Consider the following 115,343-nt stretch of genomic DNA (forward strand, 5'->3'; position numbering starts at 1 on the left):
GGGCTAACCATAAGCAGTTCCGGAACGCCTATACGCGCGCCCTACAACGCACAGGGGCGACCCTGAGAAAGCGTTCTATGGCTGATTTAAAGAGCGGGCTGGCTCCGCGCAGCATTCAGATGATGCGCAAACGCATTCTGTCCTTCCGCATTTCACGCACTGCTGACCTTGATACGGCAAAACTGTGGTTCGGCCTTAATGCCATTAAGGTAAAAGACCTGAAAGGGAGGGTGAAAGGGCGGATACGGCCTCATCACAATTTGCATGACCCAGAGACGGGGCGCTTTATCAAGGCCCGCCGCCGCCAGCAGCAGAATGCTGAGTTTGATCCTAAAGGTGAAGTACTGAATAACCGGACGTTTGAGAACGGCGAAGTTGCCCGCTCAAAGCGAGAAGGGCGACGCACTATCGTTATCCGTGACCCTGCCACGCGTCGTACCAGGGAAGCGGAGGTAGATGTCTACGGGGTTATGCTGGATTACATTGAGGATAATGCGTTCGCCGAGGTGATGGAAATATTCATGCACCACTTTGAAACCGATCTGCGCGGTCGGATTAAGGCAAAAATCAACGTATGAGGGTAAAGCATGTCAGAACCTTTACTGATGGGACGCTATCACGAAGCGGTGATCGCAGCCCTGAAGGCGATATCCTGGGTAAAAGATGCGGATACCTACCCCGAGCGGGATGTGCCGCGTTATTCCGGGCTGGTCACCCCTGCCGTTTATTTTGACCTGACTGACTGGACTGATAACGGCGGTGCGAGCGGTCAGCTGGAGGTCACGCTTAACGGCGATCTGTATGTGGTGGTGGATGCTGCCGGAACAGGCAGTGAGAAACCTGCTGTTTTCCTGCGCTCGGCGGCAGCTGACCTGACACAGTGGATAAACGGACAGCAATTCGGCCTTTCCAGCGTAGAACCGGCTACGTTTATTTCTGCAACACGGGATGAATTCGACCCGCGAATGGATGATTACCTTGTGTGGCGGATCAGCTTTACCCAGAGCGCGGCGTTTGGCGTTGACCCTTGTGAAAATCACGGAGCACCTCTCAGGCAGGTTTGGCTTGGCGTAGCGCCAAACATTGGCAGTCAACATATTGCCGATTACCGACTCATTCTGGGAGGTGAGGGCGATGGATGATGTCATCGGTGATTTGCAGAGGCGGCTTGCGAATATCATTCGCCGGGGCGTCATCAGCGAAGTCCAGCCGGGCGACATCCCGAAATGCCGTGTCGAAATTGGGGATATCGTGACGGGCTGGCTTCCGGTCTGTCAGGGGTTTGCAGGTTCTAACCGCAGTGATTCAAATCCGGCATCCGTAGGCGATCCCGTTACGGTACTTTCTGAAGGCGGCGACCTGAATAACGGTCGTGTTTACCCTGGCTGCAACACCGGTGCGATGCTCGTCCCTGATACCGATGAAAATATGCATGTGACCCGTTTCAGCGACGGCACCGAAATCCGCTATGACCGGGAAGCCCATGCGCTCACCATCACCCTGGCGGAAGAGGGAACATATACCCTCAAGGGCATCGGCACGCTGGACGGGCCGGTCACCATTACCGGGACGCTGGATGTTCATGACTCTATCACCAGCACCGCTGACATTTCCGACAGCTGGGGCAGCATGAGCAAAATCCGCATTATCTACAACGGGCATGCGCATGTTGAAACGGATTCAGTAACGAAACCCCCGAACGAAAAAATGTCCTGATCCTGTCTTCCTCTCTTATCACCCGCTACGGCGGGTTTTTTTATATACGAGGTTTATCTGTATGTCCGAATTACACGGCGTAGAAACTATTGAATTAACGTCCGGCGCGACGACGGTGACCACTATTGAAACGGCGGTGATCGGGCTGGTGGGCACCGCACCATCAGCCAGCACCGGCAGCGTAGCCACAGGCACGGCGGGCACATCAATTCTGGATAACCTGCTGACCTTCACGGCCAGCAGCCCCGGTGCAGACGGGAATCAGTTCACCGTCACGGCGGAAAGTGCCACCCCTGACGTGGATGAACCGGTCGCGGTCGTCACTTCGGCGGCATGGTCAGATAATCTGCTGCTGATTGTGCTGGGGTGTGATGAATCGGGTGTGGTCTCGGCTACCGCCGCAGAGGTTGTTGCTGCCGTTCAGGCGCTGGAGGGTGCGGGCATAACCGTATCAGGGACCGGGTCGGGCGTGGTGAGTGCCTTCAGCATTCAACTGAGTGGCGGCGCGGATGAGCCTTTCCCGCTTTACACGCCGGTTGCCATTGTGGGAACAAGTCAGATCAGCTCTCTGGGTTCGGATGGCTCGCTGTCAACGGCACTGGAAGAAATCAATGACCAGCGTAATGCCCTGGCGGTCATCGTCAGGGTCGAAGAAAGTGACAGTGAAACGACCCAGCGTGCGGCCATTCTGAAGGGCATCAGCGCGTTGTCAAAGAGTAAATCCGTCACTGCTTATCAGCCGCGCATTCTGATCGCGCCTGGCTTCAGTGAAGATGATTCGATTGGTAAAGCGCTGGAGACGATGGCCGGTAAGCTGCGTGCCATTGCCTATGTGGACTGTGCCTCAATGGCGACACTTCAACAGGTGGTCGAGCGCCGTCAGACCTACGGAAGCCGCACCGAACTTCTGCGTCCACGCGTGCAGGTGACCAATTCAGCCGGAGAGCTGGTTTACCGTCCCTACTCCGCGTTTGCTGCCGGTCTGCGGGCGCGCATCGATTATGAAAATGGCTGGTGGTGGAGTAAATCGAACCAGACTATCAACAGCATTGTCGGTCTTGAACAGATTGATGAGTTTATCCTGGGCGAAGTCAACTGTGATGCTAATCAGCTGAATATGCAAAATGTCACCACCATCATCCGCCGCTCCGGCTTCCGGCACTGGGGCAACAGACTGTGTACCACGGATACGCAGTGGCGGTTTGAATCGGTACGCCGGTCTGCTGACGTAATTGAAGACAGTATTCAGGACGCCATGATGGATTATGTCGATCGTCCGCTGGACAGAAATGACGCTGACGACATCCTGGAGACCATTAACTCATACATGCGTTCTCTGGTCAGCCTGGGGGCCATCTTTGGCGGTACAGCGACTCTTGATGATGAGCTGAATACCGCTGACACGATGGCAGCGGGCGTGCTTTACATCGATTACGACTTCGGACCGAAATCCCCCACCGAGCGCATCTCTCTCCGCGTGAAGGTCAACAACAATTATGCGATTGAGGAGCTGACTGCATGAGTGCGAAATCAGTTTTAAGAGCATGGACGTTTTTTAAAGATGGCGTCCGTATTCAGGGGGCGCATGAGTTTACGCCACCAGTGCTCGCCGTAACCAAAACCGATATGCGCACCGGGGCGCAGGATGCACCGACGCCGGTTGATGATGGCATGGAGGCGCTGACCTGCCAGATTAAATTCTACGGGCTGGACACGACGATGTTGTCCAGTTTTGGGTTTATCAGTGGCACTAAGCCGCGCTTCACCGCGTACCAGGGGTATCTGAGTAACGGCACTGCGCAGGGTACAACTGAGGTGATAGAGGGGTTTGTGATGACGGTGACGCCGGATGCGCGGGGTAATCAGAACCTGTCTGAGAATGCCGTCACCGTCGAAATTGCGGTCAGTTATTACAAAAAATCGCTGGACGGGACCACGCTGGTGGAAATCGATACAGAACGCTTTATGCGCAGCATCAACGGCGTCGACCAGCTCTCATCTCTTGCCACCAAAGTACGTGTTTAATCCAGGCGGCTGCACAGCCGCCTCTAATGAGGACAGCCTATGTATCCGGGTGAAAACAGAATTATTACGCTTTATACGCCAGTCCAGCTTGAGGGCGGTGCAAAACTGGAGAGCGTCACCATGCGGGAACCGCTGGTGCGTGACCGCATTGCCTTTTCAAAGGATCGCGGTACGGAAGAGGAGAAAGAAGCACGCATGATCGCCTCCCTGTGCAGTATTGAGGTAACGGACCTCTATCAGTTTACCGGGGCAGATTATATCCAGCTTGAGGACGCTTTTAATGTTTTTATGCTGCCGCCAGAGAAACGACAGAATCCGAAATCCTCCAGTTAGTCAGGCTGCTCGGGCGGCGGCTCAGTTTTACTTTTGCTGATTACCTGGACATGCCGCTCACAACGTTCCGTGATTTGGTGACCTTCGAAGTGGAGGATATAAAGTGTGGGCGGAATAAGCCAAAACCTTAAAGCAACCATTAACATCGGCGGGAAACTGGACGTCAGCTGGACGAAGTCGGCGGATGCTCTGAAAGCCAGTTTGAGCACGGTGGGGAAAACTTCGCAAAAGCTGTCAAAGGACCAGGAAAAACTGGCGGAGAAAATCAGACAGGCGAAACTCGCCGGAAAAAACGTCAGCGAGCTGACGAAGGATTACAAAAAAGTTTCCACCGCTATCCAGAAAACCAACGCGGAGCAGGACAAACTAAACCAGTCTCTTGAAAAAGCGAACCGGTTAAAACAATTCGGTGGGATGGGTAAGGGGATACTTCGCCGGAGCATGGGCATCGCCGGTCAACTGGGCAACATGATGGGCGGCGGTCTGCTTATCGGTGGCGGCGGCATTGTCGGAACAGCGATGGGTGCACTCCTTTCACCTGCCTCCGTCAATGCGCATACGGCGGAGCAGGCAGGGATAGCGCGGAGTTACGGGGTCAGCAGTGAAACCTTTAATGCCTGGGATTCGCTGGCAAAACAGTTTGGTATGAACGGAGAGAACGTCGGTGATCTCTTTGAGGAATATCTGCACAAAGCGGGGGAATATAAACAAAACGGTAAGCAGGGTGGACTCCAGGATGCTTTTGAAACGCTGGGGTTTAAGGCAGGTGACTTTGCCGGACTGAGTGATATGGAGCAGTTTAACAAAATCATTGAACGTGCCCTGACGCTGAAAGATGACTCTAAATCCTCATTCGCGCTGGATTCCCTTTTCGGCGGTGAGGCCAGTAAATGGCTGATGCTCCTGAAGCAGTCAGGAAAAACCCTCAAAGAAAACATGGACGAACAGCGGCGTTATAACCTTGTCACCGAAGAAGGCGCAGCAGGCGCAATAGAAGGTAACCGGGCAATGAGTAACCTTCAACTGGTGCTTTCCTCCGCCGTGGCAGAAATCTCCGGCCAGCTGGGGAACGAGCTTTCGCCGCAGGTACGTTCACTGACCGATGACCTGGCTAAATGGTTCCGGGATGGCGGAATTTCAAAGGTGACGCAGTTCCTGAAAAATGATCTCTACCCCAGCGCGCTGGCATTCGGTGAGGGGCTGGTTTATGTCGGCAAGGTGGTCTATGCGCTTGCGAGAAAACTTTCCTGGCTGTTGCCTGATGAAAAAGAGGATAAACACAGCGTCATGCGGGCGCTTGCCATGACCGGTTCTGTCCCCATTGCACAGAAAGCAGCGGAAAGCGTTGGCCTGACAGACTGGTTTACCCAGCAACTAAAGGCTAACCCTGACCTTCAGAAAGACGTGGTGAAAGCGTACACCTCCACACGCGGGTTTCTCTCTGACGACAATGAGGGTTTTTTCCGGCAGGTTGATCAGCTTACCGGGGAGTCAGCACCCTCATCATCTGCGCCATTCAGCTGGGATGATGAGAAAAAGAAATATCAGGATGTGCTCTCACAGGACCCCGGCGACAGTTCGTTTGGGTTTGACAGTCTGTTACGTCAAATGTCCGGGGCAGGCGACGCACAGCAGCCGCTCTACAGCAATAACAGCCGGAACACCTTTCAGTTCGATATTCACGTTGATGATGCGGAGAGTGGCAAAGCGATTGCCGGTGAAATCACTGACCGCATTAAAAATACCGGCATGTTTGATGACAACAATGCACTTTATGACGGGGGGTATAACTGGTAATGCTCGGAGATATCACAACAGCTTACGAGGCTACGGCAGAGCAGGCAGACAAAAAAACAAAAAACACCACCTCGCCCCGCGTGATGATGATGCTCGGATCATTCGCTTTTTCCGTCGATACCGCAGCATATTCTCAGCTTGCTCGCGAGGCCAGCTGGAACTGGCCGGAAATGGAAAGGATTGGCAGACAGGGCCTGCTTCAGTACACCGGAAAGCCGGGAAGAACGGTGAAATTCGACGGTGAATCCCACGCATTTTTTCGTAATGGCGTGGATTCTGTTGATGATCTTTACGACCTGGCCGACCAGGCGACGCCTCTGCAACTGGTGAGCGGTTACGGCGATGTGCTGGGCTGGTGGGTCATCACGACCTTTAATGACAGCGCGACCCGATTTTTGCCGGGTGGCGGTTTCCGTAATAAAAGCTGGAGTATGACGATCAGACATTATGGCGACGACTTATCAAACCCGTGATGGCGATGTGCTGGATGCCATCTGTGAGGACTGGTACGGTTCCGACAATCTTGCTGAAAACGTACTTACGGTACTTGATGCAAACCGTGGACTGGCAGCGCTTGGCCCCGTTTACCAGGCGGGGGTAGTTATCACTTTGCCGGAAATAACGGTGACCGTTAAAACTTCTACCACATCACTATGGGACTGATATGACTGCCATGAACCGATATGCGCCTTCCTTCAGCCTTTCCGTGGAAGACATAGACATAACCTCCACGCTGAAAACCTGTCTTGAAGAGATTAAACTGACCGATTATGGCGGTGCCACGCAGAAATCTGATGTGCTGGAGATGACCGTCAGCAGTCCGGCAATGAAGTTGCCTTCCAAGGGTGCACGGCTGAAGGTGGGACTGGGATTTGGTGGCAGCCTACAGGATAAAGGCTGGTATGTAGTCTGCGGCGTAAGCAGTAGCGGTCCACCCCGGAAAGTACAAATCTACGCAACTGCGGCCCCGCTTAATGCCCAAAAGCAGATTGGCGATGTGCAGAGCCATAAAACCCGCAGCTGGGATGCGCTGACGCTGGGGGATTTAATCAGCACTGTCGCTTCAGAACATGGTCTGAAAGCGAAGGTCGCGGAAAAACTTGCCGATATCGAAATCGCCCACATTGACCAGACCGCCGAATCTGATGCCAATCTGCTGAGTCGGCTGGCCCGCATGTACAACGCGGTCAGCAAACCGGCTGGAGGGTACTGGCTATTTCTTGAAAAAGGTGCCGCGCAGACCGTTTCAGGAAAGTCCACCGCGATGGTCACAGTAATGCCTGACGAGGTCACTCAGTGGACGTACAACGACGGCAACCGGGGCACCACATCAGGCGACGGCAAAGCGAAAAAAATCAGCGTTGATTATTATGATGAAGCTGACGGAAAAACCAAGTCTGTCAGTCTGGAGCATGAAGGCCCCGCTATCACCAACCCTTACACCCAGCACAGCAAGACTGTTGCTGAACACCAGGCTCAGTCACGTAAAACCGATGCGAAGCGGAATGGCAAGCGCATGACGTTATCCGGCCCCTGTCTGCCAGAGCATCTGGCGTTGACGGCAGAGTGCCGTGTACAGACGTCCGGTTTTGGTGAAGTTGAAGACCGAAGCTGGCAGGTGGAATCTCTCACATTTTCGTTAACGTCGAAAGGCATGTCATTTTCCTGGTCACTGGCTGTTGATATTCAAAGCTCGACCAAGAAAAAGAAGACCGGCCCCGCTTATTTTTAACTGACAGGTCACTTCATGAACGGAACCAACAGAAAGACGGGCGCAAGCCTGTCGGGGCTTGCACATCTGCGCCAGTCCGTAACGGATATTCTGACCACGCCAGTGGGATCAAGGGTCATGCTGCGGGAATACGGCAGTGATTTGCCTGATCTGACAGACCAGCCACAGGATGAGCTTACCAGGTTGAAAATCATCGCCGCGACCGCATCCGCGCTGGCTAAGTGGGAACCGCGAATCACGGTAAATACTGTCAGCGTAACCCGCGACGGGGAGGGCGTATTTGTGTTGACTGTTGAAGGCGAAAGCACCGAAGACGGCAGCATTGTAACGATTGATGGAGTGAAAATCTGATTTATGTCATCCAGTTACGATGTAATAAACCTTTCAGAGATTGCCGCACCTGATGCCATTTACTCTCCTACTTCAGAAGAAATCTTTTCAAGCTGGCTGACGAAACTCAGGGAACTGGACAGTGAATTCGATGCGCTGGTGGAATCGGACCCGGCATACAAACAGGGTGAGGCCAGTGCTTATCAGCTGACACTTGCTTTCCAACGGGTAAACGATGCGGTGCGTGCGGTTTTGCTGGCAAGCGCCACAGGGGACGACCTTGATCAACTCGGGGCGGCATTCAACGTCGCACGTCTGGTTATAACCCCGGCTGACGAAGATGCTATCCCTCCCGTGGAGGCTGTTTACGAAGATGATGATGCCTTCCGTGAACGCATACAGCTTTCGTGGGCGCAGCTGAACACGGCAGGTGCCCGTAATGCTTACAGGTATTATGCAAAATCAGCCGACTCTACGATTCTGGATGCTGAAGCCTACGGGCCTGATACGCATGGCAGGCCGGGGTGTGTTGATGTGTATGTTCTGTCCCGTGATGGCAATGGTGTGCCTTCCGAGGCACTGCTTCAGACGGTTGCAGATGCGCTCAGTGCTGATGAAATCCGCCCGTTGACTGACTATGTGACGGTTCAAAGTGCTGTAGTACCGGAATATGAAATCACGGCAACGCTGGAGATACCGGACGGACCCGATGCAAACACCATTCTGGACAATGCCATCAGCGCCTGCACCAGCTATGTCAGTCTTGCTCACCGCATCAACACGATTGTGCCGATTTCCGCCATATATGCCGTGTTGCAACAGTCTGGCGTCACCCGCGTTCGCCTGAGCAGTCCGGTGGCGGATATTGAAGCTGTTACAGGGGCCGCGCCGTGGTGCACGGCCATCAATGTAACAAGGGCAGCATCATGACGGCGTTTCGCTCCATTCTTCCCCCTAACTCACTCCTGTCTGAACGTGCTCTGGAGCAGGCAACAGCAGAGCCAATCCTTGCGCTGGATACAGATATGCCACGCACAGTAAAAAATCCTGATACCTGTCCGGTCAGTCTTCTGCCCTGGCTGGCATGGGAATACGCGGTTGATTACTGGGAGGCGGACTGGACTGAACAACAGAAACGACAGGTTATTCGTGATGCGGCTTATGTTCACCAGCACAGGGGTACACCGGGTGCGGTAAAGCGTGCGCTGAGTTCGGTCGGCTATACAGCTGAAATCATTGAATGGTGGCAGGAATCGCCGCAGCAGGACCCTTACACATTCCGCATCCGCTTTGGTATAGACGGTGCGATATCTCAGGAAAACTACAGTCGCATCCGACAGCAGATCAACCGTGCAAAAAATCTCCGCAGCTACCTGACAGGCCTGGAAGTTACCGCTGAAGCTGGCGTTCCGGGCGAGGTATGCATAGGTGGTGCTGTCACGATGTATGTCGATATTGATATAGCAGCAGGGTAAAAATGGCAGAAAAATATTACGCAATACTGACAGACCAGGGGAAGGTACTGGAGGCCGCAGCCATCGCCACCGGGTCCGGGGTTTCCCTCACGCAATTTGTTGTGGGGGATGGCGGTGGTAATGAACAGATACCTGATGCCACTCGGACGGAACTCGTTAATGAGTGCTATCGCGGGCAAATCACCTCCCTGGCTGTCTCTCCTGATCAGGATAATCAGATTATGGCATCGCTTGCGATGCCCTCCGGCGTGGGTGGTTTCACTATCCGTGAGGTCGGATTGCTGACGGCACAGGGCGAACTCTATGCGATCGCCAGCTGCGCGGCGATTGAAAAGCCTGTCGAGGGGGTGGCTGTCAGTCTGACCTTCCGGCTGGTGGTTTCCGACGCTGACGCTGTGTCGCTTATTATCGCGGACGGCGAGGGGGTTTTTCTTCGGCAGAGTAAAAATCTGGCCGATATCCCTGATGTGGCGATAGCAAGGGATAATCTGGGGCTGGGAAGCGCCGCCGTTCTCGATGTGGGTCAGGAAGCCGGAACGGTCGCTGCCGGGGATGATGAACGTTTTCGGTTTATTGGTCAGTGCCCGGACATTGAGACGCTGAGAGCGACCGAGCCAGCTATTCAGCGACAGCAGATTTACGTGCGCGAATATGCAAAGGGCAGTGGTCGGGGGGGCGGCACATTTGTCTATCAGGACCAGGACACGGCCACTGTTGATGACGGCGGCTATTATATTGTGACAGCAGGCGGAGCGCGCTGGAAGCGTGATATCACACCAGAAATGTTGAACGTTCAGCATTATGGCGCGGTGATGGATGGCGTTACTGACGATATGCCTGCGGTTAAACGCATGTATAACGGCACCCGCAATCTCAGTACGGCCAATACGGTCGGGATACGCATTCCGGCAGGTAAAATCGCGCTCTCCTCTTCATTTGACGAATCCGCCAGCGCAGAGCAATCGGTGTTCCGGTTGAAAGGGCCTGATGTCGAGTACGGCGTATCGCCCATCGTGCAGGTGTATTTTCTCGATGCTGCATCTTCCACGCCTGTTTTCCAGGTCAATGCCCGCCGCACGGATATCAGCGGGCTGAAGACGGAAGGGGCAGGGACGGTAACGCCCTTTTTCAAAAACGTCTGTCCTGCCGGACAGTATTACCGTGTGAAAGCGTTTCGCTGTGATGATAACGGCGGACCGGTGTTTGACGTGATGGACACCATTGATACGAAGTTCGATCAGATATATGGCTACCGGCTGGCTGGTGGTTTTCTAAAAACCAGGTGGTCTAACACCGTAGCAGGTGGCTGGGATCACGCTACTGCTATCGAGCTGTCCAATTCAAACTTTACGTCCTGCACCAGCACAGATGTTATCAGCGCCATACGCGCTACGCAGAGCATCATGCGTAATGTGTGGTTCTCCAGTAATGAATACACCTTCGACTTGTCACAGGGTGGTTGGCTGCTGGATACCGTTATTGTTGAGGCATCAACCTATCCGGCAAAAACACAATACGCCAAACTTCAGGAAATTAACTGCCGATATGAGCAGGGGGCGACCAAAGACAATACCCTGTCCGGCTATACGTCCGATATGGATGACGGTAATGATATTCCGAGCTGGGTCGTCAATGGTTATGACCAGGGTGCATTTAACCTCAATGCTACTGGGTCGGTTTTCAGCGCCGGTTTGGGGGCAGGCTTTCATTACCCGACCACCATTCTTGAGAATGGCAACAGCGCTGAAACCTGGTTTTATGTTGGCAGGATGAATATTCCGGCGCTGGGTCGCACGGCTATTGTCCGGTTTACCGGTGCATCAGGCTGGGACAGTGCAACGCGAAGTATTACAGCGCCGGGGGCCACGAACTTTGGCTCCGGGGAGGCGAGGGTCTTCCTGGAGATGAAGCAGCCTAATGCAGAAACCACCTCTGCGGTGGAAGCGCACTGGCACGGTGAGGCAAACTGTCCGATTAACGATGTCCGTATCGTTCATAACTGGCAGTTCATTTATCTCTATGTGAAGGTGGCACAGTACGCTCGCTATGTTGGTGTCTTTATGGAAACCAATGCGTTACCCCGTGCCAAAACCAGCACACCGTTTTATTTTCTTGAGTCCAATACACAGATCACCGATATCGACACCGTGGAGAACCTGGTCACAGCTCCGTGCCGCTGGACGGTGAATAAAGGCAGGTATGACGGTAACGGCTTTGGAATGGACATGGACAGCGGCGATTTACTACTGTACTCAACCAGCCTTCAGGGTGTGGCGGGGGCACATTATCTCACAGCCTATGTCAACGGAGAGCTTCGCTATCTTCCCATTTATGAGCACACAGGCTCGGTGCGTATGCCGCGTTATGCCTATGTGGATTTGCCTTCAGCAGTGACCCACGTTTACGGCATGGTGCTCTGTACCGATACCACAATGACACCAACTATGCAGCCGCTGTATTCAGACGGTGAATACTGGTATCCCGTTTCTGATCCTGAAGCATCCTGGAAACCTTCATGAGGAACTTATGACAGTCACAGCAAAACTGATGCTATTTGACGATGCTGATTATGGTGATATCGGAACGGCAGATGATGCCGGTTATTACGATGTCGCTTTCACGTTCTCCGGAGTAGTTGAGACCGCTAACGGTCAGGCAGTATGCAGCTTTACCATGATGGTAAACAGTGTGCTTATTAGTCGTCTGTTCCGGCTCAGTATTCCCTGCGGGACAGGTAGTGTTACGGCAGACGAAGCAGAATCCTCGCTTGATACTTATCTTTCAGAACTTCACAGCACTGCAACTGCTGCTACTTAATTGATCGTTATGAACGATCAATAATCAAGAATTGATCTGCATAACCACTTTGAAGTTGTGGATTTTAAGGCATATTTTCTTTGCATCGGGGAAATGAAAGGCAGGGAGCAGGAAATGTCACGACGGTCAGCATGGATTTTAATGGTGCTTTTCTGCACTTTGTTCTGGATAACCACACTAACAATGCTAAAAGCCGGTCTGTGACCGGCTTTTATTTGCAAGAAATTAATGAATGTAAGGGGTTAATTGAATATGGATTTCAACTCTCTAATTATATACATTGAAAAAAAATAAATCACAGTGGTCATTGAGAATACGGTAATTAGAGAAATGTAAAAATAAATATCATATAAAATCTCATCACCTATATCATCATTGCGGTAAAAGAAATGACCTATCCGGACGGCTAAATCAACGTTGAGCCATACTTCAGGATTCCCAATGCTTCGGGCTACAATAAGTGATATGAGGAAGAAAAATATAATTTTCGACACCCTACGGGCAAGTTTTGCGATCGCCATTAGCTACGACCTCCACCCAACCACGAGCCATCAGAGATTTCATGCAAGGAACCTGCATCGATGGTGTTCTCAGCAATGCATTTCTGATCTGTGCATAATCTGAGTTATGAGCGATTGTGATACAACCTTCAGAAAGATGGCCGGGATGAAGCCTGAATAATCCCCTACGAACACCATTAATCCAGGTACTATCATCAATGGCCCAATCATCTTTATACAATGCAAACCATTCATCACGGCCAAACTCTGCACCGTAGTATAGTTTATTAAACAGATCCTGAGACTTTGCTTTAATCCACGAACCAATACCGCCTGAGCCGCGTTCTACAATCCAATATTTACCAGGAGGCAAGGGTCCATCATTGGGGATGGCCCCGCATCCACCTTTATTTCGGTAAACCCCGTTACCAGAGAACGCCATGAACACGCCCACGCCATAAAGATTAAAGGGGGCATAATCCGCACCATTTAAAATTAACTTTCCATGCAGTGCCATTAGATTGCATCCTAAGTTCTGACGTTCCAGTCGTCGGTGTATTGAATGTTGCCATCGACATAGCGCCACGTGATTTTGTCATACATCAGGGCAACTGACTCCATGTGGTTGAACTGAGAATTGCCAGGCAACTTAGCGTTAGGCATGCCCGGATTTACGCCCGTCACCTTAACTCCCTCCAGAGTCATAATAAAATAAGCAACTTCCTGACCAGCATCATTGATGCGGTACCAACGGATTTCAGCTGATTTAAGTGTCTGGCCTTTTGCCACAGCCTGATAGAGATAGGGGCTAGATGAATCAAACTCCTTCTCAAGCATCATTGGTGAATGTGAACGCTTACCTGTAATTTTCCCGTTCGCACTGTCAACGGGGATGTTTAAACCGTGGCTAAAGCCAATGATCTCTATGCTGCCTTCGCGATCTTGAACATCCACAGACCCTTTGATGTCAGCACCGCCATCATCTTTTAACCATAAGTAAGCTGGAATAGGCATAAAGTTCCCTTTTTTTCATGAGAAGACAGAAGGGATTTTTACTGTTCTAAAAGCGACCAATGCTGTTCAGGATCAATGATGTGATGGTTGAAAATCCTTAATGGGTAGCAAATAGTAATAAAAGTTAAGAGGTGGTTATGGCACCAAAAAGAACTTTTGTGCTGAATGCGTCTGTATAGGTCTCCAAAGAAAATTCCCTTTCAGCACAATCCCTTCTCAGAAACCTCCTACACCCGACTTGATCGATCATATCAATCGATTGTACTGTATTTATATACAGTAATTTTCTTGGGTAATCTCTATGCCACGCGACTACGAAATCATGATTGCCTTCCGGCAGGCGATAAAGCGAGATGCCGCAGGTCGTTTCACCATAAGTACACTCGATTTTGTACGTGAACTCGACCGGCTTAACTGGCATTACACGCTGCGTGCTGCCAACAGGTGGATCGAAGCCCACACAACGACATTCCGCGATATCTCAACAGCTGAAGGGGAAGAACGCCTGTTCCAGGTGTTTAACCCGAACGGGGGCATTTAATGTTCGCGCTGGTGGATGTGAACTCGTTCTATGCGAGCTGCGAAACAGTGTTCAGACCTGATTTGCGCGGTAAGCCCGTGGTTGTGCTTTCAAACAATGATGGTTGCGTAATAGCGAGATCGGCAGCATCTAAAATTTTGGGTATTCGAATGGGCGACCCATATTTCAAGATTAAGAATGAGCTACGCCGCCACAAAGTGCAGGTGTTCAGTTCGAATTACTCGTTGTATGCCGACATGTCTAACCGGGTAATGTCCACCCTTGAGGAAATGGCTCCTGCGGTGGAAATCTACTCCATCGATGAGGCTTTCATGAATCTATCGGGGATGGAGAGGCATCATTCACTGGATGAATTCGGGCGGCAGGTACGCGCGCGTATCAAACGTGATACCCATCTTACTGTTGGCGTTGGCATTGCACAGACTAAAACGCTGGCAAAGCTGGCAAATCATGCCGCCAAAAAGTGGACTAAAACCGGTGGTGTGCTTGACCTGTCGAATGTCGATCGCCAGCGGAAGCTGATGGCACTGGTGCCGGTCGAGGACGTGTGGGGCGTTGGCCGCCGCATCAGTAAAAAACTCAATGCAATGGGCGTCATGACAGCGAAAGACCTGTCAGAACAAAGCACCTGGATTATCAGGAAGCATTTCAATGTGGTGCTGGAACGCACGGTGCGTGAATTACGTGGCGAGCCGTGTCTTGAGATGGAAGAGTTCGCGCCGACAAAGCAGCAAATTGTGTGCTCACGCTCGTTTGGTTCCCGTATTACGGAATACAGCGACATGCGACAGGCCATCTGTGCTTATGCGGAGAGAGCAGCCGAGAAGCTGAGAGGCGAAAAGCAGTATTGCCGCCAGATAGCTGTATTCCTTCGCACCAGCCCGCATGCAGAAAACGAGGTGTTCTACGGCAACCAGGCGATGGGGAAATTGCTGACGCCCTCCAACGATACACGGGACATCATCCGGGTGGCGATGGAGGCACTGGAACGCATCTGGATACCCGGACACCGTTACATGAAAGCAGGCGTGATGCTGGGCGACTTTTTCAGCCAGGGCGTTGCGCAGCTCAATCTTTTTGACGAATTCCAGCCACAGGCAAACAGCGAAGCGCTGATGCGTGTTGTTGACGGCCTCAATCAGAGCGGGAAGGGGAAACTATGGTTCGCAGGTCAGGGCATTCAGAAAGCGTGGGATATGAAACGCGAGATGCTGTCTCCGGCATACACCACCAGATTTTCGGATCTGCCAGTGGTGAGATGACATGCATCCTTGATACCCCGGATGGCTATATGGTCGTGGATAAATCAGTTAAGCCGGTGCTGGGTGACACAATCTATTTTGAAGCTTGGGATAAGCACCAGATTGGCCGACTGGAGAAACACGCGATCATCTGTGAAGACGGCGACACAATAGAGGGTGAGCCGCTAGATGAGGTTACGGTGATCGGCGTAGTTACTTGGGTGATAACCCGTGCACGAGACAATGACGGACCAACGATTTGAGCCACGAAATCTGGATGGTTTTACCACCATTTTGCCATCGTTTTACCATTGCAAAATTCAGACAATAAAAAAGCAGCCGTAAGAGGCTGCTTTCTTTGGGAATTTTGGTCGGCACGAGAGGATTTGAACCTCCGACCCCTGACACCCCATGATAGTGAGCAATATTAATTCCGTAAAAAAAGCCCGCTGGCAGCGGGCTTAAATAGTTGATGACAAGGTTGTGTTATTTATTATGCTTTAGCTAACTCGCGTCGAGCTAAATCAGCCAAAAAACCGCTTCTTGAATTAAATTCTTTGTGTGTTTCAACAAAGGTGTCAATGCGTACAAGAAGATTTTGCGGCAATGTGATATTTAACTTTACAGCCTTGCCATCATATTTGCTTACGTCTATATCAACATAAGCCCAGATGCCGTTCTGGCAATCTTCATCATCAAGATGAGCTGATATATCTTTCGCTTCGGGAAGCGCTTTTCCTCTATCGGCTAAAGACTCAAGATGGGCATCAATTGCTTCAGTAGCATCAACGATAGCATTGTCTATCGTATCACCGGCAAAGATGCAGCCAATGATATCTGGGACGAAGCCAGAATACCCGCCTGAATCAGCCTTGTGTAAATAGACTGCAAATTTCATTTTCGACCTCTTTCATCCAATCACTCAGTGAGTATTAAACATACATCTTGGAAATTGATGACATTTTGTTATGCAAGGAAGGGTAACCAGCCCTTCCTTTATTATTAGTCTATCAACTTCAACAACTTATTTAGCGTGCCAGTCGCTAAGTCTTTCTCAGGGTGGGGAACCGAAATGTGATAGTCTTTACCATCCTTCACAAAAACATGATGACTACCTTTAATACGGTCTAAAATCCACCCTCGCTCCTTCAGGAGCTTCATAAAGTCTCTACTACTCAATAACACCTCCTATGCCAACAACTGGAAAGAAGTATACCCACCATACCCACCAAGTGCAAGTAATTTAGTGGGTATGGTGGGTATGGGTAGGCCTTGGAACAAAGACCAACGCTTCATAATAAAGGTAAGGTTTGTGACGCAACCGATTGATTTCATTGAGTAGTAATAATGCGCAATTTTATGAAAAATCAGGATAAGAGAATGAAAAATAAGAAAAGAAAGCCTGATTTAAAATCCCTCGATCGTAAGGTCGTGCGGGTTCAAGTCCCGCCCCGGGCACCATATTGAATACCGATTCAAACCGAATAAAATCAAAGCAATAAGCAGTGATGTCGTGACCGCCCAAGGGCGGTTTTTTTGCATTTGGGTTCTCAAGTGGCAGCATACCAAAAGAGTAAAGCGTCCATCAGGACGCATTTTAATATTATGCGCTGCTGTACCCTACCCATTGAATTTCCAGAAATATTCCTTTCTCAAGCTTATTGCCTCCTGAATCTCCGAACACTTTCCTGCTCGCTTGTCACTCGCAGATCCAGGAGTATGCCTAATGATTTTTCGGCTTATTTATGGAGATATATCCCGCTATATTGTTAAATGTGTCGCAACAATCTCTTTACAAATCACAATGGAACCGTGGTCCGTCACCGACACGGGAAGACGTTGGGAAAACATGAGTGACTACCGTTAGCAACTTTTGCCGGGAGAACTTAATGATTATTTCACAGGAGAAAAGCATAGCTTTACGTCGCATGCTGAAAGGAGAGAAATACTTATTGCGTGGCGATAAAGCGATAGGGCTGGAAGTCAGACGAGACAACAAAACGTGCAAACTAAAACAGGTGAATTGTCGCAGCGTGGCACCGCTTCTGCGCGAAGGACTGGTTGAATTTGCTTTTATGCCTACTGATATCACGCGTTATTACGAGGTCAGACTGACAGAAGCGGGTGAGAAGCTAGTCAAAGAGATGCCATGATGGCGTAGTCTGAGCCCGGGAGGCGAAAAATCCGTAGAATGTTAACGTAATAACTGGATTTTTAATAAGTTATAGCGGCGCGATTGAACACGCAGCGCTAAAAACCTGCCAGGTTCGTAGTTATTGATTGAGCGACCGCTCATAAATATCAATAGCAGCCGTTATAATCGCGCCCTGGGAGATGCCTCCCTGACTGGCGAGCAATTCAATGCGTGCGATGGTAGCTAAAGGAAGTTTATAGGTTTTGGGTTTAATGCCGCGTTTTTCATCGCTGCGTTTTTGAATATCACTGGCTGATTGAATCATTATTAAACCCTTAGTATCAGGGACATGAACTACTGGAAATTCCCCTCTCATCATGACACTTGGGTAAGCAAAGCGACAACCATCGTAAAGTCGTCAGGATGATCAAGGTAAGTGTAGTCGATTTCTTGTTTTACTCTTTGTTTAGCAGGGATTTTTTCTATTATGTTCGCTACGTATAATCACCGAGTTTTCTGGAAGATAGCGCGTTCCTGATGCCCGTGAAATGGTGATGAGGGGGAACGGATCTCCCCCTCGGCAGGAAAGCTATACCTCGCTGTTTATGCCTGCGGACGCAGATCAAACCAGTCAAAGATCATGCTGGCGGTAGCAACCAACTTAACGTTATTGCTGTAAACGTCATGCTGAGCATTCACCGCCGCAATCTGGTTGTTGTAGCGATCGTTTTCTGCAGTCAGCACATCCAACAGGGTTCTTTTTCCCAGGCGCAGCCATTGCTCGTAGTAAATTTTGCTGACCTGATCGGTCTCTTTACTCAATTTCAGGTATTCGCGACTTTGTACTGCGGCGGCATCCCGGCTCTGCGTCAGATTATGAACCTGATACTCCATATCCATTCGTGTTTGGGCGTATTGCGATTTTTTGGCTGAAGCCCGTGCCGCAGAGGCCTGAGTAGCGGCTTTTTCTGAACCACCGGTGAAGGCATTCCACTGGACATTCAGGCCGGTATACCACTGCCCGGCTTTACCATTACCGTCTTTAGCCGTACTTTTAGAGACCACCCAGTTGAGCTGTGGCAGGCCGCTTGCCTTGGTGGCGGCGGTCATATGCTGAGCAGATTGCGCTTCCGCCTTGGCTTTCAGCAAGGAAGGATGCTTGCTCACCCTGCTCATTACCAGCGAGGTAGAAATAGGCTGCATTGTCCAGTCAAGCTTTTCGGGCAGTGAGATTTGCTCACCGGTCAGACGTTGTAACGTGATTTCCGATTGTCGTCGCTGATCGTTAATTCGCTCCAGGGAGGTCTCGGCAGAAAGCAGTTTCGCCCGTGCCTGTACCAGTTCGCTGTATCTCCCGGCATCCATTTGCGTTATTTCGCTCAGCATATTGACCAGTTCATGCATACGCTTTACGTAGCCTTGCGTAATCTTCTGATTCTGCTGATAACGGCTCAACTCGATCAGCTGTCCCAGCGTGTTGAAGGCAATCTGCTGCTTTTCGAATTCATATTGATGCGCCGCGGCATGGGACTGTTGCGTCGCGCTGCCAATATTTTCACGATTTTTTCCCCAGTCAAATATCGTGGTGGTGACGTTGACGGAAAAGCTACTGTCTTTCAATCCCTTATTGTTTGACTCGTTGCCGCTGCCAAACGAAGCCATCGGTGCCGTGCTACCCAGCTGAATCTGTGGCCAGCGTGCACCTTTAACTTGATCGATATCGTAATTGGCTGCTTCTTTATCTGCCCCGGCGACCTGAATCTCTGGGCTGTAATTCAACGCCTGATTGACCACCTTTGCCAGCAAGGTGCGGGTGTCTTTGTTCATCATCGTATCGGATGTGCCGGACTGACCGGCATCCTGCGCGGCGATAACCACCGGGCTGCCGGCAAGCAGTGCCAGCGTAATCAATGTCTTGCGCATATTCTTATCTCTCCCTGAAAGCTTCGCGCGCTTTTAAAACCGGCTTAAGCAGATAAGACAGGATGGTTTTTTCACCTGTTTTAATCTCTACGCTGGCCGTCATCCCTGGAATAATGGGAAAACTTTTCTCTCCCACATGTAAATCCGTGCCATGAGTGCGTACATAGACACGGTAGTAAGTCGCATCCTCGCGGCCAGATCGCATTTTGGTTTCATCGATAATGGTATCGGGACTGATGTTCTCGATAACACCATCAAGTCCGCCATAAATCGCGAAGTCATACGCTGAGATTTTTACTGTCGCAGGCAAGCCTGGACGTAAAAATGCCACTTCGGCCGGTTTGATGCGCGTTTCCAGCAACAGGTTATCTTCAGAGGGAATCAGTGACATGATCTGTTCCCCGCGCGAGATCACGCTATCAATAGTGGTGGTTTTAATACTGTTGATAGTCCCTTTGACCGGGGCAGTAATCAGCGCATGGTTAATCACATCCTTGCGTCCCACCAGACGGGCTTCGACCTGCGCAAACTCAGACTCCAGACGCGTTAACTCGCTGTTGGCATCGGAACGGTACTTGTTGGTACGGTCAGCGATTTGTACCCGAAGATCGTTCGCCTGACGACGCAGACGCAGGATTTCCATATCGGAGATCAACCCGCGTTTCGCCAGCGGCTCGGACAGATTGACCTCTTTTTCTGCCAACTCCAGGTTGCGCGAGAGAGAATTGATGCTATCGTCCAGCAGCTTGCGGCGTGTTTCATACGCTTTGGTTTCGTCCTGAACAATGGTATGGAAGTCTTTGATTTCTTCAGGGAAATCTAGCGGTAAATCATAGGCTTCAGCACGGGCGCGGGCGATAGAGCCCTGTAAGCCATAGGATTTTGACAACTCCTCCTGATAGCTGGCTTCCGAGCGTGTTGAGTCAAGCCGCAGCAACGGCTGTCCTTTCTCGACCAACTGGCCTTCTTTAACGTACAACTCCTGAAGTGTGCCATCTTCAAAGCTTTCAATGGTCTGTTCATGGCTGGCGGGGATCACCTTGGCTTCACCTTTGGTCACCTCTTCAACCACGGCGAAATGCGCCCACACCAGAGATGTTGCCACCACAATGATCAACAGCCACAGCACCAGCATGCTTTTCGGCGTCTTCTGTAAAATGATGGCGCTTTGTAAATCGTCCAGAAAAGACATGTCTTCAGGCTGAAGATGCGTCTTCGAATCTTTATTGTTACGCATTCGTCGTCTCCTTACGCGGGGCTGCGGTGCGTGATGAATTTTTCGCTAAAGATGCCTGCGAGAGCCGGGCCATAATTTGCGCCTTAGGACCATCAGCCAGAATTTTTCCATCTTCCAGCACAATAATGCGATCGACCAGGGTCAGTACCGGGATGCGATGTGTCACCACCACCAGTGTTTTCTCCTGGATCACCTCCTTGAGGCGGGCAATAAATTGCGCTTCCGAATTGCTATCCATGGAGCTGGTGGGTTCGTCCATCAGCATGATGGCCGGGTCGAGTAGTAAGCAGCGGGCAAGGGAAACCTGTTGTTTTTGCCCCCCGGATAATCCTTGTCCCATTTCACCGATCGGCATGTCGTAACCGGCAGGGTGGCGTCGGGCAATGGCATCAATCCCGGCAAGTGCCGCCACTTGCAAAAAGCGCTCCGTGCTTACGGCGGGGTTACCGATGATGATGTTCTCGCGCAGGGTTCCCTGGAACAGGCGATTGTCCTGGCAAACATAACCGCAGGCGGAACGCCAGTCGGCGGGATCAATTTGGTTGACGTCGAGGCCGTCCATCGTCATCTTCCCTGCAGTGGGGAGATAGAGGCGGGCGAGCAGTTTTAACAGCGTCGATTTTCCGCTACCAATGGTGCCTAAAATCGCAACTCGCTCACCGGGTCGGATATTCAGATTTAAGGGATGCAGGATTTTCTCAGGCTCCTGCAAACCCGTTTTCGGATAATGGAAGCCAACCTGACGCAGCGCGATTTCACCCTTCAGCGGCGGTGACGGTAAGAACTGCGCCTGTTGATCGCGTTCTGTCGGCATTGCCATCAACTGGTTCAGCGAAATCAAAGCGGTTTTTGCCTGCTGATAGCGAATGGCTAAACCCACCACCGCAGCCAGTGGGGATAAAGAACGCCCGGAAAGGATCACCATCCCGACCAATGAACCCATCGTCAGATCACCGGCATGAATCAGATACACGCCCCACAGCACGATCAGCACGGTACAAACCTGTTGCACATAGCTGACAAAATTACTGGTCAGGGTGGAGAGATAACGGGTTTTCATTGAGGAGGCCGCAGCCAGTGCGCTGAAGTCATTCCAGCGTTTTTGCATCACGCCTTCACCCTTGGCCGCTTTGAGGGTTTCCAGCCCAACGATAGTCTCGATTACCAGTCCCTGTTTCTGCGAAATCTCGCTGATGTTTTCTTTCATGTAGCGCGACAGCGGCCACTGAATTGCCACAGCAGCGATGATAATCACCGGGATCGCCATCATCGGTATAAACGCCAATGGGCCGCCGATAGCAAACATGATCGCGATGAACAGTAAGCAGAAGGGCAGATCGGACAGTGTCGCCAGCGTTGCCGAGGAGAGAAAATCCCTTACTGACTCAAATTCACGCAACTGGTTCGCAAACGAACCTGCCGAACGGGGTTTGCATTCCATACGGATCGCCAACGTTTTACGAAACAGCAGTGAACCCACCACCAGATCTGCTTTTTTCCCGGCAGAATCCACCAGCCAGGAACGGATTTGCTTGGCGGTGAACTCAAAGCTAATAGCAATCAGTACGCCGATGGCCAGTGACCACAGGGTGGCATACGCGCCGGTTGGCACCACTCGGTCATAGACATTCATGGTGAAAAAGGTGGTCGACAAGGTCAAAATGTTGGCGAGCAGTGCAGCCAGGGCGGCACTGTAGAAGTACTGACGATAGCGCCATAGGTTGGAAAACAGCCAATGCCCGCTTTGATCGACTTCAGGTAGAATATCTTTTTCGCCCCGCGCAGCAGGCTGCACTTTTACTTTTGACAGCAATGCAAATCCTGCTGCTTCTGCTGCCAGTGCGTCAGCAGAGAGATGGCTCTGGTTGCCATCGGCCGGGGACATTAGCATGTATTGCCCGTCACGCTTTTCCTGCAGGATGAGATATTCCCCGGTTTTGGTGGCGATGATCAGCGGGTAAAGCGACTCTGACAGCGTCAGGACGTCGCGTTCCATCCAACCGGCCTGTAACCCGGCCTGCTCCAACATCTGTGCGGCAATGTCAGGGGTTAATCGCTCGCCGCGTGGCAGACCTGCATAGAGCACTTCTTCACTGGCGGATTTTCCGTGGTGTTTAACCAGCCATATGACGGCATGGAGTAGGGTATCAATCTCCGACTGTACAGAAGGAGGTGGAATTATATTTTCTTTCATAATGGGAAGATTCCAATCCTGGATAGTAATTCATTTCCTGGTTTTTATTAGTCTGTTTGTCAGGGGTATTTATCGGTCTGATGTCAGGCGCGAATATAAAAAACCCTAGCATTAAGTTGTTATTCCTATTACACGAATTCTCTTTCGGGTAATAAGAATTCTCTCAATTTATTGCTGTCGTGTTTTACTTTTCATTCTTGTTTTTTTGGCACTCAAATAACTTTCAAGTAGTGCGTAGTACAGAATGGTCAGGAATGATAGATAGGAAAGAACTCTGATGCTTGTGATTAATACGTGACATCTGATGAGTAGTGTTTTGTCATATTTAATTATGATTATTATCAATTACTTATTCTGTATTTTTGGCATAAATTTACCTTTAAAAGAATAATTTACTCAGAACAATTTCAGATATAAAGCTGCTTATAAATATACCTTTATAATAACTTGCCATTTATTATTGGTGGTGCTTGCTTCCAGGAGAGGCAACGCATGGAAAGAGTTTCTTCTCAACGCGTGGCATCACGCGATGAATTGAATTATTGAATTACTATACCAGGAAATGACTATGACATCCTCAACGTCAACAGGCGGTGCGCTGAACAATGCAGCGAAAGTTGCCACCAGTGAAAATAACGTTGTTATTAAGGTTGAACCCTTAACACAATTAACGATTCAGTCTCCGGCTCAAGGCCAGATTGAAATCCAGGCAGGCGAAGATATCGCCTCAATTCAAAGCCTGAAATTTGTGCGCAATGGCGATAACCTGGAAATTTTTACCGCCGATGGCACGCGTGCTGCGGTAATTATTGAAGGCTACTACGCCCAGGAAACGCCGCCGGACATTTACGGTATCGACGACCAGGGTGACCGTTATACCTGGTCTTCCATCGGTGCTACCTCTATGGTCGCTGCATTGACTGACGGTGAAAGCAGTGTGCAGGAAGCCACTCCGGCAATGGAGGTGACTGCTGAAGCGCCTGAAGAGAAACAGGAAGATGACGACAAAGCGGCGGCAGGTCTGTTTGGTCTCTCTCCAGGTTGGGCAGCGGCGGCGGCGGGTCTTGCAGCAGCGGCGATCGCCGGTGGCGTGATTGCAGCGACTGGCGGTGGCAAAGACGATGACAACGGCAATGGCAGCAATGGTAATGGCAATGGCGGCAACGGTGGCAACGGCACCACTGGTCCGACTGGTACGTTGAGCAACATCCAGTTTATCAATGATAATGACCCCGCTAACCCGGTGATCATCACTAATGGCGTTACCAACGACAGCACACCAAAAATTACCGGTAAGGTTGAGGGTGCCAAAGAGGGCGACCGCGTTGCCATTAAGGACGGTGATACGGTCCTAGGTTATGCGATAGTGGATAAAGACGGCAACTGGACATTCACGCCTAACAAAGATCTGGGCGAAGGTTCGCACCAGATTACCGCAGAATTGCAGGACGCAGACGGCAATGCAGGCCATTCGCAGCAGGTTGATCTGACCATTGATATCACCGGGCCGGGTACGGCAGGCAATATCACGGTAGATGGCAAACCCGCAGACGATGAAAACATCACCGGTAATAACACGCCAACCCTTGGTGGTGACGCCGAGCCGGGCAGCACCATCACCATCACCGATGGCGAGGGGAATGTTATTGGCTCAGCTGTCGCGGATGAAGACGGCCACTGGGAAATTATTCCGAACAAGCCGTTGGGCGATGGTGATCAGGATCTGATCATTGATGTAACCGATCCTGCCGGTAACAACAACTCATCCGAGCTGCCGATCAACGTCGATACAATCCCGCCAACTGGTACGCTGAGCGATATTCAGTTTATCAACGATAACGATCCGGCTAACCCGACGGCCATCACTAATGGTTCCACCAACGACAGCACGCCGCTGATTACTGGCAAGGTCGAGGGTGCTGAAAAAGGCGATCGCGTCGCCATTAAAGATGGCGATACGTTGCTGGGCTATGCGGAAATTGACGAAAACGGTAACTGGTCATATACCCCGCAAAAACCGTTGGGTGAAGGCCAGCACCAGATCACCGCTGAGCTGCAGGATGCTGCGGGCAACACCGGTGACTCTCAAAATGTGGGTCTGAATATTGACACCACTCCGCCGGAAGCACCGGGGAATATCACCGTTGATGGCAAACCCAATGATGGTGAAAACATCACCGACGGCAATACGCCAACTATTGGTGGCGACGGTGAACCAGGCAACACCATTATCATTACCGATGGTAACGGTAATGTGATCGGTTCTACTGTTGTTGACGATGATGGTCACTGGGAACTGACCCCGGACCAGCCACTCAACGGTGGTAATGGCAACCTGGTCATCACTGAAAAGGATCCAGCAGGTAACAGCAGCCCGTCCACGGATCTGCCGGTAAATATCGGTGGCGGTTCGGCGGGTGGCGATACTGACGCGCCGACGGCCACGCTGAGCGATATCGTGATGACCAACGACAACGATCCAGCCAATCCGGTGGTGATCCAGAATGGTGGTCTGACAAACGACAACACCCCGACGATTAGCGGTAAGGTCGAAGGTCTGGAGGCAGGTGATCGCATTGTCATCAGGAAAGGTGAAGCCATCCTGGGCGAAGCGACCGTCGATGAAAACGGCAACTGGACATTTACGCCAACCGAGCCGTTGGATGAAGAACTGAATGAACTGACCATCGAGGTGCAGGATGCGGCCGGTAATGCCGGTACGCCACATCAGGTCAGCGTGAATATCGATACCCAGCCCCCGGCTGCGGCAACCGATATCACCATTGATGGTAATCCGGCAAACGACACCGGCAACGACCTCGCCAGCGGTCAGCCTGTCATTGGCGGTAAGGGCGAGCCGGGCAGCACCATCATCATCACCGATGGCAACGGTAACGAGGTTGGCACGGCGGTAGTCGATGATGAAGGCAACTGGACCCTGACCCCGGATCAGCCGCTGGCTGACGGTGACGGCAGCCTGAATATCACCGTCAAAGACCCGGCCGGAAACAGCAGCCCGTCCACCAATCTGCCGGTGAACGTCGGCGGCGGAGAAAACCCGGGTGGTGATACTGACGCGCCGACGGCCACGCTGAGCGATATCGTGATGACCAACGACAACGATCCAGCCAATCCGGTGGTGATCCAGAATGGTGGTCTGACAAACGACAACACCCCGACGATTAGCGGTAAGGTCGAAGGTCTGGAGGCAGGTGATCGCATTGTCATCAGGAAAGGTGAAGCCATCCTGGGCGAAGCGACCGTCGATGAAAACGGCAACTGGACATTTACGCCAACCGAGCCGTTGGATGAAGAACTGAATGAACTGACCATCGAGGTGCAGGATGCGGCCGGTAATGCCGGTACGCCACATCAGGTCAGCGTGAATATCGATACCCAGCCCCCGGCTGCGGCAACCGATATCACCATTGATGGTAATCCGGCAAACGACACCGGCAACGACCTCGCCAGCGGTCAGCCTGTCATTGGCGGTAAGGGCGAGCCGGGCAGCACCATCATCATCACCGATGGCAACGGTAACGAGGTTGGCACGGCGGTAGTCGATGATGAAGGCAACTGGACCCTGACCCCGGATCAGCCGCTGGCTGACGGTGACGGCAGCCTGAATATCACCGTCAAAGACCCGGCCGGAAACAGCAGCCCGTCCACCAATCTGCCGGTGAACGTCGGCGGCGGAGAAAACCCGGGTGGTGATACTGATGCGCCGACGGCCACGCTGAGCGATATCGTGATGACCAACGACAACGATCCAGCCAATCCGGTGGTGATCCAGAATGGTGGTCTGACAAACGACAACACCCCGACGATTAGCGGTAAGGTCGAAGGTCTGGAGGCAGGTGATCGCATTGTCATCAGGAAAGGTGAAGCCATCCTGGGCGAAGCGACCGTCGATGAAAACGGCAACTGGACATTTACGCTAACCGAGCCGTTGGATGAAGAACTGAATGAACTGACCATCGAGGTGCAGGATGCGGCCGGTAATGCCGGTACGCCCCATCAGGTCAGCGTGAATATCGATACCCAGCCCCCGGCTGCGGCAACCGATATCACCATTGATGGTAATCCGGCAAACGACACCGGCAACGACCTCGCCAGCGGTCAGCCTGTCATTGGCGGTAAGGGCGAGCCGGGCAGCACCATCATCATTACCGATGGTAACGGTAACGAGGTTGGCACGGCGGTAGTCGATGATGAAGGCAACTGGACCCTGACCCCGGATCAGCCGCTGGCTGACGGTGACGGCAGCCTGAATATCACCGTCAAAGACCCGGCCGGAAACAGCAGCCCGTCCACCAATCTGCCGGTGAACGTCGGTGGCGGAGAAAACCCGGGTGGCGATACTGACGCGCCGACGGCCACGCTGAGCGATATCGTGATGACCAACGACAACGATCCAGCCAATCCGGTGGTGATCCAGAATGGTGGTCTGACAAACGACAACACCCCGACGATTAGCGGTAAGGTCGAAGGTCTGGAGGCAGGTGATCGCATTGTCATCAGGAAAGGTGAAGCCATCCTGGGCGAAGCGACCGTCGATGAAAACGGCAACTGGACATTTACGCCAACCGAGCCGTTGGATGAAGAACTGAATGAACTGACTATCGAGGTGCAGGATGCGGCCGGTAATGCCGGTACACCACATCAGGTCAGCGTGAATATCGATACTACACCGCCGGCGGGCACCACCACGATTGCGGCCACAGACGATGCGGGGAATGTGATTGACGGGGAACACCCGACCAATGACAGCACGCCGACCTTCAGTGGTCAGGTGACCAATGCGCAAGCTGGCGATTACGTGGTTATTAAAGACGGCGACAGGGTGCTGGGTACTGCAACGATTAACGCAGACGGCACATGGGAATTCACCGTACCGGAAGGGGAGGAACTGGAAGAGAATGGTCACTCGATCACCGCCACTATCACCGATGCGGCTGGTAATGTGGGTAACATTACCGATCCAGTAGAATATGACCAGGATAACACCAATCCAGACCCGGCAACGAATGTCAAAGTGACCAATGACCAAACCAGTACCGATGTGGCAACCGGTGGTCTGACTAACGACAACACGCCGACCATCAGCGGTAAGGCAGAAGCTGGTTGCACAGTTTACATCTACGACAAAAACGGTCTTGCGATTGCCTCTGTGGTCGCTGATGCAGACGGCAACTGGCGTGTGCAGACGTCGATGTTGATCGATGGTGATTACAACGACATGACGGTGCAGGTGGTAGATAACGCGGGCAACATGTCGACGTCGACGCCGGTGCCTGACTTTACGGTAGATACCCTCAACACCAACAAGACCACCATTACGACGGACGCAGAGCAGGCCGATCCGACACCAACCTTCAAGGGACAGGTAGCGAAGGGAGAGGAGGATGCTGACTACAGTCAGATGACCATCACCATTTACGACCGTAATGGTGTGGTGATCGCTACCAATATTCCGGTCAAGACTGATGGTAGCTGGGAATATACCGTGCCGGAAGCGGATGCACTCGGTTCTGGTCCGCATAACATCTCGGCGGTGGTGGTGGATGCCGCCAACAACGAAGGAGATGTGGGTTATCTGAACGGTACTGCTGACGGTTCCTGGACGATTCCGGCGACGCTCTACTCTGACGCAGGAGGTGGCGAAGGGGATATGTTCGGCTATGCCATGATGGTTAGCGGTGAATATATTTATATCAGTGCACCAAACGGCGGCACAAACGCAGCCGGTCAACCAACTAACCAGGGGATCATTTACGCCGTCAAAAAAGAATTTGCCTCGCTGTTAGACGGTGGTACCAGTATCGAGAAGTTATTCGCAGCGAACCCAGGCATGGGAACGATTATTTCGAATAATGGTGATGCTAAGGGGGATGGCCAACCTGATGTGAACAGCTATCAGGGTTATGGCATGAAAGTGCTGGATGGTGGCTGGGTGGCGATTTACATGCATCTCCTTGACACTGTCTACTTTGTGCAGGAATCGACGCTTACGGATAATAATTTTGATCTTAGTCAGATTTCTGACGCAGCGAATGGAAAGAGTCAGTATGGGTTCATGATGACCCTTGCCAATGGCATTGACAGCTGGTTTGGTTTCAATGCCAATTCCATTGTGAATGAGGACGGTACGCTAACGTTCCTGATCGGTGACATTCATGGGGCACGTGAGCAGACAGGTAGCATCACTACGGTCACCTTTAATCCGAATGGCACAAACCCGGATGGCAACTGGACAAACATGCACCTGATCCGAGATCCGAATGACTCGACGGACAATGCTCCCTGGGTTCCGCAAGAGACGCTTCCGGATGGTATGGTGATTGGTCACATCGGCCATGAAAATACCAATGGTACAGTCGGTTCAACCCAAAGCTATAACTTTGGCACGGATATCGTGTACATGGGGGATGTTTTTGGCAATGGTTCTAACTATGTTGCCTTTATGGATGCGGCATCTGCTCATACCGGTAAATCTTACCGAGGTTCCTGGTATTTCTATAAGATTCCAGATACCGGTTTGCCGAATGATTTCAGCATCGGTGATGTGGCCGACGAAGATTTAATTGTTATTGATAACATTGGTGCGGGATATTTAAACCTAATCACCAATGATGTAATCGGAGACTTTGGTAGCGATGAGTACAAGCCGAATAGTCATAACATTGCCATGCTCGGTCATTTCGGTAGTGGTGAGCACACGGATATTGCCATTGCCTCTGCTGGTGATTCCTACGGTGGGTCTAACGGTAAGGTATGGATACTCCATACTGACAAAATCACTGATGACATGACGATCGGTGTCAATGTTGTGGATTCGAAGTTTAACACCGATGTAGGTTATGCCATTGTCAGTAAAGTCCAGGCTGGCCGAGGTGATAAGGGAGAGGGCTTTGGTCTGAATGTCATTGGCGGTTATGACATGAATGGCGATGGTACCCAGGATCTTATCATCAGCGATCCGTTGGCAATGAAGGATGGTAAATGTGTGGGTGCCGTCTATATTGTCTACGGCGGCCATCAAGCGGACTATATGCAATACTTAGCTTCGTTGGGCGAGAATGCGACGGGTGAGATTGATATCCAGTATATTCTGGATAAAGGATGGGGTGAGGTTCACTACGGTAACGTTGATGCTCAAAGATTTGGCTGGTCGGTTGAAGTCGTTGATATGAATAACGATAATATGCCAGATTTGTTGGTTGGTGCACCTTCGCAGCTGGGAACGCCAGTCCCTGACGCTGATACAGGTGCAGCCACTAACCCGCAGTACAACGGTCAGGTGCATGTGATTTACAACACCCACACTGCACCGGCTGAAGATCCGGCACCGAATGCCCGTTCGTACAACGCTGACGAGCAGAACCAGTACGACGACGGCGGTATCCCGCTGCTGTTGGATGGTGATCACCAGAACGTTGATCTGGCGGCCCTGACGGATTCCCTGAAGGATACGCACAGCATCGATCTGACTGACGGCAACAACACGTTGCAGGTGAATAACCAGACGCTGGATAGCTGGGAAGGTGCAGACGGTGATGCGCTGATCGTTAGCGGCGAGAATGGTTTGGTGCAGTTGACCGGTGGCATTGAGAACTGGCATAGCAATGGCACCGTGACCGTCGATGGTAAGGTCTATACGGAGTACCAGAGCAGCGGTATGGCGGAGGTGTTGATCGAAGACAGGATTCACGTCAATATCCTGTAATTGACTAATCTTTCCATGTAGCTAATCAAAGCCGGGTGTGGCGACACACCCGGCTTTTTTACTTCTTATCCTAGCGTTCCTGACAGACGACGATGAAAATCACTGCTGCGGTTATCCAGCCCGATAAAGGTTATCTTCGCACCATGACGTTGATAGCGATACTCAATCGCGTCCAGTGCCGCAACACTGGAGGCATCCCAAATCTGCGCATGGGTGAGATCAATCGTCACTAATGCCGGATCGTGGGCGTAATCAAAATGCTCAAACAGGTCATTGCTGCTGGCAAAAAACAGTGGACCACGCACGGTATAATGTACCTGCTCACCATCATCACTCAATTGCCGCTCGGCGTGGATCACGTGCGCAATACGGCGCGCAAACAGCATCATGGCGAGGATTACGCCAACTAACACGCCCAGTGCGAGATTACCCGTCCACACAGTGACCACCACTGTTAGTACCATCACCAACGTCTCTGACCACGGCATGCGTTTCAGCGTGGCGGGGTGCAGGCTATGCCAGTTGAGGGTTTTCACCGCGACGACCATCATAATACCCGCCAACACCACCATTGGGATCTGCGCCATCAGTTTACTCAGGCCAGTCACCAGCAGCAGCAACACCACGCCCGCCGCCACCGTTGAGACACGGGTACGCGCTTTACCCAATTCCACGTTAACGATGGTCTGGCCGATCATCGCGCATCCGGCGATACCACCATAAAACCCGGCAAGGATATTGGCGATGCCCAGCCCCCAGGATTCACGGCGCTTGCTGGATGGGGTATCGGTAATATCATCCACCAGTTTGGCTGTCAGCAACGACTCCATCAGACCGACAAAGGCAATACTGAGTGCCGTCGGCCAGATAATTTGCAGCGTTTGCAGATTAAGCGGCACCAGCAACTGAGTAAAACCGGGTAACCCGCCGTTCATCGGACCTTCATCGCCGACATTCGGCACCCGATAACCCAGCAGCAGCGCAATCGCTGTTATCACCACAATCGCCACCAGCGGTGAAGGTACGCTTTTCAGTACCTTAGGCAGCAATAGCACGATCGCCAGTGTCACCGCGAACAGCGCCCACACCAGGCCGGATTGTCCCCAGACGTGTGGCACCTGGGCAAAAAAGATCAACACGCCCAGCGCATTCACAAAGCCAATCATCACCGAACGCGGAATATAGCGCATCATGCGTGCCAGGCCGGCAAGGCCAAACAGAATCTGGATCACTCCACCCATTACCACTGCGGGCAAAATATATTCCACGCCATGGACATGCACCATCGGGCCAATCACCAGCGCCACCGATCCTGCTGCCGCAGTCACCATCGCCGGACGCCCGCCCAACAGGGAAAGGGTCAGGCACAACACCACTGACGCCACCAGGCTGACTTTCGGATCAACGCCCGCAATCACCGAAAAGGAGATCACTTCCGGGATGAGCGCCAGTGCGGTAATCACACCCGCCAGACATTCCCGGGTGAGTAAAGCAGGCGAACGCAAGACGCGGCTCACCGTAAGTTCTTCTGTGGGTTGACTCATAAATTTCGCAGGCTCTTTTATTATGTTGCCTTACCACAACGGTAGGGCAGTAACCAGATGAGAAGCAGACAAGGGGAGGGATGTTACCGGGCAATGTGGCCGGATGCCAGACATCAAGAGTTGTAGCGGAGCGATTTATCGCGCTTGTTGTTAAAACCCGCGCGATAAATCGCGCCGCTACGAATTTAATTTCACACCTTAAATTGCCAGATCGTCAGGTGTTTTATTCACCACCGTCTCCAGTAGCTGGCGATAAACATTCAGTTTCGCCACATCATTTTCCAGCTCCAGGCGCGTGATCAGCGCAGAGATAATGGCCTTATTGGTCACCGGCATACCGGTTTGTAGAATTTCGCCAATCACCTGAGCAAAGGCTTCTGCGTTGCAAGCTGCAGGGTTTATATATTCCGCGATATCCTGATCGTTGCTGATTACGGCGTTTTGCATGTGTACAGCCCTAAGATGTGGACCTGCTGATGATAAAACTTTCGCGCGGACAGGCGCGAAAGACCCCAATCAAGAAAACTTATACAATGAGATGTAATATGTACAAGTAAAAACATGATCATTTTGTGCTATTAATTAACTTACAGCCAGATATATAGACTTTTTTGTGACAGAACCTATACACAGAAACTGTACAGATTCCTTCCCAATGACAGATTTGCACTACAATTATTGGCGCGTATGGACACGAAGTCTGGGCACTTTTCATTCGCAACAGGGTCTGCGTATAATAGCGGAATATTTAGTTAGATATCTAACCATTAGGTTGCTACTCTTTGAGCGAATATCCCCAACCTTTCTCCCGTTTATTACATCTCACTGCGCATGCGTGGCGACTGGCCGTCGATCGTCGTCTGAAAGAGAGCGGCATGAGCATGAGTAGCTGGATGGCGATTGCCACGGTGGCGACAGCCGGAGAACCGCCGACGCAAAAAGCATTGGCGCAATTACTTGGTCTGGAAGAGGCCAGCGTGGTACCGCTGGTCGATCGGCTGGTGAAACAACAACTACTGGCGCGGGTTCAGCCGCCGGAGGATCGGCGCAAACGCCTGTTGGTACTGACAGAGCAGGGCAGCATCGCTTACGCTGAGGTAAAAACCCAGGCCGATGCGCTGCGCGCTCAGTTGCTGGCGGATATCGATCCCGCAGCATTGGCGATTACCGAACAGGTATTACAGCAACTGCTGACGCGGCTGGGTACTTTATAGCCATGGCGAAGCGTAACCCTTACGCCCAGCGAGAATGGTTGCCGCATGAAAAGCCGATGTTGCCGGGGTCGCCTTCTACGCCGCTCCATTCTCCGGGCAGGCGTATCGCGTTTGGCCTGATTGGTATGCTGATCTCCATTACCGGCGCGCTCAGCAACGCCCTGGTCACCGCCAATCTCACCAACCTGCAAGGCACCTTCGGCGCATATTCCAACGAAATCGCCTGGCTTCCTGCGGTCTATGTGATGGGCAATATCTCCATCAATTTGCTGTTGGTGAAGTTTCGCCAGCAGTTCGGTCTGCGGCTTTTTACCGAAGCCTTTCTGGTGCTGTACGTGCTGGTGGCGTTTTTCCATCTACTGGCTAATGATCTCAGCTCGGCGATTATCGTGCGCACCGCGCATGGCATGGTGGGCGCGGCCCTCAGCTCGTTGGGCATCTACTATCAGGTTCAGGCCTGGCCCGCGAAACATCGTCTGAAAGCGCTGGTGATCGGCCTGACCGCCTCGCAGTTGGCAATTCCACTGGCGCGTCTTTTCTCTACCGAGCTGCTGCAACTGAATGAGTGGCGTGGGCTCTATCTGTTCGAGCTGGGGCTGGCGCTGATTGCGCTGGGTTGTGTGCTGGTGGTCAAGCTGCCACCTGGTGACCGCATCAAAGCCTTTGAAAAACTCGATTTCCTCACCTTTATCCTGCTGGCACCGGGGATGGCGCTGATTTGTGCAGTGCTATCGCTGGGACGCATCGAATGGTGGTTTACCACGCCGTGGCTGGGCATTGCTCTGGCTCTTGCGCTGGTATTGATTGTTGCCGCTGTGGTGCTGGAGCATAACCGACAAAATCCGTTGATTAATACGCGCTGGCTCAGTAACGGCATGATGGTCCGATTGGGGATTGTGATGATCATGATGCGTATTGTGCTGGCCGAGCAGAACACCGGGGCGGTGGGTTTTTTACAGCAGTTGGGGCTGCTTAATGACCAGATGCGCGGCATGGCACTGGCAATCATTTGCGGAGTGATGGCCGGTATGGCGTTGAGTGCGTTGACCATTCGACCCACCCATCTCAGTTGGCCGATTGTCTGCTCGCTGATAGTGATGATCATTGCTTCACTGATGGATGCGCAATCCAGCCCGCTGACGCGCGGCGATAACATGTATATCAGCCAATTTTTATTAGGCTTCAGCAGCGTTTTCTTTATGACGCCCGCCATGCTGTTTGGCATCGGCAGCGTAGTGACGCAACCGAAAAATCTGGTGAGTTTTGTGGTGCTGTTCGGCATGAGTCAAAACCTGGGCGGGCTGATTGGTGCGGCGATCCTTGGCACATTCCAGACATGGCGCGAAAAATATCACTCCAGCTTGCTTGGTGACCAACTGTCGCAACTCAATCCTAACGTGACTGAACGTTTGAGCCAGTACAGCTCGCTATTCAGTAGCCAACTGCCGGATGGCGCGCTACTCAGCGCGCAGAGCGGCAGCCAGCTGCAAATCATTTCCACCTTGCAGGCCAATATTCTGGCTTACAACGATACCTATTATCTCACCGCCGGTCTGGCGCTGATTACGCTGATGTGGGTGCTATGGCGTTTGACGCGCCTGCGCTATCTCAACTGGCGTCAGGCACGACGAAATCTGGCGGAACAACGCCAGCAGGCATTATTAGCAAACCGAACGGAGACCCCATGAGTCAACAGGACGATCTTCAGGCCGCGGAACGCGAGCGCATCAACCGTCGACGTATCCTCTCGATTGCCGCTGGCAGCGGCATCGTGCTGGTCGGGGTGTTGGTGATCCTGTATGCCTGGCAGCTGTGGCCGTTTACCAGCACCATCCAGTCCACGGAGAACGCCTATGTCCGTGGGCAGGTCACCTTTATCAGTCCGCAGGTCAGTGGTTATCTGACCGCAGTCAATGTGGTGGATTTACAGCCGGTGGAGAAAGGGCAATTGCTGATGACCATCGATGATCGTATTTATCGTCAGCACGTGCATCAGGCGCAGGCACAGCTGGCCATGAAACAGGCCGCCCTGAATAACAACCAGCAGCAGCGTAAAAGCGCGCAGGCCACCATCGTCAGCAATCAGGCGTCACTGGACAATGCTAAAGCGCAGGCGCTGAAAAGCGGCTTCGATTTAAAGCGAGTGGAAAATCTTACCGCCGATGGTTCCTTGTCCGTGCGCGAGCGTGATGCCAGCCGCGCCGCCGATGCCCAGGCGCAGGCGCAGGTGCGCCAGGCCGAAGCACAGTTGGCGGTGGCACAGCAGAATCTGCAAACGGTGATTGTGAATCGCGCCTCGCTGGAGGGGGACGTTGCGAATGCGCAGGCGGCACTGGAATTGGCAGAAATCGATCTCGCCAATACGCGTATCATCGCCCCGGATAACGGCCAGCTCGGTCAATTGTCGGTACGTAAAGGCACCTTTGTTACGGCGGGCACGCGTCTGACGTCGGTGGTGCCAGACAACAAATGGGTGATTGCCAACCTGAAAGAAACCCAGTTGGCGCGCATCCGGCCTGGTTTACCGGTCACCATCCGCGTGGATGCGCTGGATGGCAAACGCTACGATGGCACCGTGGAGTTCATCTCTCCGGCGGCAGGTTCGGAGTTCAGCGCCATTTCACCGGATAACGCCACGGGAAATTTTGTCAAAATCGCCCAGCGTATTCCGGTACGCATTAAGGTACATGGGGATTTGCAGGCACTGCGCCCGGGGATGTCAGTTGAGGTGGATATCGACACCGCCGCTGAGCCGCGTGAGGAGAAGCTATGAGCCGCGTGTTGTTAGCCACCCTCGCGGCACTATGGCTGAGTGGTTGCGCCACTCAAGTAGATAAAGCGCCAGCCTCATTGCCGATCCCGGAAAACTGGCGTCAGCAGGTGGGACCGGGTGCGGCACCGGAAGCGCAATGGTGGCACGCCTTTGGCGATGAACATCTGAACCGGCTGGTGAGTCAGGCTTTGCAGCACAACAGCGATATTCTCAGCGCCCGCGCCCGTGTCGAGCAGTATCGCGCCGAGCTGCGCGCGGCACAGGGCGATAACTATCCGAGTCTGACGGCGGGAGCGGGGGCGACACATCAGCGCGCTATCTCCGCCGCCACCGGTTTGCCTTATGAGAACGCGGTATTTCAGGCATCACTACAAGCCAATTACGAGGTCGATTTGTGGGGCAGCCGCAGTAACACTATCAGCGCCGCTGAGGCCTCGCTGGCGGCACAACGCGCCGCAGCCTCGGCCGCCGAATTAACTGTGGCCAGCTCAGTGGCATCGGGCTATCTCAGCCTGTGCGCGTTAGATGAACAGTTGCGCGTCACCGAAGATACACTGGCCTCACGCGCCAATTCGCTCAAACTGGCGCAGCGTCAGTTTGAGACCGGCTACTCATCACGACTGGAGTGGATGCAGGCGTCGTCAGAGTATCAGACCGCCAAAGCGCAGGTGCCACAATTGCAGCATCAGATCACCCAACAGGAAAACGCCCTGAGCGTACTGGTGGGGATGAATCCGCGTGACATCGCTCGCGCCGATCATTTCAACCAGGTAATGCCGCAGACGTTGCCAAACGTGTTGCCGTCACAGCTGCTCAATCGTCGCCCGGATATCGTCCAGGCACAGCGCCAGTTGCTGGCTTACGATGCCTCGCTGGCTTCCGCGCAAGCTCAACTGCTACCCACACTGAATCTCACCGCCAGCGGAGGTCTGGAAAGCTATCATCTGCATGAATTGCTGGCAAATCCGTTCCGTCTGTGGAGCATTGGCGGCAGCGTATTGGCACCGATTCTCAACCGCGAAGCGCTGACGGCGCAGGTTGATGTGGCGATGGCGACACGTAATCAGGCGTTGTATGGCTATGAAAAAGTCGTGAGAAATGCCTTTGCTGAAGTGGACACCGCTCTGGATGCGATTCGTCGTAATCAGGAGCAGTTGGTTGAACTGGAAAAGCAGCAGAGTGATGTCAGCGAAGCGCTGCGCATCGCGCGCAACCGCTATCAAAATGGTTACGCCTCCTACCTTGATGAGCTGGATGCCCAGCGCACCCTGTTTAATACGCAACTTAGTGTGGTGAGCGTGAAAAACACCCTATTGCTGGCGCAAATCGAACTTTATCGGGCACTGGGTGGGGGCTGGCAGGGTTGATTGTCACTGTTTTTCCAGATTTCTCTGGAGGATGTTTCTGTATTATCACGGATTTCTCTGATATTTCCTGAATATATTCTGATAAAGTGAATTATGCTTCTTCTTCTGGCGCTGGATACACAACCTCGATCAGGATATCCAGCTGCGCCTTGCCGCACTGGTGACGAAATAACCCTGTCTGCGCGCAGATTTGTCGCCAGCATATAAAGTTAATTCATTACTCGCCTTATTTACCGGCAGCTCGCCGTCCGGAGACGGCGAGCTGGGAAGGGATGCCGCACAATTTACCTTTGATCCTTATGGGTTTTTTAAGAGAGTGCAGGTATGAAACTCGCTTTCACGTTGATCGACTGGCACGCCATCGCGCCTGGACTCGATAGTACCAGTGCCTGGCAACATTGGGCGCAGTCCGAGCCGCTAATTGATACCTCTCAGCCTCTCGGAAAACCACAATTCCTGCCGATGATGACGGCGCGTCGTCTGAGTCATGGCAGCCGGGCGGCAGTTGAATGTGGCCTGGCGATGCTGGCGCGTCAGCAGGTGGATGCGGTGGTCTTTACCAGCCGTCATGGTGAGCTGGAGCGCAACCTGCGCATTCTCAACGCGTTGGCGCAGCAGCAGCTGCTTTCCCCTACAGATTTTGCCATGTCGGTGCATAACTCTGCCGTTGGTAGCCTGACCATTGCGGCGCGTCAGCCACTGATTTCCTCGTCGGTTGCGGCGGGTGCCGACAGCTTCCAGCAGGGGTTGTTTGAGGTGGCTGCGTTGCATCAGGCTGGATATCAGCAGGTATTGCTGGTCGATTTCGACGGCGCAGTGCCGGATTACTATTGCCGCTGGTTGGCAGATATGCCTTTCAACGCACCCTATGCGGTGGCGCTGCTGCTGCGTGCCGGAGAGGAGTGGTGTTGCCAGGCACAACCCCAATGCTCCCGTCAGGCGGTCACGCTACCGCAGAGTTTACGCTGCCTGCATGGACTGCTGAGGAAATCACCGACCTTTAACCTGCAGGGGGAGCGCCATTTATGGAGCTGGGAGCGTCAGCATGGCAGATAACACCCTGGCTCTCAGACGCAGCGGCTTCAATTATTACTGGCGGCTGGTGATGACCGCCGTCAGCTTTACCCTGTTCAGCATCGGTGGATTGCTGCTGTCGCTGATTGGTTTCAATATGTTATTGCTGGTGCAGCGGGATGTGGCCCGTCGCCGTCAGCTTGCGCGTCGTGGCATTGCCGTGAGCTTCCGTTGCTTTTTACGTTTCTGTCGCTTCGTTGGCGTGTATGACTACCGCATTGAAGGGGCTGAAAAGCTGCAACAGGATCGCGGTTGCCTGATTGTTGCCAACCATCCCTCCCTGATCGATTACGTCATGATTGCCTCGGTATTGCCGGAGATGGATTGCCTGGTGAAGGCGGAGTTGCAGCATAGCTTCTTTTTGCGTGGTGTGATTCGCGCAGCAGATTATCTGGTTAACAGCGAAGCCGAAACCTTATTGCCGGATAGCCAGCAGCGTCTGGCGCGCGGCGATACCATCCTGATTTTTCCCGAAGGGACCCGCACCCGTTATGGTGAACCGCTGCAACTTCAGCGTGGCGCGGCCAATATCGCCGTGCGTGCCGGATGCGATCTGCGCGTGGTTCATATCAGTTGCACCCAGCGTATGCTGGATAAACAAAGTCGCTGGTATCAGATTCCACCGGTTAAACCGCTGTTTACGGTGCGGGTACAATCACGCATCGATAGCCAAACCTTTTATCAAGCAGAAGAAGATGCACAGCCGCTGGCGGCGCGTCGCCTGACGCGTTACCTGCAACAGGCACTGGTCCCTGACGAGAGCAAGTAAGTTATGCAAGCACTGATTAACGAAATCAAACACATGATTATCGATACGTTGAATCTGGAAGATCTCAGCGTCGACGATATCGACACCGATGCACCGTTGTTTGGTGAAGGACTGGGGCTGGACTCTATCGATGCGCTGGAACTGGGGCTGGCGGTGAAGAATCGCTTTGGTGTCCAGCTCACTGCCGAGAGTGAAACGCTGCGCGCCCACTTTTTTTCCGTAGCCACCCTGGCTGCGTTTATTGAACAACAGCAAGCCTGAGAGCAGTACAAATGACTAATAAAGAAGAGATTTACCAGGAAGTTAGCGCCTTACTGACCTCGTTGTTTGAAATCAATGCCGCAGACATTCGCCCGGAGGCGCGTCTGTATGAAGACCTGGAGTTAGACAGCATCGACGCCGTCGATATGGTGGTGCATCTGCAAAAGCGTACTGGCCGTAAGATCAAACCGGAAGCCTTCCGTGCGGTACGTACCGTGCAGGATGTGGTGGATGCGCTTGACCAGTTGATGCACGAAGCCTGAGTCAGCGATGCGAGCGGTACTGCGTTGGTTGAATGGCGTCGCGTTGCTCGCGTGGCCCATGCTGGTGTGGCTGGCATTGGCACATCCGCAATGGCGCGTGCTGTTGCTACTACTGGCGCTGCTGTTTGCACTGCGTGGCTGGAGCCTGCGCCACGCATCAGGGGTCATGGCGCGCAGTGGATTATTGCTGGCGCTGATGGGCAGTCTGCTGTGTCTCGCCAGCCTGACATTGCGTGCGCAGCACCTGTTGTTGTGGTATCCGCTGGTGGTCAACCTATTGATGTTGCTGCTGTTTGGCAGCTCTTTATGGCGCGGTATGCCGCTGGTGGAGCGCATCGCGCGTTGGCGGGAGCCACAACTGCCGCCGCGTGCGGTGCGCTATACCCGACGCGTCACCGAGGTGTGGTGCGGTTTTTTTGTGTTGAATGGCAGCGTGGCGTTAATCACCTGTCTGCTGGCCGATCTCAGGCTCTGGACGCTGTGGAATGGCTGCATCAGCTATCTGCTGATGGGGATGCTGATGGGCGGTGAATGGTTGCTGCGTCAGCGCATCAGGAGGCAGGTATGAACGTTCAGGCCATTAATAGCTGGCTCAGCGCGGAAGATCGCGTGGTGGCCTGGCAGGGGCAGCAGCAATACCGCTTACACACCATGCGCCAACAGGTGATCGCGTTGTGCGCACGGCTCCAGGCGCTGCCGGGGCAACATTGGGCGTTGTGTTTTGATAACAGCTACTCCTTTACCGTCGCGCTGTTGGCAGTGTGGCATCTGGGCAGAACGCCGGTGATCCCGGGTCATTGCCGCGCGGCGCTCCTGGAGGAGAAGGCTGCCAGCCTGGACGGGGTGATCAGCGATATGCCGCTGGTGACGACGCTACCGCTGCTGCAATGGGATGGCGACCAGGCGGAAGGATCGCTGCTGACTATCGCTCCTGATGCTGCGGTGGTGCTGTTTACCTCCGGCTCGACGGGCACCCCGCGCCGCGTGGTGAAATCGGTAAGGGCACTGGAGCTGGAAGCGCAATGGCTGGCAATGCGCTGGGGTGAAGGCCTGCGAGATTGCCATGTGATCGCCTCTGTCAGTCATCAGCATCTGTACGGTCTGAGCTTTCGCGTAGTGCTGCCGATGGCGCTGGGTATGCCTTTTGCGGCCCAGCAGCTGCTATATAGCGAGCAACTGGCTCACCAAACGGCAAGGCGGCGTTATGCGTTTATCAGCAGCCCGGCTTTTTTGCGCCGTTTGGATCCAACGCTCAACCTGCCGCGTTGTGAGGTAATGATTTCCGCCGGTGGAGTATTGCCCTGGGATGACGTGCAGCAGGCTCAGCAGGTGTTGGGCTGCACAGTGGATGAGATCTACGGTAGTACCGAAACCGGCGTCATCGCCTGGCGCCATCTCACCGCACAGCAGACACCGTGGCAATGCTTCCCGTCGGTACAACTTTGCCAGCAGGATGACGCACGCTGGCGCGTTTTTTCACCTCTGCTGGAAACCGAGGCGGGCTGGTTGCTGGATGATCGCATTATGCCGCAGACGGAGGGGCGCTTTCAGCTGGCGGGTCGCCTGGATCGGATTGTGAAGATCGAAGATAAACGCGTTTCCCTGAGCGAGATCGAACGCCGTGTGCGGGCGTTACCGGGCGTGGATGATGCTGTGGCGCTGGTGATTCAGCGTCATGGGCGTCAGACGATTGGCGTGGTGTTGGCGATGACGCACCCCCCCAGTGCCTCAACGCTGGCGCAGCGTAAACAACAATGGAAACAGGCGCTGCAACCCTGGCTCGAATCGGTGGCGATGCCGCGTTACTGGCGTGTGGTGCAGACCATCCCGATGACTGCGCAAAGTAAGCGCGCCTGGCCGCAAATTGAGGAGCTATTCCATGTTGCCGATTGAACTTGATGCTCAGCAACAGGAGACGCAGCTGACCCTGCGCCTGCATGTGGCTGAAGACCTGATGTGGTTTCGCGGGCATTTTCCGACGCTGCCCATTTTACCCGGAGTCGCACAACTTGACTGGGTTTTGTATTACGCACTGACACGTCTGACACCGGGTAAAGCTTTCGCGGGCATTGATAACATCAAATTCCAACAGGCGGTGCCGCCGAATACCGTACTTGAACTCCAGCTAAACTGGCAGGCGGAGAAATCCCTGCTCAGCTTTCAATATCGGTTACTGTCCGACAGCGCCCAGCCGGTCGCCAGCAGTGGGAAGATTCGTCTGTGCTGAACCGGTCATTTTCTCCCTGCGTGCTGATCCCTTGCTATAACCACGGTGCGATGCTGGCGTCGGTGCTACAACGGCTCGCACCGTTCAATTTACCGATCATCATTGTTGACGATGGCAGCGATGCCGCCACCCGACAGCAGATTGACGCCCTCAGCGCGCCGGATCTGCAGGTGCATCGACTCCCCGAAAATCAGGGCAAGGGCGCGGCGGTTATCGCCGGGATGCGCATCGCCGCTGCCGCAGGCTACAGCCATGCGTTGCAATTGGATGCTGACGGTCAGCATCAGGTGGAAGATGTACCACAGATGCTGGAGGAGGCGCGGCGCTATCCACACAGCCTGATTTCCGGTCAGCCGGTATACGACGCGTCAATCCCAAAATCACGCTTATATGGCCGCTATATCACCCATTTTTGGGTATGGATTGAAACGCTGTCGTTATCGCTTAAAGACAGCATGTGCGGTTTCCGCGTCTATCCATTGGCACCCACGTTGGCGCTCTGTCAGCGGCAGCCACTCGGACAGCGCATGGATTTCGACACCGAAATCATGGTGCGTCTCTACTGGCAGGGTACGCTGAGTCGCTTTCTGGCGACACGTGTGACCTATCCTGCCAGTGGCGTTTCCCACTTCGATGCACTGCGCGACAATCTGCGCATCTCCTGGATGCACACCCGGTTGTTCTGCGGCATGTTACTGCGTATCCCACAATTGCTGCGACAGCGTGGCGCTGAGCGTCACTGGGCGGCAACGCCGGAGCGGCGTGGGCAATGGGGGCTGCGCTTTATGTTGTGGCTGTACCAGCGTGCCGGGCGGCGACCCTTTGTCTTGCTGCTGTGGCCGGTGGTCGCGGTGTACTGGCTCAGTGGACGCCGTGCACGCGCGGCGTCACAGCAGTGGCTGGAACGTATTCAGCGCTACGCACAACAATGCCATCATCCATTGCCGCTGCCGATCGGCAGCTACCGGCATTTTCTGCGTTTCGGTTACAGCATGCTGGATAAAGTGGCGAGCTGGCGCGGTGATTTGCAATGGGGACGGGACATCGATTTTGCGCCAGGCGCGGAAGGCGTGATCCGCGCGGCGGAGGGCAGAGGTCATCTGATCCTTGTCTCACATCTCGGCGATATTGAAGCCTGTCGTGCGCTGGCAAAGCAGGTAAGCGGTCTGGTGATCAATGCGCTGGTGTTTACGGCAAATGCCCAGCGCTTTCGCGAGGTGCTGGAAAGCATTGCGCCGCAGGCTGGCGTCAATCTGCTGCCGGTCACCAATATGGGTCCGGACACGGCGATCCTGCTGCAACAAAAACTTGAAGCAGGGGAATGGGTAGCGATTGTTGGCGATCGAACCGCAGTGCAGCCGCAGCGTGGCGGCGAGCGGCGCGTGATCTGGAGTGAATTTCTCGGCCAGGCTGCACCTTTTCCCCAAGGGCCATTTTTGCTGACGGCGGCATTAGCTTGTCCGGTGTTGTTGATGTTTGCTTTGCGCCAACACGGCCGCTTGCGCCTGCATTGTGAAAACTTTGCTTCACCGCTGGTGCTGCCGCGTGCCACGCGTCAGCAGGCGTTACAACAGGCGGTGGATCGCTATGCCCAGCGGTTGCAACATCACGCGCTGCTGGCACCGCTGGACTGGTTTAATTTTTACGATTTCTGGACCTTACCCACCGAGGAGAACAACGATGAGTGAGCAGAACCACCGTGCCGAGGTGGAGAGGGTGGTGTCGTTTAATGACTGCGATCCCATGGGGGTGGTGTGGCATGGTCACTATTTCCGCTTCTTCGAGGCGGCGCGTGAGGCACTGCTGCGCAACGTGAACTACAGCTACCATGAGATGGCCGCCAGCGGATACATCTGGCCGGTGGTGGATACGCGCGTGAAATATCGTCTGCCGATCCGCTGCGAAGAACGTATCCGGGTGAGTGCGACCATTGTGGAATATGAAAACCGTTTGCGAATTAATTACAACATACACAATGCCGACGGACAACTGACCACCAAAGCGCACACCATTCAGGTCGCGGTGGATCAGGCTACTCAGGAGATGTGTTTTATCTCGCCCGCCATTTTGTTTGAACGTCTGGGAGTGTCACTGTGAAACGATTTTTGCTGACCTTGCTGCTGTTGTGGGGCGTGGCCGCTCATGCCGTGACCCTCGAACAGTTGCAGCAACGCTTTGCCAGCCAGCCGGTGATCCGCGCAAATTTCGTGCAGGTGCGCACCATAACCGGGATGACACAACCGCTGGTGTCGCGCGGGCAATTGCTGATCGCGCAGCAACAGGGACTGTGGTGGCAACAGAATACTCCGTTTCCCATGACGCTGATCCTCGATGATCAGCGCATGGTACAACGTCTCAACGGCCAGCCACCGCAGGTGATCACCGCTGACAGCAATCCGCAAATGTTCCAGTTTAATCATTTACTGCGCGCGCTGTTTCAGGCGAATGAGAAGGTGCTACGGGAAAATTTCACCCTCGATTTTAAGGATCAAGGCAACGGTAACTGGCAACTGGGGCTGATTCCGCAAGCGGCACCGTTGAACAAAATTTTTACCCGTATCGATTTACAGGGGGCTGCGTTTCTTAACCACATCCAACTGGATGATCGGCAGGGTGATAAAACCGAGATTACCCTGAGCGATACCCGAACCGAACCCGGCCATCTGACCGATGATGAGCGTGCATATTTTGCCCCGGCACCGTGAAAAAACGCTGGCGCTACTGTGGCTGGCGCTCTGTCTGGCGTTAGCTATCGCTCTGGCGTTCCTGTTGCCACGCAGCCAGCTCAATAGCAGCGTTCTGGCGTTGCTGCCGCAGCAAAATCTTGGCGAGGCACCGGCGGAAATCCAGCAGGCATTTATGCAGCGTCTGGATCGGCAGTTGGTGTGGTTGGTGAGCACCAACACTTCTGATGGCGCTGCCGCAGCGGCCTGGTGGCAAGCGCATCTTCAGAGGCTGCCGATGTTGAAACAGGTCAGCGGCGAGATGGACGAGCAACAAATGCAGCACTGGGGAAGTTTCGCCTGGCAGCACCGTAATGGTTTGATTGACAACAACACGCGTACCCGCCTGCAAAACGGCGGAGTGGGGCAGGCAAACTGGATTTTGGCGCAATTGTTTTCCGCCTTTGCCGGTGTCAGCAGTCAGGAACTACAACATGATCCGCTCTTGCTGGTGCGTGGGGCGCAGCTGGCCTTACAGCAAAACGCCAGCAAAATGGTGCTGCATAATGGCTGGTTGACGGTGAACGATGTACAGCAGCGGCGGTGGTATTTCCTGCATGGCGAGCTGGCCAGCAATGCCTTCAGCATCCGTCAAAGTCATCAGTTGGTGACGGCGATCAATCAGCTGGAGCACCAACTGAAAACCCGCTGGCCAGACGCGCAGATCTTAACCCGTGGCACGGTGTTATTTAGCGATGATGCCAGCCAGCGCGCGCAGCATGATGTGGAAACGCTCGGTAGCGCTACGCTCGCGGGCTTGTTGCTGTTGATTGGGCTGGTGTTCCGCTCGCTGCGCCCGCTGGCGTTGTGCGCCCTGTCGGTAGCGATTGGCGCGCTGGCCGGAACGGTAGCGACCTTGCTGTGCTTTGGCGAGTTGCATCTTACCACGCTGGTGATGAGTCTTAGCATTGTCGGCATTTCGGCGGATTACACCCTGTACTACCTGACCGAGCGCATGGTACACGGCGATGAGGCGTCACCCTGGCAAAGTTTGCATAAAGTGCGCGCCACTTTGTTACTGGCGCTTGCCACCACCGCGATTGCCTGGTTGCTGATGCTACTGGCACCGTTTCCCGGCCTGCGCCAGTTGGCGGTATTTGCCGCCAGTGGCCTGAGTGCCTCCTGCCTGACGGTGATCTGCTTTTACCCGTGGCTGGTACGGGGCCTGCCGGTACGCCCGATCCCAGGCATGGTGTGGTTGGTACGCTGGCTGGCTGCCTGGCGACGTCAGCGGTGGTTGACGTGGGGGCTGCCGGTGCTGGTGGCGGTCTATGCGCTGTTGGGCATCCTGCAACTGCGGGTGGATGACGATATCGCGCATTTGCAAAGCGCACCACAGCACCTGCTGGCCCAGGATCGCCAACTGGCGCAGCTGACCGGACAGCAGGCCGATCAAACCTGGTTTGTGGTGTGGGGGAATAACCCAGAGCAAACGCTACAACGACTGAGTGCGCTGGCCCCCGCGCTGCACCAGGCGCAGCAGCAAGGGTGGTTGATGGGTTATCGCCTGTTACCGCTCAGCTCACTGGCACAGCAGCAACAGGATGTGACGCTGCTGCACCAGGCGGCACCGGCGATTGCGGCACGTCTGCAACAGGCGGGCGTCACGCTGGCGCAGGCCGATCTCCGTGCGATGACGGTGACGCCAGAAAGTTGGCTGGCAAGTCCGCTCAGTGAGGGTTGGCGCTTGTTATGGCTGTCGCTGCCGGATGGTCGTAGCAGCGTGCTGGTGCCGGTCAGTGGCGTGCGTAACAGCCCGGCGCTGCGACAACTGGCGACACAACAGTCTGGCGTCAGTTGGGCTGATCGCAAAGCCAGCTATGACCAGCTGTTTGCTTTCTGGCGTTTGCTGCTGAGTGGTTTGCTGCTGCTGGCATTGTTGTTCATTACCCTGAGTTATCTGCTGCGTCTCGGGCTGAAAACCGGGCTACGCAGTGCGTTGCCCTCCTGGTTATCGCTGGCGGCGGCGTTGGCAACGTTGGGCTGGATCGGGGCCAGCCTCAATCTCTTTGCCTTGCTGGCGCTAATCCTGGTGCTGGGGATCGGCATCAATTACACGCTGTTTTTCAGTAACCCACGCGGCACACCGCTGACTTCAATGCTGGCGGTAACGCTGGCGATGATGACCACCTTGCTGACGTTGGGGATGTTGGTGTTTAGCAGCACCAGCGCCATCAGCAGCTTTGGTACGGTGCTGTGCAGCGGCATCTTCTGCGCATTTTTGCTGGCACCGTTGGCGCTGGCAGCGAGGAAAAGGAAGCCATAATGAATAAAGGTCTGATTCTGCTGTTGCTCACATTGCTGCTGGGGGGTTGTGCGCAGCAAACGACACCAACCAACCGGCCAACGGCCTGGCTTAAACCTGGGGTACGCGTGACATTGCCTGCGCCGGGCATCTCACCGGCGTTTCAACAGCAACAGCTGTTAACCGGTCATGCCAGGGGGAAAACGCAATCGCTGTTGGTGCTGTTGGCGGCGGATGGACAACACATCAACCTTGCCGGGTTATCGTCGCTGGGCATTCGTCTGTTCAGCGTCACTTACGACGCCAGCGGTATCCACACGCAGCAGATGATGGCCCTGCCGGAAATGCCGCCCGCCAGCCAGGTACTGGCCGATATTATGCTGAGTCACTGGCCGATTAGCGCCTGGCAGCCACAATTACCTCAAGGCTGGCAATTGCAGGATATTGGCGATCGCCGTGAGCTGCGCGATCCATCCGGCGCGGTGGTGACGTTAATCCGTTATATGCAACGTGGCACGCAACGTGATCCGATCAACATTGAACAGCGTGCTTTTGGCTACCAGATTCAGATTCAACACCTGGACGCATCATGATCTACATCTCGGCTTACGGCATGGTTAACGCGCTCGGCACCAGTCTGGCGCAGATTGCCACCCAACTGCAACAAGGCATAGCACCGGGTATGCAGCCGCGTGACGGCTGGCTGCTGGCGGGCAAACACTGCTGGGTGGGAGAGGTCGAGGGAGAATTGCCGCCGATTCCCGGCGCACTGGCGGCGCACAACACCCGCAATAATCAATTGTTGCTGGCCGTACTGGCGCAGATTCGTCCGGCGGTGGAGAGGGCTGTGGCGCAATATGGCCGCGATCGCGTAGCGGTGATCCTTGGCACCAGCACCTCGGGAGTGGATGAGGGTGACCGTCAGGTCAGCGCAGGATTAACCGGTTATGACTACCGGATGCAGGAGTTGGGCGATCCCTCACGCTTTCTGGCGCATTACCTGCAACTGGATGGCCCGGCTTATACAATATCGACAGCCTGTTCCTCCAGTGCGCGCGCCATTATCAGCGGCGAGCGTCTGATTGCCGCCGGGTTGGTGGATGTGGCGTTAGTGGGCGGGGCGGATTCGCTCAGCCGAATGCCGATTAACGGCTTTGCCAGCCTGGAGTCGTTATCTGAGCGGCATTGTGCGCCATTTAGCCGCGATCGTGACGGGATCTCAATTGGTGAAGCGGCGGCGTTGTTGCTGTTGACGCGCGAGCCTCACCCGCTGGCGTTGTTGGGCGCAGGGGAGTCGTCGGATGCCTGGCATATGTCAGCACCGCACCCGGAAGGTGAGGGGGCAGAACGGGCGATGACGATGGCGTTGCAGCAGGCGAGTTTGTCGCCAGAGCAGGTCGGTTATATCAATTTGCACGGCACCGCGACGCCGCTTAACGATCAGGTGGAAGCGGCCGTGGTACAGCGTCTGTTTGGTAATCGCGTGCCCTGTAGCTCCACCAAGCATCTCACCGGGCATACGCTGGGCGCGGCAGGTGCCACTGAAGCCGCGTTGTCGTTGTTGTTACTGGAGCAACATTTACCGCTGCCCCCGCAGGATTTTTCCGGCGCAGAGCGCGACCCTTCCTTAGCGGATTGTGGGCTGATTACCGCGCCAGTGCCGCTGACGCGTCCGGTGATCGCGTCCAATTCTTTTGCTTTTGGTGGGAACAATACTTGCCTGATTACAGGACGCGTAGATGTCTGATTTTCTGCCGGTAAGCGAATATTTACCGCATCGTGCACCGATGCTGTTGTTGGATCGTGTTATCCAGGTCACTGCTGACAAGGTCATCTGCGAAGTGACGATTGACGGGCAGGGTGCACTGGCACCGTTTCTGACGCCACAGGGGACGCTGCCCGCCTGGTTTGGTGTGGAGATTATGGCGCAGACTGTTGGCGTTTGGTCGGGCTTTCATGCCAGGCAACAGGGTGAAACCCAGATTCGCCCCGGTATGTTGTTGGGCGGGCGGGGATATCGTCCAATTGCAGCCATTTTTCCGGCTGGAGCGCGTTTACAGGTGGAGATGCATCTGCTGATGCGTGATGAGCGGATTGGTAGTTTTGAAGGGGAAATTCGCCATCAATCTGAGTGTCTGGCGACTGGCCGCCTCAACACGTATCAACCTGATGACGATGAATTACAACGGCTATTACAAGGACATCAATCATGACACGCAGCGTTTTAGTGACCGGTGCAAGTAAAGGAATCGGGCGTGCCATTGCTCTGCGGCTGGCGCAGGATGGTTTCCATGTGACGGTGCATTATCATCGTGACGCCGCAGGTGCGCTGCACACGCTGGATCGGATCACCACAGCGGGCGGTAGCGGCCGCACTTTGCAGTTTGATGTCGGGCAGCGCGAGGCAACGCGCGCCGCACTGGAGCAAGATATCGCCCGCTTTGGTGCCTGGTATGGTGTGGTGAGCAATGCCGGTATTACCCGTGATGCGGCGTTTCCGGCGTTGAGCGATGAAGAGTGGGACAGCGTGATCCACACCAATCTCGACAGTTTCTACAACGTGATCCAGCCTTGCGTGATGCCGATGATTGGCCTGCGGCAGGGAGGGCGGATTATCACCTTATCGTCGGTGTCGGGCATCATGGGTAATCGCGGGCAAGTGAACTACAGCGCCGCCAAAGCGGGCATTATCGGTGCCACCAAGGCACTGGCGATTGAGCTGGCTAAACGCAAAATTACCGTTAATTGTATCGCTCCGGGCTTGATCGATACCGGTATGACCGAGCTGGAACCGCAGGTGATCGATGAAGCCCTGAAGTTGATCCCGATGAAACGCATGGGGCAGGCGGATGAGGTCGCCGGGCTGGCCAGTTATCTGATGTCAGATATTGCGGGTTATGTGACGCGTCAGGTGATCTCTATCAACGGGGGAATGCTGTGATGCAGCGTGTCGTTATTACCGGAATGGGGGGCGTCACGGCGTTTGGCGAGAGCTGGGCAGCGGTCGCCAAACGTCTGAAACAGGGAAAAAATGCGGTGCGCAAAATGCCGGAATGGCAGGTTTATGCTGGTCTGCATACTCTGCTTGGTGCGCCGGTGGACGACTTTGCGTTACCCGATCACTATACCCGTAAACGCATCCGTGCGATGGGACGCGTGTCGTTGCTGGCAACCCGCGCCACTGAACTGGCGCTGGAGCAGGCAGGATTGATCGATCATCCGGTGCTGACCAGCGGGGAAACCGGTATCGCCTACGGCTCCTCGACCGGCAGTACAGGCCCGGTGAGTGAATTCGCCACCATGCTGACGGAAAAACACACCAACAACATTACCGGCACGACCTATGTACAGATGATGCCGCATACAACGGCGGTCAACGCCGGATTGTTTTTTGGCTTGCGTGGCCGCGTGATCCCCACCTCCAGCGCTTGTACTTCAGGCAGCCAGGCGATTGGTTATGCCTGGGAAGCGATTCGCCACGGCTACCAGACGGTGATGGTCGCCGGTGGGGCGGAAGAACTCTGTCCTTCGGAAGCGGCGGTATTTGACACGTTGTTTGCTACCAGCCAGCGAAATGACCGGCCGGACCTGACACCCGCGCCGTTCGACCAGCAGCGTGATGGGCTGGTGATTGGCGAAGGGGCAGGCACCCTGATTCTTGAGTCACTGGAGCATGCGCAGGCGCGCGGAGCGACGATTTATGCGGAGCTGGTGGGCTTTTATACCAACTGTGATGCGGCACACATCACTCAGCCACAGCGTGAAACCATGCAAATTTGCATCGCACGCGCCTTGCAAATGGCGGGGGTGACAGCGGAGCAAATTGGCTACATCAATGCGCATGGCACTGCCACCGATCGCGGCGATATCGCCGAAAGTCAGGCCACTGCGGCGGTATTCGGCGCCAATACACCGATCTCTTCACTGAAAAGCTACTTCGGTCATACGCTGGGGGCGTGTGGTGCACTGGAGGCATGGATGAGCATTGAGATGATGCGTGAAGGCTGGTTTGTACCGACGCTGAATCTAACGCAGCCCGCAGCGGAGTGCGGCGAACTGGATTACATTATGGGCGAGGTACGTCAATTCGCGACGGATTATATTCAGTCAAATAACTTCGCTTTTGGCGGCATTAATACGTCACTGGTGTTTCGCCGCTGGCAAGGGATGTAACGCCACAATTCCCGTAGCGGCGCGATTTATCGCGCGAATTTAACTCACTGCATAAAAAGCGCCGCTACGGTTCAATGCCTGGTGAACCCACGTTGTTTGTAACCCTCCATCCGGAATTCGTTAAGAAAATGCCTGAATTTTTCTTGCATTCAGCGCAGTCCTCAGCATAATCGCAAACCGCAATAAAAATGATTATCAATTAAGTTTGTATTAGGGGATATCCATGCGCAATACGCCTTTCAATCCCGGACTGAAACCGACGCTGCTGGCTGTAATGGTCAGCGCCGGTTGTTTGCCAGTGATGGCTGCTACCACCAACACCACCGCAGATGCGGCAAAAAAAGAACAGCAAACGCTGACAGTGACAGCGACACCGCAGACTGATTTCAAACCTGGCGGTAACGATTTAGTGCCAGCCTATCTGGATGGTCAGGTGGCGCACGGCGGCCGCCTGGGCATGTTGGGCGAACAGAATGCCATGGATGTGCCATTCAACGTGATTGGCTTTACCTCCAAAGCTATCCAGGATCAGCAGGCAAAAACCATTGCCGATGTGATCCGCAATGATGCCACCGTGCAGAACGTGAAAGGCTACGGCAACTTCGCGGAAAGCTATCGTATTCGTGGTTTCCGCCTTGATGGTGATGCCATGACTTACGGTGGCCTCGCAGGTATTGTGCCGCGTCAGGTGATGGATGCCTCACTGATTGACCGGGTGGAAATTTTCAAAGGGGCTAACGCGCTGCTGAACGGATCTGCCGAGACGGGTGTCGGTGGCATGATCAACCTGGAACCAAAACATGCTGAAGACACACCACTGACGCGTGTGGGTGTGGATTACACCTCAGATTCGCAATTAGGCACCACCGCAGATATTGGCCGTCGTTTTGGTGATAATAACCAGTTCGGCGTGCGCCTGAATGCTGTCCACCGTGAAGGCGAGACGGGTGTGGACGGTGAAAAGAAACGCACCACCGCGGCTTCTCTGGGTCTTGATTACCGTGGCGATCGTCTGCGCACCTCGCTGGATGTGGGTTATCAGAAGAAAACCTTCCATGATGCCCGTAACGGTATCAATATTAGCGGCATCGACTTTATTCCAGATGTACCCTCTAATAGCACCAACTACAGCCAGAACTGGGTGTTCAGTGATATCGAGTCCGAATTTGGTCTGGCAAAAGCTGAATACGACCTTAATGATCAATGGACTGTCTATAGCGCGCTGGGTGCACAGCACACGCACGAAATCGGCAACTATGGTATCCCTAAAGTGTTGGATACCTCTGGCAATGCCACTATCGGCCGTTTCGATACTAACCGTATTCAAGACACCATGAGCGGCAGCGTAGGTATCCGAGGTGATTTCTCCACCGGTTTTGTGACGCACAAAGTGAACTTCGGTTACTCTGCGATGACCTCGAATGCGAAAAATACTTATCGCATGTCTTCGGGTAACGATGCCGATGTCAACATCTATAACCCGCATGATGTGGCGGAACCGGATACTGTCTTCGCGGGAGGCACTAAATTCGGCGATCCGCTGACCACCTATCGTTCACGTTCGCAGGGGTATCTGCTGAGTGATACGCTGGGCTTCTTTGATGATTCGCTGTTGCTGACGTTAGGCGCACGTCATCAGAAAGTGGTGGTGCGTAACTACGGTTACGATGGTGTGGAAGATACCGGAACCCGCTTTGACAGTAGCCGCTGGTTACCGGCATATGGCTTGTTGTACAAAGCGACCAGCAATATTTCTCTGTATGCCAACCATACAGAGTCACTCACGCCGGGTACTGCTGCGCCGTTCACTGCCTCTAACTACGGTAGCGTAACCGGTATCGTGCATGCCAAACAGAACGAAGTTGGGGTCAAAGCTGACTACGGGCGTATTGGTGGTACGCTGGCGCTGTTCGAAATCAAGCAACCGGTTGGTGTGCTGAACGACGGCGTCTACAAACTGAATGGCGAACAACGCAATCGAGGTGTGGAACTGAACGTATTTGGAGAACCGCTCCTGGGGCTGCGTCTGAACGGCAGTGCAACCTGGATCGATCCGGATATGACCAAAACCGGTGACAGCAACGAAAATGGTAAAAACGCGATTGGCGTACCCCGTTTCACGGCGGCACTGGGCGCTGAATATGATATCAAACCGGTTGACGGCTTGACGGCAACCGCTCTGCTGAACTACACCGGTTCACAGTATGCTGACCTCGCCAATACCATGAAAATGGACGATTACACCACGCTGGATCTGGGGCTGCGCTACCGGATGAAGGTCAACCAAAACGATATGGTATGGCGTGTTGGAGTGGATAACGTCACCAACGAAAAGTATTGGGCGAACGTCGATGATAGTGGTACTTACCTGACACAAGGAGAACCACGTACCGTCAAAGTCTCACTCACCTACGACTTCTAATCCTATCAGCGGGGCGCAAATGCGCCCCGTTTTCATTTTGTTCGCTTTCCATTACACTCGATGCGGTAATCTTGCTGGTCGATCCCTTTTTTTGCTGAGTTAACATGAGTTCACCTGCACCACCTGACGATCATGACGAACCTCTGCGGCAGCCGCTGGACGATGCGCAGTTTGCCATTGTGGTACTTGCAGTGACCTCGGTTACCCTTATAATCTTTGTCCTGATGATGACGTTATGGATGAGCTAAGGCTTGCTGCAACGGGTATCGGAAGCCTGTAAGGAGATGTCGATGGAATCGCGCGATGACAAACTGATTGCTATCATTGGCCTGCTTTCTGCCTGTCTGATTGGTGTGGTGTTCCTGTTTACCATGACCTGGCTCACCGATGTGCGCCATCCTGCCGATCAATCCCTTGATGTACAAACCTGCGGTCCTAAACATCCTAATTCGCAACAATCTTAACCTTGCTGACGTTTTTGCCACTTAATTTGCTGACTGCGCAACTCCAGCGCTAAACCCTCATGCAACGTGCGATTTCCGTTGGGATCACCCAAACCAAATAACGCACCGGGTGAACGCCGATCATCGGCCCATGCCGGATACTCCACCACCGGATAAAGCGATATCCCTTCCAGCGCTACCCCTTCATCCAACGCCAGCATTGCCTCTTCACTGACCTGATGGAACCAGGATGCACGGGCATCGCCTTCGGCACCAGTCTCGGCCAGTAGCATCGGGCGCTGGTAACGTTGCCAGCATTGTAATAACAAGCGGTGTAGTGGCAGGCGCGCCGGATGATCTGGCGGCAAAGGATCGCCAGGGAAAAACCAGTGGTTGTCCGGGTAGTAATTGAGTCCCAGGATATCAAGGAAATCTTCGCTGCCGCCCAGCTCCGGGGCATCACGCCCGGCCAGCCAGTCCCAGGCTTCGAACTGTGCCTGGTGTTGCGCGTCGGCATAGGGTTTGCTGTCGGGGTTGGCGGGATCGGTAGCAACCTGCACCAACGGGTCGGTCAACACAAAACGCGCTTGCGGATAAACGTCGCGAATCGCATGCATTGCCGCCAGTGAGGCGCGCACCAACTGGCGCTTCAGTTCTTTACCGCGCTGACTGGAATAGGGATCGAGCCAGGCGACATCCGCGCCCGCCCACGACCAGAAGGAAATTTGATTAATCGGGGTGAAAAACGGTTGTTCCACGCCTTCATCACGCATCAGTTGCGCCATCGCCCCGGCGAAGCGTTCAAAATGCTGGACGAAGGAGCCACTCCAGATATCGAGATGGTCGGGATAGCCAAAATGCGCCAGCTCCCAGATGATTTGCAGATCGTGTCGCGCCGCCGCGTGGACCATCGGCAGAAACGATCGCCAGTCATATTCACCCGGCGTCGCTTCAATCAGATACCAACGCGCACCGTCGCGTGCGGTGCGTAACCCTTCCTGTGCCAGGGCGGCATAATCTTTTTCCAGCAACATGTCATGGCCGCTACTGATCACCATATCCAGCCGCCGCCCACCGGCACGACGGGAAGTGGAGCAGGGGAAGCTTCCCTGGAAAAAACTGCGAAACAGCCGGGGCTGATAGCGCGGGGACGGGGGATCAAGGGGGTGTTGCGCCATTTTTCCTCTCCTCACGGGAAACGCCGAATGCAGAACGTTCCGCTAAGTCTAGACTAAATTAAGCGCAGGCCAGCCAATGCAACCGGAAGCCTCTGATTGCGATGCGCTGTGCCGCCACCAACAATAAGAAGATTATGTGTTGCAGGGAACCTGTATGAGCGAAGCCGTACCACGCCTTTCTAAGGAAAATCAGCGAAACTGGCTTAATGAAATTGTGGATGCACGCTGTGCGCGGCATCCTGGGATGAGTGGCGTCCATCCTCTCAATGATGGGCTGGATGCGTTTGCTGCTCGTTATCTGTTGATGGGCATGGCCCGAAACACCATTGATGTGCAGTACTATATTTGGCATAACGACATGTCAGGTCGACTCCTGTTCAGCGCGTTGCTCGATGCAGCGGAGCGCGGCGTTAAGGTGCGGCTGCTGTTGGATGACAACAACACGCCCGGCCTCGATGAAACCCTCGCCGAACTGGATCGCCATCCCAATATCGCGGTGCGATTATTTAATCCTTTCTCGTTTCGCACCTTGCGTATGCTGGGCTATCTGACCGATTTCGCCCGCCTTAATCGCCGTATGCATAACAAAAGCCTGACGGTGGACGGTGCCGTCACCCTGGTGGGGGGACGAAATATTGGTGATGAATACTTCGGCACCGGTAATGAACCGCTGTTCACCGATCTGGACGTGATGGTTATCGGCCCGGTGGTGCCGGAAGTCGCGCAGGATTTTGAGCGTTACTGGCGCAGCAAAGCGGTGTTGCCGTTGCGTAGCGTGGTAGAGGTGCGCGGCGAGCATCGGGCCGTGCGAATGCCGGAGACGCGGCAAGATAGTGAGGCGGTACAGCGTTATCTGGCACGGCTGGATCACTCCCCGTTTGTGGGGCAGATGACAGACGGAACGCTAAATATGACCTGGGCAGCGACGCGTTTGTTAAGCGATGACCCGCGCAAAGGGCTGGGCAAAGCGAAGCGTTCCTCTTTGCTGCCACAGCGAATGCTGGAGGTGATTGGTACGCCACAGCAGCAGTTCGATATTATCTCGGCCTACTTTGTCCCAACGCGGGCTGGAGTGGCACAGCTACTGGCGTTGAAACGGCGCGGGGTCAAAATCGCGATTCTGACTAATTCACTGGCCGCTAATGACGTCAGCGTGGTGCACGCGGGTTATGCCCGCTGGCGCAAAAAATTGCTCCGTCACGGCATCGCGTTATACGAACTGAAACCACAGGCCAATGCCAGCGACGCGCCCCACGATCGCGGGCTAACCGGGAATTCTGGTTCCAGTCTGCATGCCAAAACCTTTACCGTGGATAATCGCAAAGTGTTTATTGGATCGTTTAATTTCGATCCTCGTTCAGCGGTGCTTAACACCGAAATGGGGCTGGTGATTGAGAGCGACACCCTGGCGCAGCGTACCCATCAACGCTTTATTCAGGGGATGCGAGACCGCGCCTGGACGTTGCGGCTTGATGGTTGGGGCCGGGTGAATTGGGTGGAATATCCGGGTGAGGCCGGTGAGATGGTGCATATTCACGAGCCGCAATGTACCTGGTTTCAGCGCCTGATGGTGCGCCTGGTGTGGCATTTGCCGGTCGAATGGTTGTTGTGAAAGCAGCGGGCCAGCTTAGCTGGCCCGTGGTTTATGCACGCTGTGGTTTCCCGGAGAACAGAAAGCGCAGCAGTGGAATACGCAAATGAATTTCATACAGGGTGAATGACACCCCAAACACCATCAGCAGTCCGACGAAAAAGCCCAACGTATCATTGCTGATCAGCGGGGTGATAAAAATGCCGTACAGCAGGGTAAGTGGATGGTGCACCAGGTAAATAAACAGCGAGGCATTGACCAGATACATCACGCGGGGTGAGTGGCTGTTCAGCAGTTTATGCCCGAAGCAAAAACAGACGTTCAGCATGCACAGGCCCATCAGGGTTGAAATCACGTTGTCGATCTCATACAACCAGCCTTCACCGCTGCTGAAGCGCTGGTTCAGGCTGTATGCCACAAACACCGCAATCGCGCCAAAACACATCAGCGGATTAAAACGCACAAATAACGCCTTAAGCGCCTGGTGTTTCCAGCTCAGGGCGCCCAACATAAAGAAGGGGAGGAAAAACAGGCTTTGCATCACGGCGGTGCTGAACAGACCATCCATCAACCACGCGGGCTGGTAATAAAAAATGATGCGGCGGAAAACACACCACGTCAGCGACCACGCCAACAGTGCCAGGGTCAGTTTGCCCCAGCCAACCTGCGCATAATCAATCTGTCGGTGCTGGGTGCGCAGCCAACGAAAGGCGATCATGCCCAGCGAGGTGAGGATCACCAGCACCACCAGGAACCACAGATGGGAGATAAGGTCCCACACCACGGCGTTGTACTTTTGATACAGGGAGAAACTGTCCCAATCTCCGACTTTATCTGTGAGATTTTTCAGCAGAAAAAACTGCGGCAGAGTGATCAGCGGTACGGCGGTCAGCAGCGGGATACCCACACGCTCCAGACGTACTTTCAACCAGCGTTGCGGCTTATAGCGCAGGTACAACATGTAGGAAAAATAGCCGGAAATGACGAAAAAAACCTGCATGCGGAAAGCATGAATAAAGTCATTGAATACCGTCAGCCACATCGAGGCATCCTGGCTATTTACTGCCCACTTTTGTGTCGAGTAAATCAAGGAAACGTGAAAGGGCACGCCCAATAACATTAAATAAGCTCGAATCGAATCGAGAAAATATTCGCGTTCGGATTTTGCTGCAGTCATAAGCATCCAATTGTCTGAGTCCTGGCCGGTTTCGCCCTGAAACCGGATTATGCCGGAGTAAAATTCTACCGGCTGTAAACGAGGTATACTATAGGCTGATTCTGTATCGTCTAATTATCCTAAAAGCGCATTTTCCACTTACAAATAAGGGGAACAATCGGTTACATACGCTGTCGGAAAAAAGAATAATCCTTTAAGATAAGCGGGTTTGATCTAAGCACACGCGAAAGGGGGGGATGTGCTGACTTTAGAAAAAAATATGGCCGGACTGAAGAAAATGCGCTGGGTAGGCGCGGCAGTTCTGCTGGCGTTGTACGCGAATAATAGCTGGGCGTTCAACCTGGATGATGTAGCAAAACAGGCTCAGGCGATGGCAGGCAAAAGCTTCGAAGCGCCAAAGAGCAATTTACCCTCTCAGTTTCGTGAAATGAAATTTGCTGACTATCAGCAGATCCAGTTCAACCACGATAAAGCCTACTGGGGCAAGCTGCGTACGCCGTTTAAACTTGAGTTCTATCACCAGGGTATGTACTTCGATACGCCGGTGAAAATCAACGAAGTCACCGCCAGTACGGTCCGTGAAATCAAGTATAACCCGGATTATTTCAACTTCGGCAACGTCAAGCATGACGCTGACTCGGTGAAAAACCTGGGTTTTGCCGGATTCAAAGTACTTTATCCGCTTAACGAAAAGGGTAAAGACGATGAAATCACCAGCTTCCTGGGTGCCAGCTACTTCCGCGTAATTGGTGCAGGTCAGGTCTATGGTCTGTCGGCGCGTGGTCTGGCTATCGACACGGCGTTGCCATCGGGCGAAGAGTTCCCGCGCTTTAAAGAGTTCTGGATCGAGCGGCCAAAACCGCAGGACAAGCAGCTGGTGATTTATGCACTGCTGGATTCTCCACGTGCCACCGGTGCCTACCGTTTTATCGTGCGTCCGGGTAAAGAATCGACCGTGGATGTACAATCCAAAATTTACCTGCGTGACAAGGTCGGCAAGCTGGGTATCGCGCCGCTGACCAGTATGTTCCTGTTCGGCGCTAACCAGCCGTCGCCGGTGAGCAATTTCCGTCAGGAGCTGCATGACTCCAACGGCCTGTCTATCCATGCCGGTAACGGCGAGTGGATTTGGCGTCCGCTGAATAACCCGAAACACCTGGCGGTCAGCACCTTTACCATCGAAAGCCCGAAAGGCTTTGGCTTGCTACAACGTGGTCGTGATTTCAGCCGTTATCAGGATCTTGACGATCGCTATGATCTGCGCCCGAGTGGCTGGGTGGAACCGTTAGGTGACTGGGGCAAAGGGCGTGTCGAGCTGGTGGAAATCCCGACAGCGGATGAAACCAACGACAACATCGTGGCCTTCTGGACACCAGAAAAACTGGCTGAACCGGGTAAAGAGATGAGTTTCCAGTATCGTCTGCACTTTACCCGTGACGAGAACCTGCTGCATTCCGATGATGTTGCCTGGGTGAAAGATACCCTGCGTTCCGCCGGGGATGTGAAGCAGTCAAATCTCGTGCGTCAGCCGGATGGCAGCATCGCCTTCACCGTCGACTTCGTGGGCCGGGCGATGAGCCAACTGCCGGAAAACACTCAGGTCGCGCCGCAGGTCAGCGTGGGTAATAACGCTGAAGTGGTGGAGCAAAGCGTACGCTACAACCCGGTCACTAAAGGCTGGCGTCTGGTGCTGCGTCTGCGCGTGAAAGACAACAAGCAGCCGACGGAAATGCGTGCGGCGCTGGTTAGTGGCGACAAGACATTGACGGAAACCTGGAGCTATCAGCTACCTGCCAATGAATAACTCGACTTTTACACCTCAATCTTACGTGGAAGCCCTGCCGCTCGATGCGGCAGGACGCGCACGTCTGATCGCATCGCTGCAAAATGCGCAGGCGTTCCACGCTGTTCATACGTCGCTGGGGCACGATGTTGCGGCCAGCGAGCGCCCGGATGATGTGCCGCTGAAATCGGTGTCGTCCCGTGTGCAAATGGCCTGGCCAGATTCACTGGCTGATGGTCAGCAACTCGGTAAAGATTATCTTGATCGTACCACCCTGAAGGCGATGCCAAAGGTGACACGTTCGTTGATGTTCCCCGAGGCCTGGCGTACCAACCCGCTGGCGCGTGCCTGGGATTCGTTGCGTGGGCATAAATCAACGCCACGGTACAAAACGGTCGAAGAACAAAATGCGGAAGATAAGTGGCGTCATGTTGGTTCGATGCGCCGTTATGTGCTGCTGATTCTGACGCTGTTCCAGACCGTGGTCGCCACCTGGTACATGAAAACCATTCTGCCGTACCAGGGCTGGACGCTGCTCGACCCCATGGAGTTGTTCAATCAGAACTGGTTGCAGTCGGTGGAGTTGATTCTGCCGTACATCCTGCAAACCGGCATTCTGTTCCTGTTCGCCATCCTGTTCTGTTGGGTGTCCGCCGGTTTCTGGACCGCGCTGATGGGCTTCCTGCAATTGCTGATTGGCCGTGACAAGTACAGTATCTCTTATTCGACCACGGGCGATGAGCCGCTGAATCCGGCGCATCGTACCGCGCTGATCATGCCTATCTGTAACGAAGACGTGGAACGCGTGTTCGCCGGTTTGCGTGCGACCTGGGAATCGGTCAAACGTACCGGCAATGCGGAACACTTTGACGTTTACATTCTGAGTGACAGCTACGATGCGGATATCGCCATTGCCGAGCAGAAAGCCTGGATGGAGCTGGTGCGTGATGTGGGTGGTGCAGGCAAGATTTTCTATCGCCGCCGCCGTCGCCGTGTGAAGCGTAAAAGCGGCAACATTGATGATTTCTGCCGCCGCTGGGGCAGCAACTACAGCTACATGGTGGTGTTGGACGCTGACAGCGTGATGAGCGGTGAATGTCTCACCGGTCTGGTCCGCATGATGGAAGCCAACCCGAATGCCGGTATTATTCAGTCGTCGCCGAAAGCGTCGGGGATGGACACGCTGTATGCGCGTTGCCAGCAATTTGCGACCCGCGTATATGGTCCGCTATTTACCGCCGGATTGCACTTCTGGCAGTTGGGCGAATCCCACTATTGGGGCCATAACGCCATCATTCGTGTGAAGCCGTTTATCGAGCACTGTGCCTTGGCACCGCTGCCGGGTGAAGGCTCTTTTGCCGGTTCGATTCTGTCGCATGACTTTGTCGAAGCAGCGTTGATGCGCCGTGCGGGTTGGGGCGTGTGGATTGCCTACGATCAGCCGGGTTCCTACGAGGAGTTGCCGCCCAACCTGCTGGATGAACTGAAGCGTGACCGTCGCTGGTGTCATGGTAATCTGATGAACTTCCGTCTGTTCCTGGTAAAAGGGATGCATCCGGTACACCGTGCGGTGTTCCTGACGGGCGTGATGTCATACTTATCGGCCCCGCTGTGGTTTATGTTCCTGGCACTTTCCACCGCATTGCAGGTGGTACATACGCTGATGGAACCGACCTACTTCTTGCAACCGCGTCAGCTGTTCCCAGTGTGGCCGCAGTGGCGTCCCGATCTGGCGATTGCACTCTTCTCAACCACCCTGGTGCTGCTGTTCCTGCCGAAACTGCTCAGCGTGGTGCTGATTTGGTTCAAAGGCGCGAAACCCTATGGTGGGGCGGTGCGGCTGTTCTTCTCACTGCTGCTGGAGATGCTGTTTTCGGTCCTGCTGGCACCGGTGCGTATGCTGTTCCATACCGTGTTTGTGGTCAGCGCGTTTCTCGGCTGGGAAGTGGTGTGGAATTCACCGCAGCGTGACGATGATGCGACACCGTGGAGTGAAGCGTTCCGTCGCCACGGTTCGCAAATGCTGCTGGGGATTGTCTGGGCAGTTGGCATGGGCGTGCTGGATCTGAACTTCCTGTGGTGGTTGTCGCCGATTGTCTTCTCGCTGATTCTGTCACCGTTCGTTTCCGTCATGTCGAGCCGTGCCACCATCGGTCTGAAGAGTAAACGTGCGCAACTGTTCCTGATCCCGGAAGAGTACGATCCGCCGAAGGAGTTGGTCGATACCGACAACTACCTACAGCTGAACCGTGAGCGGGCGTTGAAAAATGGCTTTATGCACGCGCTGTTCAACCCGGCCTTTAACGCACTGGCGACGGCGATGGCAACCTCACGCCACCTGCACAGTACAATCCTCGATCATGCGCGCGATCGGCGCGTGGATCAGGCATTGAGTGATGCGCCTGAAAAACTGAACCGCGAACAGCGTTTGCAGTTGATTAGCGATCCGGTGGTGTTGGCACGTGTGCATACTCGTCTGTGGGAAAGTGCAGAGAAATATCATGAGTGGGTGGATAGCTATCAGAAGCTGAAGCTAAACCCGCAGGCACTGCCGCAACAGTCGTGATGTTGGGTGTTTAACCCGGTTAAAAAGCCGCTATCGTGTTGCGATAGCGGCTTTTTTATTGGTTACGGAGCAGCAAGAGTGCTCCGACTAACACAATCTTTACGCTGCCGGGTGTGGTTATTCACCCACGCTGACGGCTAAAATAGCGTCAGGCCATTGTGAGTATGTGTTGTGAATCGTTTCCTGAAATTAACTGTAGTCGTTAGCGCCATCTTTTTGCTTAGCGGATGTGGCAGTATCATCAGTCGTACCGTGCCGGGTCAGGGGCATGGCAATCAATATTATCCAGGAGTGCAGTGGGATGTGCGCGATGGTGCATGGCGGATGCTAACCATCCTTGATTTACCCTTGTCGTTGGTGATGGACACACTGTTATTACCTGTGGATGCCCATCACAGCCCTTACGAATAACTGTTACGCCCAGCGGTCAGAGTCACTGTTATCGTCGTCCCATTCGGCCGCTGCCGCCTCACCTTCTTCACTATCCATAGGGGGTTCGAGCTGAAATTCTCCTTCATCCCATTCGTGTAGCGTATTTTCAGACTGCCACTCCTGACGTAATTCAATCTCGTCATAGTCATCATCGAAAATGGCCTGGGCTGCTTCACCGCTACGAATGGGCAGACATTCGCCTTGTCCATCCTCGTCCGCGAAAAACTCGGCCTGCCACATGATATCGCCGTCCTGCATCACATATTTTTGCAGCGCGAATTGGTTGACGACGGCATCGTCCTCATCCAAACCGGGTTGGCTGGCGAGAAACTCTTCACGCGCTGCCTCGATGGCTTCAACTAAGGTGTTATACATGCTCATCGCGATCTCCTTGCCTGTTGAATAGGGATTTCAGAGAAGGATAGACGAAAAATCACAAGGTGAAGGTCAGGAATAACTAACGGGCGGATGAGGTGAACCATCCGCCCGGACGATCAGTGCATTTTTTGTGGAAAATGCAGTACAGGGCGTACAGATTCGCGGATAATTGGCGCAGAATAACGAATGCAGCATTTAATACAGGGTTTCACCTTTTTAAAATTAATGCGCGCAACCGATAAAGCCTGATTTAAATTGTAGAGCGTACCAATAAAGACCATATCCTCCTTTTCGGGCAGACGTTTGCACTCTTTCCGATGCAGCAGATGATAATTATCCTGATCGGTACTGACCGTCACATAATAGTAGATGCCTTTATTCATATTATGAGTTCCTGCAGTATATTTGCTGTGTGTAATCTTTATTATTTTTTTGAACAGTTATTGAACTAACTGTCATAAACGAAACTAACTGGAATCGAATTCACTCACAAATTCCAGAAAGGAATAAAGAGGCTGTATATTTTTTAAAAACGTAATAAGCAGGGTGGGGGTTAGGATAATGTCTTGTAAATTAAGTTAATTTTCTTGCATTGATTAGCGAATTCAAAGAATTTAGTAATATTAAATAGGAATATGCCTGGAATTAGAAAAATTCAGGTCCATCAGACATAATGCTAATTGATAAGTTTTATTTTAATACATAACAACAGAATCCGGAGCATGCTGGAGAGAACCGTGGTGGAACGTGCAACAGGCTTAAGTATCAGTCATTATTTTCTGATTTTAATCTAATGAAACTCTAAGAATGATTGGTCTGAGAAAATGTGCCAGCTTGAATTAAAGCCGGTACAGTTTGAACAAAAAACTAACGGATAATGTCATGAATTAAGGTAAATTACAGTTTATGGGCAGGGGGACACAATATGTGTCCCGCGTCACATTAATAACGTGAAGGTTGACCTTCTGGTTGGGTTTTGAAACGACGATGTAGCCACATGTATTGTTCAGGGGCCAGCAAGACAGTTTCCTCAACCACTTTGTTCATGCAAATTGCAGTGTCGAGATCGTTTTCCAGCGAGAATCTTTCCCGGATATCCGGCATGATTTTTAATTCATAACCACGGCCATGGGGCAGACGACGTGCCAGAAACGGCACCACGCTGGGATTCGCCAGTCGGATCAGCATATGGGTGCCGGTGGTGGTGGCGGCCTCCTCAACGGCAAAAAACGGTGCAAACACGCTGCTACGCGGGCCATAGTCGTGATCCGGCGCATACCAGATGATGTCATTGTTTTTCATGGCGCGGATCATGCCCTTCAGATCCTTACGGTCGAGCATGCTTTTATTAGAGCGCATCCGGCCCCAGGTCTGTAGCCAGTCAATCAGCTTGTTGTCATTCGGACGATAAACGCCGATGCCGGGATTGTTCATGCCAAAGACTCGCGCGCCCAGTTCCAGGGTGAGAAAATGCATTCCGATAAGCAAAATGCCGCGTCCGGCAGCCAATGCGGAGTCGATATGCTCCAGACCGGTACAGTTGACCCATTTGCGAATGCGCCAGTCTGGCCAGAACCACGCTATACCGGTTTCGATCAGTCCCATGCCAACCGATTCAAAATTGTGTTTCACCATGGCATCGCGTTCACTGACTGGCATATCCGGAAAGCACAGCTCCAGATTACGCTGTGCAATTTTGACGCGACGCTTCAGGAAACGCCGGGCAATTCGACCTAAACCACAGCCGATAACGTATAAAACCGGGTAAGGCAGTAGCACCAGTAAATAGAGAAGTCCGATACCTAACCAGGTAAGCCAGTAGCGTGGATGAAGGAGCTCACGGGAAAATTGGGGAAGTTGAGTCATTGAAATGTCAGTATCCTGCGTCTTGTACCAGAGGTACCGGTTCCTGTTATTTGCCACTATTGTGCCATTTTTTCTCTCTGACTGAAATCAAGCATAGTCGCCCTGGTGCTGCCTGAATTCGTGCAATCGCATTAAAATATAATCACCGCACAAAAATGCGGCAAGTATCACCCTTACCGGATATTCACGGTAAAGGCTTTGCATTGTGTTGAATTCAGGTATCATGTGCGCGCTCATTTTTCCCCATTGCTAACAGGAACGAACACCATGCCAGTGTTACACAACCTTGTTTCCAATAAAGAGCTGAAGGCGCGCATGTTGGCTGAAACCGAGCCGCGTACTACAGTCTCTTTTTATAAATATTTCCAGATTGCCGATCCGCAAGCATTTCGTGATGCGCTGTACGTTGGGTTAACTAAACTCAAGGTATTTGGCCGTGTATATGTCGCCCATGAGGGCATTAACGCACAAATCAGCGTTCCTGCCAGCCAGTATGAAAGCATGAAGGCTTTTCTCTATGGCTTCGATCCGGCTCTAAACAATCTGCGCATGAACATCGCGCTGGATGATGATGGGAAATCTTTCTGGGTATTGCGCCTGAAAGTGCGCGATCGCATTGTTGCTGACGGTATTGACGACAGTAGTTTCGATGCCAGCGATGTCGGTAACTATCTGAAAGCCGCTGACGTCAATGCGATGCTGGACGATCCAGATGCAGTGTTTGTCGATATGCGTAACCACTATGAATTTGAAGTGGGACATTTTGATAACGCGCTTGAAGTGCCCGCGGATACGTTCCGCGATCAGCTGCCGATGGCCATCGACATGCTGAAAGATCAGAAAGATAAAAAGATCGTTATGTATTGTACTGGTGGCATTCGTTGCGAGAAAGCCAGTGCCTGGATGAAACACAACGGCTTTGATGATGTTTATCACATTGAAGGCGGCATCATTGAATACACTCGCCGCGCGCGTGAGCAGGGTTTACCGGTGCGTTTTAAAGGCAAAAACTTTGTCTTTGACGAGCGCATGGGCGAGCGTATTTCAGATGATGTGCTGTCGAACTGCCATCAATGCGGCGTACCTTGTGACACTCATACCAACTGCGTGAATGATGGCTGTCATCTGCTGTTTATTCAGTGCCCGAGTTGTGCTGAGAAGTTCCACAATTGTTGCAGCCCGATCTGCATGGAAGAGTCAAAATTGGCTCCAGAAGAGCAGCGTGCGCGTCGCGCCGGTCGCGAGAATGGCAACAAGGTCTTCAACAAATCGCGTGGTTTGCTGAATATGACGATGGCCATTCCGCTGCCAGAGAAGAAGTAATAGGGTGGCAGCCTGGCATGTTGCAGGCTGCCCACGCTTTACTGACGTACCCCTTCGACTGAAATAATCAATTCTGCTTTTTGTGACGCTGGCCCCAGGTCTTTGCTGATATTGAACTCTTTCAGGACGATTTCTCCATTGGCTTCAAAGCCAGCACGATAGCCTCCCCAGGGATCTTTCCCTTCACCGATCAAGCGCGCATCCAGCGTAATGGGTTTGGTCACGCCGTTGAGCGTCAGATCGCCGGTGATTTTATACGTGTTTCCCTCTTTCTTTACGGCGGTAGAACTAAAGGTGGCCTGCGGGAATTTGTCAGTATTGAGGAAGTCTGCACTGCGCAAGTGTTTATCACGCTCGGCATGGTTGGTATCCAGGCTATTGGTATTGAGGGTGACATTGACTTTATCGGCAGCTGGATTCGCTTCATCAAAGGTGAAACTGCCATCGAAATCCTTAAAGCTACCGTAGAGCCAGCTGTAGCCCAGATGTTGAATACGGAACTGAACGAAAGCGTGTTGTCCCTGTTTATCGAATTTGTAGTCTGCGGCGTTGGCCGTCAGGCTGGCAGCCAATAAACCAGCACCTGATAGCATCAGCAGGGTTTTCTTTAACATGTCACTTTTCCTTATCAGAGGTTAACGGGATGCGGCAACCCAGCATCCTTTGCAGCGTGATATCACGATCAATAAAGTGGTGTTTAAGCGCGGCAAGTCCGTGCAGTACCGAAAGCACGACCACCGTCCAGGCCAACCAGAGATGAATATCGCCAGCCACATCGGCTTGTGCAGCGGAACCGGCCATCAGTGCGGGGACATCGAACCAGCCAAATAGCGAAACCGGCTTACCGTCGGCAGTAGAGATCAGATAACCGCTGACTAAAATCGCCAGCAGCAAGCTGTATAACAGCCAGTGAGCGGCAATCGCCGCCAGCCTGACAGGGGTAGAGTAACTACTCAGCGGTGCGGGTGGCGGAGAGAGGAAGCGCCAAAACAAACGCAACAACAGGGCCATAAATAACAGGATGCCAATGCTTTTGTGAATCTCTGGCGCGCTGTGATACCAGTTGTCGTAGTACCCCAGCCCAACCATCCACAGCCCGAGCGCGAACATGCCATAAATGGCAAGCGCCATTAGCCAGTGTAATAAGATAGAGATCAAACCAAAATGCTGTGGAGAATTTCGCCACATGATCGGTGAATCCTGTACGGAAATAACTGGCAATTAGCATCCATATATTGAAATATAAAATCAATCACCCTTACTTTTCTATAAACTATGAAATAACTATTCGGGATTTGTGGTGGTATTTGCGTGGGGTGCTCAGAAATATTGAATAACTACGCAGAAAAACTGAGGTAATAAAACGTTAGAACTAATTACTACACCTTTTGCGCTGCGATTTAATCCAGAAATTAAATTTGTGTGAATTTATGTCAGGGAGTGTCAGTGTGGCCGCTACCGGAGAGGTAACGGCCAGGGGGGCGTCAGGCAAAACGCGACAGTGAGAAAGGGGAAATATCAAAGGAAAAAGGTTTGTTCTGGGCAAATTCGCTGGCTAATTCACCCAGTACGCTGGCGAATTTAAAACCGTGACCGCTTAGCCCGGTAATGATTAAGCGGTTTGGCTCACCCGGCAAGGTATCGATGATAAAGTCCTCATCAGGCGTATTGTCATAACTACAGGCTTCGCCATGCAAACAAACCCCAACACCTGGCAGAAACTGGCGCAAAAAGCTGAAGGCTTCGCTGCCATCGGCGGCGACAGCCCCAAACGGCTTGCGATCTGTTGGTGTCTGCATAACCTGACCGCCATCATGACGACCAACTTTGAGCGCATTATTATCAGCCGGGAAGCCATAAAAGTGGCTACCGTCGCTCATCTCGACGGTAAAGCCGGGAAATTGGTTGTTTTCACTGTAACGGCCATCCGCCTGATGCCAGGCAAACACTTTACGCACCGGTGTGACTGGTAAATCCGCCATCAGTTGGCTAACCCAGGTTCCGGCACTGACCAGCAGCTTACGGGCGTGAAACGAGCCTTCACTGGTGGTCACCTGTTGCAGATCACCATCCCGACCGATTTCCGTCACCGGACAGTTAAACAGTTGGGCGCAGCCCGCTTTTTCCGCCAGCGTTACCCAACTGCGTACCGCCTCCTCGCATTTAAGAAAGCCGGAATTCGGTTCGAACACCCCAATGTAGCCATCAGGCACAGCAAATTGTGGCCAGCGTTTGCGGACTTCATCCGCCTGCAAAATTTGCACATCCAGTTGCCAGACGCGTGCACTGTCGATGACGTTTTGAATAAACGTTGAGGTAATGGGGGCGAGATTGAGAATGCCGCTACGGTGCATAATCCGCACGCCACTCTGGCGCTCCAGATCATCCCAAAGAGTCTGTGCGCGTAGTACCAGCGGAACGTAACGTTCGCCTTCGCCGTAGGCGTGGCGGATTAAACGGGTTTCTCCGTGATGGGTGCCCTGAGAATGGGGAGGGTGGGCGCTATCGATCATTAATACCGAGAGGCCTGCCTGAGTTGCATAGTACCCGGCGGCGGCACCAACTGACCCACTGCCAACCACAATCAGATCATAAACCATGTGACATCACTCCTGAAAAACGACGAACTTTTTCAGCAGCATATCAAAAGAGCGCGCTCATGAAAAAGGCACCCTTGAGGGTGCCCCTTACACGCGATGAAAGAAATTAATGCTTTTGATTATCGCGTAGGTATTGCTCGGTAGACTCAATTTTCGCAATGCCAGCTTCGAGTATCGAGATAAACTGTCGGGCCACATCGGTGGTCAGCCAGTAGGTAGGGCCAACATCAGCTTCTTCTTCTTTCTGATCCTGCGATGATAGCGAGTGCAGGCGAATCATCATGGCGTCATAGCTGTCAACGGTGCTAATGTCCCATCCCACTAATGGATGAGTCTGGATGACGTCTTTATTTCTGTCCATTATAACCTCCTTTTAACTCGTTAAACGAAGTGCTTCTTGAGGTTCAATGCGGCTGTTCTTGCACAAGCGAGATAATTATAACATGAAACGAACGGTACAATAGTTAAAAAATGTGGTGATGAAAAAAAACACAAAATAAATGCTTTTGAGATGCGTCTTTTTAAAAATAATAATACGCCCACGTGTGTGGGTGTTTTTCGCGCGACCAATAGCCGACGCTAAAGAGATTATCGGCAGCAATGCCGGCTGGCTTTAGGAAAACTCTTGAGCCGATCAAAACTGTGAAGTTAGCCCTGCTCCTGGCCCTGGGCGGTACCTACGCACTTGTGAATCTCTTCAGCCAGACGGGCAAACTGCTGCTGTAACTGCTCGTCATGGTTCTGGTTTTGCGCTTCGAGCGTCAGATTGTGGACCAGCAACTGGCTGGCGCGATCGTCGAGACAGAAGGTCAAATTGGCAAAGGCATTTTCCAGCACGGTTAAGCGGCGCTGCTGCTCGCTGATTAATGCCAGTAGCTCGCCAAACGTCATTGCCTCTTCCGGTTTATCGTGAGTCATCTAAAACGTCTCCTGTAAGCATGACGCAGTGCAAGAATGGGGGGATTAAAAATGATTTTAGATGCAGAGGCTATGTCTGGCGAGGCGGAAATAAAACAAAAAAGCCGGGTGGCGAAACCCGGCAAAAACTGCGCAGTGGCGGTTAATCGGTAATAAACCAGTCGTCAGCACTTTCCCAGGTTTCCTGCAAAATATCGCTGATGCGTTCGCGATTTTCTTTGCAACCACCAAACACGCTGAGTTGATTGCCGCTGGCATAGCGGACTTTGACATGATGTTCATCGTCTGGGAAATCACGGGAGATGCGGCGGGTAAGTTCTGCGCTTAACGCATCCAGTGCGCCCGCAGGAAGGGGCTGAGTTTTTGCAACGGTAATTTCAACACGCATAAACGCCTCCGAAATAATATACTGTTTATTTGTACAGTATAATTATCCCGAAGGCAAGCGACAAAAATATCAGCCGATGACACGCCAGTTAAGTGTCTCACCGGCGAGGAATGGCACCAGCGTATCATCGGCGACCGCAACGGTCTGTTCAACAGTCCACGGCTCACGCACCAACGTCAGCGTCCCTTCATTCAGCGGTAAGCCATAGAAGTTCGGCCCGTTTTCGGAACAGAATGCTTCAAAGTGCTGCAACGCTCCCAGTTCTTCAAACACCGTGGCATAAGCCGGTAAGGACGTGGGAGCATTGAATACCCCGGCGCACCCGCAGCTGGCTTCTTTCAGATGACGCAAATGCGGTGCAGTGTCCGTGCCAAGGAACACGCGACGGTTGCCGCTGGCCACCAATTTACGCAGCGCCTCCTGGTGGATATTCCGTTTCAGGATCGGCAGACAATACAGGTGAGGGCGCACGCCGCCAACCAGCATATGGTTACGGTTAAACATCAGATGCTGTGGTGTGATCGTCGCACCCAACAGCTCATTCCCGGCAGCGAGATACTCAGCGGCTTCTTTAGTAGTGATATGCTCCATCACCACTTTCAGGCCAGGGAATTGCTGACGCAATGGCTCCAGCACGGTTTCGATAAAACGTGCTTCCCGGTCAAAAATATCGATGTGGGAATCGGTCACCTCACCGTGTACCAGCATCGGCATACCGATCTGCTGCATGCGTTCCAGCACGCGCGCAATGGAGGCGATATTGGTTACGCCATGGCTGGAGTTGGTAGTGGCGTGGGCCGGATACAGTTTTGCGGCAGTAAACACGCCAGCACGGAAGCCTTGTTCAACCTCATCGGGATCGAGAGAATCGGTAAGGTAGCAGGTCATCAGCGGTGTAAAGGCATGTTCTGCGGGCAGCGCGGCCAGAATACGATCGCGATAGGCCATCGCCGCAGCAACGCTGGTGACTGGCGGAACCAGGTTTGGCATGACAATCGCACGACCATTTACCGCACTGGTGTAAGGCAACACGGCCTGAAGCATCGCGCCATCACGCAGATGGATATGCCAGTCGTCAGGGCGGCGAATCGTGATTTGCTGGGGTTGGGCTGTCATTCAAAAGGCTCCGGCTAGGTAGAAAACGAAAGGCACGTTTAGGCCGGGGAGTAATCATAAGGATGTGGGCAACCGTTTGCACGGGATTTTATTCATGTTGCGTAGCGGCGCGATTTATCGCGCGGGTTTTACCCCAAACAGCGCGATAAATCGCGCCGCTACGTATCCGTGCAAAGGAATTAGTCAGTGAACGGTATCACCAACTGACCCGGTTTCACTTCCAGGCCTTTGGCGAATTTTTTCGCCAGCGCTTCGCCTTTGCTACGATCTTCGCTCAGCACATACGCGGGTTTCTCATCAAAGTAACGTTTGAGCGACTCATTGAGATAGGGCGTCAGCGTTTTCATGATCGACGCCATTTTCTCCGGCTGCACCTGGGCATCAACAATCTCCAGATCCTTCAGGTAAATCGCACCCTGTTGCGCATTGAATACCGGTTGTGCCTTCATTTTTAACTGCATTTCAGCTTGTTGCGGGCCGAATAAAGAGCTGACGTTAATATTGGCTTTACCTGATAGCGTAATTTTACCCGGTTCTTCGCGGCCAATTTGGCTGGTCAAATCAGTCAGCACAATATGCGCATTCACCAGTCCCGAGACACCCACATCTTTCTCGAAATTGTTGTGTTTTTGCAGTGCCTGATTCACTTCCTGTTCACTGATGGTGTATTGCGTCAATTGATTACAGCCGGCCAGCAGCACGGCAAAAAGCAGGGCTATAAGCCCCGGAAAAGCCTTCTTCATACTTTCCTCATCCTGAATGATACGGCAAACGTGCCATAGCCTGCCTGAATCAGGGACGAGTGTCACCAGGAGAGAGATGAGAAACGTCGCAACGTTTCTCATCACAACGGTCAGGCAGCTATAGATGAGAGCAGATTGACCTGCGTTTGTTTCGCCATATTGTCCCGATAGGCAGCCACACGGCTCGGCCAGTCGATACCGGCAACCAGGGTCAGCGAGCGTAACAACGGAAACAAATTGATATCATCTTCTGAGAGTTCGCCGTTGACCGCATTGGGTTTGACAATCAGTTTATCCAACTGACGGAGATCATCATTGATGTTTTTAATCAGTCCTGGCGCATGCTTGCGCAGTTCGCCGAAGTCGCCGATATTGGCCTGTTTTTTCTCACGAAAATAGTTGCGGGCTTCCGGTGTAGCGAACTCGGCAAAAGCCGCGTCAGCGATGCGTGGCAGCAGGAGCTTATTCACGTAACTATTTACATGACGCAGCCAGTCAGAGATGGCGGGATTGGCTTTGCCATTCAGTAAGGTTTCGCCATCCTGCTTATCCACCAGGCGAACAATATCCATACTCTCTGGCATGGCGCTACCATCGGCTTTTTGCAGGATGGGGGCCATCTTTTGACCAATGAGTTTTTTCGGTGTGTTCTCGTCGTCGTTTAGCATCACAACCAGTTCAATGGGCAGATTTTTCAGGCCAAAAATCATGCGCGCTTTGACGCAGAAAGGGCAGTGATCGTAGATGTAGAGTTTCATCCTGTTTCTCCTCGGTTCCCAAGGGTGACTGACGTCACCCTTTTTACAGACGTGCGGGAAGTATGGGAGAGAAATCAGCTGCTGTACAACGCCGGGGCCACCGCGCGGGGTTGAAATTGCCACCACAGCGCCAGCAGCGTCACACAGCCCACCGCGCTAAGCAACATCCACGGCAATTCCGGCAGCGCCAGTTGCTGGCCGACATCAAACATCCAGCCACCGCCGGAGTAGCCAATCAGACCGCCGATTGCAAGCCCAAGACGACTGAAGCCCATATAACTACCGCGGGCGCGCGAACTGGCGAGCGAGGCGCTGAGCGTTTCTCGCGCCGGTTCGGCAATGATGGAGCCGAGATAGAACACGGCGATCAGGAAAAACAGCGCCGGTAGGGTACTGGCCAGTCCCACCGGTAACAAACTGATGGTCATCAAAAACAGACCTGCCATCAGACGCGTCTCCAGCCGGAAGCGTTTTTCGCTCCAGCGCGCCAACGGGTAGAGCAGGCTCAGCGAGAGCAGCGCTTCAATGGTGTACATCCATTTCACCGCAGCCGGTGCGCCAGCGACCTGATTCACCATCACCGGCAACATCAGCATCACCTGGACGGCGAGAATGTAGTAACCGGTCAGCGTCAGTACATACAGGCGAAAACGTTTGTCCTGCCAGACGCGCTGCATGCCTTCGCGCATCGCGATACGTTCGGTGGAAATGCGCCAGGCGGGTAACCAGATAGCATTGAATAATGCCGCGCTGACGAACACCGCCGCGCCCACCCAGCACACCAGGCGGAAATCCCACGCCAGTAACCAACTGCCAATCAGTGCGCCCAGCACCGCTCCTGCGCTGTCCTGCATCATCAACAGGGAAAAGAAGCGGCCGCGCTCACGGGCGCGCACCAGTTTTACCACCATCGCGCTGCGTGGTGGGTCGAACAGCGTTCCGCCTAAGCCAGATAACAGGCAGGCCAGCCACAGCAACCAGGGTTGATGCGCCAGCGCCATACAGGCAAAGCCTGCGGCACGCATCAGCATGCCGGTGACGATCAGGGGGCGTGCGCCGAAGCGGTCAGCGATGGCTCCACCAAAAATACCCAAGCCTTGCTGCACAAACTGACGCAGGCCGAGTGCAATCCCGACCATCAGCGCGGCCCAGCCGAGTTGTTCAACGAAGTGAATAGAGATGAGAGGGAATACCACAAAAAACCCTAACACCACCAACATGTTATCCACTAATAAAAATGTTTTACCGAGGCGTCGTGCCCGCGCAACCCGAGACATGCTTAATCCTGAGCAAGGTGGAGAGGAGAAAAGAGACCAGTTGGTCTATTTTCCGCCTGTGCAGGCAGGAAAAACAGGATTATCAGGATGATATTTTTTCATCGAATCGGTAAGAAAATTAATCCTGAACAAGGATGAATGCCTGAGCACGGGAAACGGGGTTTTACCGCAGGCAGGGTGACGGTTATAGTGAGATATAACGCCGATGGCGTACTTCCTTCTTAAGTCTTGGATTTCAGGAGTCAAGATGTTTGGCTATCGTTCTGCTGGGCCACGCGTGCGCCTCACCACCGATCGTTTGGTGGTCCGTTTAGTCCATGAGCGTGATGCCTGGCGGTTGGCGGATTACTATGCGGAAAACCGTGTTTTTCTCAAGCCCTGGGAGCCGGTACGCGATGAAAGCCATTGTTATCCGTCGGGCTGGCAGGCGCGTCTGGGATTGATCGCCGACATGCATAAACAAGGCTCGGCGTTTTATTTTGTGCTGATGGATCAGGAAGAGCGTGAAGTGCGTGGTGTTGCCAACTTTAGCAATGTGCTGCGCGGCTCCTTTCACGCCTGCTATCTGGGTTACTCATTAGGTGAGAAATGGCAAGGGCAGGGGCTGATGTTCGAAGCCCTGCAAAGCGCCATTCGGTATATGCAACGGCAGCAACATATGCACCGGATTATGGCGAACTACATGCCACATAATCAACGCAGCGGCGATCTGCTGGCGCGTCTGGGGTTTGAAAAAGAAGGATATGCCAAAGATTACCTGCTCATCGATGGCCGCTGGCAGGATCATGTCCTGACAGCATTAACCTGGCGTGAGTGGACGCCGGACCGCCGCGGATAATAACAGGGAACAATGCAATGAAAATGGCTTTATCAGCGCAGGCGTTGCGCGTGATTGGTTGTCTACTGGAAAAGCAGGTGACCACACCAGATCAATATCCGCTATCGCTCAATGGCGTCGTCACCGCCTGCAATCAAAAGTCCAACCGTGAACCGGTGATGAACCTGAGCGAGAGCGAGGTGCAATCCCAGTTGGATGAGTTGGTGAAAAAGCATCTGGTCACCTCCAACAGTGGTTTCGGGCAGCGTGTCAGTAAATATGAACAACGATTTTGCAACTCAGCATTTGGCAATCTGCAACTCAGCAGTGCAGAAGTCGCGGTATTAACGCTGCTGTTTCTGCGTGGCGCACAGACGCCGGGTGAGTTGCGTACCCGCAGCGGTCGTTTGCATGAATTTAGCGATATGAACGAGGTTGAGCAGACACTCAACGGTCTGATTTCTCGTGATGATGGTCCCATGGTGGTGCGTCTCGCGCGGGAACCCGGTAAACGCGAAAGTCGTTATATGCATCTGTTTGGCGGCGAGGTTGCGGATCAGCCGGAAACGACCATCGAGGCCGAGACCTCGGACCTTGAGGCGCGAGTCGCACAACTGGAAGACACCGTGGCCCGGTTGCAGGCGCAACTGGAACAACTGCTGCAACAGGAGCATTGAGATGACACTGCGTATTGGTATCGTCGGATTAGGGGGCATCGCGCAAAAAGCCTGGCTGCCGGTGTTGTCACAAGCACAAAGCTGGCAACTGGCCGGGGCATTTTCGCCGAATCAGGCCAAAGCGCAACCCATCTGCGATAGCTACCGCATCCCCTGTTTCGGCCAGCTTGATGCTTTGGCGGCCGCCAGTGATGCGGTGTTTGTGCATAGCAGCACGGCTTCACATTACGAGGTCGTCAAAGCACTGCTGCTGGCAGACAAGGATGTTTGCGTTGATAAACCCTTAGCAGAGACCTTACAGCAGGCCGAAGCGCTGGTGGCGTTGGCAGAGAAACGCAAACGTAAATTGATGGTGGCGTTCAACCGCCGTTTTGCGCCACGTTATCAACAACTGCATGCTGAGATGGCGCGTGCGGCGTCGCTGCGAATCGAAAAGCACCGCGCGGACAGTGTCGGGCCGCAGGATTTACGCTTTACTCTGCTGGACGACTATCTGCACGTGGTTGACACGGCGTTATGGCTGGCGGGGGGTAAACTGACGCGCCTGCACGGTTATATTGAGACTAACGAACAGGGTGCGATGTTGTATGCGGAGCATCATTTTTCCGCCGGTGCGCTGCAAGTCACCACCAGTATGCATCGCCGTGCCGGGACGCAGCGAGAAGTGGTCAGTGCCATTTGTGATGGTGACACTATTCAGGTGGCAGAAATGCGTGACTGGCAGCAGGAAAACCTTACGGGGTTGCGCCTGGAAGCGCCGCCTGCATGGCAAAGTCACCTGACACAGCGCGGATTTACCGGCGCTGCTCACCATTTTATTCAGTGCGTACAAAATCAGACGATGCCTGAAACCAGCGGTGAACAGGCGCTGGTGGCGCAGCGGCTGGTGGAAAAGCTGTGGCGTGATGCCGAACAGGAATAATTCCTTGTAACACTCAATGCTGGTCATTTCCCGCCGTGGCAGTAGACTATCGCCGGACATTTTCGAATGTCCGCGCTAAGTTGCTCATTTATCCGACCCTTTTCAGGATGCGCCGCCAATTATGAATTTGTTGAAATCGCTGGCAGCGGTCAGTTCAATGACCCTGTTTTCCCGCGTGCTGGGCTTTGCCCGCGATGCCATTGTGGCGCGGGTATTTGGTGCCGGGATGGCTACCGACGCCTTCTTTGTCGCCTTTAAATTGCCCAATCTGCTGCGGCGTATTTTTGCCGAAGGCGCGTTCTCGCAGGCATTTGTGCCCATTCTTGCCGAATATAAAAGCAAACAGGGTGACGACGCGACGCGGGTATTCGTTGCCTACGTTTCTGGCTTGCTGACTCTGGTGTTGGCCGTGGTGACGGTGTTGGGCATGATTGCCGCCCCCTGGGTCATTGTGGTGACGGCACCTGGCTTTGCGGATACTGCGGATAAATTTGCGCTCACCAGCTCGCTGCTGCGGGTCACTTTCCCTTATATCTTGCTGATTTCGCTGGCGTCGTTGGCTGGGGCTATCCTCAATACCTGGAATCGATTCTCGGTGCCTGCGTTTGCCCCGACGTTGCTGAACATCAGCATGATAGGTTTTGCGTTGTTCGCCGCGCCACATTTTCATCCGCCAGTGATGGCGCTGGCCTGGGCGGTGGTGGTAGGGGGCGTGTTGCAGTTGTTCTATCAACTGCCGCATCTGAAGAAAATTGGCATGTTGGTATTGCCGCGCATTAACCTGCGTGATGCGGGTGTCTGGCGTGTAATGCGTCAGATGGGACCGGCGATTCTTGGCGTGTCAGTCAGTCAAATTTCTCTCATTATCAACACCATTTTCGCGTCGTTCCTCGTCTCGGGTTCCGTTTCCTGGATGTATTATGCTGACCGCCTGATGGAGTTTCCTTCCGGGGTGTTAGGTGTGGCGTTGGGTACTATCCTGTTGCCATCGCTGGCGAAAAGTTTTGCCAGTAATAATCATGATGAATATTCACGGTTAATGGACTGGGGGTTGCGCCTGTGCTTCCTGTTGGCGCTGCCGAGTGCGGTGGCGTTGGGCATCCTTTCGGGGCCACTGACCGTGGCGTTATTTCAGTACGGGAAATTTACCGCTTTTGATGCGGCGATGACACAGCGAGCTTTAATTGCCTATTCAGTCGGGCTGATGGGGTTGATCGTGGTGAAAGTGCTGGCACCGGGATTTTATTCCCGCCAGGACATCAAAACGCCGGTGAAAATTGCCATCATTACCCTGATTGTGACGCAGTTGATGAACCTGGCGTTTATTGGTCCGTTGAAGCATGCCGGTCTGTCGCTATCCATCGGTCTGGCGGCCTGTCTTAATGCTGCGCTGCTCTACTGGCAACTGCGCAAGCAACAGATTTTTCAGCCGCAACCCGGTTGGTTTAGCTTTTTAGTCCGTCTGCTGATTGCGGTAGTCGCGATGGCGGTGGCGCTGTTGGGGTTGCTGTATGTTATGCCGTCATGGGAAGTCGGGCAGATGTGGTGGCGCTTGCTGCGCCTGGCGGCGGTATGTGCCGTGGGCGGCGGGGCATATTTTTTGGTGCTGGGCCTGATGGGCTTCCGTCCGCGCGATTTTGCCCGCCGTACCCAAGCCTAATCATCACGCAAACCACGCGATAAATCGCGTCGCTACAGAACTCTGCCTATTCGTAGCGGCGCGATTTATCGCGCAAAAAAAGCCGCCTCGTTATTAGCGATGGCGGCTTTTTTACCTCTGAACGTCGAACGGTTACCCTTTGCGGCTCAGTGTTGACTGACCTTTACCCAATCCGTCCGGCCCATAAAATGCCTGTGTCTGATGCGGCTTCAGCACCGTCAACGCATTATCAGTAAAACGAATCTGCTGCTGGAGTAACAACCCGTTGTGCGTATTAGCGTCACGCAGTTGATGCGTCTGTTTCTGGATAGTCGTCCAGCGGCGGGACATATCGCTGTTGCCACGATAGGGCGCCTGCGTACCGGTACTTTGCTCGGTCGTTCGGCGCATCTCGTCAAGATAATTCAGCGTCGAGAGCAGCGCGCTTTTATCTTCAGTGATGCGCTGCAACAGGTTGCCGTTAATCAGGCCGGAGGCAAGTTGTTGCTGTTCTTCATTCATCACCTCGCGGAGTGAAGAGAGCACTTCCTGCATTTTATCTAACGTGGTCAACAGATTGTTCATCGGGATTAATTACCCTCTAAATACGCCTTGGTATCAGCAATCAGCGCATCGGCGATCTTGCCGGTATCCATTTTCAGATCGCCATTGCGGATGGCGGTTTTCAGTTGCTCAACGCGCGCAGTATTGATGTCGCTGCTGCCGGGTTGCGTCAGCTGCGCCTGCGCAGCACTCAGTTTCACCTGGGCACCGCTTTCACTGGTGCTGGTGGTGGTGGCGGTGCTGCTCTGGCGCACTTTGCTGCTGTTGTCGGTATTGTCACGGGTCTGAACAGTGCTGGGCGGCTGAATAGGCTGAGTTCTGTCAATGCTCATGGTCTTGCTCCTGTAAGGTCAGTTGGGGATAAGCCAACTGAGTCAGCATAGGGTAATTTCTTTGTTGTTTTCACTATCGGCAGAAAAACAGGGTTCTTTAGCGCTTTATAGCGATATAAGAATATTCCCATCCTCGCCGACCCGACCGCTGACGACCTGACCATTGCCCATTCGCACTCTGACCATTTGCGCAGTGGTCGCATTATTCAGTGCCTTTCCTTCGCTGCTGGCATCAAACCCGTTACCGCTGGCAACCACAATCACATTTTGTCCCGCTTTTACCCGCCATGGCAGACGCACCATGGTGGCGGTAACCGGCTGTCCAGGTGGGATATCTCGCATCACGATGGCATCGGCCACGCTGTCTGCACTGAACAAGGTACGCGCGGGGAGCGTATCCAGTCGCCCGGATTGTAAACGAAAATCGCTGGCAGTGACGTTGCTGCCACGCATCAACTGATGATTTGCCACCAGATAAAGACCAGTGACTTGTACCTGAACCTGTAAGTAACGGCGATTCTGCCCGCAATTGGTGGCAATGCTCAAGTTGCCCCACTGGCGACTGTTGCCAGGCAACACGAATTGGGGGGCAGTGCAGTCCGGCCACTGCGCCTGTGGCGTACGCACCACCACGGTCATTCCCGCTGCGTGTTGCGGATCGCGCGCTTTAAAAAATTGTGTCAGCTGCGCGGAGAGATCCGCAGCATGGCCGGGTAAAGACAGGGCCAACAAAAATGGGGCCAGTAAGGTTGTAAATCTGCGCATAACACGCCTCCTGACTGAAGATGGCACTGAGTCTACTCCTCGCGCAAAAATTTCAATGTCAAAAATAGCCAATGTTTTTGGCGCTATTCAGACGATAGCCCTTGCTTTTCCCCAATTAAGCTGTCAGCTCGAAATTCTCATTCGCGGAGGAAGCATGCTCGACAAACTCGATGCCGCGCTGCGATTTGGTACAGAAGCCCTCAACCTGCGAGCGGAGCGTCAGGAGATCCTGGCCTCTAACATTGCCAACGCCGATACCCCGGGTTACCAGGCTCGGGATATCGACTTTGCCAGCCAGCTCAGCAAGGTGATGGAAAACGGTCGCGCCGAGGGCAGCAGTCTGGCGCTCAACGTGACGTCTGCTCGTCACATTGAGGCTCAGACCAATTCACAGCCGTCGATGGATCTGCTGTACCGCATTCCCGATCAGCCCGCCGCGGATGGCAACACCGTGGATATGGACCGGGAACGTACGCAGTTCGCAGATAACAGCCTGAAATATCAAACCGATCTCACCCTTATCAGTAGCCAGATCAAAGGCATGATGAGTGTTCTGCAGGGGCAATAACAATGGCATTGCTAAATATCTTTGATATCGCCGGGTCGGCCATGACAGCGCAATCGCAGCGCCTCAACGTCAGCGCCAGTAACCTGGCTAACGCCGACAGCGTTACCGGGCCGGATGGTCAGCCGTATGTGGCGAAACAGGTGGTGTTCCAGACCGATGCTGCACCGGGTATGGCGACCGGTGGCGTCAAAGTGGCCAGCGTGGTGGATGATCCTTCCCCGGCCAAACTGGTGTATGACCCGGGCAATCCGATGGCCGACCAGAAAGGTTACGTCAAGATGCCCAATGTGGATGTGGTGGCAGAGACCGTGAACACCATGTCGGCCTCACGCAGTTACCAGGCCAACGTTGAGGTCCTGAACACCGTGAAATCAATGATGATGAAAACGCTGACCATGGGTCAGTAACGGAGAAACACAATGGGTATCGCGGTAGGCGTTAACGAAAACCTGGACCCCACAGTCCTCAGCTCTTCCAGCAGTAGCAGCACCGGCAACAGTGCTGAAGACTTACAAAACCAGTTTCTGACCATGCTGGTGACGCAGTTGCAGAACCAGGACCCGACCAACCCGATGGATAACAGCCAGCTCACCACGCAGTTGGCACAGATCAACACCCTGAGCGGCATTGAAAAACTCAATACCACGCTGGGGTCGATCTCCGGCCAGATCAGCACCAGCCAGAGCCTGCAAAGTACCACGCTGATTGGTCATGGTGTGATGGTGGATGGCAGCCAGATTCTGGTGGGCAGCGGAACGACGACGCCATTTGGTGTGGAACTGACCACCGCGTCGACGGCCACCACGGCCACCATTAAAGATTCAACCGGTGCCACCGTGCGTACCATTGATCTTGGTGCCTTGTCGTCAGGCGTCCATACCTTCTCATGGGATGGCACCCTGACCGACGGCTCCACCGCGCCGGATGGCAAATATACCGTTTCGATTGCCGCCAGCAATGGCAGCACCCAACTGGTGGCTCAGCCGCTGAATTACGCCTACGTCAGTGGCGTCAGCACAGCGGATGACACCTCGACACTGGACCTCGGCACCATGGGCACCGCGACCCTTGATGAAGTACGTCAGATTCTCTAATTAACCTGTAACCCGGAGAAATTAACATGTCTTTTTCCCAAGCGGTGAGCGGCCTGGGCGCTGCTTCAAGCAACCTTGACGTCATTGGTAACAACATCGCCAACTCCGCCACAGCGGGCTTTAAATCCAGCACCATCGCCTTTGCCGACCTGTTCGCCGGTTCTGACGTGGGCCTGGGGACCAAAGTTGCTGCGGTGATCCAGAACTTTAACGACGGCACCACCACCACCACCAGCCGTGGCCTGGACGTCGCGCTGAGCGGCAACGGTTTCTTCCGTATGACCGACAGCAGCGGCGCGGTGTACTACTCGCGTAACGGCCAGTTCACGCTGGATGAAAACCGTAATCTGGTGAACACCCAGGGTCTGTACGTCACCGGCTATCCGGCCAGTGGTTCACCGGCCACCATCCAGACCGGTGCTAACCCGGTGGCCCTGAGTATTCCGACCACCCAGATGTCAGCCAAAGCGACCACGACGGCAACCCAGGTGGCCAACCTCAACTCCACCAGTGATATCCCGAGTGTCACCACGTTTGATGCATCGAACGTTGATAGCTACAACGCCAAAAGCACCATGACGGTGTATGACTCACAGGGTAACGATCACACCCTGGATATGTACTACGTCAAAACCGGTGATAACGCCTGGACAGTCCATGCTATCGATTCCACCACGGGCACCTCAGCCGGTGATTTCGACCTGACGTTTGACAGCAGCGGCAACATGACCAGCGTGGGCGGTGTCGCCGGTGCCACCACCGTGGCCCTGAACATCGACGGCACCAACGGTGCAGCAGCAGGTCAGGCTATCACCCTGAGCATGCAAGGTAGCCTGCAACAGAACACCGGCACCACCACCTTCGGTAACCCGACTCAGGATGGTTATGCACCCGGCGATCTGACCACTTACACCATCAACGACGACGGCACCATCACCGGTACTTACTCCAACCAGCAAACGCAGCTACTGGGACAGATCGTACTGGCGAGCTTCTCTAACCCGGAAGGTTTGCAGTCCGAAGGTGACAACGTGTGGAGCGCCACCAGTTCTTCCGGTCAGGCAGCGATCGGCACCGCAGGCACCGGGACATTCGGTTCGCTGACGGCAGGCGCGCTGGAAGCGTCCAACGTGGATTTGAGCCAGGAACTGGTCAACATGATCGTCGCGCAGCGCAACTATCAGGCGAACGCGCAGACCATCAAAACCCAGGACCAGATCCTCAACACCCTGGTCAACTTACGTTAATTCACTAACGGGATTGCATTATGGATCACGCGATATATACCGCGATGGGGGCCGCCAGCCAGACGCTGGAGCAGCAATCCGTCACGGCCAGCAACCTCGCCAACGCCTCTACGCCGGGTTTTCGTGCCCAACTGGAAGCGTACCGCGCGGTGCCGGTCAATGGCTGGTCGCTGCCGACACGCACGCTGGTGACGGCGTCCACGCCAGGGGCCGATATGAGTGCAGGGGCGATGGACAACACCGGTCGCGCACTCGACGTGGCGGTGGGGCAGGACGGCTGGCTGGCGGTACGCACCGCCGACGGCAGTGAGGCTTACACCCGCAACGGTAACATTCAAATCAGCTCCACTGGCATCCTGACAATCCAGGGCAATCCCGTGATGGGCGATGGCGGACCGATTGCCGTGCCGCAAGGCGCTGAACTGACCATTGCAACGGATGGCTCTATCACCTCGCGTAACCCGGGTGATGCGCCTAATGCCACGGTGCAGATTGGTCGTCTGAAGCTGGTCACGGCGACCGGTCAGGAACTGCAACGCAGTGACGACGGGATGTTCCGTCCTACTGCGCAAACCCAGGCTACACGCGGTGCAGCGTTGGCGCAGGACGTCAACATGCAGGTGTCACCGGGGGTGCTGGAGGGCAGTAACGTGAAACCCGTGGAAACCATGGTCGATATGATCGCCAACGCCCGACGTTTTGAGATGCAGATGAAGGTGATCTCAAACGTCGATGAAAACGAACAAAAAGCCAATCAGTTGCTCAATATGAGCAGCTAAGGCTGAGGATAAAACAATGATTCGTTCCTTATGGATTGCGAAAACCGGTCTTGATGCCCAGCAGACCAACATGGACGTCATCGCTAACAACCTGGCGAACGTCAGCACCAACGGTTTTAAGCGTTCACGTGCGGTATTTGAAGATCTGATGTATCAAACCGTCCGTCAGCCGGGTACGCAGTCATCCGAGCAAACTACCTTACCGTCTGGTATGCAGATTGGTACCGGTGTGCGTCCGGTGACTACTGAACGTCTGCACACTCAGGGCAACCTGTCGCAGACCAGCAACTCGAAAGATCTGGCCATTAACGGTCAGGGCTACTTTGAAGTGCAGATGCCGGATGGCACCTCAGCCTACACCCGTGATGGTTCATTCCAGGTGGATCAGAATGGTCAGCTGGTGACCAACTCCGGTTATACCGTGCAGCCGGGTATCACCATTCCTGCCAACGCCACCAGCATCACCGTTTCGCGTGATGGCATCGTGAGTGTGACGCAGCAGGGCCAGACCAACCCGACCCAGGTGGGCCAGTTAACACTCAGTACTTTTATGAACGACGCCGGTCTCGATAGCCTGGGTGAAAACCTCTATCAGGAAACCCAGGCATCCGGTGCGGCCACCCAGAGCACGCCGGGGCAGAACGGTGCCGGCCTGCTGTATCAGGGCTATGTGGAAACCTCAAACGTCAACGTGGCGGAAGAGCTGGTATCGATGATCCAAACGCAGCGCGCTTACGAGATTAACAGTAAAGCGGTCAGCACGTCCGATCAGATGTTAGCGAAGTTAACCCAGTTATAAATCTGGTGTCTTTGGGCCAGCCTGGCTGGCCTGATTAAGAACATGAATAAGGTCAGAACTCCGTGGCGAAGCAAGTGATTCTCAAGCCTGGTCATTGGTTGGTAGCGTTATCGCTGCTGACCCTAAACGGTTGTGCGTTGATACCTCGCACGCCACTGGTACAAGGTTCGACAACGGCTGAGCCAACGCCTTCTGCGCCACCCGTGGTCAATGGTTCCATTTTTCAGGGCGTTGCACCGCTCAACTACGGTTATCAACCGCTGTTTGAGGATCGCCGCCCACGCAATATCGGCGATACGCTGACCATTACCTTGCAGGAAAACGTCAGTGCCAGCAAAAGTTCGTCTGCCAATGCCAGTCGTGATGGCAGCGGGAGCTTTGGTTTGACGACCGTCCCAACCGGCTTGAATGGTTTGGTAGGAGCGAGTGGTGAGAAGGTCGGTATTGACGGCGAAGGTAAAAACGACTTCACCGGGAAAGGCGGCGCCACAGCCAACAACACCTTTACCGGCACCATCACCGTCACCGTTAACCAGGTGCTGTCCAACGGCAACCTGCGCGTTGTGGGTGAGAAGCAGATCGAGATTAATCAGGGAACCGAATTTATTCGTTTCTCTGGCGTGGTTAACCCCCGCACCATCAGCGCCAGTAACGCGGTGCTGTCAACAGCAGTGGCCGATGCACGTATTGAGTATGTCGGTAATGGTTATATCAATGAGGCGCAGACGATGGGCTGGTTCCAGCGTTTCTTCCTGAACGTTTCGCCGATGTAAGAGGTTACGATGAAAATGAACACTCTGCTGCGTTTGAGCCTGAGCTTGCTGCTCGGATTCAGCCTTATCGCTCATGCTGACCGCATCCGCGATCTGACCACCGTACAGGGCGTGCGCGACAACCAGCTGATTGGTTACGGCTTAGTGGTGGGACTGGATGGCACAGGCGACCAGACCACTCAGACGCCTTTTACCACGCAAACCGTCAGCAACATGTTGTCGCAGTTGGGGATCACTGTCCCTACGGGCACCAATATGCAGTTGAAAAACGTGGCGGCGGTGATGGTGACGGCGAAGCTGCCGGCCTTTGCCCGTCAGGGTCAGAACATTGATGTGGTGGTGTCATCGCTGGGTAACGCCAAAAGTTTGCGCGGCGGTACGTTGCTGATGACGCCGATGAAAGGCGTCGATAACCAGGTCTATGCGCTGGCGCAGGGTAACATCCTGGTCGGTGGTGCCGGTGCCGCAGCCGGTGGCAGCAGCGTACAGGTCAACCAGTTGAACGGTGGTCGTATTACCGGAGGGGCCACGGTGGAACGTGAGCTGCAAAGCAACTTTGGCAGCCAGAGCACTATCAACCTGCAACTGAACAACGAAGATTTCACTATGGCGCAGCGCATTGCAGATGCCATCAATCGCGGTGGTTATGGTTACGCCCAGCCGCTAGATGCGCGTACCGTACAAATTCGTGTTTCGCCGAATAACAGCTCGCAAGTACGTATCCTGGCGGATATCCAGAACCTTGACGTTTCCGTACCGCTGGAAGACGCCAAAGTGATCATCAACTCACGTACCGGTTCGGTGGTGATGAACCGCGAAGTGACGTTGAGCACCTGTGCAGTCGCGCAGGGCAACCTGTCGGTCACGGTTAATCAGCAGCAGAACGTCAATCAGCCGAACACACCATTCGCGGGTGGTCAAACTGTGACGACCAACCAGACGCAGATCGATATGCGCCAGAGTGGTGGGGCGCTGCAACATGTCAACGCCAGCGCCAACCTGAACAATGTGGTACGCGCACTGAATGCGTTGGGCGCAACACCGATTGACCTGATGTCGATTCTGCAATCGATGCAGAGTGCAGGCTGTCTGCGCGCCAAACTGGAAATTATCTGATGAGTGATACGCAATCGCTGATGAATGCGGCTTATGACAGCCGCTCGCTCAATAACCTGAAACGCGAAGCCAGTCAGGATCCGAAAGGTAAAGCCTTACAGGTGGCGAAGCAGGTTGAAGGCATGTTCGTGCAGATGATGCTGAAAAGTATGCGTGAGGCATTGCCCAAAGATGGCCTGTTGAGCAACGACCAGACGCGGCTTTTCACCTCAATGTACGACCAGCAGATCGCGCAGGAGATGGGCAAACGCGGTCTTGGGCTGGCGGAGACCATCGTCAAACAGATGCAACCCGCTCAGGAACCGGATGAGCGTGCGGGCACCGTACCGATGAAGCTGGATAACAGCTTCATTTACAGCAGCATGGCACCCATTCAGTTGGAACAAATGGTGCGTAAAGCGATGCCGCGACTGCCGGTATCACCCGGCAGTTTGTCCGGCGACAGCAGCGACTTTATTGCCCAGCTGGCGCAGCCCGCCAAAGTGGCGAGTGATGAGAGTGGCATTCCACACCACCTGATTCTGGCGCAGGCGGCGCTGGAGTCCGGCTGGGGGCAGCGTCAGATTCTGACGCGCGACGGTAAGCCGAGTTACAACGTGTTCGGTATTAAGGCCAGCGGCGACTGGAAAGGCCAAACCACTGACATCATGACCACCGAATATGAACACGGCGAAGCGAAAAAGGTCCGCGCTACTTTCCGTGTGTACGGCTCCTATCTTGAGGCGCTGACCGACTACGTCAAACTCCTGTCGAACAACCCGCGTTATGCCGCAGTCGCAAATGCCCAGACGGCGGAGCAGGGTGCACAAGCGTTACAGGCTGCCGGTTATGCGACCGATCCGAAATACGCCCAGAAACTGGTGGGAATGATCCAGCAATTCAAAAGCATGGGCGAAAAAGTCGTGAAAGCGTATAGCCAGGATTTGACCGATTTGTTCTGATTTTTTACCTCAAGTTTCACTTAAGCACGCCGATAACCCTCATACACCCCGGGCGTTTCAACGCCCCGGTAACCGCACTGATGACAGCCAGCCCGGTGAACGGGAAATTAAGGAACCGAGATGTCCAGTATAATCAACTCAGCGATGAGCGGGCTGAGCGCCGCACAGGCCGCACTAAGCACTACCAGTAACAACATCAGCAACTATACCGTGGCGGGTTACACGCGTCAGACGACTATCCTGGGGCAGGCCAACAGCACGCTAACCGGAAGCAGCTATTACGGTAACGGGGTGACGGTGACGGGTGTGCAGCGTGAATATGATGAGTTCATCACCGCGCAGTTACGCAGTGCCAGTGCCACTTACAGTGCGCAGAATACCCAATATTCTCAGATCTCAAACATTGACGATCTGCTCTCGACGTCGACCACCAGCCTGTCAACGTCGATTCAGGACTTCTTTACCAACCTGCAAAACGTGGTCAGCAACGCAGATGACCCGTCCGCGCGCCAGTCAATGCTGAGTAACGCCCAGGGGTTGGTCAACCAGTTCCAGACTACCGCGCAGTATCTGACTAACATGCAGACCAGCGTCAACACGGATATCACCTCCAGCGTTGATCAAATCAATACCTACACCAGTCAGATTGCCAACCTGAATACTCAGATTGCCAAACTGACCACCGGTGATGGCACTGCGCCGAATGACCTGCTGGACCAACGCGATCAGTTGGTGAGTAGCCTGAATGATATCGTCGGGGTGTCGGTGTCGCAGCAGGACGGCAGCTATATCGTGTCCATGGGGAGTACCACGCTGGTCAACGGCAGCAAAACCACTTCGCTGGTGGCGATGCCTTCCAGCAGTGATCCTTCGCGTATCACTGTGGGTTATGTCGATAAGCAGGCGGGTAACGTAGAAATTGCTGAGAAAACCCTGACAACCGGTTCGTTGGGTGGTTTGCTGGCATTCCGTACCCAGGACCTGGATACCGCACAGAATCAACTCGGCCAGCTTGCCGCTGCCTTTACCACCAGCTTCAACACCATTCATAAAGAAGGGTATGACAGCAACGGTGATCAGGGCACCGATTTCTTCAATATCGGCAGCCCGGAAGTACTGAGCAATACCAAGAATACCTCCAGCACGACGCTTTCCGCTGAATGGACCGACACCAGCGCGGTGAAAGCCTCGAACTACACCGTTAGCTATGACGGCAGCAACTGGTCCGTGACACGTCTGTCCGACAACGTCAGCGTAACGCCGACGCAGGGAACGGATGCTGACGGCAATACCACTCTGAGTTTTGATGGTTTACAGCTGACCGTTGATGGTACGCCAGCAGCGAAAGACAGCTTCCTGGTGAAACCGGTGCAGAACGTAATTAATGATATGTCGGTGGCGATCACCGATGAGTCTCAGATTGCCGCTGCTGGTGCAGTGGATGGTGCCAGCGATAACACCAACGCGCAAAAACTGCTGGATTTGCAAGATACCAAACTGGTGAACGGGAATGCCACCCTGGCAGAGGCGTATGCCAGCATAGTCAGCACCGTCGGTAACAAAACCAGCACGCTGGAAACCACCACCACCACTCAGGAAAGTGTGGTTAGCCAGTTGAGCGACCGTCAGCAGTCGATTTCGGGCGTGAACCTCGATGAAGAGTACGCCAACCTGACCAAATATCAGCAATATTACACGGCGAACGCGCAGGTGCTGCAAACTGCCAGCACCATTTTCAATGCGCTGATCGACAGCCTCGGCTAAGCAGAGAGGATAAAAAACCATGCGTCTTAGTACCAATATGATCTTCAACCAGCAGGTGCGCGGCATCACGGATTCGCAAGCCTCCTGGCTCAAAGTTGGCGAGCAGCTTTCCAGCGGCCGTCGTGTGACTAACCCTTCTGATGACCCGATTGCGGCCTCGCGTGCTGTGGTGTTGTCCCAGACACAGGCGAAAAGTAGCCAGTACGCCACCGCGCGTAGCTTCGCTAATCAGAGTCTGTCCATGGAGGAAAACACCTTATCCAGCGTCACCAGCAGCATTCAGGATGCACAGACCCTGATTGTACAGGGTTCAACCGGTACGTTGAGTGATGATGATCGTGCCTCGATCGCCACGTCACTGGAAGGGATCCGCTCGCAATTGCTGGGTCTGGCTAACAGTAAAGATGGTAACGGCAACTATATTTTCGCCGGCTATCAAACCGATACCGAGCCATTCACTGATGATGGCACCGGCGTGACCTATGTCGGCGGCAGCGATGCCATCACCCAGAAAGTGGACGACAGCCGCACCATGTCGGTCGGCGACACCGGCACCTCGGTGTTTATGTCGATTACCAGCAACGCCAAAGCAGAACCGGACGGTAGCGCCAGTGAAACCAACCTGTTCAATATGCTCGACAGCGCGATCGCCGCTTTGAAAGTACCGCAAGACAACGCTGACGATGCCACCAAACAAACCTTCCAGGATGCGATGGACAAGACCAACCGTGGACTGAGCAACTCACTGAACAATGTGTTGAGCGTGCGTTCTGCGGTGGGATCAAAGATGTCTGAGCTGGACACGCTGGATGCGCAGGGTGATGACCGCGATACCATTATGGCGTCGCAGATGAGTGACCTGGTGGATGTGGATTACACCTCGGCGATCTCCAGCTACACCATGCAGCAGACGGCATTGCAGGCGTCTTATACGGTGTTTACTCAGATGTCGAAGATGTCGTTGTTCCAAATTAATTCGTAACTGACCTGCAAATTTGAGCGTACTTAAACCGGGTGCGCTTGCTTTTTCCCACGCCCTTCACTGGCCGTGGGATTTTTTTTGCCTGATAAAAATCGCGCCGCTACGTATTCGGGCAATAAAAAACCCCGGACTGGCCGGGGTTTGGTGTGACGTACAGTGGGTTTAGACGCTTTCTGGCTTGGTCGCCGGGGCGGTAGCCTGATGCGTAGCGCTATGGCCACCAGCCGAACCACGGCCTGCAAACTCAAATGGCGGGCGTACCCAATCGCTATGGCGAACCGGTTCAGGTTGCCAGGTCGGTGCCGGTGCTTTGGTCATCGGCGCAGAAGCGAAATGCTTCCAACGGGTTTCTGCGTTGTTGATGACCGCATCGCGTGCAGCAACCGGTGCATGAGGCTCCACGATTGGCTCCAGCTGGGCTGCAACAGCAACCGGCGCGGACAGGACTTCTTCCACTTGCTCGGTGACTTCCGGTGCGACTTCAGCCGGTGCAGCAACGGCGGCAGCGACGGCTTCGCTGACCTCGGCGGCAACATCAACCACCGGTTCGGCCTGCGCGACAGTCTCTTCGGCGATCGCTTCATCAGCGGCTGAAATCACGGTCGGTTCTTCATTTACCGGTGTTTCAATCGGGCTGGTGTCCTCGGTATTCACCACCGGCACGTCAGTGTGCGCCTGCGGTTCAGCCTGATGCACAACGGTTTCGACGTTTTGCTCTGCGGCCACTTCCTGCGCTGGCTCAACGCTGGCAGGCAAGGCAACAGCAGCTGCGGTCTCTTCGCGGCTGTAATCCGGCGTCTCGTTCAGTGCATCCTGCGTCACCAGTTCCTCGTTGGTTTGTGCCACCGGGTAACGCACCCAGACTTTGCCAGAGGCCATTTCTGGAGAGGCAGAAGCGCTCGCCAGTGGCATGGCTGATTGGGTTGGATAGCGCTCATCACGGTAACGACGACGACGCTGACCACTGACACGCAGGTGACGTGGTGAACGACGTGAACGGCGCGGCATATTAGCGCTGTCACGGTTATCAACGTCATCCTGCTCATCATTCGCCACTTCCGGTTCTTCATTGATCACGGCGCGCGGTACAGTTTCAACCGGTGCATCAACGGTCTCGGTTGCAGTTGCGTTTTCGTCACCAAAGCGCACTTTCTGTGACAGTTGGCGCGGCTTACGACGCGGCATAACCTGAACGCGTTCTTCTTCCTGTGCCGCCTCATCAACGATATCCGCCTGAACAACCGGTTCAGCGGCTTTCTGCTCCTGCTGCTGGGTGCGTTTCTCTTCCTGACGACGACGCTGACGCTCCGCACGCTGTTCGCGACGCTGTTGCTGCTGCTCTTCACGCTGCTGGCGAGCTTCTTCGCTCTGTACTGGGCTGCGTTCTTCACGCGGCTCGTTCTGGCGTTTGTTGCGACGGTTCTCGGTGGTTTCACGCGGTTCGCGTGGCTCACGTGCTTCACGCACCGGTGCATTCTCAGCGTTGCGCGGTGTACGCTCGCGACGATTATTGCGACGGTTGTTGCGACGATCACCACGCTGCGGGTTGTTTTCACCTTCGCTGGTTTTGCTTTCCTGTTGCTCGCTGACTTCAGGCGCGGCAGCCGGGGCATCACCAACAAACAGTTTTTTCAGCCCACCCAGCAGGCGTGCCATAAAGCCGGTTGACGCAGCCGGTGCAGCAGCAGTAGCGGTTGGCTTCGCTTTCTTCGGCTCGTCTTTCACCACTGGCTTGCTTTCTTCAGCCACTTCAACCGGTGCAGGTGGTGCATCAGGCATGACAAAGGCGGCAAGAGCGGGTTGCTCCGGACGACGACGTTCAGCCTGTTCCTCTTCTGAAGGCAGCGCCATTTCTGCTTCGTGCAACTTCGGCAGCAGGTAGCTCAGGGTCTGAGTCTCTTCGCCTTTGCGCACGCGCAGAACCGAGTAGTGCGGGGTTTCCATCTGATCGTTCGGCACGATGATGGCACGTACACCACCCTGACGCTTCTCAATCGCACTGACCGCGTCACGTTTTTCGTTCAGCAGGTAGGAGGCAACCGGAACCGGCACAATGGCATGCACTTCTTTGGTGTTATCCTTCAGCGCTTCTTCTTCAATCAGACGCAAAATGGACAGCGACAGCGATTCGTTATCACGAATGGTGCCAGTACCGCTACAACGCGGACAGACGTGATGGCTGGACTCGCCCAGCGATGGGCTGAGACGCTGACGCGACATCTCCAGCAGACCAAAACGTGAAATATGGCTGATTTGAATACGTGCGCGATCCTGACGTACCGCTTCACGCAGACGGTTTTCCACTGCGCGCTGATGGCGTACCGGCGTCATATCGATGAAGTCGATAACGATCAGACCACCAAGGTCACGCAGACGCAGCTGACGGGCGATTTCATCGGCTGCTTCCAGGTTGGTGTTGAAAGCGGTTTCTTCGATATCACCCCCGCGCGTCGCGCGTGCTGAGTTGATATCAATCGCAGTCAGCGCTTCGGTGCTATCGATAACAATCGAGCCGCCAGAAGGCAGGCGCACTTCACGCTGGAAGGCCGATTCAATTTGTGATTCGATTTGGTAATGGCTGAACAGCGGGATTTCACCGGTGTACAGTTTGATTTTGCTGCTGAAGTCCGGACGACCCAGCGCAGCGATATGCTGACGCGCCAGTTCCAGCACTTTCGGGTTATCGATAAGGATTTCACCAATGTCCTGACGCAGATAGTCACGGAAGGCACGCACAATCACGTTGCTTTCCTGATGAATCAGGAACGGGGCCGGACGGCTTTCTGCGGCTTTCTTGATGGCTTCCCAGTGTTTCAGACGGAAGCTGAGGTCCCACTGCAACGACTCGGCAGATTTGCCAACGCCCGCAGTACGCACAATCAGGCCCATGCCTTCCGGCAGTTCCAGTGCGGACAACGCTTCTTTCAGTTCGGTACGGTCATCGCCTTCGATCCGACGCGAAATCCCACCCGCACGCGGGTTGTTGGGCATCAGCACCAGATAGCTACCGGCCAGGGAAATAAAGGTGGTCAGTGCCGCGCCTTTATTTCCACGTTCCTCTTTATCAATCTGAACGATGACTTCCTGGCCTTCACGCAGTACATCTTTGATATTAGGACGTCCGTGCGCGTTGTAACTGGCGGGGAAATATTCGCGGGAAATTTCTTTCAGAGGGAGAAAACCGTGGCGCTCAGCACCGTAATCAACAAACGCAGCTTCCAGGCTGGGTTCAATACGGGTGATTTTACCTTTGTAGATATTGGCTTTTTTCTGTTCGTGTCCGGGGCTTTCGATATCCAGATCGTACAGACGTTGTCCGTCAACCAGGGCAACGCGCAACTCCTCCTGCTGAGTTGCGTTAATTAACATTCTTTTCATCGTGACTTACTCGTTATTCTCTCATGAGTGACAAAGCTGCGGGCATCGTTACCCTGGACGAGAATCAACCGATGGCCCCGTGTCTTTAATGCACAGACGTCAACCTCACGGTTGTCGGTGGCTAAAGGGGCGCAAATCTTGTCGGTGGCCTGTTTTTCATAAGGAAATCCAGCGCCTGAAGGTGGAAGTGCTACAGAGTATTCAAAAATCCACACATCCCAGTCTGTCGTCCTGGCTGCAACCCGCAGCCCGCTAAGTGCCTGATTTAACATTACGTCTTACGCCATTGCTGCGTGTCCGTTTAATCCGGCAAAATGACTTATTTCGCTCTTTCTTCTGCCTGAATCTTTCCAGGACAGAAACCCCTGCATTATTCCATTGCTAACCAACATATAGCAAGGCGACTTTTGCCGAGCTGTGAAGTTTATGCATCCTTAACCTGTTCATTTGCAGGGGTTATCATCACATTGTTGAAAAAGTCAGCATTTCGACCCTTTAGCGCCGCGACAACCAGAGAGTTAAGCACAGAAAAAGGGGTGGCGCTATCCAGGGACACTATTTAGAATCGCCGCCATGAAAACAGAGAATCCCGGCGTACAATTTGTCGCCATCACGGCTGAAAATGCCGGACAACGAATTGATAACTTTTTGCGCACCCAACTGAAGGGTGTGCCGAAAAGTATGATTTATCGCATCTTGCGTAAAGGCGAAGTGCGGGTAAATAAAAAACGTATCAAACCTGAATATAAGCTGGAAGAGGGCGATGAGATCCGTATTCCACCGGTGCGGGTTGCTGAACGTGAAGAACAGGCTGTCTCGCCAAAGTTGGCGAAAGTTGCCTCGCTGGCGGATGCCATCCTTTATGAGGATGATTATTTGTTGGTCCTGAATAAGCCTTCCGGCACTGCTGTGCATGGCGGCAGCGGCTTAAGTTTCGGCGTAATCGAAGGATTACGTGCGCTGCGACCGGAAGCCCGTTTCCTCGAACTGGTTCACCGCCTCGATCGCGATACCTCAGGAATTTTGCTGGTCGCCAAGAAGCGTTCGGCGCTACGTTCCCTGCATGAACAGCTGCGCGACAAAGGCATGCAAAAAGACTACCTGGCGCTGGTGCGTGGCGACTGGCCATCCCATCTGAAAGTGGTCCAGGCACCGTTGCTGAAGAATATCCTGCAAAGTGGCGAGCGTGTGGTGCGCGTCAGTGCGGAAGGTAAACCCTCAGAGACGCGGTTTAAAGTGGAAGAGCGCTTTGGCTTTGCCACTTTGGTGAAAGCCAGCCCGGTTACTGGCCGTACACACCAGATTCGCGTGCACACCCTGCACGCGGGCCACCCGATTGCCTTTGATGATCGTTACGGCGATCGTGAATTTGAACGCCAGCTGGCATCGACCGGACTTTCCCGTCTGTTCCTGCATGCGGCGGCGTTGACTTTTACCCATCCCAACACCGGTGAGACGTTACGGATGGAAGCGCCGCTGGACGGCGCTTTGAAGCATTGTCTTAGCCAGTTACGTCAGAAAAAAGCATAACGCCACGGGCATCAGCACAAAGGGTTGATGCCCGCGTCCCGCAACATCCCGTTCAGCGCAATCAGCGGTAAACCAATCAAGGTATTGGGATCGCGCCCTTCCAGCCGTTCAAACAGACAAATGCCCAGACCTTCGCTTTTGAAGCTGCCTGCACATTGCAGCGGCTGCTCTTTGGCGACATAGCCAGCAATTTCTGCGGTGCTCAGGGTGCGGAAATGGACGGTAAAGGGTTCACAGCAAATAAATTGCTGCCCGCTTTGTGGCTGAATGAGCGCCAGACCGGTATAGAAGGTGATGGCTTTACCGCTGGCGGCGGCTAGCTGCTGGCACGCATTTTCTTCGGTGTGCGGCTTACCGGTGATGTGGCCATCCAACACGCAAACCTGATCGGAGCCGATGATCCAGCTGTCCGGATATTCAGCGGCCAGTGCCCTGGCTTTCGCCAGGGCCAGACGTTGTACCAGCGCGTCCGCCGCTTCGCCGGGGTGTGGCGTCTCATCGGCGTGTGGCGCGGCACAGATAAATGGCAGGCCAAGCTTACTTAATAAAGCCTGACGGAAGGGTGAGGTTGAAGCTAAAACCAGCGATGTCGTCATTTTTTTGCAGAATAGATAGCGTAAAGGTGACAGTCATTTTAAACTGTGCGCCGCACTGGATGCGACTAACGGGTGAAAGATGCTGTAAAACGGCCTTTTTCTTTGACTCTATGACGTTACAAAGTTAATATTCGCGCCCTATGCAAAAGGTAAAATTACCCCTGACGCTCGATCCGGTACGCGCTGCGCAGAAACGCCTTGATTATCATGGTGTTTATTCACCTGAACTGGTGGCGCGCGTGGCCGACTCGGTCGTGAGTGTGGACAGTGATGTGGAATGTGCCATGTCGTTTGCGGTTGACAACCAGCGCCTCGCGGTTCTGCAAGGAACAGCGGATGTGCAGGTTACGTTGTTATGTCAACGCTGCAACCAGCCGTTTCCTCATCAGGTTCACATAAGCTATTGCTTCAGTCCTGTTTCTAATGAAGAGCAGGCCGAGGCACTGCCGGAAGCCTACGAACCGGTCGATGTCAATGATTTTGGTGAGATCGATCTGTTGGCAGTGATTGAAGATGAAATCATCCTCGCACTACCAGTGGTTCCGGTGCATGATTCTGAACACTGTGAAGTGTCCGACGCGGACATGGTGTTTGGTAAGTTGCCTGAAGAGGCAGAAAAACCAAATCCATTTGCCGTATTAGCCAGTTTAAAGCGTAAGTAATAGGAGTAAGGTCCATGGCCGTACAACAGAATAAACCCACCCGTTCTAAGCGTGGTATGCGTCGTTCTCATGATGCGCTGACCACCACCACCCTGTCTGTAGATAAAGTTTCTGGCGAAACTCATCTGCGTCACCACATCACTGCGGATGGTTACTACCGCGGTCGCAAGGTTATCGCTAAGTAATTCTTGCGTTTACGCAAGGCGATACTTTGACACGTTTGACCCTGGCGATAGATGCCATGGGCGGGGATTTCGGTCCCTGCGTGACAGTGCCTGCAGCCTTGCAGGCACTGGCCTCTCATACGCACCTGGTTCTCCTTCTGGTCGGTAATCCCGACACAATCATGCCATTACTTGCCAAAGCGGATTCCTCGGTAGCGGGGCGTGTGCAGGTGATCCCTGCCGAATCGGTTATTGCAAGTGATGCCAGACCCTCACAGGCGATTCGTAGTAGTCGCGGCAGTTCCATGCGTATTGCGCTGGAACTGGTTAAAGAGGGCAAGGCTCAAGCCTGTGTCAGCGCGGGAAACACCGGCGCGTTGATGGGCTTAGCCAAGTTGTTGCTCAAGCCGTTGGAAGGTATTGAGCGTCCGGCACTGATGACCGTACTGCCGCATCAGCAGCAGGGTAAAACGGTGGTGCTGGATCTGGGCGCGAACGTGGAGTCCGACAGTGAAATGTTGGTGCAATTTGCGGTGATGGGAGCGGTAGTGGCCGAAGAAGTGCTCGCCATTAACCAGCCCCGCGTCGCGTTGCTCAACATTGGACAGGAAGAAACCAAAGGTCTGGAAGCCATCCGCTTAGCAGCGGCGGTACTGCGGGAATCCCCGCAAATCAACTATATTGGTTATCTTGAGGGGAATGATCTCCTCACCGGCAAGACGGATGTGCTGGTTTGCGATGGCTTTGTCGGCAACGTCACGCTGAAAACCATGGAAGGTGTGGTAAGAATGTTTCTTTCGCTGCTCAAATCGTCAGGGGAAGGAAAAAAACGGGCCTGGTGGCTGAAGTGGCTGGGACGCTGGATCCAAAAGCGTCTGGCGAAGCGTTTCGGTCATCTCAACCCCGACCAGTACAATGGCGCTTGTCTGTTAGGATTGCGCGGAACGGTGATCAAAAGCCACGGCGCGGCGAATCAACGTGCGTTTGCCGTAGCGATAGAACAGGCAGAGCAGGCGGTGCGGCGGCAAGTCCCTGAACGGATTGCTGCGCGCCTGGACACTGTATTAGCCAGGAGTGACAAAGCGTAGATGTTTACCAAAATTCTCGGTACGGGCAGTTATTTGCCCAGCCAGGTGCGTACCAACGCGGATCTGGAAAAAATGGTGGAGACTTCGGACGAGTGGATTGTCACCCGTACCGGTATCCGTGAGCGTCGCATAGCTGCGCCGGATGAAACCGTAGCCACGATGGGCTATTCGGCAGCACAACGCGCGCTGGAAATGGCGGGTGTTGCGGCGAGTGACGTGGGTCTGATTATTGTCGCGACCACCTCTTCCAGCCATGCATTCCCGAGTTCGGCCTGTATGATCCAGCAAATGTTGGAGATTAACGACTGTGCCGCGTTTGACCTTGCAGCCGCATGTGCAGGTTTTACCTATGCACTGAGCGTGGCCGATCAGTACATCAAAAATGGCGCGGTGAAACATGCGCTGGTGATTGGTGCTGACGCGCTGGCACGTACGCTGGACCCAGCCGATCGTGGCACCATTATTCTGTTTGGTGATGGTGCGGGTGCGGTGGTACTGGGCCAGAGCAGTGAGCCGGGTATTATTTCGACCCATCTGCATGCTGATGGTCGTTACGGCAAATTGTTGACGTTACCGTACCAGGATCGTGAACACCAGGATCAACCGGCATACCTGACGATGGCGGGCAACGAAGTCTTCAAAGTGGCCGTCACCGAACTGGCGCACATTGTTGATGAAACCTTGCAGGCCAATAATCTCGATCGCGAAATGCTCGACTGGCTGGTGCCACATCAGGCCAACCTGCGTATTATTAGCGCCACCGCGAGAAAGCTCGGCATGGGAATGGACAAAGTGGTGGTGACGTTAGATCGCCACGGCAACACCTCTGCGGCTTCTGTGCCCAGTGCACTGGATGAAGCGGTACGTGATGGTCGCATCAAGCCGGGACAACTGATTCTGCTGGAGGCCTTTGGTGGTGGTTTCACCTGGGGTTCCGCGCTGGTTCGCTTTTGATTACAGGAACGAATGATGACGCAATTTGCTTTGGTGTTCCCGGGACAGGGATCGCAGACCGTAGGCATGCTGGCCGAGCTGGCCGCTGAAAACCCGCAGGTAGAAGCCACTTTCCGTGAAGCTTCTGATGCGCTGGGTTATGACTTATGGCAATTGGTCCAGCAGGGACCGGCTGAAGAACTGAACAAGACCTGGCAGACGCAGCCAGCATTGCTGGCGGCTTCGGTAGCGATTTATCGCGTCTGGCAGAGCAAAAATGCCCCCCTGCCTGCCATTATGGCCGGACATAGTCTGGGTGAATACTCGGCGTTGGTCTGCGCCGGGGTGCTGAATTTTGCCGATGCCATCAAACTGGTTGAACTGCGTGGCAAACTGATGCAGGAAGCGGTGCCGGAAGGCACGGGCGCGATGCAGGCGATTATCGGTCTTGACGACGCCGCCATCCGTAAAGCCTGTGAAGAGAGTGCGCAGGGTCAGGTGGTTTCACCGGTTAACTTTAACTCGCCGGGCCAGGTGGTGATCGCGGGTAACAAAGAAGCGGTTGAGCGTGCGGGTGCAGCCTGTAAAGCAGCGGGGGCGAAACGCGCACTGCCGTTGCCGGTCAGCGTTCCGTCCCATTGCGCACTGATGAAACCTGCGGCAGAGAAGCTGGCTGTGGCACTGGAAGCGATCAGCTTCAATGCGCCGTCAGTGCCGGTGGTAAACAACGTTGATGTGCAATGTGAAACCTCAGCTGACGCTATTCGCAGCGCGCTGGTACGTCAATTGTACAGTCCGGTACGCTGGACGGAAGCGGTTGAGTTTATCGCTGCACAGGGCGTGACGCAGTTGCTGGAGATCGGTCCGGGCAAAGTATTGACCGGTCTCACCAAACGTATTGTGGACAGCCTGACCGCAGCTGCGGTGAACGATCCTGCTTCACTGACTGCTGCGCTTACACAGGAATAAGAGGAAAATCATGGGCTTTGAAGGTAAAGTTGCGCTGGTTACCGGCGCGAGCCGCGGCATCGGTCGCGCCATTGCGGAGACGCTGGCGGCGCGTGGTGCCAAAGTGGTGGGGACTGCCACCAGTGAAAGCGGCGCGGAGGCAATCAGTGCTTACCTCGGCGACAGTGGTAAAGGTCTGCTGTTGAATGTGACCGATCCTGCGTCCATTGAGAGTGTGCTCGAGAAAGTGCGCGCAGAATTTGGCGAAGTGGACATTTTAGTCAATAATGCAGGCATTACGCGTGATAATTTACTGATGCGCATGAAAGACGATGAATGGGCGGATATCCTCGATACCAACCTGACGTCGGTTTTCCGTCTCTCGAAGGCGGTTATGCGTGCCATGATGAAGAAACGTGTGGGCCGTATCATTACCATCGGTTCTGTAGTTGGAACCATGGGTAACGCGGGTCAGGCAAACTATGCAGCAGCAAAAGCAGGTTTGATTGGCTTTAGCAAATCACTGGCGCGAGAAGTTGCGTCACGTGGCATTACCGTAAACGTCGTGGCTCCGGGTTTTATTGAAACGGACATGACGCGTGCACTGAACGAAGATCAGCGCTCGGGCATTCTGGCGGAAGTTCCGGCAGGTCGCTTAGGTGACCCACAGGAAATCGCCAATGCTGTTGCATTCTTAGCCTCTGACGAAGCCGCCTATATCACAGGCGAGACACTTCACGTCAATGGCGGGATGTACATGGTCTGATTATCACGAAATAATTTGCATTATTCGCGGTAAAAACCGCAGAATAGCGTAAAATCGTGGTTCGACCAGCCGGGATTTTGTTGCATCTTTTTCAACATTTTATACACTACGAAAACCATCGCGAAAGCGAGTTTTGATAGGAAATTTAATAGCATGAGCGACATTCAGGATAGAGTTAAGAAGATCATCATCGAGCAGTTGGGCGTTAAACCGGAAGACGTAAGTAATGATAAGTCTTTCGTTGACGACCTGGGTGCTGATTCTCTTGACACCGTTGAACTGGTTATGGCTCTGGAAGAAGAGTTCGATACCGAGATTCCAGACGAAGAAGCTGAGAAAATCACTACCGTTCAGGCAGCGATCGACTACATCACTAGCCACCAAGGCTAATGAATATCCTTCAGGCGGTCACTCGACCGCCTGAGTTTTATAGTTTGTCCCACATAGCTTTTTTTTATCCCTCCCTGGAGGACGAACGTGTCTAAGCGTCGTGTAGTTGTGACCGGTCTTGGCATGTTGTCTCCTGTCGGCAATACCGTAGAGTCTACCTGGAGTGCTCTCCTTGCCGGTCAGAGCGGCATTACCCTGATCGACCATTTTGATACCAGTGCCTATGCAACACGTTTTGCAGGTTTGGTAAGAGATTTTAATTGTGATGACTTCATCTCGCGTAAAGATCAACGCAAGATGGATGATTTCATCCAATATGGCATCGTTGCTGGCATACAGGCTATGCAGGACTCCGGTCTGGTCGTAACTGATGAAAATGCTGGTCGTTTCGGTGCGGCAATTGGTTCCGGCATCGGCGGTTTGGGTTTGATTGAAGAAAACCACACCTCGCTGGTCAATGGCGGCCCCCGCAAAATCAGCCCGTTCTTTGTGCCTTCTACCATTGTAAATATGGTCGCGGGCCATCTTACGATTATGTACGGTTTGAAAGGTCCGAGCATCTCTATCGCTACGGCCTGTACTTCAGGTGTACATAACATTGGCCATGCGGCGCGCATCATTGCTTACAACGATGCGGATGTCATGCTGGCCGGTGGTGCAGAAAAAGCCAGTACGCCATTGGGCGTGGGTGGTTTTGGTGCGGCACGTGCGCTCTCCACTCGTAACGATAATCCGCAGGCAGCAAGCCGTCCGTGGGATAAAGATCGTGATGGTTTTGTGCTGGGTGACGGTGCAGGTATCGTGGTGCTGGAAGAGTACGAGCACGCGAAGAAACGTGGTGCGAAAATTTATGCGGAAGTTGTTGGCTTCGGCATGAGTAGCGATGCTTACCACATGACCTCGCCACCGGAAAATGGTGCAGGCGCGGCGCTGGCAATGGTCAACGCACTGCGTGATGCACAGTTGAATCCGGAGCAGATTGGTTACGTCAACGCCCATGGTACTTCGACGCCTGCCGGTGATAAAGCCGAAGCACAGGCGGTGAAATCGGTCTTTGGCGCAGCGGCCAGCTCTGTGATGGTCAGCTCAACCAAATCGATGACGGGCCACCTGCTGGGTGCTGCGGGGGCGGTAGAGTCTATCTACTCGATTCTGGCCTTACGCGATCGGGCGATCCCTCCGACCATCAACCTCGACAATCCTGATGAAGGTTGTGATCTGGATTTCGTGCCGCACACGGCGCGTCAGGTCAGCGACCTCGAATACACGCTGTGTAACTCCTTCGGCTTCGGTGGAACCAACGGTTCACTGATTTTCCGCAAGGTGTAAGCTGCACCGCACCAGACTGAGGCCCGCAATGCGGGCCTTTTTTATATTTTGTCACGCAGTCGCGTAGAATCTTACGGTCTTCAATGATATTCAAAGCAAGGTCAATTCACTGGGGTCGTTATGATGTGGATAAATGGTGCGGAACAGACGCAACTAGCGGCGCGCGATCGGGCGGTGCAGTTCGGTGATGGCTGTTTTACCACGGCGGCAGTACAACAGGGACAGATCCAGCTGTTAGCGGCACATCTGCAACGCCTGAAGTTGGGTTGTGAACGACTGTTGATGGCTGAGCCTGACTGGCAGCAGCTTGAAGCGGAAATGCGCTTTGCCGCCCAGAATCAACAACAGGCGGTGTTAAAAGTCATTTTGACCCCAGGCGCGGGGGGACGCGGCTATAGCCGCGCAGGATGTAGCACCCCAACACGTATTCTCTCACTTTCCCCCTGGCCACAGCATTATCAGACGTTGCACCAGCAGGGCGTACGCCTGGTCACCAGCCCAATCCGGCTGGCACGTAGCCCTTGGCTTGCAGGGATCAAACACCTCAACCGGCTGGAACAAGTGCTGATTCGCCACCATCTGGACCAGACCGACGGCGATGAGGCGCTGGTGCTTGACACTGAGGGGACGGTGGTGGAATGCTGTGCGGCCAATTTATTCTGGCGTGAGGGCGACACTGTCTTCACCCCGCGTCTTGAGCAGGCTGGCGTTGCCGGTATTATGCGGCGTTATCTGATGGCGCAGATGGCAGCCGCAGGTCAGGATTGTCAGTTGATTGATGGCAACAGAGAGAGGCTAATCGCCGCGGATGAAGTGGTGATATGCAATGCTCTGATGCCGGTTTTACCCGTGCGTAGCATTGACGACATTGCGTTTAGCGCACGTTCGCTGTACCAGCAACTGCTCGCCAGTTGCCAGAAAATGGAAGCATCATGACTCGAATGAAAAAAATTATCGCCGGCGCCGCGGTGATTATTGGCCTCGCTGCGGCCTTTAGCTATTGGCAGATAGAACGTTTCGCCGATACTCCTTTGACTTTGCACCAGGAAACCATTTTCACCCTGCCTGCGGGCACCGGACGGGTGGCGCTGGAAGCGCAACTGGAAAGTGAGCATGTCATTGCGCCGAGCCTGTGGTTTGGCCCCTTGCTGAAGCTGGAGCCAGAGCTTGCACGCTTTAAAGCCGGTACCTATCGCCTGGAAAGCAATATGACCGTCCGTCAATTGCTGGAATTGCTGGCGAGCGGTAAAGAAGCACAGTTCCCGGTGCGTTTCGTCGAAGGTTCGCGCCTCAAAGAGTGGCTGGCGCAACTGCGTGCCGCACCTTATCTGAAACACACCCTGAAAGATGACCAGTTCGCGACGGTGGCTGAGGCACTGAAACTTGATGCCAGTCAGTTGGAAGGGGGATTCTATCCTGATACCTATCTCTACACGGCCAACACCAGTGATGTCGCCTTGTTGGAGCGTGCTCATACACGCATGAACAAACTGGTGGATGAGATTTGGCAGGGGCGCATGGATAATCTGCCCTATAAAAAGGAACAGGATCTGGTGACGATGGCCTCTATCATCGAGAAAGAAACCGGTGTCAGTGAAGAGCGGGCGCGCGTCGCGTCGGTGTTCATCAACCGTCTGCGGATTGGTATGAAGTTGCAGACCGATCCTACGGTGATTTATGGCATGGGTGATAACTACAACGGCACGATTACGCGTAAAGATCTCGACACGCCAACCGATTACAATACCTATACCATCAGCGGTATGCCGCCAGGCCCGATTGCGATGCCGGGCCGGGCTTCGCTCGAAGCAGCGGCACACCCGGAAAAAACCAATTACCTCTATTTTGTTGCGGATGGTAAAGGTGGTCACACCTTCACCACCAATCTGGTCAGCCATAATAAAGCCGTGCAGGCATATCGGCTGGCAATGAAGGAAAAAAATGAAAAGTAAGTTTATCGTCATTGAAGGCCTTGAAGGGGCGGGCAAAACCACCGCGCGTGATGCGGTGGTCGAGGTGCTGCGCGAGCAGGGCATTGATGACCTGGTGTTTACCCGTGAGCCGGGCGGCACACCGCTAGCGGAGCAATTGCGCGTGCTGGTTAAGCAGGGCATTGATGGCGAGCAGGTGACGGACAAAGCCGAGTTGTTGATGTTGTATGCCGCGCGCGTGCAATTGGTGGAAAATGTAATCAAACCTGCGCTGGCGCGGGGCGCCTGGGTGATTGGCGATCGCCACGATCTCTCTTCTCAAGCCTATCAGGGCGGCGGGCGCGGTCTTGATAGCCAACTGATGACGACACTGCGTGATGCGGTGTTGGGGGCGTTTCGCCCGGATTGCACCCTGTATCTCGACGTCACACCGGAAATTGGTTTGCAGCGTGCGCGTGCGCGTGGCGAGCTGGACCGTATTGAGCAGGAATCACTGCGTTTCTTTGAGCGCACCCGTGAGCGTTATCTGGCACTGGCGGCCGAGGATCCCACCATTATCACCATCGATGCCACCCAGGCATTGCCGGAGGTGACAGCGTCAATCAAACAGGCGGTACGTAGCTGGCTGGTAGGTCTGACGGCATGAACTGGTATCCGTGGCTGAATCAACCCTATCGGCGCATCATTACCCGTCACCAGAGCGGTCAGGCGCACCATGCGCTGTTGATTCAGGCGATTGAGGGGATGGGCGATGATGCCCTGGTATGGGGTGTCAGCCGTTGGCTGATGTGCCAGCAACCGGAAGGGTTAAAGAGTTGTGGACACTGCCACGGTTGTCAATTGATGCAGGCGCAGACGCACCCGGATTGGTATCGACTCGAAGCCGAGAAGGGTAAATCTTCGCTGGGGATTGATGCGGTGCGCGACGTGACGGAAAAGTTATACCATTTTGGCCAGCAGGGTGGGGCCAAGGTGGTATGGCTGCCTGATGCGGCACAACTGACCGAAGCTGCCGCCAACGCCTTGCTGAAGACGCTGGAGGAGCCGCCAGCCAATACCTGGTTCTTACTCAGTACCCGCGAACCCTCACGCTTGCTCGCCACCTTGCGCAGCCGTTGTATGACCTGGCACCTGTCGCCACCTGATGAGATCCACAGCCTGCAATGGCTGCAAAAGCAGATTTCGCAACCGGAAGAGGCGCTGCGCGCGGCCCTGCGCCTGAGTAACGGCGCGCCCGCTGCTGCGCTGACGCTGCTGCAACCTGAACGCTGGCAGACCCGTCAGACGCTGTGTAACGCATTGGCGGGCGCGTTGCAGCAGGACATCTTGCAACTGCTGCCGTGCTTAAATAGCGATGACGTCGCTGACCGTCTGGGCTGGCTACTCTCGCTGTTAGTGGATGCGATGAAGGTCCAGCAAGGTGCGAGCCGTTGGTTGAGCAATGGCGATCGCCCTGATGTGGTGACGTTACTGGCGCAACAGCTGAACAGCAGCGCCCTGAATGCCAGCGTGCAACTGTGGATGCAGTGCCGCGAACAACTGCAACAGGTGACGGCGCTCAATCGTGAATTAATGTTGACCGATCGTCTGTTGAGTTGGAGCCGTCTGCTCACCCCGGCGACTTTCGGATAACGGTAAAAAGAGAGAAGTATGTTTATTGTTGATTCCCACTGCCATCTCGATGGTCTGGATTATGAAAAGCAGCATCGTGACCTGGATGATGTGATCGCTAAAGCGGCGGCACGCGATGTGAAGTTTATGCTGGCAATTGCTACCACTTTGCCGGATTACCATACCCTGAAGGCGTTAGTGGGTGAACGTGATAACATCGCGCTGGCTTGTGGTGTGCATCCGCTTAATCAGGAAACACCGTACGATGTTGAAGAGTTTCGCCGTCTGGCGGCTGAAGATCGCGTGATTGCGCTGGGCGAAACCGGCCTCGATTATTTCTATCAGCAGGAAACCAAAGCACAGCAGCAGGCATCCTTCCGTGAACATATCCGTACCGGGATTGCGCTAAATAAGCCGATTATCGTGCATACCCGTGACGCGCGCGAAGACACGCTGGCTATTCTGCGTGAGGAGCAGGTGGAGAAGTGCGGCGGCGTGTTGCATTGTTTCACTGAAGACCGGGAGACCGCTGAGAAACTGCTGGATATGGGCTTCTATATCTCGTTTTCCGGTATCCTGACTTTCCGCAACGCCGAGCAAATCCGCGATGCTGCACGTTATGTGCCGCTCGATCGTATGCTGGTAGAAACCGACTCGCCTTATCTGGCACCGGTGCCGCACCGTGGCAAAGAGAACCAGCCCGCGTTTACCCGTGATGTCGCCGATTATATGGCGGTACTGAAAGGTGTCGATATTGCAACGCTGGCCGCCGCCACTACCGAAAATTTCTCCCGCCTGTTTCATGTCCCGATGAGTCGTCTCGGCGGTTAAGACACTTTATTTCAAACTCTGTAATTAATCAGAAATTCATCAGACTGGCTGTGCCTGAAAGGGCACAGCCAGTCATTTATTGTCGGAAATAGCAGCAAGTCAGTCAGAATTACCTGAAAGCCAGACGACGGCATGAGTGAAACGTGATAGCCGTCAAAGTAAGAAAAATCTATTTATTTTACTCTTCGTAATAAATCAAAAGACGCTCAGCGTCATCCCGGTTGAGGGTCCTCCCCCTCGACCACGCGCACTGCGCGAAATGCACTCATACTCAGGAGCTTCACGCTATGTTCAAGAACGCATTTGCGAACCTGCAAAAGGTAGGTAAATCGCTGATGTTACCGGTGTCGGTGTTGCCGATTGCCGGTATTTTATTAGGTGTTGGTTCAGCCAACTTTAGCTGGTTGCCTGCGGTGGTATCGCATGTGATGGCCGAGGCGGGCGGTTCGGTGTTTGCCAACATGCCGCTGATTTTTGCCATTGGTGTGGCGCTCGGCTTTACCAACAACGACGGCGTTTCTGCGCTGGCGGCGGTGGTGGCGTACGGCATCATGGTGAAAACCATGGCGGTGGTGGCTCCGCTGGTGCTGCATCTGCCTGCGGCTGAAATCGAGGCGAAACATCTGGCCGATACCGGTGTACTGGGCGGGATTATCGCCGGTGCGATCGCGGCGTATATGTTTAATCGCTTCTACCGTATCAAGTTGCCGGAATATCTGGGCTTCTTTGCCGGTAAACGTTTTGTGCCAATCATTTCTGGTTTAGCAGCCATCGTACTGGGCGTGCTGTTGTCCTTTATCTGGCCGCCGGTCGGTTCAGCGATTCAGGACTTCTCGCAATGGGCGGCATATCAGAACCCGGTTGTGGCCTTCGGTATCTATGGCGTGGTTGAGCGTGCGCTGGTGCCGTTTGGTCTGCACCATATCTGGAACGTTCCTTTCCAGATGCAAATTGGTGAATTCACCAATGCGGCGGGCCAGGTGTTCCACGGTGACATTCCGCGTTATATGGCAGGTGACCCGACGGCGGGCAAACTGTCTGGCGGCTTCCTGTTCAAAATGTACGGTCTGCCTGCTGCTGCTATCGCGATCTGGCACTCAGCCAAACCGGAAAACCGTGCCAAAGTGGGCGGTATCATGATCTCCGCAGCGCTGACCTCGTTCCTGACCGGTATCACCGAGCCGATCGAGTTCTCCTTTATGTTCGTGGCACCGATCCTGTATGTCATCCACGCCATTCTGGCGGGTCTGGCATTCCCGATCTGTATCCTGCTCGGCATGCGCGATGGCACCAGCTTCTCACACGGTCTGATCGACTTTATCGTGCTGAGCGGCAACAGCAGCAAAATCTGGCTGTTCCCGATCGTTGGTATCATCTACGGTTTGATCTACTACACCGTGTTCCGTGTGCTGATCACTAAACTGAACCTGAAAACGCCGGGCCGTGAAGATACCGCAGTGGAGCAAAGCAGCGCGACCGCGAGCGAGATGGCAGGCAAACTGGTTACCGCATTCGGTGGTAAAGAGAACATCACCAACCTTGATGCCTGTATTACCCGTCTGCGCGTCAGCGTGGCTGATGTGGCTAAAGTTGACCAGACTGAACTGAAAAGCCTCGGCGCGCGTGGCGTGGTGGTGGCAGGTTCCGGTGTTCAGGCAATTTTCGGCACCAAGTCCGATAACCTGAAAACCGAAATGGATGATTATATCCGTAATATGTAATCAGAAAGGCAGAGCGACATCCCTGTCGCGGGATACTTTACTCCTCTGCCGCCACTTCCCGGCACATTGACCTCAGAGATGCCTTCATGCGAAGGCATCTTTCATTATAAGTACACCCGTAAATACTCCGTCAGACACAGCAGCGCCATCGCCTGACCATAAGGCATCGACGTCAGGGGCACCTGACGGTAGTAGTCCAGATCACTACCCATCGCCGTGCCGAACGACACCTGCTTCAGCTCGCCGTCCTCATCAATATTGGCTATCACGCCACGTAATGCTTTTTCCGCCATAGGTAGATAGTCGCGTGACAGATAACGTTTACGCACCGCTTTTAAAATGCCGTAGGCAAAACCGGCGGTCGCTGAGGCTTCAGGGTAGCTTTGCGGATCGTCCAACAGGGTATGCCACAGGCCACTGCTGTGCTGGCAGTCTGCCAGCGCTTTAACCTGGCTCTCCAGCACCTGTAACAGGAAACGCCGCGTGGCGTGCTGCTCGGGCCAGTTCATCAGCTCAAGGAAATCCGGGATGACGATAGTGACCCAACTGTTACCCCGCGCCCAACGTGCTTCGGCGAAGTTATGGCGACCGTCGAAATTCCAGCCGTGGAACCATAAACCGCTCTGGCGATCCATCAGATACTGGGTATGCAGAAGAAACTGAAAGCTGGATTCTTCAACAAATTCCGGTCGTTCCAGCAACTGACCTATCTTCGCCAACGCCATGACGCTCATCATCAGGGTATCGTCCCACAACTGCTGGGTGTTCTCGTTGTTGTAGACGATATGTTGTAACCCGCCGTTTTCGGTACGCGGCATCTCATACATCACCCATTCTGCCCAACGCTCCAGCACCGGTCGCCATGCCGGGTTGCGTGTCTCTTCATAGCGATACGCCAGCGTCAGAAACGGACAGACGGTATTGACGTTTTTAGTGGGTGTGCCTTCCGCCAGCCGGGTGCTGAACCAGTCATCAATGATCTGTAACGTGGGCTGGTCGCCCGTCTGCTGATAAAAATGCAGCATGCCGTACAACCCGATGCCGTGCGTCCACTCCCAACCGGCCCAGCCTTTGGTATCGATCACGCGGCCATCGTCAAGACGTAGCAAAAATTCGCCACCTTCGTCGGTGATGTTGACCAGATTCTGGGTCAGCTGATGGATCAACTGCACCAATTCCTTACGCGGCAGCAGATACTCGGGTTGGCGTAACAGGTCGCTATGTTTTACCGGAAAAACGGTCATGGTCTATTCCTATCGTTTTGCAGGGGTAGAGAGCGGGTGCAGCGCGCCGGGCTTATGTGCTAAGGGCGGAGCAGCAGGCTTGAGACGATTGAGGTAGCCAACGTTGTTATTACCCCATAAGTTTTCGTAGGGCATACCGGCCAGCGTTTCGACAATCTCGCGCGCTTCCGGGGTAATACGTTCTGGCACGGGTCGTCCGGCATCACGCATCTTCAGCGTTTCTGCGCGCAGCACGGTGTGGGTATGCAGATTGAGTTTAAAGCGCAATGACACCAGAAAGCCGCAGGTTAGCACGCAGACGGTGCCTATACTGAGGATCGCCAGGATGGTGTGACTTACCGCTGGCACCTGAGTCGTTTGGCCGGAAACAAATCCCGCCAGTTGCAACACGATGCCGACCAGCATCACCGCACCAGCCTGTGAGGCTTTGCGCGTCAGGGTCATAATGCCGGCAAAAATGCCTTCGCGGCGTTGGCCGGTGATCACTTCATCCACATCGGCGATATAGGTGTAAGTGTTCCATGGCACATAGTTAATGCCGCCGCGCCCCAGTCCGGCAAAGCCAGAGATCAGCACCAGCAGTGTCATGCTGTTATTCATGCCGGTGTACCACAAACCCGCATAGGAGAGGGCGCTCAGCCCGAACAGTACCACCACCAGACGATACGCCGGTGCTGGTCCCAGGCGAATACACAACGGAATCATCACCATCACTGCGATAAATTGCAGCACCGCCATGGTGCCCATCAGGCTGGAAGCAATCTGCGCGCTTTGCATCAATACAAACACCACGTACCAGGTGAAGACGGCGTTAAACACGTCCTGTGCGATATAGCCGCCAAGATACATGCCCAGATGCTGGCGGAAGATGCGAATACGCAGCGTCGAACCAAGTTCTGTGTAGAGGCGTCTCAGGCTTTGCCACAGCGTCAGCCCGGATTTCTCCTGCTCGGCACGCAGTGATTCCGCCGAGAAGTCATCCGGATGGCGCTCCCAGGTAAAGCGCCACACCAGCGTCAGGACCAGTGCGCAAATCACCGCGAATACCAGGCTGGCGTAGAAGAACGACAGCGGGTTTGCTTTGCCGAACCAGCCAATCAGGATGCCCGGTAGAAACGCCGCCAGAATCGCTGACAGCTGCGCCAGGGCGATACGTGCACCCGAGAAGCGGGTTTTCTGTTTAAAATCATCGGTCATCTCCGGCACCAGCGTTTCATAAGGCACCAGAATCATGGTGTAGACGATATCGAACAGCAGGTAGGTCAGCAGATACCACCAGAAACTCATGTCGGCGATCCACATCAGGCTATAGCTGAAGACGCAGGGGATACCGAGCAGGATAAAGAACTTACGGCGGCCAAAACGTTTACCCAGCCAGGTGGAGCCGAAGTTATCGGTCAGAAAGCCCATTAACGGGCTGACCAGCGCATCCAGCACGCGCGCGGCGGCGAAGATAAAGGTCGCTTCAATGGGGGTCAGCCCACAAAACGTGGTGTAGAAGTAAAGCAGCCAGGCGGCGGTCAGCGCCGTGGTGCCAGCACCGAGGAAATCCCCGGAACCATAAGCCAGATAGTGGCCCAGACCAATCTTACGTGAGCGCATTGCAGGTACTCCCTGAGACAAATGTGGTGTACATCCCTCATTCTTCCGGACAGCTGGCTCGGATTGGTTAAAAAGTAGAGCGGGAAGCCCGGCTAAACCTTCGCGATTTAGCAAGCTTCCCTGAGCAAGTGGCAAAATTACAAAGAAACGGTGGTGATAAATCTAATTTATAAAACAGCGTTTCATTTTTGTGGTGGGAAAAATGTCAGAATTGTGCAGCGGCGCGATTTATCGCGCGGAAAGTGGTGTAAACGCAGCCATTTAGTGTAAGAAAAGTGGTCCTGAGGTTGAAAGAAACAGAATTCCTCCCGCATACTGCCTGACTAAACTCCAGGTTTAAGGAAATGCATCATGGCTGAAGAGACCATTTTCAGTAAAATCATCCGTCGCGAAATCCCCGCTGACGTGGTTTATCAGGACGAACTGGTTACCGCCTTCCGCGATATCGCGCCCAAAGCACCCACGCATATTCTGATCATCCCTAACGTGCTGATTCCTACCGCCAATGATGTGCAGGCCGCACACGAGCAGGCGCTGGGCCGCATGATTACCGTGGCGGCAAAAATCGCCCGTGATGAAGGGATCGCCGAAGATGGCTACCGTCTGATCATGAACTGCAACCGTCATGGCGGCCAGGAGGTTTACCACATTCATATGCATCTGGTCGGCGGTAAACCGCTTGGGCCAATGTTGATTGACTAAACCTCAGGCAGGTCTTGCTATGCGTCAATGGCTGAGCGGCCTGTTATTGCTGACCCTGGCGGGTTGCAGCAGTGACAAGCCGATGATCAATACTTCGCAGTCGCTGGTGATGGAGTCATCGGTGTTGTCGGCCGGTATCATCACCGATGAGCCAAAGCTGGCGGGCAATGATGGGCAACTGCGTGCCTCCAGTGTGCTTTATAATCAACGCGAAACGCCGGTTACCGTGCACTATCGTTATTACTGGTACGACGATAAGGGGCTGGAAATCACGCCGCGTGAACCGGCGCAAACGCTGACGGTTCCCGCGCATGGCAGCATTGAAGCTGCTTCGCAAATCGGCAATCTGACCGCCAGCAAGGTGCGTCTCTATCTTTATCTCTGAGGAGTAATCCGTGATTCGCAGTTTACAACGTTCCGGCGCGCTGTTATTTGCGCTGATGCTGACCGGCTGTGTGATTAAACAGCAAACTCCGGCTCCGGTAGAACCGACCCAGCCGACCACCCCTACTCAGCCTGTTCCGCCACCGACCCAGCCGCAACAGCCGCCGGAGACGGTGCCACAGCCGCCGAAGTTGAAAACCATCAACTGGAGTGCCAGCGTACAACCGCTGGTGGCCAACATGGTGCAGTCAGCCGGGGTCAATCCGGGCAGCGTGCTGATGGTGGATCGCATCAAAAACAGCACCAATGGATCGTTGCAGAGCGACAAAGCCACCGATGCTATCCAGAATGCGTTGGCTAACAATGGCAAGTTTACGTTGGTCACGCCGGAGCAATTGGCGCAGGCGAAGCAGGCATTGGGTTTATCGGCTGACGACAGTCTTAACTCGCGCAGCAAAGCGATTGGTCTGGCACGTAACGTCAACGCCCAATATGTGTTGTATAGCAATGCGGCGGGGGATGTGAAATCGCCGACGTTACAAATGCAGCTGATGTTGGTGCAGACCGGCGAAATCATCTGGTCAGGTAACGGTGTTGCTCAGCCCTGATATTCAGCTGAATTATCTGATTGAACAACAATGGCCGACGGCGCAAGCTGGCGGTCATTTTTTCACGTTGCCGGGGCTAAGCGGGCAGAGTGTACGTATCAGCGGTGAGCAAGGCGTATTGCTGGCGCGACGCTCACCCTTGTCGCCGATCCCGTTTGTCGATCGTCAGCGCGAATTTCGGTTGTTGAACAAAATGCGGACTTCGCAACTGGCCCCGCGGGCATTGGGCTGGCGTGATCCCTGGCTGCTGGTGGAGTGGTTGTCCGGTGAAACCCTGTCGCCAGCTGCCTTTAGCGCCCGGCGTGAGGCGGTGATTTGTTTGCTGTACCGTTTGCATCAACAACCGTTGACTGGCTATCGGCTGTCACTTGCACCGTTGTTACAGCGTTACTGGCAGCTGTGTCAGCAGAAAAACTGGCGCTGGCAGCGACGACTGCGGCAACTGATGGACCGGGGAGAACCACGCCCGCTGCGCCTGGCACCGATCCATATGGATGTGCACCCGGGGAATCTGCTTGTTACCGCTAACGGCTTGCGGCTGATTGACTGGGAATACGCTGCCGACGGCGATGTTGCCCTGGAACTGGCCGCGGTTGGTGCGAACGATCCGCAACAGGCTGATGGATGGATTGCCGCTTACGCCGAGGTCGCACAACTGGCCCCTGACGTGTTACATCAACACATGCAGCGCTGGCAGCCTTGGTTACAACTGCTCATGGCCAGCTGGTATCAACTTCGCGCCGAGCAAAGCCAGGATGACACACTGGAACAACTGGCGCGTGCCAGCTGGCAAGACCTATGATTTTACAGGATTATATGATGACCATGAATAACCCCGGACCACTGATGCTCGACGTCGAAAGCTATGAGCTTGATGCCGAGGAGCGGGAAATTTTGCAACATCCGCTGGTGGGTGGGCTGATTCTGTTTGCCCGCAATTACCATGACCCGGACCAACTGGCCGAGCTGGTGCGGCAGATCCGGGCGGCATCACATAGCCGTCTGGTGATCGCAGTCGATCAGGAAGGCGGACGCGTGCAGCGTTTCCGCGAGGGTTTTACCACGCTACCGGCGATGCAGTCGTTCGCTGCGCTGCACGATCTGCCCACTGCCGGTGAACTGGCGCAGCAGGCAGGCTGGCAAATGGCAGCAGAGATGATTGCGCTGGATATCGACATCAGCTTCGCCCCGGTGCTGGATATCGGCCATATCAGTGCCGCGATTGGCGATCGTTCGTTCCACACCGATCCGCAAATCGCCCTGCAAGTGGCACGTCGCTTTATCGCCGGGATGCATGAAGCGGGTATGAAAACTACCGGCAAACATTTTCCCGGACATGGCGCGGTGAGTGCCGATTCTCATAAAGAGACGCCACGCGATCCGCGTGATGCCACCACTCTGCGCCAGCATGACATGGCCATCTTCCAGCAACTGATTGACGAGCGTGCGTTAGATGCGGTTATGCCCGCCCACGTTATCTATACTGAGGTGGACCCGTTGCCTGCCAGCGGTTCGCCCTACTGGCTGAAAACCGTGTTACGTGAAGAACTGGGCTTTGACGGCGTGATTTTCTCCGATGATTTATCGATGGAAGGGGCTGCGGTGATGGGCAGCTATGCCGAACGCGCGCAACAGTCGCTGAATGCCGGATGTGACATGATTCTGGTGTGTAACCATCGTCAGGGTGCCATCAGCGTGCTGGATAATTTGATCCCGATCGGGGCGACGCGGGTGTCGCAGTTATACCATCAGGGACGATTCACGCGAGACACGCTACAGGCAAGTACACGCTGGCAGCAGAATCAGCGCCAGCTCAGTGAGCTGCAACACCGCTGGCTGGCACACAAAGCGTCGGGCAGATAACGGCCGCTGCCCGGAACGTTCACCACGCTGAGGATAATCATGATCATCTATTTGCACGGTTTCGATTCCAACAGTCCGGGCAACCATGAAAAAGTGCTGCAATTGCAGTTTATTGACCCGGACGTCAGGCTGATCAGTTACAGCACCCGCCACCCAAAACACGATATGCAGTTTCTGCTTAAAGAGTGTGACAAGTTGCTGCATCAGGCAGCCGATGTCCGGCCGCTAATTTGCGGCGTTGGGTTGGGGGGATATTGGGCTGAGCGTATCGGCTTTCTGTGTGGCATCCGTCAGGTGATCTTTAATCCTAACCTGTTCCCGGAAGAGAATATGGAAGGCAAGATCGACCGCCCGGAGGAGTACGCGGATATCGCCACCAAATGCGTCAGTAACTTTCGCGAGAAAAACCGCGATCATTGCCTGGCCATTTTGTCACGCCATGATGAAGCGCTGGATAATCAACGCAGTGCCGCGCAGTTGCATCACTTCTATGAAATTGTCTGGGACGAAGCTGCCAGTCATAAATTCAGCAACATCGCGCCGCATCTTCAACGCATAAAAGCCTTCAAAACATTGGGTTAATCCTGCCTGCGCCGCGTCATGCGGCGCAATGTTTGTGTAACATTCCGATAATGCCGGTGAAAGATTGATGTACATCAATTTTGTTGTGATATCCCGATCCCACCATGATATTCTGCCCTCAGCTCGCGATTTAACTTCGCCAACCCTATGTTTATTAAGGTTTTTAGTAACCATTAATTAACTTTTGGTTTACAACTTTGAGGGGGTCTTTGTTGACTACATCTATGAAAAAAATTGTGATTGTCGGCGGTGGTGCCGGCGGCTTAGAGCTGGCCACCCAGCTCGGGCATAAGCTGGGCCGGAAAAAGCAAGCTGAGGTGATTTTGGTTGATCGTAACCACAGCCACTTATGGAAACCGCTGCTGCATGAAGTG

Annotated in this window: 117 protein-coding genes (2 of these 117 running past the window's edge); 85 read left to right on the forward strand and 32 right to left on the reverse strand. The window is 53.9% G+C overall.

Going from position 1 to position 115,343, the window contains the following annotated elements:
- The 15 genes from AC6I8W_RS07925 to AC6I8W_RS07995 all read left to right on the forward strand — a co-directional run.
- Positions 1-578: the 3' portion of a hypothetical protein gene (locus AC6I8W_RS07925; protein ID WP_497837678.1), read on the forward strand. The gene continues 82 nt to the left of window position 1, outside the view; the window shows 578 of its 660 coding nt (coding positions 83-660); the start codon falls outside the window, past its left edge; the stop codon is at positions 576-578.
- 9 nt (positions 579-587) lie between these two features.
- Complete coding sequence (locus AC6I8W_RS07930; protein WP_497837679.1) at positions 588-1,142, forward strand: hypothetical protein; 555 nt, start codon at positions 588-590, stop codon at positions 1,140-1,142.
- Positions 1,135-1,716, forward strand: a complete 582-nt coding sequence (locus AC6I8W_RS07935; RefSeq protein ID WP_497837680.1) for a phage baseplate assembly protein V — start codon at positions 1,135-1,137, stop codon at positions 1,714-1,716. Before AC6I8W_RS07930 ends, AC6I8W_RS07935 begins: the two co-directional genes overlap by 8 nt.
- 61 nt (positions 1,717-1,777) lie before the next feature.
- A complete protein-coding gene (locus AC6I8W_RS07940) occupies positions 1,778-3,238 on the forward strand; it encodes a phage tail sheath family protein (RefSeq protein ID WP_497837681.1) in 1,461 nt (486 codons plus the stop codon).
- Complete coding sequence (locus AC6I8W_RS07945; RefSeq protein ID WP_497837682.1) at positions 3,235-3,741, forward strand: phage major tail tube protein; 507 nt, start codon at positions 3,235-3,237, stop codon at positions 3,739-3,741. The genes AC6I8W_RS07940 and AC6I8W_RS07945 overlap by 4 nt, the downstream gene beginning before the upstream one ends.
- Positions 3,742-3,780: 39 nt before the next feature.
- On the forward strand, positions 3,781-4,074 hold the full coding sequence (locus tag AC6I8W_RS07950; protein WP_497837683.1) for a phage tail assembly protein: 294 nt from the start codon (positions 3,781-3,783) through the stop codon (positions 4,072-4,074).
- 105 nt (positions 4,075-4,179) lie between these two features.
- Positions 4,180-5,871 (forward strand): phage tail tape measure protein, encoded by a 1,692-nt coding sequence (locus tag AC6I8W_RS07955; protein WP_497837684.1) that lies wholly within the window; start codon positions 4,180-4,182, stop codon positions 5,869-5,871.
- Positions 5,871-6,344 (forward strand): phage tail protein, encoded by a 474-nt coding sequence (locus AC6I8W_RS07960; RefSeq protein WP_497837685.1) that lies wholly within the window; start codon positions 5,871-5,873, stop codon positions 6,342-6,344. Before AC6I8W_RS07955 ends, AC6I8W_RS07960 begins: the two co-directional genes overlap by 1 nt.
- Complete coding sequence (locus tag AC6I8W_RS07965; RefSeq protein WP_497837686.1) at positions 6,319-6,534, forward strand: tail protein X; 216 nt, start codon at positions 6,319-6,321, stop codon at positions 6,532-6,534. Before AC6I8W_RS07960 ends, AC6I8W_RS07965 begins: the two co-directional genes overlap by 26 nt.
- Position 6,535: 1 nt before the next feature.
- Positions 6,536-7,603: a contractile injection system protein, VgrG/Pvc8 family gene (locus tag AC6I8W_RS07970; RefSeq protein WP_497837687.1), complete on the forward strand. Its 1,068-nt coding sequence runs from the start codon at positions 6,536-6,538 to the stop codon at positions 7,601-7,603.
- Between the two features lie 15 nt (positions 7,604-7,618).
- Positions 7,619-7,954 carry a GPW/gp25 family protein gene (locus AC6I8W_RS07975; RefSeq protein WP_497837688.1) on the forward strand — a complete coding sequence of 112 codons (336 nt, stop codon included), beginning with the start codon at positions 7,619-7,621 and terminating at the stop codon, positions 7,952-7,954.
- Between the two features lie 3 nt (positions 7,955-7,957).
- Positions 7,958-8,863 (forward strand): baseplate assembly protein, encoded by a 906-nt coding sequence (locus tag AC6I8W_RS07980; protein WP_497837689.1) that lies wholly within the window; start codon positions 7,958-7,960, stop codon positions 8,861-8,863.
- Entirely contained in the window at positions 8,860-9,408 is a 549-nt protein-coding gene (locus tag AC6I8W_RS07985; RefSeq protein ID WP_497837690.1) for a phage tail protein I, read from the forward strand. Before AC6I8W_RS07980 ends, AC6I8W_RS07985 begins: the two co-directional genes overlap by 4 nt.
- 2 nt (positions 9,409-9,410) lie before the next feature.
- Complete coding sequence (locus AC6I8W_RS07990; protein ID WP_497837691.1) at positions 9,411-11,927, forward strand: phage tail-collar fiber domain-containing protein; 2,517 nt, start codon at positions 9,411-9,413, stop codon at positions 11,925-11,927.
- Between the two features lie 7 nt (positions 11,928-11,934).
- Positions 11,935-12,225, forward strand: a complete 291-nt coding sequence (locus AC6I8W_RS07995) for a hypothetical protein (RefSeq protein WP_497837692.1) — start codon at positions 11,935-11,937, stop codon at positions 12,223-12,225.
- A gap of 495 nt (positions 12,226-12,720) precedes the next feature.
- On the opposite strand, the gene AC6I8W_RS08000 is transcribed toward AC6I8W_RS07995, so the two are convergent.
- The gene (locus AC6I8W_RS08000) at positions 12,721-13,242 is read right to left on the reverse strand and encodes a DUF2778 domain-containing protein (protein WP_497837693.1); all 522 of its coding nucleotides are present in this window, start codon (positions 13,240-13,242) and stop codon (positions 12,721-12,723) included.
- Positions 13,243-13,253: 11 nt separating this feature from the next.
- The gene (locus AC6I8W_RS08005; protein WP_497835087.1) at positions 13,254-13,739 is read right to left on the reverse strand and encodes an Hcp family type VI secretion system effector; all 486 of its coding nucleotides are present in this window, start codon (positions 13,737-13,739) and stop codon (positions 13,254-13,256) included.
- A 301-nt stretch (positions 13,740-14,040) separates the two neighbouring features.
- Here AC6I8W_RS08005 and AC6I8W_RS08010 point away from each other — a divergent pair, with 301 nt between their 5' ends.
- From AC6I8W_RS08010 to AC6I8W_RS08020, 3 genes are read left to right on the forward strand one after another with little or no spacing between them, the layout of a single operon-like run.
- Positions 14,041-14,280, forward strand: a complete 240-nt coding sequence (locus tag AC6I8W_RS08010) for a DNA polymerase V (RefSeq protein WP_497835086.1) — start codon at positions 14,041-14,043, stop codon at positions 14,278-14,280.
- Positions 14,280-15,542, forward strand: coding sequence for a translesion error-prone DNA polymerase V subunit UmuC (gene umuC / locus AC6I8W_RS08015; protein ID WP_497837694.1), 1,263 nt, complete (start codon positions 14,280-14,282; stop codon positions 15,540-15,542). The genes AC6I8W_RS08010 and umuC overlap by 1 nt, the downstream gene beginning before the upstream one ends.
- Before the next feature lie 29 nt (positions 15,543-15,571).
- Positions 15,572-15,784: a hypothetical protein gene (locus AC6I8W_RS08020; protein ID WP_497837695.1), complete on the forward strand. Its 213-nt coding sequence runs from the start codon at positions 15,572-15,574 to the stop codon at positions 15,782-15,784.
- 230 nt (positions 15,785-16,014) lie between these two features.
- Here AC6I8W_RS08020 and AC6I8W_RS08025 read toward each other — a convergent pair whose 3' ends face one another.
- Both AC6I8W_RS08025 and AC6I8W_RS08030 read right to left on the reverse strand, forming a co-directional pair.
- Positions 16,015-16,419, reverse strand: a complete 405-nt coding sequence (locus AC6I8W_RS08025) for a type II toxin-antitoxin system HicB family antitoxin (protein WP_497837696.1) — start codon at positions 16,417-16,419, stop codon at positions 16,015-16,017.
- Between the two features lie 104 nt (positions 16,420-16,523).
- Positions 16,524-16,682, reverse strand: a complete 159-nt coding sequence (locus AC6I8W_RS08030; RefSeq protein ID WP_223300464.1) for a type II toxin-antitoxin system HicA family toxin — start codon at positions 16,680-16,682, stop codon at positions 16,524-16,526.
- Between the two features lie 728 nt (positions 16,683-17,410).
- Here AC6I8W_RS08030 and AC6I8W_RS08035 point away from each other — a divergent pair.
- The gene (locus tag AC6I8W_RS08035) at positions 17,411-17,674 is read left to right on the forward strand and encodes a hypothetical protein (RefSeq protein ID WP_497837697.1); all 264 of its coding nucleotides are present in this window, start codon (positions 17,411-17,413) and stop codon (positions 17,672-17,674) included.
- A 120-nt stretch (positions 17,675-17,794) separates the two neighbouring features.
- On the opposite strand, the gene AC6I8W_RS08040 is transcribed toward AC6I8W_RS08035, so the two are convergent.
- The 4 genes from AC6I8W_RS08040 to AC6I8W_RS08055 form a co-directional block, all read right to left on the reverse strand.
- Positions 17,795-17,980, reverse strand: a complete 186-nt coding sequence (locus AC6I8W_RS08040) for a ribbon-helix-helix protein, CopG family (protein WP_497837698.1) — start codon at positions 17,978-17,980, stop codon at positions 17,795-17,797.
- Positions 17,981-18,258: 278 nt separating this feature from the next.
- Positions 18,259-19,578, reverse strand: coding sequence for a TolC family protein (locus AC6I8W_RS08045; RefSeq protein WP_497837699.1), 1,320 nt, complete (start codon positions 19,576-19,578; stop codon positions 18,259-18,261).
- A 4-nt stretch (positions 19,579-19,582) separates the two neighbouring features.
- Entirely contained in the window at positions 19,583-20,815 is a 1,233-nt protein-coding gene (locus AC6I8W_RS08050) for a beta-barrel domain-containing protein (protein ID WP_497837700.1), read from the reverse strand.
- Positions 20,808-23,009, reverse strand: a complete 2,202-nt coding sequence (locus AC6I8W_RS08055) for a type I secretion system permease/ATPase (RefSeq protein WP_497837701.1) — start codon at positions 23,007-23,009, stop codon at positions 20,808-20,810. The genes AC6I8W_RS08050 and AC6I8W_RS08055 overlap by 8 nt, the downstream gene beginning before the upstream one ends.
- 568 nt (positions 23,010-23,577) lie before the next feature.
- Here AC6I8W_RS08055 and AC6I8W_RS08060 point away from each other — a divergent pair.
- Positions 23,578-30,735: an Ig-like domain-containing protein gene (locus AC6I8W_RS08060; RefSeq protein ID WP_497837702.1), complete on the forward strand. Its 7,158-nt coding sequence runs from the start codon at positions 23,578-23,580 to the stop codon at positions 30,733-30,735.
- Between the two features lie 65 nt (positions 30,736-30,800).
- On the opposite strand, the gene AC6I8W_RS08065 is transcribed toward AC6I8W_RS08060, so the two are convergent.
- Positions 30,801-32,279 (reverse strand): SulP family inorganic anion transporter, encoded by a 1,479-nt coding sequence (locus AC6I8W_RS08065; protein ID WP_497837703.1) that lies wholly within the window; start codon positions 32,277-32,279, stop codon positions 30,801-30,803.
- A 198-nt stretch (positions 32,280-32,477) separates the two neighbouring features.
- Positions 32,478-32,726: a biofilm development regulator YmgB/AriR family protein gene (locus AC6I8W_RS08070; protein WP_497837704.1), complete on the reverse strand. Its 249-nt coding sequence runs from the start codon at positions 32,724-32,726 to the stop codon at positions 32,478-32,480.
- 335 nt (positions 32,727-33,061) lie between these two features.
- On the opposite strand from AC6I8W_RS08070, the gene AC6I8W_RS08075 reads away from it, so the two are divergent.
- The 23 genes from AC6I8W_RS08075 (at position 33,062) to AC6I8W_RS08185 (ending at position 54,254) form a co-directional block, all read left to right on the forward strand.
- Positions 33,062-33,493, forward strand: coding sequence for a MarR family winged helix-turn-helix transcriptional regulator (locus AC6I8W_RS08075; protein ID WP_497837705.1), 432 nt, complete (start codon positions 33,062-33,064; stop codon positions 33,491-33,493).
- Between the two features lie 2 nt (positions 33,494-33,495).
- Positions 33,496-35,181 carry an MFS transporter gene (locus AC6I8W_RS08080; protein WP_497837706.1) on the forward strand — a complete coding sequence of 562 codons (1,686 nt, stop codon included), beginning with the start codon at positions 33,496-33,498 and terminating at the stop codon, positions 35,179-35,181.
- On the forward strand, positions 35,178-36,266 hold the full coding sequence (locus tag AC6I8W_RS08085; protein WP_497837707.1) for an HlyD family secretion protein: 1,089 nt from the start codon (positions 35,178-35,180) through the stop codon (positions 36,264-36,266). Before AC6I8W_RS08080 ends, AC6I8W_RS08085 begins: the two co-directional genes overlap by 4 nt.
- The gene (locus AC6I8W_RS08090; RefSeq protein WP_497837708.1) at positions 36,263-37,633 is read left to right on the forward strand and encodes an efflux transporter outer membrane subunit; all 1,371 of its coding nucleotides are present in this window, start codon (positions 36,263-36,265) and stop codon (positions 37,631-37,633) included. Before AC6I8W_RS08085 ends, AC6I8W_RS08090 begins: the two co-directional genes overlap by 4 nt.
- Before the next feature lie 324 nt (positions 37,634-37,957).
- Positions 37,958-38,689, forward strand: coding sequence for a beta-ketoacyl synthase chain length factor (locus AC6I8W_RS08095; RefSeq protein WP_497837709.1), 732 nt, complete (start codon positions 37,958-37,960; stop codon positions 38,687-38,689).
- A complete protein-coding gene (locus AC6I8W_RS08100; RefSeq protein ID WP_497837710.1) occupies positions 38,679-39,476 on the forward strand; it encodes a lysophospholipid acyltransferase family protein in 798 nt (265 codons plus the stop codon). The genes AC6I8W_RS08095 and AC6I8W_RS08100 overlap by 11 nt, the downstream gene beginning before the upstream one ends.
- Positions 39,477-39,479: 3 nt before the next feature.
- Positions 39,480-39,737 carry a phosphopantetheine-binding protein gene (locus AC6I8W_RS08105; RefSeq protein WP_497837711.1) on the forward strand — a complete coding sequence of 86 codons (258 nt, stop codon included), beginning with the start codon at positions 39,480-39,482 and terminating at the stop codon, positions 39,735-39,737.
- A gap of 11 nt (positions 39,738-39,748) precedes the next feature.
- Positions 39,749-40,000: an acyl carrier protein gene (locus AC6I8W_RS08110; RefSeq protein ID WP_497837712.1), complete on the forward strand. Its 252-nt coding sequence runs from the start codon at positions 39,749-39,751 to the stop codon at positions 39,998-40,000.
- A 7-nt stretch (positions 40,001-40,007) separates the two neighbouring features.
- Positions 40,008-40,568 (forward strand): COG4648 family protein, encoded by a 561-nt coding sequence (locus tag AC6I8W_RS08115; RefSeq protein WP_497837713.1) that lies wholly within the window; start codon positions 40,008-40,010, stop codon positions 40,566-40,568.
- The gene (locus AC6I8W_RS08120) at positions 40,565-41,893 is read left to right on the forward strand and encodes an AMP-binding protein (protein ID WP_497837714.1); all 1,329 of its coding nucleotides are present in this window, start codon (positions 40,565-40,567) and stop codon (positions 41,891-41,893) included. The genes AC6I8W_RS08115 and AC6I8W_RS08120 overlap by 4 nt, the downstream gene beginning before the upstream one ends.
- Positions 41,880-42,227, forward strand: coding sequence for a 3-hydroxyacyl-ACP dehydratase FabZ family protein (locus tag AC6I8W_RS08125; RefSeq protein ID WP_497837715.1), 348 nt, complete (start codon positions 41,880-41,882; stop codon positions 42,225-42,227). The genes AC6I8W_RS08120 and AC6I8W_RS08125 overlap by 14 nt, the downstream gene beginning before the upstream one ends.
- On the forward strand, positions 42,221-43,915 hold the full coding sequence (locus AC6I8W_RS08130; RefSeq protein WP_497837716.1) for a glycosyltransferase family 2 protein: 1,695 nt from the start codon (positions 42,221-42,223) through the stop codon (positions 43,913-43,915). The genes AC6I8W_RS08125 and AC6I8W_RS08130 overlap by 7 nt, the downstream gene beginning before the upstream one ends.
- The gene (locus tag AC6I8W_RS08135) at positions 43,908-44,324 is read left to right on the forward strand and encodes an acyl-CoA thioesterase (RefSeq protein ID WP_497837717.1); all 417 of its coding nucleotides are present in this window, start codon (positions 43,908-43,910) and stop codon (positions 44,322-44,324) included. The genes AC6I8W_RS08130 and AC6I8W_RS08135 overlap by 8 nt, the downstream gene beginning before the upstream one ends.
- On the forward strand, positions 44,321-44,932 hold the full coding sequence (locus tag AC6I8W_RS08140; RefSeq protein WP_497837718.1) for an outer membrane lipoprotein carrier protein LolA: 612 nt from the start codon (positions 44,321-44,323) through the stop codon (positions 44,930-44,932). The genes AC6I8W_RS08135 and AC6I8W_RS08140 overlap by 4 nt, the downstream gene beginning before the upstream one ends.
- A complete protein-coding gene (locus tag AC6I8W_RS08145) occupies positions 44,898-47,216 on the forward strand; it encodes an MMPL family transporter (RefSeq protein WP_497837719.1) in 2,319 nt (772 codons plus the stop codon). Before AC6I8W_RS08140 ends, AC6I8W_RS08145 begins: the two co-directional genes overlap by 35 nt.
- Positions 47,216-47,788 (forward strand): DUF3261 domain-containing protein, encoded by a 573-nt coding sequence (locus tag AC6I8W_RS08150; protein ID WP_497837720.1) that lies wholly within the window; start codon positions 47,216-47,218, stop codon positions 47,786-47,788. The genes AC6I8W_RS08145 and AC6I8W_RS08150 overlap by 1 nt, the downstream gene beginning before the upstream one ends.
- Positions 47,785-48,942, forward strand: coding sequence for a beta-ketoacyl-[acyl-carrier-protein] synthase family protein (locus AC6I8W_RS08155; RefSeq protein ID WP_497837721.1), 1,158 nt, complete (start codon positions 47,785-47,787; stop codon positions 48,940-48,942). Before AC6I8W_RS08150 ends, AC6I8W_RS08155 begins: the two co-directional genes overlap by 4 nt.
- On the forward strand, positions 48,935-49,408 hold the full coding sequence (locus tag AC6I8W_RS08160) for a hotdog family protein (RefSeq protein WP_497837722.1): 474 nt from the start codon (positions 48,935-48,937) through the stop codon (positions 49,406-49,408). Before AC6I8W_RS08155 ends, AC6I8W_RS08160 begins: the two co-directional genes overlap by 8 nt.
- Entirely contained in the window at positions 49,405-50,136 is a 732-nt protein-coding gene (locus AC6I8W_RS08165; RefSeq protein ID WP_497837723.1) for a 3-ketoacyl-ACP reductase FabG2, read from the forward strand. The genes AC6I8W_RS08160 and AC6I8W_RS08165 overlap by 4 nt, the downstream gene beginning before the upstream one ends.
- Positions 50,136-51,368 (forward strand): beta-ketoacyl-ACP synthase, encoded by a 1,233-nt coding sequence (locus AC6I8W_RS08170; RefSeq protein WP_497837724.1) that lies wholly within the window; start codon positions 50,136-50,138, stop codon positions 51,366-51,368. Before AC6I8W_RS08165 ends, AC6I8W_RS08170 begins: the two co-directional genes overlap by 1 nt.
- 223 nt (positions 51,369-51,591) lie before the next feature.
- Positions 51,592-53,790, forward strand: a complete 2,199-nt coding sequence (locus AC6I8W_RS08175) for a TonB-dependent receptor (protein ID WP_497837725.1) — start codon at positions 51,592-51,594, stop codon at positions 53,788-53,790.
- Positions 53,791-53,894: 104 nt separating this feature from the next.
- On the forward strand, positions 53,895-54,038 hold the full coding sequence (locus tag AC6I8W_RS08180; RefSeq protein ID WP_013508612.1) for a hypothetical protein: 144 nt from the start codon (positions 53,895-53,897) through the stop codon (positions 54,036-54,038).
- 42 nt (positions 54,039-54,080) lie between these two features.
- Complete coding sequence (locus AC6I8W_RS08185) at positions 54,081-54,254, forward strand: hypothetical protein (protein WP_013508613.1); 174 nt, start codon at positions 54,081-54,083, stop codon at positions 54,252-54,254.
- Here the strand turns inward: AC6I8W_RS08185 and AC6I8W_RS08190 are convergent.
- Positions 54,251-55,411 carry a beta-glucosidase gene (locus AC6I8W_RS08190; RefSeq protein ID WP_497837726.1) on the reverse strand — a complete coding sequence of 387 codons (1,161 nt, stop codon included), beginning with the start codon at positions 55,409-55,411 and terminating at the stop codon, positions 54,251-54,253. The two genes, AC6I8W_RS08185 and AC6I8W_RS08190, sit on opposite strands and share 4 nt — an antisense overlap.
- Before the next feature lie 154 nt (positions 55,412-55,565).
- On the opposite strand from AC6I8W_RS08190, the gene AC6I8W_RS08195 reads away from it, so the two are divergent.
- The gene (locus AC6I8W_RS08195; protein ID WP_497837727.1) at positions 55,566-57,023 is read left to right on the forward strand and encodes a phospholipase D-like domain-containing protein; all 1,458 of its coding nucleotides are present in this window, start codon (positions 55,566-55,568) and stop codon (positions 57,021-57,023) included.
- A gap of 31 nt (positions 57,024-57,054) precedes the next feature.
- On the opposite strand, the gene mdoC is transcribed toward AC6I8W_RS08195, so the two are convergent.
- Complete coding sequence (mdoC, locus tag AC6I8W_RS08200; RefSeq protein ID WP_497837728.1) at positions 57,055-58,179, reverse strand: glucans biosynthesis protein MdoC; 1,125 nt, start codon at positions 58,177-58,179, stop codon at positions 57,055-57,057.
- A 268-nt stretch (positions 58,180-58,447) separates the two neighbouring features.
- On the opposite strand from mdoC, the gene AC6I8W_RS08205 reads away from it, so the two are divergent.
- From AC6I8W_RS08205 to AC6I8W_RS08215, 3 genes are all read left to right on the forward strand, one after another.
- The gene (locus AC6I8W_RS08205) at positions 58,448-59,983 is read left to right on the forward strand and encodes a glucan biosynthesis protein G (RefSeq protein WP_497838130.1); all 1,536 of its coding nucleotides are present in this window, start codon (positions 58,448-58,450) and stop codon (positions 59,981-59,983) included.
- Positions 59,976-62,528: a glucans biosynthesis glucosyltransferase MdoH gene (gene mdoH, locus AC6I8W_RS08210; protein ID WP_497837729.1), complete on the forward strand. Its 2,553-nt coding sequence runs from the start codon at positions 59,976-59,978 to the stop codon at positions 62,526-62,528. The genes AC6I8W_RS08205 and mdoH overlap by 8 nt, the downstream gene beginning before the upstream one ends.
- Positions 62,529-62,711: 183 nt before the next feature.
- Positions 62,712-62,939, forward strand: a complete 228-nt coding sequence (locus AC6I8W_RS08215; protein ID WP_497838131.1) for a YceK/YidQ family lipoprotein — start codon at positions 62,712-62,714, stop codon at positions 62,937-62,939.
- Positions 62,940-62,942: 3 nt separating this feature from the next.
- Here the strand turns inward: AC6I8W_RS08215 and AC6I8W_RS08220 are convergent, their stop codons facing one another.
- From AC6I8W_RS08220 to AC6I8W_RS08230, 3 genes are all read right to left on the reverse strand, one after another.
- Entirely contained in the window at positions 62,943-63,341 is a 399-nt protein-coding gene (locus tag AC6I8W_RS08220; protein ID WP_497837730.1) for a MysB family protein, read from the reverse strand.
- A gap of 113 nt (positions 63,342-63,454) precedes the next feature.
- A complete protein-coding gene (locus AC6I8W_RS08225) occupies positions 63,455-63,721 on the reverse strand; it encodes a hypothetical protein (protein WP_480370218.1) in 267 nt (88 codons plus the stop codon).
- Between the two features lie 559 nt (positions 63,722-64,280).
- Entirely contained in the window at positions 64,281-65,204 is a 924-nt protein-coding gene (locus AC6I8W_RS08230; RefSeq protein ID WP_497837731.1) for a Kdo(2)-lipid IV(A) acyltransferase, read from the reverse strand.
- A gap of 267 nt (positions 65,205-65,471) precedes the next feature.
- On the opposite strand from AC6I8W_RS08230, the gene trhO reads away from it, so the two are divergent.
- A complete protein-coding gene (gene trhO, locus AC6I8W_RS08235) occupies positions 65,472-66,527 on the forward strand; it encodes an oxygen-dependent tRNA uridine(34) hydroxylase TrhO (RefSeq protein WP_497837732.1) in 1,056 nt (351 codons plus the stop codon).
- A gap of 38 nt (positions 66,528-66,565) precedes the next feature.
- On the opposite strand, the gene AC6I8W_RS08240 is transcribed toward trhO, so the two are convergent.
- From AC6I8W_RS08240 to mdtH, 10 genes are all read right to left on the reverse strand, one after another.
- On the reverse strand, positions 66,566-67,141 hold the full coding sequence (locus AC6I8W_RS08240) for a YceI family protein (protein ID WP_497837733.1): 576 nt from the start codon (positions 67,139-67,141) through the stop codon (positions 66,566-66,568).
- A 1-nt stretch (position 67,142) separates the two neighbouring features.
- Positions 67,143-67,718, reverse strand: coding sequence for a cytochrome b (locus AC6I8W_RS08245; RefSeq protein ID WP_497838132.1), 576 nt, complete (start codon positions 67,716-67,718; stop codon positions 67,143-67,145).
- Between the two features lie 293 nt (positions 67,719-68,011).
- Positions 68,012-69,127, reverse strand: a complete 1,116-nt coding sequence (gene solA / locus AC6I8W_RS08250; RefSeq protein ID WP_497837734.1) for an N-methyl-L-tryptophan oxidase — start codon at positions 69,125-69,127, stop codon at positions 68,012-68,014.
- 106 nt (positions 69,128-69,233) lie between these two features.
- Positions 69,234-69,488 (reverse strand): biofilm formation regulator BssS, encoded by a 255-nt coding sequence (gene bssS, locus AC6I8W_RS08255; protein ID WP_013508627.1) that lies wholly within the window; start codon positions 69,486-69,488, stop codon positions 69,234-69,236.
- A 287-nt stretch (positions 69,489-69,775) separates the two neighbouring features.
- Positions 69,776-70,045: a hypothetical protein gene (locus AC6I8W_RS08260; protein WP_497837735.1), complete on the reverse strand. Its 270-nt coding sequence runs from the start codon at positions 70,043-70,045 to the stop codon at positions 69,776-69,778.
- A gap of 142 nt (positions 70,046-70,187) precedes the next feature.
- Positions 70,188-70,433: a DNA damage-inducible protein I gene (dinI, locus tag AC6I8W_RS08265; RefSeq protein WP_013508629.1), complete on the reverse strand. Its 246-nt coding sequence runs from the start codon at positions 70,431-70,433 to the stop codon at positions 70,188-70,190.
- A 69-nt stretch (positions 70,434-70,502) separates the two neighbouring features.
- Complete coding sequence (pyrC, locus tag AC6I8W_RS08270) at positions 70,503-71,549, reverse strand: dihydroorotase (protein WP_497837736.1); 1,047 nt, start codon at positions 71,547-71,549, stop codon at positions 70,503-70,505.
- Positions 71,550-71,728: 179 nt separating this feature from the next.
- The gene (locus AC6I8W_RS08275) at positions 71,729-72,292 is read right to left on the reverse strand and encodes a lipoprotein (RefSeq protein WP_497837737.1); all 564 of its coding nucleotides are present in this window, start codon (positions 72,290-72,292) and stop codon (positions 71,729-71,731) included.
- Positions 72,293-72,402: 110 nt separating this feature from the next.
- The gene (grxB, locus tag AC6I8W_RS08280; protein WP_497837738.1) at positions 72,403-73,050 is read right to left on the reverse strand and encodes a glutaredoxin 2; all 648 of its coding nucleotides are present in this window, start codon (positions 73,048-73,050) and stop codon (positions 72,403-72,405) included.
- A gap of 74 nt (positions 73,051-73,124) precedes the next feature.
- Positions 73,125-74,327 carry a multidrug efflux MFS transporter MdtH gene (mdtH, locus tag AC6I8W_RS08285; RefSeq protein WP_497837739.1) on the reverse strand — a complete coding sequence of 401 codons (1,203 nt, stop codon included), beginning with the start codon at positions 74,325-74,327 and terminating at the stop codon, positions 73,125-73,127.
- 247 nt (positions 74,328-74,574) lie between these two features.
- Here mdtH and rimJ point away from each other — a divergent pair, with 247 nt between their 5' ends.
- The 4 genes from rimJ (at position 74,575) to murJ (ending at position 78,403) form a co-directional block, all read left to right on the forward strand.
- Entirely contained in the window at positions 74,575-75,165 is a 591-nt protein-coding gene (gene rimJ, locus AC6I8W_RS08290; protein WP_013508634.1) for a ribosomal protein S5-alanine N-acetyltransferase, read from the forward strand.
- A gap of 17 nt (positions 75,166-75,182) precedes the next feature.
- Positions 75,183-75,821, forward strand: a complete 639-nt coding sequence (locus AC6I8W_RS08295; protein WP_497837740.1) for a DUF480 domain-containing protein — start codon at positions 75,183-75,185, stop codon at positions 75,819-75,821.
- 1 nt (position 75,822) lies between these two features.
- Positions 75,823-76,743 (forward strand): Gfo/Idh/MocA family protein, encoded by a 921-nt coding sequence (locus tag AC6I8W_RS08300; RefSeq protein ID WP_497837741.1) that lies wholly within the window; start codon positions 75,823-75,825, stop codon positions 76,741-76,743.
- Between the two features lie 121 nt (positions 76,744-76,864).
- Positions 76,865-78,403, forward strand: coding sequence for a murein biosynthesis integral membrane protein MurJ (murJ, locus tag AC6I8W_RS08305; protein ID WP_497837742.1), 1,539 nt, complete (start codon positions 76,865-76,867; stop codon positions 78,401-78,403).
- A gap of 132 nt (positions 78,404-78,535) precedes the next feature.
- On the opposite strand, the gene flgN is transcribed toward murJ, so the two are convergent.
- The 3 genes from flgN to flgA form a co-directional block, all read right to left on the reverse strand.
- Positions 78,536-78,967 (reverse strand): flagellar export chaperone FlgN, encoded by a 432-nt coding sequence (gene flgN / locus AC6I8W_RS08310; RefSeq protein ID WP_497837743.1) that lies wholly within the window; start codon positions 78,965-78,967, stop codon positions 78,536-78,538.
- A gap of 5 nt (positions 78,968-78,972) precedes the next feature.
- A complete protein-coding gene (gene flgM, locus AC6I8W_RS08315) occupies positions 78,973-79,278 on the reverse strand; it encodes a flagellar biosynthesis anti-sigma factor FlgM (RefSeq protein WP_497837744.1) in 306 nt (101 codons plus the stop codon).
- 105 nt (positions 79,279-79,383) lie between these two features.
- The gene (gene flgA / locus AC6I8W_RS08320; protein WP_497837745.1) at positions 79,384-80,043 is read right to left on the reverse strand and encodes a flagellar basal body P-ring formation chaperone FlgA; all 660 of its coding nucleotides are present in this window, start codon (positions 80,041-80,043) and stop codon (positions 79,384-79,386) included.
- Between the two features lie 154 nt (positions 80,044-80,197).
- Between flgA and flgB the strand changes: the two genes are divergently transcribed.
- The 11 genes from flgB to flgL all read left to right on the forward strand — a co-directional run bounded on the left by flgB (position 80,198) and on the right by flgL (position 90,106).
- Positions 80,198-80,611, forward strand: coding sequence for a flagellar basal body rod protein FlgB (gene flgB, locus AC6I8W_RS08325; RefSeq protein ID WP_497837746.1), 414 nt, complete (start codon positions 80,198-80,200; stop codon positions 80,609-80,611).
- Positions 80,612-80,613: 2 nt separating this feature from the next.
- Complete coding sequence (gene flgC / locus AC6I8W_RS08330) at positions 80,614-81,018, forward strand: flagellar basal body rod protein FlgC (RefSeq protein ID WP_497837747.1); 405 nt, start codon at positions 80,614-80,616, stop codon at positions 81,016-81,018.
- A 12-nt stretch (positions 81,019-81,030) separates the two neighbouring features.
- On the forward strand, positions 81,031-81,705 hold the full coding sequence (flgD, locus tag AC6I8W_RS08335; RefSeq protein WP_497837748.1) for a flagellar hook assembly protein FlgD: 675 nt from the start codon (positions 81,031-81,033) through the stop codon (positions 81,703-81,705).
- Between the two features lie 26 nt (positions 81,706-81,731).
- Positions 81,732-82,952 carry a flagellar hook protein FlgE gene (gene flgE / locus AC6I8W_RS08340; RefSeq protein ID WP_497837749.1) on the forward strand — a complete coding sequence of 407 codons (1,221 nt, stop codon included), beginning with the start codon at positions 81,732-81,734 and terminating at the stop codon, positions 82,950-82,952.
- Positions 82,953-82,972: 20 nt separating this feature from the next.
- Entirely contained in the window at positions 82,973-83,731 is a 759-nt protein-coding gene (locus tag AC6I8W_RS08345; protein WP_497837750.1) for a flagellar basal body rod protein FlgF, read from the forward strand.
- A 16-nt stretch (positions 83,732-83,747) separates the two neighbouring features.
- The gene (gene flgG / locus AC6I8W_RS08350) at positions 83,748-84,530 is read left to right on the forward strand and encodes a flagellar basal-body rod protein FlgG (RefSeq protein WP_013508646.1); all 783 of its coding nucleotides are present in this window, start codon (positions 83,748-83,750) and stop codon (positions 84,528-84,530) included.
- A gap of 62 nt (positions 84,531-84,592) precedes the next feature.
- Positions 84,593-85,303 (forward strand): flagellar basal body L-ring protein FlgH, encoded by a 711-nt coding sequence (locus AC6I8W_RS08355; protein WP_497837751.1) that lies wholly within the window; start codon positions 84,593-84,595, stop codon positions 85,301-85,303.
- Between the two features lie 9 nt (positions 85,304-85,312).
- Positions 85,313-86,419: a flagellar basal body P-ring protein FlgI gene (locus tag AC6I8W_RS08360; RefSeq protein ID WP_497837752.1), complete on the forward strand. Its 1,107-nt coding sequence runs from the start codon at positions 85,313-85,315 to the stop codon at positions 86,417-86,419.
- A complete protein-coding gene (gene flgJ, locus AC6I8W_RS08365) occupies positions 86,419-87,360 on the forward strand; it encodes a flagellar assembly peptidoglycan hydrolase FlgJ (protein ID WP_497837753.1) in 942 nt (313 codons plus the stop codon). The genes AC6I8W_RS08360 and flgJ overlap by 1 nt, the downstream gene beginning before the upstream one ends.
- A 120-nt stretch (positions 87,361-87,480) precedes the next feature.
- The gene (flgK, locus tag AC6I8W_RS08370) at positions 87,481-89,124 is read left to right on the forward strand and encodes a flagellar hook-associated protein FlgK (RefSeq protein WP_497837754.1); all 1,644 of its coding nucleotides are present in this window, start codon (positions 87,481-87,483) and stop codon (positions 89,122-89,124) included.
- 19 nt (positions 89,125-89,143) lie between these two features.
- On the forward strand, positions 89,144-90,106 hold the full coding sequence (flgL, locus tag AC6I8W_RS08375; protein ID WP_497837755.1) for a flagellar hook-associated protein FlgL: 963 nt from the start codon (positions 89,144-89,146) through the stop codon (positions 90,104-90,106).
- 162 nt (positions 90,107-90,268) lie between these two features.
- Here the strand turns inward: flgL and rne are convergent, their stop codons facing one another.
- Positions 90,269-93,484 (reverse strand): ribonuclease E, encoded by a 3,216-nt coding sequence (rne, locus tag AC6I8W_RS08380; RefSeq protein WP_497837756.1) that lies wholly within the window; start codon positions 93,482-93,484, stop codon positions 90,269-90,271.
- 573 nt (positions 93,485-94,057) lie between these two features.
- On the opposite strand from rne, the gene rluC reads away from it, so the two are divergent.
- The gene (gene rluC / locus AC6I8W_RS08385; RefSeq protein ID WP_497837757.1) at positions 94,058-95,014 is read left to right on the forward strand and encodes a 23S rRNA pseudouridine(955/2504/2580) synthase RluC; all 957 of its coding nucleotides are present in this window, start codon (positions 94,058-94,060) and stop codon (positions 95,012-95,014) included.
- A gap of 11 nt (positions 95,015-95,025) precedes the next feature.
- Here rluC and AC6I8W_RS08390 read toward each other — a convergent pair whose 3' ends face one another.
- Complete coding sequence (locus AC6I8W_RS08390; RefSeq protein ID WP_497837758.1) at positions 95,026-95,610, reverse strand: Maf family protein; 585 nt, start codon at positions 95,608-95,610, stop codon at positions 95,026-95,028.
- Between the two features lie 140 nt (positions 95,611-95,750).
- On the opposite strand from AC6I8W_RS08390, the gene yceD reads away from it, so the two are divergent.
- From yceD to ptsG, 14 genes are all read left to right on the forward strand, one after another.
- Entirely contained in the window at positions 95,751-96,272 is a 522-nt protein-coding gene (gene yceD / locus AC6I8W_RS08395; protein WP_480370297.1) for a 23S rRNA accumulation protein YceD, read from the forward strand.
- A gap of 14 nt (positions 96,273-96,286) precedes the next feature.
- The gene (gene rpmF, locus AC6I8W_RS08400; protein WP_013508656.1) at positions 96,287-96,457 is read left to right on the forward strand and encodes a 50S ribosomal protein L32; all 171 of its coding nucleotides are present in this window, start codon (positions 96,287-96,289) and stop codon (positions 96,455-96,457) included.
- Between the two features lie 26 nt (positions 96,458-96,483).
- Positions 96,484-97,524, forward strand: coding sequence for a phosphate acyltransferase PlsX (gene plsX / locus AC6I8W_RS08405; RefSeq protein ID WP_497837759.1), 1,041 nt, complete (start codon positions 96,484-96,486; stop codon positions 97,522-97,524).
- Positions 97,525-98,478 (forward strand): beta-ketoacyl-ACP synthase III, encoded by a 954-nt coding sequence (locus tag AC6I8W_RS08410; protein ID WP_497837760.1) that lies wholly within the window; start codon positions 97,525-97,527, stop codon positions 98,476-98,478.
- 15 nt (positions 98,479-98,493) lie between these two features.
- Complete coding sequence (gene fabD / locus AC6I8W_RS08415; RefSeq protein ID WP_497838133.1) at positions 98,494-99,426, forward strand: ACP S-malonyltransferase; 933 nt, start codon at positions 98,494-98,496, stop codon at positions 99,424-99,426.
- Positions 99,427-99,436: 10 nt separating this feature from the next.
- Complete coding sequence (gene fabG / locus AC6I8W_RS08420; RefSeq protein ID WP_021185603.1) at positions 99,437-100,171, forward strand: 3-oxoacyl-ACP reductase FabG; 735 nt, start codon at positions 99,437-99,439, stop codon at positions 100,169-100,171.
- A gap of 153 nt (positions 100,172-100,324) precedes the next feature.
- Positions 100,325-100,561, forward strand: a complete 237-nt coding sequence (acpP, locus tag AC6I8W_RS08425; protein WP_497837761.1) for an acyl carrier protein — start codon at positions 100,325-100,327, stop codon at positions 100,559-100,561.
- Between the two features lie 87 nt (positions 100,562-100,648).
- A complete protein-coding gene (gene fabF / locus AC6I8W_RS08430) occupies positions 100,649-101,890 on the forward strand; it encodes a beta-ketoacyl-ACP synthase II (RefSeq protein ID WP_497837762.1) in 1,242 nt (413 codons plus the stop codon).
- Between the two features lie 120 nt (positions 101,891-102,010).
- Positions 102,011-102,826 carry an aminodeoxychorismate lyase gene (gene pabC, locus AC6I8W_RS08435; protein WP_497837763.1) on the forward strand — a complete coding sequence of 272 codons (816 nt, stop codon included), beginning with the start codon at positions 102,011-102,013 and terminating at the stop codon, positions 102,824-102,826.
- Positions 102,823-103,842, forward strand: a complete 1,020-nt coding sequence (gene mltG / locus AC6I8W_RS08440) for an endolytic transglycosylase MltG (protein ID WP_497837764.1) — start codon at positions 102,823-102,825, stop codon at positions 103,840-103,842. Before pabC ends, mltG begins: the two co-directional genes overlap by 4 nt.
- Positions 103,832-104,467: a dTMP kinase gene (gene tmk / locus AC6I8W_RS08445; protein WP_497837765.1), complete on the forward strand. Its 636-nt coding sequence runs from the start codon at positions 103,832-103,834 to the stop codon at positions 104,465-104,467. Before mltG ends, tmk begins: the two co-directional genes overlap by 11 nt.
- Positions 104,464-105,453 carry a DNA polymerase III subunit delta' gene (holB, locus tag AC6I8W_RS08450; RefSeq protein ID WP_497837766.1) on the forward strand — a complete coding sequence of 330 codons (990 nt, stop codon included), beginning with the start codon at positions 104,464-104,466 and terminating at the stop codon, positions 105,451-105,453. The genes tmk and holB overlap by 4 nt, the downstream gene beginning before the upstream one ends.
- A gap of 18 nt (positions 105,454-105,471) precedes the next feature.
- On the forward strand, positions 105,472-106,263 hold the full coding sequence (locus tag AC6I8W_RS08455) for a metal-dependent hydrolase (RefSeq protein ID WP_497837767.1): 792 nt from the start codon (positions 105,472-105,474) through the stop codon (positions 106,261-106,263).
- Positions 106,264-106,550: 287 nt separating this feature from the next.
- On the forward strand, positions 106,551-107,984 hold the full coding sequence (ptsG, locus tag AC6I8W_RS08460; RefSeq protein WP_497837768.1) for a PTS glucose transporter subunit IIBC: 1,434 nt from the start codon (positions 106,551-106,553) through the stop codon (positions 107,982-107,984).
- A gap of 104 nt (positions 107,985-108,088) precedes the next feature.
- Here ptsG and bglB read toward each other — a convergent pair whose 3' ends face one another.
- Complete coding sequence (gene bglB, locus AC6I8W_RS08465) at positions 108,089-109,228, reverse strand: beta-galactosidase BglB (RefSeq protein WP_497837769.1); 1,140 nt, start codon at positions 109,226-109,228, stop codon at positions 108,089-108,091.
- 9 nt (positions 109,229-109,237) lie between these two features.
- A complete protein-coding gene (locus AC6I8W_RS08470) occupies positions 109,238-110,830 on the reverse strand; it encodes an MFS transporter (protein WP_497837770.1) in 1,593 nt (530 codons plus the stop codon).
- A gap of 351 nt (positions 110,831-111,181) precedes the next feature.
- On the opposite strand from AC6I8W_RS08470, the gene hinT reads away from it, so the two are divergent.
- From hinT to AC6I8W_RS08505, 7 genes are all read left to right on the forward strand, one after another.
- The gene (gene hinT, locus AC6I8W_RS08475) at positions 111,182-111,532 is read left to right on the forward strand and encodes a purine nucleoside phosphoramidase (protein WP_480370330.1); all 351 of its coding nucleotides are present in this window, start codon (positions 111,182-111,184) and stop codon (positions 111,530-111,532) included.
- Positions 111,533-111,551: 19 nt separating this feature from the next.
- The gene (locus AC6I8W_RS08480; protein ID WP_497837771.1) at positions 111,552-111,917 is read left to right on the forward strand and encodes a YcfL family putative periplasmic lipoprotein; all 366 of its coding nucleotides are present in this window, start codon (positions 111,552-111,554) and stop codon (positions 111,915-111,917) included.
- 10 nt (positions 111,918-111,927) lie between these two features.
- Entirely contained in the window at positions 111,928-112,524 is a 597-nt protein-coding gene (gene lpoB, locus AC6I8W_RS08485; protein WP_497837772.1) for a penicillin-binding protein activator LpoB, read from the forward strand.
- Positions 112,511-113,326, forward strand: a complete 816-nt coding sequence (gene thiK, locus AC6I8W_RS08490) for a thiamine kinase (RefSeq protein WP_497837773.1) — start codon at positions 112,511-112,513, stop codon at positions 113,324-113,326. The genes lpoB and thiK overlap by 14 nt, the downstream gene beginning before the upstream one ends.
- A 17-nt stretch (positions 113,327-113,343) precedes the next feature.
- Entirely contained in the window at positions 113,344-114,387 is a 1,044-nt protein-coding gene (gene nagZ / locus AC6I8W_RS08495; RefSeq protein ID WP_497838134.1) for a beta-N-acetylhexosaminidase, read from the forward strand.
- A 39-nt stretch (positions 114,388-114,426) separates the two neighbouring features.
- Complete coding sequence (gene ycfP / locus AC6I8W_RS08500) at positions 114,427-114,969, forward strand: alpha/beta hydrolase YcfP (RefSeq protein WP_497837774.1); 543 nt, start codon at positions 114,427-114,429, stop codon at positions 114,967-114,969.
- Positions 114,970-115,181: 212 nt separating this feature from the next.
- Positions 115,182-115,343, forward strand: partial view of an NAD(P)/FAD-dependent oxidoreductase gene (locus tag AC6I8W_RS08505; RefSeq protein ID WP_497837775.1) — the 5' portion only. 1,143 nt of this gene lie beyond the right edge of the window; the window shows 162 of its 1,305 coding nt (coding positions 1-162); it begins with the start codon at positions 115,182-115,184; its stop codon lies off the right edge, out of view.

Source organism: Pantoea sp. X-Soil-TKNS-1211 (assembly GCF_059730495.1).

Coding starts and splice junctions, on each gene's coding strand:
- AC6I8W_RS07965 (WP_497837686.1), top strand. CDS start 6,319: ATGGCGACGACTTATCAAACCCGTGATGGCGATGTGCTGGATGCCATC.
- AC6I8W_RS08155 (WP_497837721.1), top strand. CDS start 47,785: ATGATCTACATCTCGGCTTACGGCATGGTTAACGCGCTCGGCACCAGT.
- AC6I8W_RS08225 (WP_480370218.1), bottom strand. CDS start 63,721: ATGAATAAAGGCATCTACTATTATGTGACGGTCAGTACCGATCAGGAT.
- flgE (WP_497837749.1), top strand. CDS start 81,732: ATGTCTTTTTCCCAAGCGGTGAGCGGCCTGGGCGCTGCTTCAAGCAAC.
- solA (WP_497837734.1), bottom strand. CDS start 69,127: ATGGTTTATGATCTGATTGTGGTTGGCAGTGGGTCAGTTGGTGCCGCC.
- AC6I8W_RS08150 (WP_497837720.1), top strand. CDS start 47,216: ATGAATAAAGGTCTGATTCTGCTGTTGCTCACATTGCTGCTGGGGGGT.
- AC6I8W_RS08185 (WP_013508613.1), top strand. CDS start 54,081: ATGGAATCGCGCGATGACAAACTGATTGCTATCATTGGCCTGCTTTCT.
- hinT (WP_480370330.1), top strand. CDS start 111,182: ATGGCTGAAGAGACCATTTTCAGTAAAATCATCCGTCGCGAAATCCCC.
- AC6I8W_RS08390 (WP_497837758.1), bottom strand. CDS start 95,610: ATGACGACATCGCTGGTTTTAGCTTCAACCTCACCCTTCCGTCAGGCT.
- holB (WP_497837766.1), top strand. CDS start 104,464: ATGAACTGGTATCCGTGGCTGAATCAACCCTATCGGCGCATCATTACC.
- AC6I8W_RS08030 (WP_223300464.1), bottom strand. CDS start 16,682: ATGAAGCTCCTGAAGGAGCGAGGGTGGATTTTAGACCGTATTAAAGGT.
- AC6I8W_RS08095 (WP_497837709.1), top strand. CDS start 37,958: ATGAAACTCGCTTTCACGTTGATCGACTGGCACGCCATCGCGCCTGGA.
- AC6I8W_RS08360 (WP_497837752.1), top strand. CDS start 85,313: ATGAAAATGAACACTCTGCTGCGTTTGAGCCTGAGCTTGCTGCTCGGA.
- AC6I8W_RS08080 (WP_497837706.1), top strand. CDS start 33,496: ATGGCGAAGCGTAACCCTTACGCCCAGCGAGAATGGTTGCCGCATGAA.
- AC6I8W_RS07930 (WP_497837679.1), top strand. CDS start 588: ATGTCAGAACCTTTACTGATGGGACGCTATCACGAAGCGGTGATCGCA.
- AC6I8W_RS08480 (WP_497837771.1), top strand. CDS start 111,552: ATGCGTCAATGGCTGAGCGGCCTGTTATTGCTGACCCTGGCGGGTTGC.
- AC6I8W_RS08165 (WP_497837723.1), top strand. CDS start 49,405: ATGACACGCAGCGTTTTAGTGACCGGTGCAAGTAAAGGAATCGGGCGT.
- flgK (WP_497837754.1), top strand. CDS start 87,481: ATGTCCAGTATAATCAACTCAGCGATGAGCGGGCTGAGCGCCGCACAG.
- bssS (WP_013508627.1), bottom strand. CDS start 69,488: ATGGACAGAAATAAAGACGTCATCCAGACTCATCCATTAGTGGGATGG.
- AC6I8W_RS08050 (WP_497837700.1), bottom strand. CDS start 20,815: ATGCGTAACAATAAAGATTCGAAGACGCATCTTCAGCCTGAAGACATG.
- AC6I8W_RS07940 (WP_497837681.1), top strand. CDS start 1,778: ATGTCCGAATTACACGGCGTAGAAACTATTGAATTAACGTCCGGCGCG.
- AC6I8W_RS08170 (WP_497837724.1), top strand. CDS start 50,136: ATGCAGCGTGTCGTTATTACCGGAATGGGGGGCGTCACGGCGTTTGGC.
- flgA (WP_497837745.1), bottom strand. CDS start 80,043: ATGCGCAGATTTACAACCTTACTGGCCCCATTTTTGTTGGCCCTGTCT.
- AC6I8W_RS07935 (WP_497837680.1), top strand. CDS start 1,135: ATGGATGATGTCATCGGTGATTTGCAGAGGCGGCTTGCGAATATCATT.
- AC6I8W_RS08005 (WP_497835087.1), bottom strand. CDS start 13,739: ATGCCTATTCCAGCTTACTTATGGTTAAAAGATGATGGCGGTGCTGAC.
- AC6I8W_RS08045 (WP_497837699.1), bottom strand. CDS start 19,578: ATGCGCAAGACATTGATTACGCTGGCACTGCTTGCCGGCAGCCCGGTG.
- AC6I8W_RS08100 (WP_497837710.1), top strand. CDS start 38,679: ATGGCAGATAACACCCTGGCTCTCAGACGCAGCGGCTTCAATTATTAC.
- AC6I8W_RS08055 (WP_497837701.1), bottom strand. CDS start 23,009: ATGAAAGAAAATATAATTCCACCTCCTTCTGTACAGTCGGAGATTGAT.
- ycfP (WP_497837774.1), top strand. CDS start 114,427: ATGATCATCTATTTGCACGGTTTCGATTCCAACAGTCCGGGCAACCAT.
- AC6I8W_RS08070 (WP_497837704.1), bottom strand. CDS start 32,726: ATGCAAAACGCCGTAATCAGCAACGATCAGGATATCGCGGAATATATA.
- AC6I8W_RS08300 (WP_497837741.1), top strand. CDS start 75,823: ATGACACTGCGTATTGGTATCGTCGGATTAGGGGGCATCGCGCAAAAA.
- rluC (WP_497837757.1), top strand. CDS start 94,058: ATGAAAACAGAGAATCCCGGCGTACAATTTGTCGCCATCACGGCTGAA.
- rpmF (WP_013508656.1), top strand. CDS start 96,287: ATGGCCGTACAACAGAATAAACCCACCCGTTCTAAGCGTGGTATGCGT.
- AC6I8W_RS08085 (WP_497837707.1), top strand. CDS start 35,178: ATGAGTCAACAGGACGATCTTCAGGCCGCGGAACGCGAGCGCATCAAC.
- AC6I8W_RS08135 (WP_497837717.1), top strand. CDS start 43,908: ATGAGTGAGCAGAACCACCGTGCCGAGGTGGAGAGGGTGGTGTCGTTT.
- yceD (WP_480370297.1), top strand. CDS start 95,751: ATGCAAAAGGTAAAATTACCCCTGACGCTCGATCCGGTACGCGCTGCG.
- flgB (WP_497837746.1), top strand. CDS start 80,198: ATGCTCGACAAACTCGATGCCGCGCTGCGATTTGGTACAGAAGCCCTC.
- AC6I8W_RS08025 (WP_497837696.1), bottom strand. CDS start 16,419: ATGAAATTTGCAGTCTATTTACACAAGGCTGATTCAGGCGGGTATTCT.
- murJ (WP_497837742.1), top strand. CDS start 76,865: ATGAATTTGTTGAAATCGCTGGCAGCGGTCAGTTCAATGACCCTGTTT.
- mdoH (WP_497837729.1), top strand. CDS start 59,976: ATGAATAACTCGACTTTTACACCTCAATCTTACGTGGAAGCCCTGCCG.
- bglB (WP_497837769.1), bottom strand. CDS start 109,228: ATGACCGTTTTTCCGGTAAAACATAGCGACCTGTTACGCCAACCCGAG.
- flgC (WP_497837747.1), top strand. CDS start 80,614: ATGGCATTGCTAAATATCTTTGATATCGCCGGGTCGGCCATGACAGCG.
- AC6I8W_RS08020 (WP_497837695.1), top strand. CDS start 15,572: ATGGTCGTGGATAAATCAGTTAAGCCGGTGCTGGGTGACACAATCTAT.
- mltG (WP_497837764.1), top strand. CDS start 102,823: ATGACTCGAATGAAAAAAATTATCGCCGGCGCCGCGGTGATTATTGGC.
- AC6I8W_RS08010 (WP_497835086.1), top strand. CDS start 14,041: ATGCCACGCGACTACGAAATCATGATTGCCTTCCGGCAGGCGATAAAG.
- AC6I8W_RS07980 (WP_497837689.1), top strand. CDS start 7,958: ATGTCATCCAGTTACGATGTAATAAACCTTTCAGAGATTGCCGCACCT.
- tmk (WP_497837765.1), top strand. CDS start 103,832: ATGAAAAGTAAGTTTATCGTCATTGAAGGCCTTGAAGGGGCGGGCAAA.
- AC6I8W_RS08110 (WP_497837712.1), top strand. CDS start 39,749: ATGACTAATAAAGAAGAGATTTACCAGGAAGTTAGCGCCTTACTGACC.
- fabD (WP_497838133.1), top strand. CDS start 98,494: ATGACGCAATTTGCTTTGGTGTTCCCGGGACAGGGATCGCAGACCGTA.
- AC6I8W_RS07950 (WP_497837683.1), top strand. CDS start 3,781: ATGTATCCGGGTGAAAACAGAATTATTACGCTTTATACGCCAGTCCAG.
- AC6I8W_RS08345 (WP_497837750.1), top strand. CDS start 82,973: ATGGATCACGCGATATATACCGCGATGGGGGCCGCCAGCCAGACGCTG.
- acpP (WP_497837761.1), top strand. CDS start 100,325: ATGAGCGACATTCAGGATAGAGTTAAGAAGATCATCATCGAGCAGTTG.
- flgD (WP_497837748.1), top strand. CDS start 81,031: ATGGGTATCGCGGTAGGCGTTAACGAAAACCTGGACCCCACAGTCCTC.
- flgJ (WP_497837753.1), top strand. CDS start 86,419: ATGAGTGATACGCAATCGCTGATGAATGCGGCTTATGACAGCCGCTCG.
- flgN (WP_497837743.1), bottom strand. CDS start 78,967: ATGAACAATCTGTTGACCACGTTAGATAAAATGCAGGAAGTGCTCTCT.
- AC6I8W_RS07945 (WP_497837682.1), top strand. CDS start 3,235: ATGAGTGCGAAATCAGTTTTAAGAGCATGGACGTTTTTTAAAGATGGC.
- AC6I8W_RS07970 (WP_497837687.1), top strand. CDS start 6,536: ATGACTGCCATGAACCGATATGCGCCTTCCTTCAGCCTTTCCGTGGAA.
- grxB (WP_497837738.1), bottom strand. CDS start 73,050: ATGAAACTCTACATCTACGATCACTGCCCTTTCTGCGTCAAAGCGCGC.
- AC6I8W_RS08190 (WP_497837726.1), bottom strand. CDS start 55,411: ATGGCGCAACACCCCCTTGATCCCCCGTCCCCGCGCTATCAGCCCCGG.
- mdtH (WP_497837739.1), bottom strand. CDS start 74,327: ATGTCTCGGGTTGCGCGGGCACGACGCCTCGGTAAAACATTTTTATTA.
- AC6I8W_RS08000 (WP_497837693.1), bottom strand. CDS start 13,242: ATGGCACTGCATGGAAAGTTAATTTTAAATGGTGCGGATTATGCCCCC.
- AC6I8W_RS08065 (WP_497837703.1), bottom strand. CDS start 32,279: ATGAGTCAACCCACAGAAGAACTTACGGTGAGCCGCGTCTTGCGTTCG.
- fabG (WP_021185603.1), top strand. CDS start 99,437: ATGGGCTTTGAAGGTAAAGTTGCGCTGGTTACCGGCGCGAGCCGCGGC.
- pabC (WP_497837763.1), top strand. CDS start 102,011: ATGATGTGGATAAATGGTGCGGAACAGACGCAACTAGCGGCGCGCGAT.
- AC6I8W_RS08195 (WP_497837727.1), top strand. CDS start 55,566: ATGAGCGAAGCCGTACCACGCCTTTCTAAGGAAAATCAGCGAAACTGG.
- AC6I8W_RS08295 (WP_497837740.1), top strand. CDS start 75,183: ATGAAAATGGCTTTATCAGCGCAGGCGTTGCGCGTGATTGGTTGTCTA.
- AC6I8W_RS08180 (WP_013508612.1), top strand. CDS start 53,895: ATGAGTTCACCTGCACCACCTGACGATCATGACGAACCTCTGCGGCAG.
- AC6I8W_RS07975 (WP_497837688.1), top strand. CDS start 7,619: ATGAACGGAACCAACAGAAAGACGGGCGCAAGCCTGTCGGGGCTTGCA.
- rimJ (WP_013508634.1), top strand. CDS start 74,575: ATGTTTGGCTATCGTTCTGCTGGGCCACGCGTGCGCCTCACCACCGAT.
- AC6I8W_RS08115 (WP_497837713.1), top strand. CDS start 40,008: ATGCGAGCGGTACTGCGTTGGTTGAATGGCGTCGCGTTGCTCGCGTGG.
- AC6I8W_RS08105 (WP_497837711.1), top strand. CDS start 39,480: ATGCAAGCACTGATTAACGAAATCAAACACATGATTATCGATACGTTG.
- AC6I8W_RS08470 (WP_497837770.1), bottom strand. CDS start 110,830: ATGCGCTCACGTAAGATTGGTCTGGGCCACTATCTGGCTTATGGTTCC.
- AC6I8W_RS07995 (WP_497837692.1), top strand. CDS start 11,935: ATGACAGTCACAGCAAAACTGATGCTATTTGACGATGCTGATTATGGT.
- rne (WP_497837756.1), bottom strand. CDS start 93,484: ATGAAAAGAATGTTAATTAACGCAACTCAGCAGGAGGAGTTGCGCGTT.
- nagZ (WP_497838134.1), top strand. CDS start 113,344: ATGACCATGAATAACCCCGGACCACTGATGCTCGACGTCGAAAGCTAT.
- flgG (WP_013508646.1), top strand. CDS start 83,748: ATGATTCGTTCCTTATGGATTGCGAAAACCGGTCTTGATGCCCAGCAG.
- trhO (WP_497837732.1), top strand. CDS start 65,472: ATGCCAGTGTTACACAACCTTGTTTCCAATAAAGAGCTGAAGGCGCGC.
- AC6I8W_RS08125 (WP_497837715.1), top strand. CDS start 41,880: ATGTTGCCGATTGAACTTGATGCTCAGCAACAGGAGACGCAGCTGACC.
- AC6I8W_RS08230 (WP_497837731.1), bottom strand. CDS start 65,204: ATGACTCAACTTCCCCAATTTTCCCGTGAGCTCCTTCATCCACGCTAC.
- AC6I8W_RS08260 (WP_497837735.1), bottom strand. CDS start 70,045: ATGACTCACGATAAACCGGAAGAGGCAATGACGTTTGGCGAGCTACTG.
- pyrC (WP_497837736.1), bottom strand. CDS start 71,549: ATGACAGCCCAACCCCAGCAAATCACGATTCGCCGCCCTGACGACTGG.
- mdoC (WP_497837728.1), bottom strand. CDS start 58,179: ATGACTGCAGCAAAATCCGAACGCGAATATTTTCTCGATTCGATTCGA.
- AC6I8W_RS08410 (WP_497837760.1), top strand. CDS start 97,525: ATGTTTACCAAAATTCTCGGTACGGGCAGTTATTTGCCCAGCCAGGTG.
- flgL (WP_497837755.1), top strand. CDS start 89,144: ATGCGTCTTAGTACCAATATGATCTTCAACCAGCAGGTGCGCGGCATC.
- AC6I8W_RS08035 (WP_497837697.1), top strand. CDS start 17,411: ATGATTATTTCACAGGAGAAAAGCATAGCTTTACGTCGCATGCTGAAA.
- AC6I8W_RS08040 (WP_497837698.1), bottom strand. CDS start 17,980: ATGATTCAATCAGCCAGTGATATTCAAAAACGCAGCGATGAAAAACGC.
- dinI (WP_013508629.1), bottom strand. CDS start 70,433: ATGCGTGTTGAAATTACCGTTGCAAAAACTCAGCCCCTTCCTGCGGGC.
- AC6I8W_RS08220 (WP_497837730.1), bottom strand. CDS start 63,341: ATGAGCATGTATAACACCTTAGTTGAAGCCATCGAGGCAGCGCGTGAA.
- AC6I8W_RS08160 (WP_497837722.1), top strand. CDS start 48,935: ATGTCTGATTTTCTGCCGGTAAGCGAATATTTACCGCATCGTGCACCG.
- AC6I8W_RS08240 (WP_497837733.1), bottom strand. CDS start 67,141: ATGTTAAAGAAAACCCTGCTGATGCTATCAGGTGCTGGTTTATTGGCT.
- ptsG (WP_497837768.1), top strand. CDS start 106,551: ATGTTCAAGAACGCATTTGCGAACCTGCAAAAGGTAGGTAAATCGCTG.
- AC6I8W_RS08275 (WP_497837737.1), bottom strand. CDS start 72,292: ATGAAGAAGGCTTTTCCGGGGCTTATAGCCCTGCTTTTTGCCGTGCTG.
- AC6I8W_RS08455 (WP_497837767.1), top strand. CDS start 105,472: ATGTTTATTGTTGATTCCCACTGCCATCTCGATGGTCTGGATTATGAA.
- AC6I8W_RS08145 (WP_497837719.1), top strand. CDS start 44,898: ATGATGAGCGTGCATATTTTGCCCCGGCACCGTGAAAAAACGCTGGCG.
- AC6I8W_RS07960 (WP_497837685.1), top strand. CDS start 5,871: ATGCTCGGAGATATCACAACAGCTTACGAGGCTACGGCAGAGCAGGCA.
- AC6I8W_RS07985 (WP_497837690.1), top strand. CDS start 8,860: ATGACGGCGTTTCGCTCCATTCTTCCCCCTAACTCACTCCTGTCTGAA.
- AC6I8W_RS08175 (WP_497837725.1), top strand. CDS start 51,592: ATGCGCAATACGCCTTTCAATCCCGGACTGAAACCGACGCTGCTGGCT.
- flgM (WP_497837744.1), bottom strand. CDS start 79,278: ATGAGCATTGACAGAACTCAGCCTATTCAGCCGCCCAGCACTGTTCAG.
- AC6I8W_RS08120 (WP_497837714.1), top strand. CDS start 40,565: ATGAACGTTCAGGCCATTAATAGCTGGCTCAGCGCGGAAGATCGCGTG.
- AC6I8W_RS08060 (WP_497837702.1), top strand. CDS start 23,578: ATGACATCCTCAACGTCAACAGGCGGTGCGCTGAACAATGCAGCGAAA.
- AC6I8W_RS08090 (WP_497837708.1), top strand. CDS start 36,263: ATGAGCCGCGTGTTGTTAGCCACCCTCGCGGCACTATGGCTGAGTGGT.
- AC6I8W_RS07990 (WP_497837691.1), top strand. CDS start 9,411: ATGGCAGAAAAATATTACGCAATACTGACAGACCAGGGGAAGGTACTG.
- umuC (WP_497837694.1), top strand. CDS start 14,280: ATGTTCGCGCTGGTGGATGTGAACTCGTTCTATGCGAGCTGCGAAACA.